We start from the raw sequence: 113518 nt of genomic DNA on the forward strand, positions 1-113518 counted from the left end.
GGCCATGGGGATCCTGACGTCCTGGTAGGACGTGGTGATCACGGGGTGTCCGCCGCCGTCGAGGGTGTAGTCGCCGAACACCTTGGTCGCGCCGCCCAGACCGAGGTTGAAGTGGCTCTGCTCGCCGCCGGAGGCGCCCTTGATCCGGACCACCAGGTGGGTCTTGCCGGTCAGGTCCACCCCGACGTCGCTGCCGAACCAGCCGCAGTTGTTGTAGCGCAGCTGCAACGCCCCGGAGACGACCGTGCCCGAGCCGCCGCCGTCCAGGAAACAGTTCGCGCCGGTCCACCTGCCCAGGTCGTTGAGGTAGGCCGACGGGTAGGCGGGTGATCCGTCGAAGTTGTCCAGCACCAGGCCGGTGACCGGCGGGGCCGGGTCGGTGGTGACCGTCACGGTGTTGCTCGCCGCCGACCGGTTTCCGGCCGCGTCCCTCGCCTTGACCGTGTACGCGTACGCGGTCGACGCGGTGAGGCCGCTGTCGGTGAACGTCGTACCGGACGGCGAGCCGATCAGGACACCGCCGCGGAACACCTCGTACCCGGTGACCCCGACGTTGTCGGCCGCGCCGCTCCAGGACAGGGACACGCTGGTGCTGGTCTTGCCGGTGCTGGCCAGGGTGGGGGCGGTCGGGGCGGCGCAGTCGCCGGCGCAGCCGGTGGTGGTCGCGGACACGCTCGCCGACGGGCCGGAGGCGTTGCCCGCGTTGTCGACGGCGCGTACCGCGTACACGTAGGTGCTGCCGGCGGTCCGGCCGGTGTCGGTGTACGACGTGCCGGTCACCGGCGTCGGGGTGATCTTCGTTCCGTCCCGGTAGACGTCGTAGCCGCGCAGCCCGCTGCCGCCGGTGTCGGTCGCCGCCGACCAGGACAGCGCGACACTGGTGTCGGTGACCCCGGTGACCGCCAGCCCGGTGGGCGTGGAGGGCGCGGCGCAGTCGCCGGCGCAGGTGCCGGAGGTGGAGAGCGGGCCGAGGTTCACCCAGCCGTCGGTGGCCTGGTTGGCGTTGGCGAACGACAGCGGGTACGGCGGGCGGTGCTGGTCGATCACCCAGTCGGTCAGCCGGGACGCCGCGGGGCGGGCGCGCAGCACGGCCGGGGTGACCGCCTCAAGCGGGTTGCGTACCTTCAGGACCAGGCTGTAGTCGCCCGCCGGAACCCCCGCGGTGCTGAGGTTCGCGCTGAAGTTCACCGGCCGCCCGAAGTCGATCCTGGTGGGGTTGCCGGAGACGTTCCAGTCGGGGAAGGCGCGGATCTGCAGCGGCTGCACGCCCCGCAGATCCCAGTCGGTGTCCCAGGTCTTCACCACGGCGCCGGCGCTGTTCTTCAGGCCGAGGACCACGGTCCACGGGTAGTAGAACGGGGCCACGCCGTCGTTCTGCACGGTCACGCCGACCTGGAAGGAACCGGACACGGACGGGTTGAAGTTGGCCTGCGGAATGTGCAGGTTGTAGCCCATCTTCCGGACCCCGGCCGCCACCTTCGGATCGGTGGCGCTGTAGCCGCCCGCGCCCGTCTGGTTGATCATCCAGGTGATGTGGGTGAGCTCGGTGGCGGCCAGCACGTCGTCGACCTGGTTGCCGCCGCCCGGCCAGTTCGTGTACAGGCTGCCCTGGATCTCCGGCCGGGCCTCGCCGCCGATCGACTGCGTGGTCCACCGGTTCTCCAGGTTCCGGTTGAGCAGCAGCTGCGTGAAGGCGTCGTCCCAGCCGCCCATCGACTGCGGCAGCGTCATGCTCTTCAGCTGGCCGCCCCGCCACTCCCGGTACGGCCAGGAGTCGTCGTGGAACCCGATGCCCGGCGAGTCGGCCCCGGCCAGCGGGTAGCGCACCTCCAGCTGGATGTTGTCGAAGGCCGCGTCGTAGGCGTGGATGAGCGTGGTGATGGTGGCGTCGGTGGGCATCAGGTCGGGATAGCCGTCGGCCGGGTCCCGGTCGTACGGCCAGGTGTGCCACTCGCCCCAGAGCCCGACCAGGCCCAGCGACATGAAGCCGAGGCGGGGGTCGGCGGTGCCGCCGGGGCCGGCGTGGTCGTACCGGGCGGCGAAGGCGTTGATGAAGGAGACGAAGGCGGCGATCACGTCGGGATCGTCGTAGTCGGGGCTGACCGTGCCCCACTGGCCGTTGCCGCGCAGCGCCATCTTGCCGGTCAGGCAGGGCGGGATGCCGTTGCCGGGGTGCGTGCCGCTGCCGCCGGGGTACTCGACGTAGAACCGGAAGGCCATCTGGCGGCCCCACACGGCGGCCTCGTCCAGGGCCTTCTCGAAGACGCTCCAGTCGAAGACGGAGCAGCTGGCGGGGTCCTTCATCACCTCGTTGAGCGCGAAGTAGCTCCACATCACGCCGCCGGGGTACTTGCTCGTGTAGTTGTCGCCGGGGAACAGGTAGGGGGCGAAGCCTTTGAGCGGCTGGCCGACCGGGGTGTCCGCGTACGCGTAGGTGTGCGTGGTTCCGGGGGCCGGGCCGGGGCCGGCGGGCGGCCGGGGCGGCGGGCCCGCGGCGGCGGTCGCGGGGGTGACGGGGGTCACGGCGAGGATCGCCGCGGTGAGCATGAGCAGGAGTGTCGAGAGTCTTCGTCTCATGGATCCCCTCCGGGAAAGAGGCGCGGGCGTGGGGGCGCCCGGCGATCCACATGACACCAGAACACTTGCCATACCACAAGACTCAACCTTGCGATAAAGCAATCACGTGACGAGTTTGCTTCCTTTGAACGGACTTATCGGCATAAAACACCCTTCGATATCGCGGCATGACATCTTGCGTTTACTTACGTTCTTCTGCTTTCATGCGCTCGACACCCCCTAACTCCAGGAGACGGTCGAATGACCCGAGCCGTCCGGACCATGCTCGCCATGGCACTCGCCCTCACCGCCGTGACCGCCGCCGCGCCCGCGCCCAGCTGGACGCCGCTCGCCTACCGGCAGGCGCCCGCCGACAACCCGCTCAAGGGCTTCATGCCGTACGCCGGCAGCTACCAGACCTTCCCGCACAGCATGGAGTGGTTCTACCTGCCGCTGCGCGAGGTCATGACCGGCCAGAACACCTTCGACTGGACGCCCTTGGAACGGCGGCTCAACACGATCGCCCGCCGTGGCCACCACGCCGCGTTCCGCGTCTACCTCGACTATCCGGCCAAACCCACCGGCATCCCGCAGTTCCTCCTCGACCAGGGTCTGGCCACCCACGCGTACCCGGACCACGGCAACAACGGCCTCAGCGTCTCCCCCGACTACGGCGACCCCCGCCTGGCCGCCGCCCTCGACCGTTTCATCGCCGCCCTCGGCCGCCGGTACGACGGCGACGACCGGATCGGCTTCATCCAGGTCGGCCTGATCGGCTTCTGGGGCGAATGGCACACCTGGCCGTACGACGGCGGCACCCGCCCCGAGAACTGGATGGCGTCGGACGCGGCCCAGGCGGCGGTCCTGAACCGCTTCGAGTCGTCCTTCAAACGCACCAGGCTGCTGGTCCGCTACCCGTCCGCGCTCAACAAGGACCTGAACATCGGCTACCACGACGACTCGCTGGCCTTCGAGACCCTCCCGCCCACCTCCTGGCACTTCGTCCAGCGCCTGATCGACAACGGCGTCACCGAGAAGTGGCGCGACCAGCCCGTCGGCGGCGAACTCCGTCCCGAAGTCCAGCCCTGCATCTTCGACGCCCCCGTGAGCTGCCCGCAGTACGAGGACTACGCGGAGTCCGTGGCCCAGACCCACGCGTCCTTCCTGCTCAACCAGACTCCGTTCGACGGTTCCGGCTTCACCGGCGACGAATGGTTCCGCGCCGTCGCGGGCTCCCGATCCCTCGGCTACGAACTCACCGTCACCGAGGCGTCCCTGCCGTCCACTCCGGTCCGCGGCCAAGCCAAGATCGCCGTACGGATCGCCAACCGCGGCATCGCGCCCTTCTACTACGACTGGACCCCCGAACTCGCCGCCGTGGACGCCTCCGGCCGTGTCGTCAGCCGCTGGCCGACGCCCTGGTCGATCACCGGCATCCAGCCGGACGCGCCGCCCACCGAACTGACCGCCCACCTCAACCTGAACGGCCTCGGCAGGGGCGACTACGAACTCACCCTGCGCGTCCCGAACCCGCTCCCCCGCGGCAACGACCTGCGTTTCGCCAACACCGCCCAGGACGTGCACTCGGGGCTGCTGACCCTGGGCACGCTCACGGTGCGCTGAGGCGACTGGCGGCGCCGTCCAGGACCAGTGCGAGCTTCTTGCGGAACCAGTCGTACGGTTCGCCGTCGATGGCCTGCCGTACCACGGCGGCGAAGGCGGCGTCCGGCTCGGCGGGTCCGGCCTCCCAGGACGCGCGCATCAGGTCCCGGGCGGTCAGCCCGTCCTCGTCCCTGACCCGGACGAGGCGCTCGCCCGCCGCGTACACGTCGGCGGCCAGGTCCACGAAGGTGTCGACGACGAGCACCGCGTCATCGCCCTCGAACCCGAACCGGGTGAGGGCGTGCGCGGTGCCGTAGAAGACCCGGGTCACGCTCGGCGGCGTACGCGGCAGGTCGCGAATGGCCTCCGCCATGCCGGGGTGGGCGGCGAACAGCCCCCAGACGACGTCGGCCGTCTCCTCCAGGTAGGCCCGCCAGTCCGCGCCTGGCCCCGGCCAGCACGCCCGCTGCACGGCCAGGTCCATGGCCGCGACGACCAGTTCGTCCCTGCCGGACACCCGCCGGTAGAGCGAGGAGTGCCGCACCCCCAGCCGCGCGGCCACCGACACCATGGTCAGGTCACGGAAGCCCACCGCCAGCGCGGCCTCGGCGATGTCGTCAAGGCTGAAACTCGGCCGGCGTCCCGGGCGCGGCCCCGGCCGGAGGGGCGGCGTGCTCATACCCCCTATCTTCCCGCCCCGCCCGCAACCGCCATCCGGCGGCGCGGGCGCGTTTCCGCCAGAACGCGGCATATCTGCCATCCGCCGCCAGCAGCCGGTCATGGTCGCCGATCTCCGCCACGCGCCCGCCGTCCAGCACGACGATCTGGTCGGCGGCCCGCACGGTGGACAGCCGGTGCGCGATCACGACCAGCGTCCTGTCCGCGGTGAGCGCGCGGAGCGCGGCGGTGACGGCGGCCTCGTTGTCCGCGTCCAGGGCCGCGGTGGCCTCGTCGAGCAGCACGATGGGCGCGTCCTTGAGGATCGCCCGCGCGATGGAGACGCGCTGCCGCTCGCCTCCGGACAGGGCGGCGCCGCTCTCGCCGACGCGGGTCGCCCAGCCGTCGGGCAGCCGGGCCACGATCTCATCCACGCGGGCGAGCCCGGCGGCTCGCCTGATCTGCTCGGTGGTCGCGCCGGGGCGGCCGATCGCGATGTTCTCCTCGATGGTCTGGTCGAAGAGGTAGACGTCCTGGAAGACCAGCGAGACCCGGGACATGAGCTCCTCGGTGCCGAGGTCGCGCACGTCGTGGCCGTCCACCAGGACGGCTCCGCCGCCGGCGTCGAAGAAGCGGGCGATCAGCCGGGTGATCGTGGTCTTGCCCGACCCGGAGGGGCCGACCAGCGCGGTCATCGTGCGCGGCGGCACCGTGAAGGAGACCTCCCGCAGCACGGGTGAGCCGCCGTAGCCGAAGTCCACGCGGTCGAACCGGATGGCGGGCGCGTCCGGCACGGTCTCCCGCGCCGGCGTCTCCGGCTCCGGCAGCGGCGGGGTGGCGAGGATCTCCGCGAAGCGGGCCAGGTTGTTGCGGCCCATGCGGAGCGCGCCGCCCAGTTCCGCGGCGAGCATGAGCGGCTCGGTGAACCGGGTGGCCAGGGCGAGCAGCGCGACCAGCACGGCCGGGTCGAGCGATCCGCCGAGCGCCAGGTACGCGCCGAGCCCGATCAACGCGGTGTACACGGTCTGGACGGCCAGCGCGTTCAGGGCCAGCCCGGGGACGACGGAGGTCACCGACCGCCGCCCGGCCCCGTGCTGACGCCGCAAGGCCGTCTCCAGCTCCGCGTGGGCCGCGCCCGTCCGGCCGAAGCCGCGCAGCACCGCCTGCGCCTGGGCGAACTCGACGACCCTGCCGCCGGCCTCGGCCATGGCCGCGTCCACGGCGTGGTCCACCCGCTCGGTCAGGCCCGCCGTGTAGCGGTAGGTCCCGGCCAGCAGCAGCCCGCCGGCCGCCAGCGCCAGGCCGAGCCGCCAGTCGAGGAAGAGCGCGGCCACGACCACGGTGACCGGCGTCAGGAAGGCGGTGACCACCGGCTGGAGCAGGTGCGCGGGCACGCCCATGACCGCGCGCACGCCCTGCACGACCAACCGGCCGATCCGCCCCACCCGGTCGGCCTCGAACCAGCCGAGCGGCAGCGCGGACAGGTGGTCGCCCAGCTGGTGGTAGAGGCTGCGGGACAGGTCGAGCCCCAGTGAGAACCCCTGCACGGCCTGCCGGTACTGCAGGACCGCGCACGCCGCGGCCGCCGCCGCCAGCGCGCCGAGCCACGGCCAGGCCGCCGCGGAATCGCCGGCGAACAGCGCCCGCAGCACCGGCACCAGCAGCACGAACGCGAGCCCCTGCGCCACGGCGAAGGCCGCGAGCGTCACCAGGTAGCCGCGCACCCTGGCCTGCCCGGCCACCGCCGTCAGCTGTCCGATCATCGTGCCTCCTCCAGCGCCGCCGACCGCTCCCAGAGCCGCCGGTACATCCCCGTCTCGGCCATCAGCTCGGCGTGCGTGCCGCGCTGCGCCACCCGTCCCCGGTCCAGGACGACGATCTGGTCGGCGTCCACCACCGTGTCCAGCCGGTGCGCGACGACCAGGACCGTACGCCCCTCGGCCAGGGTGGAGAGCGCGTCCTGGATGGCCGCCTCCGACTCCGGGTCGGCGAACGCGGTGGCCTCGTCGAGCACCAGGACCGGCCGGCCGGCCAGCAGCGCCCTGGCGATGCTGACCCGCTGCGCCTCGCCGCCGGACAGGCCGCCCGCCTCGGCCGCGTACCCGCCGGGCGACGCGAGGATGCGCTCGTGGATCTGGGCGGCCCCGGCGGCGGCGTGGATCTCGGCGTCGGTGGCGCCGGGACGGCCGAGCGCGATGTTGTCCCGGATGCTCATGCGCAGGAGCCGGACGTCCTGGAAGACCGTGGCCACCAGCTCGCCGGGCGGCAGGTCGCGCACGTCGGCGCCGCCGATGCGGACGGCCCCGGCGGTGGGGTCCCAGTAGCGGGGCAGCAGCCGGGCCAAGGTCGACTTGCCCGATCCGGAGGGTCCCACCAGGGCGGTCACCGTCCCCGGCCGCAGCGTCAGGCTGATGTCGCTGAGGACGTCGCGCGCGCCGTCGTAGGAGAAGGAGACCCGGTCGAACTCCACGAGATGCCCGTCCGGCGCGGCCGTCTCCCGCGCGGCGGGCAGTTCCGGCGCGGCGAGCACGCCCGACACCCGGGCCGCCGCCTCGCGGGCCTCCTGCAGCGCGCCCATGCCGAAGCCGAGGGTGAGGAGCGGCTGGCCGAGACCCAGCCCCAGCAGGGTGAAGGGCAGCACGTCGACCGGGTCGAGCGAGCCGGCCGACACCAGCGCCGTCCCGGTGGTCAGCACCACGAGCAGGACGGTCACCGGCATGATCGTGCTCTGCACGGCCGCCTCGATCCGGATCATGGGAGCCACCCAGCTCCGGAACCGGTCGGAGAAGTCGTCCGCGGCCCGCGCGAAGCGCTCGTGGGCCCGCCGGCTCTGGCCGAAGGTCTTCACCACGGCGATCCCGTTCACGAACTCCACCGCCGTGCTGTTGATCCGCTCGGTGGCCTCGTTCATCTCGCCGAGCCTGGCCTGGTAGCCGCGCATCATCAGCGTGTACGCCGTGAGGTACACCGGCAGGGTGGCGACCGTCGCCAGCGCCATCCGCCAGTCCACCCAGAACAGGTAGGCCACCGACGCCAGCGGCGCCACCGCGGCGGAGGTCAGGTCGAGCACGGCGTGGCCGACCAGATGGTGCAGGCTGTGCACATCGTCCTGCACCGCCTTCTTGACCTCGCCGGAGCCGCGGGCCGTGAACCAGCCCAGCGGCACCGCCCCCAGCTTGGCCACGATCCGCCGGCGCAGCCGCAGCTGAAGCCCGACGTCGGCCAGGTGCGTCACCGTGACCGCCGTCCCCGCGGCGAGGGTGCGCACCAGCAGGCCCGCGACGGCGACGCCCACGATCGTCCAGATCCGGCCCGGGTCGGCCTCGCCGAGCAGCTCCCCGGCCAGCTCCGCGACCATCACGTACGGCACCAGCCCCGCCACCGAGGCGACCACCTGCAGCCCGCCCGCCACCCACAGCCGCGCCCGCACCGGAGCGAGCAGCTCCCCCAGCATCACAGGCCCCTCTTCCCGTCGGCCCAGTACGGCTTGGTCACCACGTCCCGGCGCCGCATCCCGACCCGTTCCGCGCAGAGCAGGCCGCGCACCGCCTGGATGGTCCGCGCGTGCCCCGCCAGGTACGCGACGTCCGGCCGTTCGCCCTCCATCTCCGCGACCCAGCCGACCAGCGCCTCCCCCGGCCGGTCCCGCGCGGCGACCACGTGCAGCCGCGGCACCAGTTCCCGCGCCGCCGCCACGTCGGCCGGCGGCACCTCCACCGCTCCGACGGCCCGTGCTCCCGTTCCGAGCCCGGCCGTCAGGGCCTCGAACAGTCCCAGCGCGCTGGCGTCTCCCGCCATGAAGTGCGAGGTCCCCTTGCGTAGCCACGGTTTCGTTCCCGGCCCGAGCACCAGGACCTCGTCCCCGGGCGTGAGCCCGCGTGCCCAGGTGCTGCCCGGACCGCCTCCGTGCAGTTGGAAGAGCACCTCGATCCATCCGGCGTCGTCGTCGAACGCGGCCGTCGTGTAGTGGCGCAGGTCCCGCCGTCCCACCCGGAACTCGATCTCGCAGCCGGGCAGCCAGTTGCGGCCCTTGAGGTCCTCGCCTTCGAACCGGACCCGTACCAGCCCGGGGGAGATCGCCGCCACGGTGGCGGCCACCGCGCGCCGTCCCATCCACCGGGTCATCGGGTCGGCTATCAGGGCGGGCACGGTGGGCATGAAGCACTCCTCGTCACGATTAATTAGGTAAGGCTTACCTATACGCGACAGATTGTCGCAATCGAGTCCGGTGCGTCAAGAGATCGGCGAACAGGCGTCACATATGCCCGGAATGTGTTAGATCGCGACCAAAGTCCTTCCCGGATGGGTCATCCAGCCCTGCCACGCGCGGGCGGGTGGCGGAAACGTCGGCGGCGGAACCCGCTCCCCACATCTGGAGACGCACCATGTCCGAGGAATGCGACGTCCTGCCGGCGAGCATCCAGGCCGGCGACCACGAGGCCGAGCGGTCCCCGCTGGCCGCGATCCTGGCGCCCGCGTCCGTGGCCGTGATCGGCGCGCCTTCGGGGATCGCCGAGGAACCCGCCACGGAGCGGCCGGACTCGCCGTTTCGCCGGAGGAGCGGGCCGCGCGTGACATCGTCGCGGCCGAGCTCGCGATCCGGCCCGAAGGCGGCTGGCTCGATCCGCACACCACCGACCGGCTGCTCCACTGCTTCGGGCTGGCCCTCGCCGAGTCGATCGTGGTCCACGACCCGGACGCCGCAGCCCGAGCCGCGACCGAGGCCGGGCTGCCGGTCGCGCTCAAGGCGACGGGACCACTGCGCAAGACGGACATCCGGGTCGGATTGACCACCCCCGGCCAGGTGCGCGACGCCTACCGCGAGATGGCCGAGCGGAGCGGACCGGCGATGACCGGCGGAATCGTGCGGCGCATGGTCGCCGGCGGCGTCGAAGTCGTCCTCGGCGGCGTGAACTACCCGGCGTTCGGGCCGCTCGTCATGGTCGGCATGGGCGGCGCGACCGCCGACCTGCTCGCCGACCGAAGCTTCCGCGTCCCGCCGCTCACCCCGTCCACCGCCGCCGAGATGATCGCCGACCTCCGCTGCTCCCCTCTGCTGTACGGCTACCGCAACACCCCCCGAGCCGACATCACCGCCCTGACCGGCCAGATCGTGAACGTGGGCCGCCTCCTGGACGCCCTCCCCGAGGTAGCGGAACTCGAGCTCGATCCGGTGCTGGCGATCCCGCACGCGGCCACGACCCTGCACGCCCGCGTCCGCATCGCTCCCGCCGGCCCTCGGCCTTCTCCGTACACCCGCCGCCTGCGGTAGATCCGCCCGGGTCAGACGCTGGGTCAGGCGCTGGGTCAGACGCTGGGCCGTACCACGGCGACCGGGCACGCGGCGTGGTGCAGGATGCCCCGGCTGACCGAGCCGAGCAGGATCGAGCTGATGGCGCCGCGGCCGTGGCAGCCGATCACGAGCAGGTCCGCGCCCTGGGAGGCGTCCACCAGGGCCTCGACCGGGTGCCCGCACCGGACGTCGTCGGTCACCTTGACGTCGGGGTACCGCTCCCGCCACGAGTCGAGCACTCCGGCGATGACCGCGTGCTGGGCGGTGCGGATCTCGTCCATCTCGTAGGTGATCTCAGGCGCGTACGCGTGCACGGGCACCTGCCAGGCGTGCACGGCGCGCAGGCCCGCGCCACGTGCTCTGGCCTGCTCGAACGCGTACGCGATGGCGGGTTCGCAGGCGGACGAGTCGTCGACCCCGACCACGATCTCGCCGGACGGCACCTCCGGCAGGCTCCGGATGACGATCACCGGGCCGGGGGCGTGCCCCGCCACGGTCATGCTGACCGAACCCATCACGGCCCCGGCGAAACCGCCCATGCCGCGCGTGCCGACCACCAGCTCGGCCGCGCCCGCCGCCTGCTCGCGCAGCATCTCGGCGGGCCTGCCCTCGATCATCTGCGTGGTGATCTCGAGGCCGGGCCTGCGGTCCTCCGCCTCGCGCTTGGCGGTCTCCAGGATGCGGGCGGCGCTGCGGGCCAGCTGATCGCCCAGCTCGGGGTCGGGGAACTTCGCGATCTGGTACGGATGCCGGTCCAGGACGTGCACGATCCGCAGCGGCGCCGGGATACGGGCCGCGTCGTCGGCGGCCCACCGCACGGCCGCGAGCGAGGCGGGCGACCCGTCCACCCCTACCACGACATCCCTGGCATCCCTGGCATCTCTGCCGATTGCCTCTTCCATGGCTCCTCCTTCGTCCCCTCAATCGCACTGCGCGGCCCGGCGGCGGCCCAGTGCCGAAGGTCCCGCGAGAGCCGGGTCCAACGGCGGTCGGGAAAAGGAACACCCGCCGGCAGGGCTGCCGGCGGGTGAGAAGAGCTCGGAGGAGAGCGGGAGAACTAATATCTTTCCAAAGAGAAGGGAGAAGGAAGCCCTCCCATGGCCTCGCGGGTCCGACAGTATCAGGCCGGGATCAGTTCGTGCAGGGTGCCGGGCGTGTACGCGCGCGCACCCGCCGGAAGATCCGCCGGGGCCTCCAGCCCGATGAACGTGGCGTGCCCGTTCGCCGTGGCCTTCGCGCGCATCAGCTCGACCAGGTAGCCGACGCGCAGATAGTCACGCTCCACGATCGACCGCACCAGCAGCGACGTCGTCAGCCGGTTGCCTTCGACCTGGTTGTAGAAGGGATCACCCTTCAGATAGAGGTGCAGCCACTTCACCCGCCACGTCCCGTCGTCGCCCCGGAGGAAGACGAGCGGCAGGGCGACCTGGCCGGACCCGCGCAGATCCGACTTCATCCGTACGGTCCGGGCCTCGAACGGGCGGCCCTCCTGCCCGGCGTTCCTGGACATGTAACCGAAGAACGCCTCCGCGGCCTGGTCGAAGGATTCCCCGGTGTAGATGTTGACCTGCGGAATGATGATCGCCTGGTCGGCGTCGGCCAGCCGGATGTCGATGAACTCCGACGCGCCGTCGGCCGCTTCGGTGAGGTCGCCCGAGTACGTCGCGAAGTCGTTGCCGTAGTTCGTCCACGAGATGTGCGTCGGGTCGTCGTAGGAGGGGTCGAGCATGAGCGCTGACAGGTCGTAGTCGGTGCGCCGCGCGGCCTGCCGCCAGTGGACGAAGAACCGGAGCAGTTCCCCGTCCACCTTCGACAGGGAGCCCCGGGGCAGCATGCCGAGTCCGGGCACGACGGCCTTGCCCGACAGCGGCAGGGCCACGTCGAGCACGTCGGGGTCGACGACGAGGTCGCCGGGGTCCGGGAGGCGGCGGGCGATCTCCGCGTCGAGGAGGGCGAGCATCCTGGACGCCACGTCCTCGTCCAGCGGGGTGCGGGATTCGGGGGCGGCCCACGCCCTGCCGTACCGGTTGAGGAAGACGCGATCGGTGGCGGAGGCGGCGAGGCGGTTCTGCAGGTGCTCGCGCAGGGACAGCAGCACGCGGCCCGAGGCCCGTTCGGCGGCCCGCTCCGCCGCGTCCACCACGGCCGACGCGGACGACCCGGTGCGCAGCAGGTGGTCGACGCGGCGCAGCAGCGCGCCGGGCGTCTGCTCCAGCAACTCGACGGCGTCCGCGGTACGCCCGGCCGACAGGGCGGCCTCCACCCGGCTGTCGAAGCTCGCCGCCCGGCGTTCGCCCCTGGCCACCTCGAAGACCTGCGCGGCCCGGGGGAACTGCGGGAACTCGTGAGGATGCAGGCGTTCGCCCAGCCGCTTCCACTGCTCCCGACGGCGGGGCACGTCGCCGAGTTTGGCCGGGGGCAGGCCGTCCAGCGCGGCCAGCAGGGCGCGGCGCTCGGACCGGCGGAAGGAGCGGAATCGGGTGGCCGTGGCGAGCGTGACGTCACCGCCGGCGACCCGGAGCACGTCGGTCACCGTGTCGACGAGCAGCGGAAGACCCTTGGCCAGGCGCACCTGGTTGATGACGGCGCGGTTCTCCCGTACGGGGATGCGCTCCGGCTCGTCGGCGCAGAACGACGCCAGCAGACCCAGCGCTTCCAGGTCCTCGGCCGCGAGCGGCACCTCGGAACCGGCCAGCGACAGGTACAGGTCCCGCGCCTCCGACTCCAGGCTCTCCCCCGCCTCCAGCACGGTCACCCGGTCGGCGGCGAGCGGGATCAGCTCCGCGTGGGCGGCCAGCAGGTCGGCGTAGGTGTGCTGGTAGCGGCCGTACCCGGGCAGGCTCAGCAGGTTCAGCGTCGCCGGCTGGACGCGCGCGGCGGCGACCGGGTCCAGCAGGGCCTCCACCAGCAGGCCGACCCAGAACTCCATGGTGTCCGGCACGTTCGCGGGAAAGTCGATGAAGTACGCGTTGTGCTGCACGTGGTCACCGGCCATCCGGCGAACCGACGCCAGGACCTGGACCCCGAGATCGACCACCGTCTCCCCGGGCAGCGCGGCCAGCCGGTCGAGCAGGGTCGCGGAGCACTTGAACCCCACACTCAACAGCGCGGCGTCCAACTGCCGCGCGGCGACCTCACCCCAGCCCGGTACGGTCTCCGCCGCGTCGGTCTCGGCGTTGAGAGGCACCCGTAAGCGCCTGGCGATGACAAGATCCACCAGAGTGTCCACGGACGCACCTTATAAGCGGACCACTGCCGCGACAGCCGAATAAGCACCCAACAGTCCCTCTTACTCGGCCGGGCCGGGCCTCGGTGCCGCGCGGACATGCGCGCGTTCGCCTTGTTTCCCGATGAGACTCAGGAACTCGACAGGACCGGCACTGGTGGCCCCGAACCAGTGCGGGGTCCGCGTGTCGAACTCCACGGCCTCCCCCGGCTTGAGGATGAGGTCGTGTTCCCCGAGTACGAGGCGGAGGGTTCCGTTGAGAACGTAGGCCCAGTCGTAACCCTCGTGGGTACGCAGGTCGGGTTCGGCGTCGTCGCGTCCGGCCGGGAGGACGAACTTGTAGGCCTGGATTCCTCCCGGTCTGCGGGTAAGCGGCAGGACGACCATGCCGTCACCGCAGGGGATGGGACGCAGGTTGACGCGGGGGTCGCCGGTCGGGGGCGCGTCGACGAGCTCGTCGAGTGTGACCCCGTAGGCGCGGGCGAGTGGCAGCAGCTGTTCGAGCGTGGGACGTCGCAGGCCCGCCTCCAGCCGGGACAGGGTGCTGGTGGAGATGCCGGTCTCCTCCGCGAGGTCGGCGAGCGTGACGTCCCGATGCAACCGAAGGCGCTTCAACCTCGGCCCGACGGCGTCAAGAGTGCGGTCGATGGCTTCATCCACCCTCCTGATTTTGCCATTCGGCAACAAGGTTTGCACATCCGCCTGATCTGTAAGCACCATGTTCAGCGCGTGGTGGTCACCAGCCGCATCGCGCAACGTCTCATAACGAGGAGGACGACCTGTGACGCACGGATTCGACAAGGACTTCTGGGAGCGGCACTGGCAGCAGGCGCAATCGGGGAGCCCTGGATCCATGGGCGGCAACCCGCCCAATCCGTACCTCGCGCGTGAGACCAGCGGTCTGGCACCGGGCACGGCACTGGACGCGGGATGCGGCGGCGGCGCCGAGGCGATCTGGCTCGCCTCCCACGGCTGGCACGTCACCGCAGCCGACATCTCGTCCGAGGCCCTTGCCCGCGCCGCCGAACGCGCGGCGGCGAACGGCAACCCTGAGCACTTGCAGTGGATTGAGGCAGATCTGAGCGTCTGGAACCCGGGCACGCAGTTCGACCTGGTCATGACCCACTACGCCCACCCGGCAATGCCCCAACTGGACTTCTACGACCGCATCGCCGCCTGGGTCGCTCCCGGCGGCACACTCCTCATCGTCGGCCACCTGCACACCCCCGGATCCACCGGACACGACCACCACCCTCCCGCCGAAGCATCGGCCACCCCCGCGACCATCACCGCACGCCTGAACGGCCCGGAGTGGGAAATCATCACCGCCGAGGAGCACCTCCGTACACTCACCGACCGAGCGATCCCCCTCCACGACGTCGTCGTACGCGCCACCCGCCGCCGGTAGTCACGGCGCCTGCGTGCCACGTGATGGCACGCCGTGGAACGCCTGGAGAGTGTCACCACTCTGTCTCCAGACCAAAGGACACGAGCGTGTACGTTCCTCGGATCATCACCGGCGTGCTGGCCGGCGTGGCCCTGGCCGCCTCGGGTGCTGTCTCCACCCCTGCCGTCGCTCTCGCCCCTGCCTCCCCCGTGTACGCCAAGCAGGAGCCCAGCTTCTTGCTCGATGTCGAGATGGGCCCCGCTTGGTCGGCGGGCCGTCGCGCCAAGACCAGCGGCCACCTCGTATTCAGCCGCGAGAAGGAAGGCTCTCCTCTGGTTCTCCGCTTCAGCGGAAAGCTCTGGGACCGTGACCCGGGCAGGCGGTGCGCCTACTTCCAGAGCAAGGTCAAGTTCTCGGGGGTGTGGCAATCCACCAAGTCCTCCAGGAAATGCGGGGGCACCAGCCCGAAAAAGATCGCCTTTCAGCTGGACAGCGGATCCCGGACCTTAGAGGCGTTCACCATTCGAGCCTGCCAGATCGGCAAGAAGGCCACCCGCCCAACCAAGTGCGGCCCCTGGAGCGACGAGTTCTCCGGAACCTGACCGCCGCAGGTTCTATGCCGGGACTGGCGTGCACCCATCTCCGCAGACCAGGTCATACGTCTAATGCCGCTGTCGGGTGAGGAGGAAGTATCGGGCGCACGCGCTCGATCGAAGATGACGCCCGCCGAGCGGCTAGCATGCGTCCGATGATCGAGTTCCGCTTCGCGTTGACACCCCTGGGCCAGGTTTCCCCGTGGGGGGACGAGGTTCGTCGACTGCACTGGTTCGGGCTGACCGATGGCTGGTACTGGATCGAGTTGGACGGGCATGAGTTGCTGCGCTACTCACCGGAAACGCTTCAGCGGTATCGAACCGATCAGCTTCCAGCGCAGCGCCCGTATGTCGACTACTACCTGGCTCGCCTCTGGGAAGACATCACCGACATGACGCCGACTGTGCTCCAGCCGGTGCCGAAGGATCTCCTGGGTTTCGTGGCCGGCGACCCCGACACCTGGCAGCCGGTGGAAAGCGATACGGCCTCCATTGCCGCAGGCTGGCACGATGAACACAGATTGGATCTCGGTTACATCCGGCAACCACCCCGCATCAGGGCTTGGCGTACCTCAAGCGATGATCTCGACACGGTGACGGTGACCTGGCGGCATGACGATGAAGGCAGTATCCGGTTCACGGCCGATCCGACTGGCCGGGTCGTAGTCCCGGCGGAATCGTTCCTCACCGCCGTCCGCCGACTCGACCATGACCTCATGATCGCCATGGAGCGGAGAATCAGAGTCCTGGAGCGGACAGGGCCACCGGACGGTGTTCAACTCGACCTGCGTGCACTGCGAGCCGAGCACCTCGATCGAACGACCTGGCTGGCTCGACGCCTTCAGCGCGAACCGGCGACCGACTGGGCAGCCGTACGCGCCGGCGCGGCAGAGCTACTCGGGGTCTGTAGCGGCTCATAGGGCGTTCGTGTGCGGGACGAGGAGCCGGTCGCGTCTGGCCCATCGATGAGTCGACGGATGGTTTTCGCCGTCCAGCAGCGGTTTCCTTCAAGGGGATGAATCACCTTTGTCTTGTTCGGGGAGGGACACCGCCGACGGATGCCGGGAGACCCTTCTTGCTCTCATCCGGGGCTGTCAGGAGCTTCCCCGGAGCAGTACGGTGCCGCCGAGCGGCTCACCTGTCCGCTCATGTCGACGATGCGTGCCGGACCCGGCCCGGCCTCGGTCGCGCCAATGCGTAGCACGAGATCTTCGTCCAGTTCACCGTTGGGATAACGCACCCAGTGGCGGCCCATGGGATCGGTGATTCTCAGCCGTACGCCGTTGGGGTAGGCCCTCGCCGACCCCAGCACCTGCCCGCTCTGGTCGGTCACCAGGACGCCGCGACCCAGGACGTCCAAACCGCGGGGCATCGTGAAGCGGCTGACGCTACACGGCGGCAGCGCGCCCAGGTCCAGGACCGGCAGCCGCCAACGCTGACGTGGGGAGGGGTTGCGATCTGCGGGCGACGCGGGCGGCCGCAGACGCAGCGCAGAGGACGACTCTGTGACCAGCAGGTCCGGCAGGACGCCCGTCTCCGGCACCTCCAGGGAAGCCAGAATCGGCTCGTAGCCGCTGTTTTGCACCACGATCACCTGACGGTCCGCCCCCGGCTCCTCGCCCCACCAGGTGACCTTGGCCGCGAACGCCGCCCGTCTGCGGTCGAGGTCTTCGTCCCGCTGCTGCCGTTGAAGGAGGAAGGTCAGCACGGATATGGCCAGCGCGGCGAGCGCGGCCAGCCCTGCCGCGACCGTGCCGATCATGGTCCACAGCGGGACCGCCCGCCGCGAACCCGAACGCGGGGCAGTGACGGGCTGGATCGGTGGGACCCGGGCCGGATCGCGCCGGAACAAGCGCGCGGCCACCGCTACGACCACGACAGCGACCGCGATGATTCGGGAGAGCCGCATGGGCAGAGCGTACGTTCCGGGCACCCTTCTCGGCTGCGGAAGATAACCGGGGAGTTCAGGTCACGTTGTGACTTGCCCGAGCTATCACTCGCCGCCCGGGAGCCATCAGACGCCCGTTCAGTATCCGGAACAGTTTTCGATGGCTGATCCTCGGACGATCCCGCTCGTCGGTGGTAGCAGGCGTTCAGACGCTGACGGAAAGAGACTGGCTTGGCGGGAGTCCGGACGCGCGGATGGCGAGTTAGCGTCGAGAGGACGACCCTCCGGGCGATTCTCGTGGAGCAGAGATGAAACTCATCGATATCGCGAGGGCATACGCCGAAGCCGACAACCGGGATGTCCAGGCGACGACGATTCACCTGCACCATTACCTTCTGGCCTGCATGGCCGTGGATACGCGCGCCCGGCGGATGCTGACGGAAAGCGGGTTCACGGTGCGTGAACTCCGCGTGCCGGAACCGCCTGGCAGCGGCAGCTATCGGCTTGCGCCGGACCTCAACCACGCCATCGGCTGGGCCAGGGGCATGCGAGCCGGCCTGGGAGGCGAGGCCGACTGGAGCTTGTGCTTCCTGGTGGGCGGTCTGGCCGGGGACGGCACCGTGGACAGATGGTTGCGCCACCGGGGCGTGGATTTGGACGCCCTGTCCCGACGACTGTCCGAGGAGTTCGGTACGGCGGCCTCGGTATGCGGCACACGACCCCGATACTCCCTGGATCCCCCCATCCGTCTTCCGAAGCCGCAGGCCGAAGCCCTCATGCGCGACCTGCACTCCCGCGGCCTGAAATTCATGATGAACCACCATGACGACGGCACCATAGTGATCATCCCGGAGGAGGAACGGTCTGCCGATGCGCCGCACGACCTCGGAGCCCGCGACCAGCAACCCGGTTGACGACAGCGAATCGAACTCAGGGTGATTCGGGCTGCACAGTGAGCACGATCTTGCCGGTGGTGTGGCCCGTCTCGCCTCGCTCGTGTGCTTTGGCCACCTCTTCCAGCGGCAGCACCGTGTCGATCTTGGCGCGCAGTCTGCCCTCCTCGACCAGCGCGGCGATCGCCTTCATGCCGGCGTGGTCCGGCTCCACCAGCATGGACTCCGCGCGGATGCCCAGTTCCTCGGCCTGGGCGGTGAGCCCTTCGGCCAGATTGGACAGCACGAGCGACACGATGACACCGCCTTTCCGCAGGGTACGCAGCGAGCGCGGCCCGTAGTCGCCACCCATCGTGTCGATCACCACGTCGACGTCTCCGACCACCTCGGCGAAGTCCACGCTCCGGTAGTCGACGAGTTCGTCCGCTCCCAGGTCGCGCAGAAACTCGTGCTTGGCGGCGCTTGCCGTACCGGTGACGTGGGCTCCGAGGGCTTTGGCCAGTTGTACCGCGAGGTGGCCGACTCCGCCGGCGGCGGCGTGGATGAGTACCCGCTGTCCGGCCTCCACTCCCGCGGTGTCCACCAGCGCCTGCCACGCGGACGAACGTACGGGCGGGTGCGGCGACGTATTCGGCGAATGCGCCGTGGCCGTACGGATAACGCAGCATGCCGAATACCTTGTCGCCCGGCTTGTAGAGCGCCGTCCCGATTCCCACGGACTCGACCACACCGGAGACGTCCCATCCGAGGATGAACGGAGGCAGACCCAGTAGGCCGCCCGTGGCGCGATGCTTCCAGTCTGTCGGGTTGACCCCGGCCGAGCACCGTGACGACTTCGTCCGGGCGGCCAGGAAGACCGGGCGTGAGTCCGTCGCGAATGAGCCCGGCTCGTACCGGTTCGAAGTCATCGCGGATGAGACGGACCCGGACCTCTTCTACCTGAACGAGGTGTACGCGGACCTCGACGCGTTCAACACGCACGCCGACGGCCCCTACTTCAGCGCCTTCTTCGCCGAAGCCAGTGCGTACGCCGAGGGTCCGAAGTGGCTGATGAGAGGAACCCTCGTCGGCGACGGCGTCGCCTAGGCAGCGCTTCGATCAGGATGAGTACACGTGGTCGCTGATGAGGCGGGCCGCGCCCACCACGCCCGCGATGTCCTCCAGTTCGGACAGGACGATGGGCAGGTTTCCGGTGGCCAGCGGCAGCGACCGCCGGTAGACGACGCTCCGGATCTCGGCCAGCAGGACGTGGCCCAGCCGGGCGACGCCGCCCGCGATGATCACGAGGCCGGGGTTGAAGAAGCTGACGAGCCCGGCGAGGACCTGGCCGACGCGGCGGCCGCCGTCCCTGATCAGTTTGATGGCCACCGGGTCGCCCTGGGCGGCGGCGATGGCGACGTCCTCGGCGGAGAGTGACCCGGCGGCGGCCAGGCGTTCGGCCAGGTAGGGGGACGTCCCGCTGCGTGCGGCGGATTCCGCCTGGGCGGCCAGGGCGGAACCGCCGAAGTAGGCCTCCAGGCAGCCGTTGTTGCCGCACGGGCACAGCGGGCCGTTCTCGTCGACTCTCATGTGGCCGATGTCTCCGGCGCTGCCGGACACCCCACGGTAGATTTTGCCGTCCACCACGATGCCGCAGCCGACACCTGTGCCGATCTTGACGAGCAGGAAGTCGTTGACCTGGCGGGCCACACCGGCGTGCAGTTCCCCGAGAGCCATGATGTTGACGTCGTTGTCGAGCATCGCCGGGCAGCCGAGCTCCTGGCTGATCGTCTCCCGCAGCGGATAACGGTTCCAACCGGGCATGATCGGCGGCACGACCGGTACGCCCTCGGCGAAGCTCACCGGCCCCGGCACGCCGATGCCGGCACCGTTGAGCTGCGTGTAGAGCCCCTGTTCCCGGAGTTTGCCGACGAGGTCGAGCACCCGGCCGAGCACCGGGGCCGGGCCGGTTCGTATGTCACACGGCTCGCTCACGTGGCCGAGCACGTTGAGTTCGCCGTCGGTGATGGCCACGTCGACCGAGGTCGCGCCGATGTCGATGCCCGCGAACCGGGTGGCGCTCGACAACCGGACGCGGCCGGAACGGCGTCCGCCCCGCGACTCGGCGAGGCCGTCGGATTCGACCAGGCCCAGGTCGACCAGGCGGTCGAGGGCGGCGTTGAGCTTCGAGCGCGACATCCGCCAGTTGAAGGTGCCATAAGCGTGGCCGGACGGCGCGGCGGCGTCGGAGGTGAGGTCGTTGAGTTCGGCCCGCGACCGGGGTCCCTCCCGCAGGAGGCGCAGCAGGGCGGCCTGGTGCGGGTTCTCCGGCCGGTTGGTCTTCACGTGGAGACGTTATCTCGCTGCACAATGACCGAGGAAGGGCCACTTTTGTCCAAAAGTACGAAACTCAAGTTAGATCAGTCGTAACATCTGGACACTTCTCCTGAAACAATTTACTCTTCGATCGCTAACGAAGCCCGGATGGCCCCAAAGCGCGGGGAGGTGGCGGTGCGAGCACAACACCGGCTCCTGCGTCCACTCCGCGACCGCGTCCAGGCAGAACCACACGATCGCGTCTGCTTCGAAGCGCTCGAACGCGACGGCCGCCTCCCGGAGCGGCGACGTGCCCGCCGGCCTGACGGCTTCATCGACCTCTCGGCAATCGTCATCACCGGCGACCACGCCCCCGCCGAGTCGTCATGACGACCGAATCGCCATCACCCCCCAGCCCCGGAGGTCGCCCATACCCGAGGAGATAAGCCGGTCGGCAGGCCGGTGCGCCGACCGGCCTGCCGGCCCCACCCGCTCACCATCCGATGAGGGTCCACGAGGCCGCTCCTGCCAGCAGGGCCGATGAGACACACGCCGACCGTCGCATCGACCCCGCCCCGGTCGAATCACCCAGGTTCCACGCAACACCGGACACCCCCCACTGGCTCCGGAAGGAAAAGATGAATCCTCGCCGCTGGCGGCTGACCGCCGCCGCCTTACTGCTCGTCTCGACGGGCGTCACGGCCACCGCCGCCCCCGCCCAGGCCCACCCCATCACCGCGACCGACTTCCAGCAGGTCACCCTCGCCAAGGGCGTGGCCGAGACGGGCGAGCCGATGTCGCTCGCGGTTCTCCCCGACCGTTCGGTCCTGCACACCGCGCGCAACGGAACCCTCCGGCGGACCGACGCCGCCGGAACCACCTCCGTCATCGCCACGCTCTCCGTCTACACGCACGACGAGGAAGGGCTCCAGGGCGTCGCGGTCGACCCCGACTTCGCGACGAACCGGTTCATCTACCTCTACTACGCGCCGCCGCTGAGCACCCCGGCGGGCGACGCGCCCGCGACCGGCACCGCCGCCACCTGGACCACGTGGACCGGCGTGAATCGCCTGTCCCGGTTCACCCTCAACGCCAACTTCACCGTCAACATGGCCAGCCAGGTGAACGTCCTGGACGTGCCCGCCAACCGGGGCATCTGCTGCCACGTCGGCGGTGACATGGACTTCGACGCGGCCGGCAACCTCTACCTGTCGACCGGCGACGACACCAACCCGTTCGAGTCGGCCGGCTACTCCCCGCTGGACGAGCGGACCGACCGCAACCCGGCGTACGACGCGCAGCGCAGCGCGGGCAACACCAACGACCTGCGCGGCAAGATCCTGCGTATCAAGGTGAACGCCAACGGGACGTACTCGATCCCGGCCGGCAACCTGTTCGCGCCGGGCACCGCCAACACGCGCCCCGAGATCTACGCGATGGGCTTCCGCAACCCGTTCCGGATGAGCGTCGACAAGGCCACGGGCATCGTCTACGTCGGCGACTACGGCCCCGACGCGGGTTCCACCAGTTCGACCAGGGGCCCGTCCGGCCAGGTCGAGTTCAACCGCGTCACGAGTCCCGGCAACTACGGCTGGCCGTACTGCACGGGGACGAACACCACGACCGAGACGTACAACGAGTGGAATTTCGCCACCAACGCGACCGGGCCGAAGTTCAACTGCGCGGGCACGCCGACGAACAACTCCTTCCGCAACACCGGTCAGCCGACGCTGCCGCAGCCGCGCGCGGCGTGGATCCGCTACGCGGGTGACGCCGGTACGCCTCCCGCGTTCGGCGGCGGCAGCGAGTCGCCGATGGCCGGCCCGGTCTACCGCTACAGCGCCGCGAACACCTCGGCCACGAAGTTCCCGCAGTCGTTCGACGGCCAGTTCTTCGCCGCCGAGTTCGGCCGCGGCTGGATCAAGCCCATCCACCTGAACGCCGACGGCTCCCCGGGCACGATCGACACGTTCCCGTGGAACGGCAAGCAGGTCATGGACTCGGCCTTCGGCCCGGACGGCGCGCTGTACGTGCTCGACTACGGCACCGGCTACTTCAACGGCGACGCCAACAGCGCCCTCTACCGGTACGACTACGTCGCCGGCGGCAACCGCGCCCCCACCGCCGTGGCCGCCGCGAACAGGACGTCGGGCGCGGCCCCGCTGGCCGTGACGTTCTCGTCGGCGGGCAGCAGCGACCCCGAAGGGGGCGCCCTCACGTACTCGTGGGCGTTCGGTGACGGCACGACGTCGACGGCGGCGAACCCGGCGAAGACGTACACGGCGAACGGCACCTACACGGCCACGCTGACCGTGCGCGACCCGCAGGGGGCGACCGGAACCGCGAGCGTGACCATCAGCGTCGGCAACACCGCCCCGACGGTGACGGTCAACCTGCCGGCCTCCGGGCAGCTGGTGTCGTTCGGCGACAGCGTGCCGTGGAGCGTCACGGTCACCGATCCCGAGGACGGCACGATCGACTGCTCCCGGGTGACGATGGCGTACGTGCTCGGCCACGACCAGCACGCCCACCAGATCACCTCGCAGACCGGCTGCTCCGGCACGATCACCGTCCCGGTCGACGGTGAGCACGACGACGCGGCCAACATCTTCCCGATCTTCGACGCGTCCTACACCGACAACGGCGGCCTGAACGTGCACGCGCAGAACATCCTGCAGCCGCGCAAGCGCCAGGGCGAGCACTACAAGACGTCGTCGGGCGTGTCGCAGATCACGAAGACCACCGCCGAGGGAGGCCGGACCGTCGGCGACATCCACAACGGCGACTGGATCCAGTTCGACCCCTACCGGCTGAACAACGCGACGTCGTTCACGGCCAGGGTCTCCTCGGCCGGCTCGGGCGGCACCCTCCAGTTCCGTACGGGCTCGGCCACGGGCACGATCATCGGCCAGGCGGCCGTCGCCCCGACCGGAGGCTGGGAGACGTTCGTCAACGTCACCGGCACGATCTCCGGCGCTCCCGCCGGCACCACCTCGCTCTACGTGACATTCGCCGGTACGGGCACGGGCGCCCTGTTCGACCTCGACAGCTTCACCTTCGCGACCGGCACCCCGCCGACCGGCAACGGCCGCATCACCGGCCTGGGCGGCAAGTGCCTGGACGTGCGCGGCGGCCTCAGCACCGACGGCACCCAGATCCAGATCTACACCTGCAACAACTCGGCCGCGCAGACGTGGACCCGGACAGGACAGACCTTCCGGGCCCTCGGCAAGTGCCTCGACGTGTCCGGCGCCAGCGCCGCCGACGGCGCGAAGATCCAGCTCTACACGTGCAACAGCACCAACGCCCAGAACTGGACCGTCAACGCCGACGGCACCATCCGCAACGTCGGTTCGGCGAAATGTCTCGACGTGACGGGCAGCAACACCGCGGACAGCACCACCGTCCAGCAGATGACCTGCACAGCCGCCGCGAACCAGAGGTGGACCCTTTCCTGACCCTCGTTGGAGGATCCATGCGCAGACTGCTCACCGGCGCCGGGGCGATAGCCCTCGCCGCCTGTGCCCTGACCGCGTCCCCGGCCGAAGCCGCCGACGCGCCGTACGACGTGCTCGTCTTCTCCAAGACCGCCGGTTTCCGGCACGACTCCATCCCGACGGGCATCCAGGCCATCCGCGACCTCGGCGCGGCCAACAGCTTCACCGTGACCGCGACCGAGGACGCGGCCGCCTTCACCACCGCGAACCTGGCCCAGTACGAGACGGTCGTGTTCCTGAGCACGACCGGAGACGTGCTGAACGCGACCCAGCAGACCGCCTTCGAGAGCTACATCCGCGGGGGCGGCGGATATGTGGGCGTGCACGCCGCGGCCGACACCGAATACGCCTGGCCGTTCTACGGCCAGCTCGCCGGGGCCTGGTTCGTCAGCCACCCGGCGATCCAGCAGGTGACGTCCAGGACCGAGAACCGGGCCCACCCCGCGACCGCGCACCTGCCGCAGGCGTGGACCCGGACCGACGAGCTGTACAACTACCAGACCAACCCGCGTTCGACGGCGCGGGTCCTGGCGACGCTCGACGAGTCGACGTACTCGGGCGGGTCGATGGGGTCCGACCACCCCATCACCTGGTGCAAGACCATCGACAACGGGCGCTCGTTCTACACCGGGTTCGGGCACACCCAGGCGTCGTACGCGGAGGCGGCCTTCCGTAGCCAGCTGCTCGGTGGCATCCGGTACGCCGCCAAGCGGGCCGACGCCGACTGCCGTCCCGAGACGGGGTACACCCCCCTGTACAACGGGTCCACGACCGGATGGTCGCAGTCCGGGCCCGGCAGCTTCTCCAACACCGACGCGACGCTGTCCTCCGTCGGCGGGATGGGGCTGTTCTGGTACAACACCCGGCAGTACACGTCGTACTCGCTGAAGGCCGACTGGCGGCTGACCGGGGACAGCAACTCGGGCATCTTCGTGGGCTTCCCCAACCCCGGCGGCGACCCCAACGTGGCCGTCAACCAGGGGTACGAGATCCAGATCGACGCCACCGACGCCGCCGATCGCACCACCGGGTCGATCTACTCGTTCAAGTCGGCGGACATCGCCGCCCGTGACGCGGCGCTCAACCCGCCCGGGGAGTGGAACACCTACGAGATCCTCGTCGAGGGGCAGCGGATCCGGGTCTACCTCAACGGGGTGCTGATCAACGACTTCACCAACACCGACCCGAACCGGAACCTCGACGGGTACATCGGGCTCCAGAACCACGGCAGCGCCGACCAGGCGTCGTTCCGGAACGTACGGATCAAGGACTTGGGCGCTCCGCCGACCGGGGACGTGACGCTGCAGGCCGAGTCGTACACCTCGGTCAACGGGGCGTCGCCCTTCACGAAGGCCGGGGCCAACAACGGCCAGACGCTGGGGAACATCGACCCCGGCGACTGGGCGGGCTACAACAACGTCAACGTCGGCGGCGCCACCTCGTTCCGGGCGCGGGTCGTCTCCGGTGGGCCCGGCGGCCAGCTCCAGGTCCGCACCGGCTCCCAGACCGGGACGATCCTGGGTTCGGTCGCGGTGCCCAACACCGGCGGCTGGAACACGTTCGCCAACGTGACCACCACCCTCACCGGCGTCCCCGCCGGCAACGCCAACGTGTTCCTGACCTTCACGGGAACCGGCACCGGCCTGTTCGACGTGGACGACTTCACACTCGTCAAGTCGGGTACGCCTCCGGCGACCAACCTCGCCCTCAACAAGCCGGCGACGGCGTCGAGCGTGGAGGCGGCGCAGTACCCGGCCTCCGCGGCCGTCGACTCCTCGGCCACCACCCGGTGGTCGAGCGCCTTCTCCGACCCGCAGTGGATCCAGGTGGACCTGGGCCAGACGTACACGATCAACCGGGTACGGCTGGTCTGGGAGGCGGCCTACGGGTCGGCGTACCAGATCCAGACCTCTCCCAACGGGACGACCTGGACCACCGTACGGTCCGTGACCGGCGGGAACGGCGGTGAGGACGACAACACCGGGCTGAACAACTCGACCCGGTACGTCCGCGTCAACGGAACCGCCCGCGGGACCGCGTGGGGGTACTCGCTGTTCACCTTCGAGGTTTACGGCAGCTAGCAACATCGGGTAGTGGCCCGCCGAGGCGATCGTGGTGGGCCACTACCACAGCAGTCCCAGAACGATGAGGATCAGGACGGCCAGCTGAAGCCACCACTGCCACAGCGGAAGGAGGCGCCGTCTCCTGAACACGGCGGTCAGCCTTCCGCGGTCAGGCCCAGGTGCCTCTCCAGCTGCGTGATGCGCCGAGTCAGCGGTTCGATCTCCTGACGCACGGCCGCGGCCAGCGCCTGCCGAACTCCCGCGGACGCCGCCGGCTGGCCCTGCCCGCTCTCGGCCCGCAGGTGGACGTAGCCCGCGAGCGCGGCGGTGACGGCGCGGCGGACCAGTTTGGGATCGGCCCCCTGACCCCGCAGCACCTGTCCCGCGACTCCGTCGGGTTCGAAGGCCAGGCCGAGGAGCAGGTGTTCGCAGCCGACGTAGTTGTGGCCGAGGGACGTCGCCTCGGTGACCGCCAGCTCCAGGGCGTTGGCCGCGGGCCCGTCCAACCGGCGCGGATCGCCCTCCGGCGAGGCGGCTTCCCGCTCCCCGGCCTCCCGGCGGGCGAGGTCACGCCCGACCTGCTCCGGCTCGATCTCCATGGCGCGGAGCACGTGAAGGGCCAGGTTGGTGCCCTCGTCCAGCATCGCGCCCAGCAGATGCCCGGTCCCCACCCCCGGCGCACCGGCGTCCCGCGCCCGCTCCACCGCCAGTTTCAGCACGGTACGCGTCCTGGCGGTGAAGTGCGCCAGAGCCCCGGCCGGTTCGCCGTCGAGATCGCCCAGAACCGTCTCCCGGATGGCGGTCACCCGCCGCACGGCCTGCTCCAGAGCCCGCTGACACACCGCCGACACCGGCACCCCAGCCTCTTTGACCGCCTCGGCCAGCTCGTCGGGCAGGTAGACGTTGATCTTCGGCATTGCACACCTCCTCATGATCTTCTTTTGAGTACCCCCATGATAACCCCATGAGGGTTATTCATGCCATGTCCTGCTCGGGTGTGAACCCCGGGTCAGGTCAGATGTGGATCATTTGGTAGGAAACGGGTTCCATGAGTGCAGTCGTGCCGCCGTCGGTGGCCGAGAATTCCGAGGCCGAGGCGCTGTTCCGGTTCGAGACGGACGCGCCCGAGGACGTGCGCCTGGCGCTGGGCATGAATGCCGCCCGTATCGGGGACGCCGTGGTGCTGTCGATGCGGAATGATTCGACGCGGTTCTGGAGCAAGGCCCTCGGTTTCGGCCGTGCCGAGCCGGTCACGGCGGAGCTGATCGCCGAGGTGTGCGCCTTCTACCGGGCGGAAGGCGCCCAGATGGCCGTCTTTCAGCTCGCGCCGTCCGTGATTCCGGAGGACTGGACCGAGATCTGCGCCCGTGAGGGCATCACGGCCGGGGCGACGCTGGTCAAGCTCGTGGCCGAGGTGGACGAGGTGGTGGCCCGGGCCGATGCCCCGGACCGGCGGCGGGTGGACGGGGTGCGGGTCGCGCCGGTCGAGCCTGGGGACGCCGACCGGTGGGCGTCGGTGATGCTGCGGGTCTTCGGCATGCCCGACAAGCATTACACCGGCATGGTCACCGCCTCCGTGGGCCACCCCGACTGGTACCCCCAGGCCCTCTGGCTGGGCGACGAACTCGTGGGAACCGGGACCATGTACCACGTCGGCGGGACGGCCCAGATGTTCGCCGGCGCCGTACTCCCCCACGCCCGTAACCGTGGCGGCCAGAGCGAACTCCTGGCCGCGCGGGCCCGGATGGCGGGCAAGCTCGGCTGCCGCCTGCTGATCGCCGAGACCGGCGCGGAGACGGACGGCAGCCGCAACCCTTCCCTCCACAACATGCTTCACCTGGGCTTCCGCGTGGCGTACGAGCGGAAGAACTGGCTGTGGCAGCGCGGTCAGGGTGACTGACCGCTCCTTGGCATCGACCTGGTCCTGTCTCAAGTGCCGTGACAACTGAGGCACGAGTGCGCTCCAAGTCCAGCACGAGTGATCGACAAGTGGGTCCCTGTCTACTGAGACCTGTCAGCAACGACATCTCGAAAAACAGGAGATCCCCCAATGCGTACGCTCAAGCGCGCCGCCGCTGCCGCCGCCACGGCCGCGGTCACCATTGCCACCTTCGCCGTTCTGTCGGCCCCCGCCAACGCCCTCCCGCCGGAGTGGTACCCCTGCAAGATCGACGGCAAGTGGATGTGGTGCCTGGACGTCTAAACGACTCCAGCCCCGCGACAAACGCCAGCCCCGTCCCAACTCGCACTTGGGGCGGGGCTCGCCTGTCTACTCTGCCGCGAGCGGGGAGTTCGCGCGAGTATTCCGAATGTGGCCGTGAGCGCGATTCCCTGCCTATTCCGCCGAGTACGGCACCAAGGGACGCCTCATGCGCGCCGCGAAACCGGTGCTGGACCGGCTGGAGCAGACGCTGGCGGACGGCACGGTGAGCCTGGTCCTCACCGACGCCGCCGGCCGGTTGCTGGATCGCCGGGTGGGCGACCCGCCCCTCAGGAAGCACCTCGACCGCATCCGGCTCGCCCCCGGCTTCAGCTACGCCGAGGAGTACGTCGGCACCAACGGCATCGGAACCGCGCTCCAGACGCGGCAGACCACCCTGGGCTGGACGAGATCAACGCCTCCTGTCCCAGCCGTCGGGTGCCCGTGCCGGGCGGGGGCGGCGAGATCCGCGACCTGGCCGGCAGCATCAACCACACCCTGGCCCGGCTGGACGGGGCGATACAGCAGCAGCGCCAGTTCGCCTCCGACGCCTCCCACGACCAACCTGCTCGACAACGCCGACCGGCACGCCGAGAGCACGATCACGCTCAACGTGCGGGGCGACCCCGGGGTGGCGGTGCTGGAGGTGATCGACGACGGGTCCGGCATCGACCCGGAGAAGCGTGAGCTGGTGTTCCAGCGGTTCGCCCGGCTGGACGCGGCGCGCGCCAAGGACGCCGGCGGCACCGGTCTGGGCCTGCCGATCGCCCGGCAGATCGCGGAGTCCTCCGGGGGCACTCTCCGCATCGAGGACAGCGAGCGGGGTGCCCGTTTCGTCGTACGCCTCCCGCGCCTGACGGAGGTCAGCCGGTCCCCCGGATGAGGTCGGCCGCCCGTTCCGCGACGGTCAGCACCATGCCGACCGGATTGAGAGCCGTGATCGTCGGGAAGACCGAGGCGTCCACGACTCTCAGTCCGTCGACGCCCCGGACGCGCAGCCGAGGGTCCAGGACGGCCGTCGGGTCGTCGTCCGCGCCCATCTTGCAGGTGCACGAGACGTGGTAGACCGTCTGGTGCGTCGCGCGGAGCACCGCGGACAGCTCCTCGTCGCTCCGCACGTCCGGGCCGGGGAAGACCTCCTTCACCAGGTGGGAGGCGAACGGTTCCTGGAGGGCGACCCGGCGGGCGAGGCGCGCGCCCGCGACGAGCATGCGTTCGTCGTGTCCCTCCGGGTCGGTGAAGTAGCGGTAGTCGATCGACGGCGGCGCTTCGGGGTCCGGTGAGGTGATCCAGACCCGGCCCCGGCTGCGCGGCTTGGCCACGTTCGGGACCAGGGAGACGTTGTTGCGCGGGAGCACGGCGCCGTGCCGTTCCGCGTTGACGCCCCAGGTCTCCAGCGGGATGTGGGTGGAGACGTCCGGGAGGTCGCCGTCGTCGACGACGGCGACGTAGCCGGCGTCCCAGCCGGTGGCGCGGACCGTGGAGCGCTCGCCGGTGGCCTCCCAGATGACCAGCCCTTCGGCGTGGTCCTGAAGGTTCTCGCCGACCCCGGGCAGGTCCACGACGACGTCGATCCCGGCCGCCTCCAGGACCTTCCGGGGCCCGATGCCCGACCGCATCAGGAGCGCGGGCGAGTCGATCGCGCCGCAGGAGACGACGACCTCGCGGCGCGCCCGCAGCTCCCGCACCCGGTGGCCCGAGTCCCGGACGACCGCGCCGACCGCACGCCCGTCCTCGATGACGAGACGCTCGACCAGCGATCCCAGCACCAGGTGCAGGTTGTCGCGGCGTTCCGCTCCGCGCCGGACGTACGCGTACGACGCCGACGACCGGTGATTGTCCGCCGGGTCGTACCCGATCTCGAAATACCCCGCGCCGGTACGGAACTCCGTGTCGTTCCACGACTCGCGGACCGGGACGCCGAGGGCCGCGGCCGCCGCGTCGATCACGTCCTGGAGGTACGGGTTGCGGTCCTGCGGCGGAATGGGCGTGACCTGGGCGAGGATCCGGTCGAAGTACGGGTTCACCGTCTCGTAGTCCCAGCCGTCCGCGCCCAGCTCCACCCATTCGCGCAGGTCGCCGCGGAGCGGACGCCAGGTGATCATCGTGTTGGCCGTGGAGCAGCCGCCGAGGATGCGCAGCCGCGCCTGCCTGATGAGGGAGTTGCCCCGCTCCTGCGGCACGCTGCGGTAGTCCAGGTCGTACTCGCCTTCGAGCATCTCGGGCCAGCGGCGGATCGCGTGGGCGCGCGGTTCGTCGGCGTCGCTGGGACCGGCCTCGACCAGGGCGACGCTCACGCCGGGGTCCTCGCTCAGCCGGGACGCCACGACGCATCCGGCGGTGCCCCCGCCGAGCACCAGGTAGTCCACCACTTCCAGGGCCGTTGTCATGATCATCCTTCCGTACGGCCGGCGAACCACGTCGTCTTCAGCGACGTGTACTTGTCGAGCGCGTGCAACGAGAGGTCGCGCCCGAACCCGGACTGCTTGACGCCGCCGAACGGCGTGGTGACGTCGAGGGCGTCCACCGTGTTGACCGAGACCGTCCCGGCGCGGAGGCCGCCCGCGACCCGGTGCGCGCGGTGGATGTCGGCGGTGAACACGGAGGCGGCGAGCCCGTAGTCGGTCGCGTTGGCCCGTGCGACCGCCTCGGCTTCGTCCCGGAACGTGGAGATCGCCAGGACCGGCCCGAAGACCTCTTCCTTCGCGATCGTCGCGTCCGGGCCGACGTCCACGAAGGCGGTCGGCTCGACGTAGAAGCCGCCCGTGCCGGCGTGCAGCCGTTCGCCGCCGTACGCGAGGGTGGCCTCACCTCGGGAAACGCCGATGTAGCCGAGCACGCGCTCCAGCTGCGCGGCGCTCACGACCGGGCCCATCGTGCTCTCGGGGTCGAGGGGATCGCCGACCCGCAGGGCCTGGGCACGCTCCTTGATCCGGTCGACCAGTTCGGCCGCGACGGGCTCCTCGACGAGGAGCCGGGAGTTGGCGGAGCAGATCTGGCCCGCGCACGCGTAGATGCCGGACACGACCTTGCCGGCCACGTGATCGAGGTCCCCGGCGTCGGCGAACACCACGTTCGCGCTCTTGCCGCCGCACTCCAGCCAGACCTGCTTCAGGTTGGACGCGCCCGCGTACCCCAGGAAGAGCTTGCCGACGGTCGTGGACCCGGTGAACGCGATCGCGTCCACGCCGGGGTGCAGGCCGAGAGCCCGGCCCGCCTCCCCGCCGAGGCCCGGGACGACGTTGAGCACCCCGTCCGGCAGGCCCGCCTCGGCCGCGAGTTCGGCGAGGCGCAGGACCGAGAGGGGCGTGTCCTCGGACGGCTTGACGACGACGCTGTTGCCCGCGGCCAGCGCGGGGGCGATCTTCCAGATCGCCGTTCCCAGCGGGTAGTTCCAGGGCAGCACGGCTCCGACGACGCCGAGCGGCTCGCGGGTCACGATCGCGAGGTCGCCTGGGCCGGTCGGGGCGACCTCGCCGTACTGCTTGTCGGCGGCCTCGGCGTACCACTGGAGGGTCGCGGCGCCCTCGGGGACGTCGTAGGACCAGGTGTCCGTGATGAGCTTGCCGCCGTCGAGGGTGTCCAGCAGGGCGAGTTCGTCGCGGTGGGAGCGGATCAGGTCGGCGAACGCGAGCAGGACGTTCTTGCGGTGCCGGGGCGAGGTCCGCGACCACCGGCCGTCCTCGTGCGAACGGCGGGCGGCCCGGACGGCGCGGTCGACGTCGGCCGCCTTGGACCGGGCGACCGAGGCCAGCACGGCGCCCGTGGCGGGGTTCCGCGTCTCGAACTCCGCGCCGTCCTCCGCGTCCTCGAACGTGTTGTCCACGAAGACGCCGCGACGGAAGGTGAGGGAGCCGGACAACGCCTCCCAATCGGCTTTGGTGCGCAAAGGTTCCCCTTCAGGAATTCCGTACGTATTCGGCGACTTGGGCGTGGGTCGCGTACCACACGTCCGCGTGGCTCCGGATGTGGGTGAGAAGCTCGTCGATGATCGGCATCCTGGAGCGGTGGCCGATGACGTGCGGGTGCAGCGTCAGCTGGAAGAGCCCGCCCTCGGCGCGCGCGCCGTCGAACTCGTCGCGCCAGATCTTGAGGACGTCGCGGGGCATCGCGTACGGCCGCGCCGAACCGAAGCGGTCCATGACGAAGTAGGGCGCGTCATCGCGGATCCACTCCACCGGGATCTCCACGACTCCGGTCGGGGTCCCGTCGGCCAGGATCTCGTACGGGTCGTCGTCGGCCATCAGCGAGGAGTCGTACCGCAGGCCGAGATCGCGGACGATGTCCAGGGTGTCCGGGCTGAAGTCCCAGGACGGCGTGCGGATGCCCACCGGCCGTACGCCGCAGAGCCGTTCGAGTGTGTCGAGGGCTCTGGCGGCGAGGTCTCGTTCCGCGTTGGCGGGGAGCGTCGTGGTGCGTTCGTGGATCCAGCCGTGCGCGGCGACCTCGTGACCGGCGTCGGCGTACGCCCGCACCTCGGCGGGGTGCGCCAGCGCGGACACCGCGGGCATGAAGAACGTCGCGGGAACGCCGTGCCGCTCCAGGAGGCGCAGGATACGGGGGACTCCCGCGCGGGCGCCGTACTCCCCCTGGGCGAGCTGGCCGGGTGAGGTCTGCCCGTCGCGGAGCGGGATGGTCTCGTGGTCGGAGTCGAAGGAGAGCGCCACGGCGACGCGGGCTCCGCCGGGCCAGGCGGCGGGCTTCAGGGATCGGCCCGCGCGCACCCGGTCCAGGTGGGCGCGCCACACCTCGTCGGGCCACCGCCACGGCTCGTCGTCGCGGGTCACGCCCATGGCAACACCATCCGTTCGTAGTCCCGCTCGCAGGGGCACCCCAGGGTGTAGTGCAGCTCCGCCGCGGTGAGGTCGATGATGACGGAGACGTTGGTCTGCCCGAGCACCTCGCGTCCGCCGCCGGCCGGCCGGTCGTGCCGGCAGATCCCCTCCGGCGCGCCGTAGTGGTCGCGGAGGATGCGCTGGAGCCCCGCGACGTCGACGCCCGGCTCCGCTTCCGCCGCGAGGAGTCGCTGGGCGCGGTCCTGCCGGAAGTACGTCCCGGGCGAGAGTCCCGGCAGGAACCGGAGGCGGTCGCGGACCCCGGGATCCTGTCCCAGGAAGTGGTTGGTGTGCGCGAGCGTCCCGTTCCCGGGGAAGTGCAGCTCGTATCCGACGGGATTGAATTCGAGGTCTACCAGCTCGCCGGAGGCGGCCCCGATCAGATAGTTGCCCGACCCGGCGCGGCGGCTGCCCGTCACGGCCCAGGCCGCCTCGACGGCCGACCCGCTCTCCAGGACCTCCCGCGCCAGAGTGTGGAAACTCCCGCCGAGGCCGTGCGTGTCGCTGCCGAGCAGGTTCACGCACAGGCCGACACCCGCCGCGTTGACACCGAACTTGGCGAGCATCCCGGGCTCGGTGACGGTGACGAACCTGCCGCCCTCGAACTCGACGTCGAGCAGCACCGTCACGGGAAGCAGCTCCGTGAGCCAGTCCCAGTTCTGCGCCACGTAGACGTGACCGCCGATGGTCGCCGTGGCGTCGGCCCCGAGGACGGTGCACTCACTCAGCGCCGCACCGCCGACGGCCCGGTAGGCGATCTCGGTACGGAAGTTCAGCGCGACGATCTCGGTGACGTCCCGCTCGGAGCCCGCCGCGATCCCCGCGATCTCCCCGGCGTGGCGCGGCGACGACTCCTCCAGCCACTTCTGGTGCGGGAGGGCGGCGGCGCGGACCTCGTCCCAGGACATCCGGGCGAAGGACGCGAACCACCGGCGGTAGACGCGCACCGCCTCGTCGATCTCGTCCCGGGCCTGGGCCCCGTACGCCTGGCCCCGCTCGGAGGGGGTGCCGCGAAGGCGGATCATCCGCACGGGACCGGCTCCTCCGCGCCGCTGGGCGGGAGCTGGGTGTTCCCTGCGCTCGCTCCTCCGTCCACGACCAGCACCTCCCCCGTGATCCAGCGGGCCGCGTCGCCGCAGAGGAAGGCGACGGCCTCGGCCACGTCCTGGGGCGTGCCGACCCGGCCGAGCGGGATGCCCGCCAGCACGGCCCGCTCGTAGTCGCCGGAGATGGGATTGAGCGTGCTGCCGACCTTCACGTAGCCGGGCGCCACCGCGTTCACCCGGATGCCGTGGCGGGCGAGCTCGATCGCCTGCGACCGGGTGAGCATGTTCAGCGCGGCCTTCGACGCCGAGTAGTGCGCGGCTCCGGCCCTGGCCCGGAACCCCGCCGTCGAGGTGATGTTCACGACCGCCCCCGGCCTGCCCGTTTTGACGAGCGCGCGGGCGAACGCCGCCGTGCAGAGGTGCGGCCCCTTGAGATTGGCCGACAGCACCCGATCCCAGTCGTCGCCGCCGATCTCGGTGAGGTTCGCGCTCGGGTACAGCCCGGCCGCGTTCACCAGGAGAGCCAGGTCTCCGTACGAGGAGGCGACGGTCTCGACGAAGTCGTGCACGGCCGCGGCGTCGGTGATGTCGACCGGCGTGAACTCCGACAGACCTGCGCGAACCACATCGTCGGGGTTCCGCATGTCGGTGCCGACCACGACCGCGCCGCGGTCCGCCAGCACCCGGGCGCACGCCGCGCCGATCCCGCCCGCCGCGCCCGTGACGATCGCGGTCCTGCCCGCGAGTCCTCTGCCCATCAGGGCGTCCCTCCTCCCGCACTTTCGTGCTTGGTACGGTTGCCGGTGGCCGGAGGTCCACCGGCAACCGGCCTCATCGCGAGATCGTGAAGGGGACCGCGCCGAACAGGCGGATGTCCCGCCCGATCCGCTGCAGTTCGCCGACGCCTCGCTCGATCCGCCCGAACACCGACGCCACGACCGGGCCGTCGGACATCCGCATGTCGTTGTCGCCGTAGATGATCGACAGCTCGCGGTGCTCCGGGCTGAACACCACGTCTCCGGGGGCGCAGCACGCGGTCCCGTTCTCCGTCGCGCCGACGTCGCCGAGGTCGATCGGCCCGACCCCGCGGACCACCTCGCCCGACCACGCCGCGTGCACCAGGTAGCCGGTCAGCGGCAGCTCGGCCAGGACGGCGGCGCTGGTCAGCGGCGCCGGCCCCGCGAGGAGCCGCATCTCGAACTCGGTGTCGAGAATGGTCAGCTTGAGGATGGTGGTGTCTTCCGGGGACTCCCGGTCGACGGGTTGCGGCCAGGCGGCGTCCCACAGCGCGCGGACCTCGTGCCGCGCGGCACTCTCGGTCATCGTTCTCCCTCTCTCCCGCTCGTACGGCCGCGCTCAGGCGTTCCGGCTCTTCGTGTACGCCGATTCCTTGAACACGTCCCGGCGAGACGCGATCACCTGGCGGCGGATCTCCTCCCACTCCTCGGAGTTCATGGAGGTCTCCCGGCCCATCAGGGTGTTGTTAGGCCACATCTGGCCGGAGTCCGTGTACACCTTGCTGAAGATCTCGGTCGGCATGAACACCGTGCGCGAGCAGAAACCGCTCTCCTCGCGGTACCGCCGCAGCGACTCCATGTTGATCTCGGCGGCGGTGCCCATCTCGCCGTGCGCGGACGCGCGGGCCAGCAGGCGGCCCGTGTAGTCGGCGATCATCGAGCGGCCCGCGCCGAAGTCGACCGCGCGGCCCGGGTGGTAGAGGTGGCCGCGGTTCGCCTCGACCACGTACGTGAGGTTCGAGAACGCGTGGAACCGGGTGATGACCGACATGAGGTCCTGCGGCTCCGCCATCCACGGCTCGATCCACGCGTTCGGCCGGAGCAGGATCTCGGCGCCGTTCAGCATCAGCCCGCGGGAGATCTCCGCGTACTGGCCCTCGCCGCAGATCTGGAAGCCGATGCCGCCCAGCTCGGTCTGCGCCACCGGGAAGAACGCGTCCAGGCCGTCGCCGAACTTCTTCACGAACCAGTCGTAGACGTCGCCGGGGGCGGCGCTGCCCGCCTCGTACGACTTGCTGGTGACGACCTTGTGGTGGACCAGCGGGATCGAGCCGTCGGGGGCGATCAGGAACGCGACGCTCATCGGGCGGCCGGGGAGGTCGTCGTACTCGGTCCAGGCGTGCGCGCCGATGTAGACGCCGTGCTTCCTGGCCTTCTCGGCGAGGGCGTCGGTCTCCGGGCCGGGGATCTTGATCGACACCCCGTTCCAGCTGCCGTCGGGGTTGCGGGGCAGGCTCATGAAGCCGTACTCGGGGAAGAGCAGCAGGCGGCAGGGGGCGCCGGTGATCATCGACCAGTACGGGACCATGTGGTCGATGAGTTCGAGCCAGCGGTTGAGGTTCTTGTCCCACAGCTCCTCGATGTTCGAGGCGTAGTGCATGTTCGGCTGCATCGCGGCAACCGAGAAGTAGGTGTCATCGGACATGGCGGTACTCCTGTTTGTCGTTTTCGTCTTGTCAGCCACGTGGGCGAGGGCGCGCGGTCACCAGCCGAGGGCGGAGAGCATGCCTTTCTCGGCGGCCGCGGGCAGCAGGTGTTCGGCGAGGGTGGCGACGTACTTCCGGTCGTGGTAGACGAGCGGTTCCGCCCCGGCGGGCCCGCCGACGACGCGGTCGACGAGGCCGATCATGATCGAGTGGGAGCCGAAGTCGACGACGCGTTCGAGCCGGCACATCAGGGCCCCGGCGGCTCCGGCCAGCACCGGGAACTCGGCGAGGTCGGCGGCGAGGCGGGGGTCCCGGCTCAGCAGCCCGGCGGGGATCGCCTTGTCCGAGCCCGGCCGGCTGAAATGGTTGGCGATGTCGTCCTGGGCGCGTTCGAGGACGTTGATGACGAAGGTTCCGGCCCGCACGATCGCGTCCCGGGTGCGGGCCTCCCGGTTGACGCAGATGAGCGCCGACGGGGGGTCGAGGGAGAGGGAGCAGACCGACGTGGCGGTCATTCCGGTGGCGACTCCGCCCTGCGGGCAGGTGATCAGGTTGACCGTCGCCGCGCACTTGCTGAACAGGTCCCGCGTCTCCAGCCGTGCCGCGGGGTCACGCGGGCTGCGCATCGGTCTTCTCGCGAATCCGCCGCGTCAGCCGCTCGGCCAGCGCGTCGACCCGGTGCCAGTCGAAGGCCCGGCCGAGGTGGCCGTTGGTCACGTGCGGCGGGCCGGCGTAGAACATCTCGTACTGGAGGTGGCGGCTGGCGTACTCGCTGCCGATGAGGTCCCAGGCCGTGCGCATCAGCTGGTAGTGCTCCTTGGCCGCGCCGAGGTCGGCCTGGCCGGACGTCCGCAGGTACGCGTCGACGGTCTCGTCGTTGCCGAAGGCGCTGAGGTCGGCGGGCTGGCGGAACGGGTGGCCGCCGATGAGCTCCCGCATGCGCAGGGCGAACCGGGGGAACTCCTGCGAGCTCCACGCCATCGTCGCGTACAGGACCTCGCGGTTGTTGCTCACGAAGCCGCTGGACCACGGTTCCGGGTTGTTCTCCTGGCCCTGGATGAGGCCGTCGAGCATGCCGACGTAGAGCGCCATCCTGCGCAGTTCGTCCTGCACGCCCGGGATTCCGGAGGTGCCGATCACCTCGGTGAGGACGCGCGTGAGCCCGAGCATCGTGCCGGACTTGACCAGGAGCCGTACGTGCGCCTGGAGGTTGGCCAGGGCGTGCGCCGGGGTGCTGTTGAACGCCGCGACCGAGGCCGCGATCCCGTTGAAGGTGAACACCCGCTCCCACGGGACCTTCACGTTGTCGAAGACCAGGACCGAGTCCGTCTCGTCGAAGGTCGCCGCGAGCGGGTACTCGTAGATGTTGCGGGAGCGGCCCTCGAACGAGGTCCTGCTGATCAGCTTCAGGCCCTCGGTCGCCACGGGGACGGCGAAGGAGACCGAGTACGCCTCGTCGCCGGGCCGCAGCGGGAGGATGTTGCCGATCCAGATCTCGTCGGCGAGGACCGCGCTGGTCGCGAGCACCTTGACGCCGTGGACGGTCACGCCCTCGCTGTCGGAGTCGACGACGCGGAGCGCGTTCGGGTTCCGGACCGGCTCCGCCGACTTGCTGCTATCATAAATCGAGCTCAGCGAGCGCGTGCCGGACGGTGGGGCCACCGCATGCGCGACGTAGAGGTCGCGGTCGCGGACGAAACGCCAGTAGTCGAGAACGTGGTCGGGGTATCCGCCTTCGGTGAAGACGTCCACCTGTGATGCCATTCCGGTGACCGACGAGCCCACGTGGTCAGGGGTCCGGCCGAGGAGCCCGTTGCTCGTCTCCGACACGACCTGGTGGAACTTGCGCTTGGCGACGATGTCGTCGCGGTTCCGCGGCCGGAGGAAGGTGAGACTGCACTGGTCTCCGGTCTCCTCCTCGATGTAGGTCGTCAGATGTTCGTTCTTCGGGTCGGAAACCGCGGCGTAGATGTCGCCGACGCTGTCGGCGGCGTTCCGGAACGCCTCGTGCGTCGTCACGTCGGTCACCAACTCGCCGCCGACGTAGACGTTCCGTCCGTCGCGCAGGTCGTTGAGGTAGTCCGCCTTGGTTCGCAGTCTGCTCGCCATATGAGTGATTCCTAAATCAGCGGAAAGCTGGAGATTTCGCGCGCGGCTGATCAGCGGGCGCCCCGTCGGGCGTCCGATTCAGTCCTTGCGCGCGGGTGGGGTGGAGTGGGTCAGAAGGTCGGTGGGGTCACGACCCAGACGGCGACGACACGATCGTCGCCGACGTTGCGGTAGGAGTGCGGCACGGTGCTCTGGAAGGTGATCGAGTCACCGGCTTCGAGGACGTAGACCTGGTTGCCCACGGTCACCTCGTGCGTGCCCTGGAGGATGATGCCGAACTCGACGCCCTCGTGGACGAAGGGCCCGTCGATCGCGTCGCTTCCCGGGGGCACCTCGACCCAGAGGGCTTCGAGCGGGCCGCGCAGCGACGGGGTGAGCAGGTGGTGCACCGCTTGCGACTCGCGCTCGTGCAGGTCGAGCGTGCGCCGCTCGCCGGCGCGCACCACCGGGGATGGGATGTCGGAGTTGTGGAGGAGGCGCCCGATCGGCACCTCGAGCGCGTGCGCCAGGTCCGCCAGCGTGTTGAAGGACGGGTTGCCGTTGCCGCGCTCGATCTGGCTGAGCAGGCCGATGCTGACGCCGGCGCGCTTGCCCAGGGCTTCGAGGGTCAGCTGGCGTTCCTTGCGGAGGGCCCGGAGTTCCGTGCCCAGCCGCTCCACCAGTTCGCGCCTGTTCGCGTTCGGTTCCGTGGCCGGGACCGGCGTCTCCTCGCTCACAGGCACCTCACTCTCTCGTGTACATCTTCAGTACATCGAAAGAATTTCATTGTGTCAATAGGTCGGTTTGTCGTCTTTTAGAAGTTCTGGCGGCCGTGGGCGTCCGCGGAGAGGATCTGGTTCAGGTAGGCCGTGTCCTGGAAGTAGACCCGGATCTCGGCGATCCGCCCGTCTTTGATCGTGTACGTCTCCGCGCCCGGCATCACGTACTCGGTGCCGTCGAGCCCGCCCAGCCTGAGCGTGAACTCGCGGAACACCCGGTCTCCCGCGCTGACGAGGACGCCGATCTCGCTGCGCACGCGGGCCGGGTCGATCGCCGGGGCCTTCTCCACGGCGGCCTGGAGCGCGTCGAAGACACCGAGGTAGCCGTCGATGCCGGTCCAGGTGCCTCCCCAGGGGATCATCTCGGCCTCCACGCAGATCGCGTCCTCGGTGAGATGCCGTCGCAGGGCGTCCTCGAAGCCGGGCTCACGCCGGCCGCGGAGGGACTCCAGGTAGGAGCGGACCAGATCGGTCGAAGTGGTCATGAAGTTCCTTTCTTCAATGGTGGTCGGGCGCTAGCGCCCGGTGACGAACGCGCCGATCCGGCTGAGCCGGCTCGGCCGTTCCGTTCCTGCCTGCTCGCGGCGGTCGGCGGCGCGGTACAGCTTCGTCATGGCGTTGACGCCGACCCAGCGCAGCGGTTCGGGCTCCCAGCGGCGGGTGGGCCGATTGACCCACGGCAGTTCCGTGAGGTCGCTCTTGCGGCCTCTGACCAGGTCGGCGAGGGTGCGGCCGGCCAGGTTGGTAGTGCTGACGCCGCTGCCGACGTACCCGCCCGCGCTGGCCAGGCCGGTCGCGGGGTCGAAGTTGACCGACGGGGTCCAGTCGCGCGGGATCGCGAGCACGCCGCACCACGAGTCCGTGATACCGAGGTCGCGCAGCTGCGGGAACCAGTTCGTGACCGCCTCGAAGAGGTGGCGGCGCGCGGCCTCGGTGGTGCGGCCGTCGTGGTCCAGGGCGGAGCCGTACCCGTATTTGGGGAGAATGCCGCGGGCGCCCATCACGATCCGCCAGTCGGCCGTGAGCTGCGCCGCCGCGTACGCGTTGGCGCCGTCGGCGATCAGCTCCGCGCCGGACCAGCCGATCTCGGCCCGCCGGGACTCCGGGATCGGGTCGGTCAGGATGACCGTCGACTGCATGGGCAGCACGTCCCGCCGATGCCCCGGCAGGTTCACCAGGTACGCCTCCACGCTGCGGATGACGACGGGCGCGCGGACGGCGCCCCGTGAGGTCACCACGCGTCCGGGTTCGATGCGCAGGGCTTCGGTGTCCTCGTGGACGCGTACGCCGCGGCGGCGCACGACCTCCAGGAGGCCGCGGACCAGTTTGGCGGGCTGCACGCGTGCGCCGTACTCGTTGCGGTAGCCGCCGAGGACGCCGTGGACGCGGACGCGTTCGGCGACCTCCTCGCCGGAGAGCCAGGAGTAGCCGGCGTCGACGCCCCAGGAGCGCCGCTTCTCGAAGTAGGCGCGGACGCGTACCAGCTGGGCGGGGTTCTGGGCGAACCTGATGATTCCCCCGTGGTGCAGGCCGGCGTCGACGCCTTCGTCGCGGAGGGTGCGGACGACGAGGTCGAACGTCTCGTTCATCGCGTGGTGCATGGCGACGACCCCGGCCCGGCCGCCGCGCCGCGCCATGTCCTCGAGCTTTCCGTCGAACTCGGAGCTGAGCCATCCGGCGTTGCGTCCGGAGGCGCCGTACCCGGCCATGCGCTTCTCGATCACGGCGATCCGGGCGTCCGGCTCGGCGACGGACAGGTAGTACGCCGTCCAGAGGCCGGTCAGCCCGGCCCCGACGACGCAGAAGTCGGCTTCTCGGTCACCCTCCAGCGGATCGGAGGGCGAGGCTCCCGCCTCGTGGAGCCAGTAGGAGGGCACGTCCTCACGACGTAGTTCCATGGATGCCCTTTCCGTGACGGCGGCAGGGCCAGGCGGCGCCGTCACCTGTGTCGGTTCTTCGATATGACGGCAGGGTGAGCCGTGCTCACCTCGGCGAGCGCATGCTCATGCAGCGGAAGCAGAACGGCGGCCTGCCGTCGTGGCGGCACGCCTTCTCCTCGGCGATGGCCTGCTCCCGCCAGCGCAGGAACATCCGGATCATGCGGCGGATCAGACGGGGGATCATCGGCGCGCTCGCCGGCAGATCTCCTCGACGGCGCGCTTCCCGGACGAGACGGCGCCGTCCATGTAGCAGATCCAGGCGGTCGCCGTCTCCGCGCCGGCCCAGTGCACGCGTCCCTCGGGCTCGCGGATGTGCCGTCCGAGGCTGGACCAGGTGCCGGGCGCCATCAGGATCTGGTGCGCGCCGCGCGACCAGGTCTCGGCGGTCCAGTCGACTTCGATGATCTCCAGAGGCGCGGCGGCCTCCGCGCCGAACGCCAGCACGAGCTGGTCGATGACGGTCCGGCGGCGCTCGAACTCCGTCAGGCGCCGGAAGGCCGTCGCCCGAGCCGCCTCCACGAATCCGACGATGACCCCGAGGTCGCTGTCGCGCGGGGCGTTGTCGAAGGTGAGGGCCAGGGCCGAGCCCGGCGACCGGAGTTCGCCCGACAGTCCCTGCTCGCGCCAGAACGGCCGCTCGTACACGACGTGGATCTTGATCGTGTTGGTCATGGCGGCGCGCTGCATGAACTGGTCGCGGCCCGGCGAGAGCGCGGGAGTGAACCTGATGCGGGAGGTGAGCGCGGGCGGGACCGCCACGACCGCGTACGCGGCCCGCGCCTCGACGCCGTCCGCGGACACCGTGACGCCGTCCGCGTCCTGGGCCACGGCCCGTACGGGCGCGCCGAGCACGACCGCGTCCCCGAGTTCACGGGCCATGGCGAGGGCGATCCGCTGCGATCCGCCGACGATGCGGTCCTGCTGCGCGGCTCCCTCGACCCCGGTCATCCGCTCCACCCGCCCACCGGCGGCGGCGATGCCGGCGACGATGTGCAGGAGGGAGACCTCCCAGACGTCGCACGCCCAGATCCCGGCCAGGAAGCCGGTGAAGAACTCCCGCGCGGCCGCGGTCGCGCAGGTCGTGGTGAGCCAGTTCTCGAAGGTGATCTTGTCGATCTCCTCCCCGGTCCGGCCCTTCCAGGGCGTCTGGGGGTCGATCTTGGCGGCGAGCCGTTCGAGCGCCGCGACGGCCTGGTTGATATCGGAACGTTCCTCGTCGGTCCAGGGGTCCTCGTCCTGCGCGAACCGGCGTACCTCGTCGCCGACGAGCCGCATGCTGTCCCCCGACATGAACGTCGGATAGGTCTCCAGGCCCAGCTCGCGGACCAGGGCGTTCACGTGGAGCTGGTCGGGCCCGATCCACTGCCCGCCGCCCTCGACCGCCCGCCCGTCGGGGAGTTCCCGGTTCCAGGTCTTGCCGCCCACGCGGTCGCGGGCTTCGAGGACGAGGACGCTCATTCCCTTCGCGCGGGCCGCCCGGGCGGCGGACAGACCGGCGAGGCCGGCGCCGACGACGACGACATCCACTGTGTGCTGCTGCATCGCGTACTTCCTCATTTACTGGTGGCGTCGAGGCTGATCCGCGGATCGGCGAAGGTCTGCAGGACGTCCACGGCGGCGTTGAGGGTGATGAAGATCGCTCCGAACACGACGGCGACGGCGGTGATGGCCGGCACGTCCGTCGTCCGGATGGAGATCGACAGGTAGTTGCCGACGCCGGGCCAGGCGAAGATCTTCTCGACGATGGCCACGGTGCCGAGCATCACGCCGAACATGAGGCCCGTCATGGCCAGCGCCGAGTTCAGGCAGTTGCGCAGGGCGTGCTTGAAGACGATGCCCGTCCAGGACAGCCCCTTCAGCCGGGCCGTCTTGACGTAGTCGGCGTTCAGGACGGTGGTCAGCGCGCTGCCGAAAGCCCGGCCGATGCCCACCGACGGGCCCGCGCCGAGCGCGATCGCGGGCATGATCAGGTGCGTGAGCGAGTTCCAGAACTCGTCGAACCGCCCGTGCAGGAGGGTGTCGATCGTGAGGAACCCGGTCGGCCCGTCCGGCCCGGTCCCGAACCCCGAGCCCGGCAGCCAGCCCAGCGCGTCGTAGAAGACGAGCAGGAAGACCAGGCCGAGCAGGAAGATCGGGATGGAGGCGCCGGTCAGCATGAGCGCGCGGACGGCCGACACGAGCAGCCCGCGATGCGCGGTGAGCAACCCCAGGATCAGGCCCGCCAGTACGGCGAACACCGCCGCCGCCACGAGCAGCTGGAGGGTCGCCGGCAGGGTGGACGCGATGTCCGAGGCGACCGGCTGCTTCGTCCGGTACGAGATCTGGAAGTCGCCCCGCGCCACGTCCCCGAGGTAGCCCGCCAGCCGTACGACGAACGGGCGGTCGAGACCGAGCTCCTCGCGGGCGTGGGCGAGTGCCTCCGGCGTGGCCCGGTCGCCCACCATCGCGCGCGCGGGATCCGCCGGGCTCAGCTGCTGGAGGGCGAAGATCGCCGCCACCATGAGCAGCAGGACGACGATCGCGGTGGCGATCCGGCGGACAAGGAACCGAGCCATGCTATTGCGCCTTCATCTGGGAACGGAGGGCGTCGCCGGCGAGATTCGCGATCAACGCCAGACAGGTGACGGCGACCGCCGGGATCACCGGGATCCACCAGTGGGTGAGCAGGTACGGCAGGCCCTGCGCCGCCATCGAGCCGAGCTCCGGGGCGGGCTCCGGACGGCCCAGCCCCAGGAAGGACAGGCCCGCGAGCATGGTGATGACACCGCCGAGATCGAGCGTGACCGTCACCAGGATCACCGGCCAGGCCCCGGGAAGCAGGTGCCGCAGCACCAGCCGCAGGTGCCCGTTTCCGGCAAGTTTGGCCGCCTCGATGTGGGGGCGCGAGGCGATGGCGCGGATCTCGGCGCGTACCAGCCGCGCGTAGTACGGCCAGCTCAGCACGCCGATCGCGATCAGCGCGTTGCGGAGCGACGGGCCCAGGACCGCGGCGATCACGACGGCGAGGATGGCCGCGGGAAGCGCCAGGAAGAAGTCGACGACGGCCATCAGCGCACGGTCGGCCCAGCCGCCGAGGTAGCCGGCCACGACGCCGACCAGGCTGCCGAACGACGCGATCGGCAGCACCAGGCCGGCGGAGGCGAGCCAGCTCGCCGACATGCCCTCCAGGACGCGGCTCAGGATGTCGCGGCCGACCTGGTCGGTGCCGAACAGGCCGGTGTCGCCGAACGGGGCCGCCAGCGGGATCCCGATCGGCAGCGTCGCGTCGTACGGCGCCAGCAGAGGGGCGATCACCGCGAAAACCGTGATCGCCCCCAGCGACCCGACGCTGAGCCACGTGACCCGTCGCGTCATCCGTCGCCGGCCGGCCGAGGGGAGGACCCTCACGGGGCCTCGCCCACCTCGGCGTAGAACGGGCCGAACGGGTTGGCGGCCGTGAACGCCACCGGTCCGACGTTCTTGTTGGCGTAGATGAAGGACTTCACGTCCGCGAGCGTGAAGAAGAAGGCCGAGTCCGCGTACGCGCCGGCGGCGGCGTCGTACAGCTTGGCGGCCTCGTCGGCGTCGGTGGCGGCGATGGCGGCGTCGAGCGCCTCGTCCCCGGCCGGCACGGAGACGCCGTTCATGGTCAGCGAACCCCCGGTCGCGAAGTACGCCTTCAGCCAGGCGGCCGGCGTGTTCGCGTCCGAGTTGATGCCGAGCACCATGAGGTCCGGGGCCTTGGAGGTGTCCGCGGCGAACCCGTAGAACTCCGGGCCGTACCCGCGGACGGTGGCGCTCAGGCCGGCGGCCTGGAGCTGGGCCTGGATCAGCTGCGCGGCGAGCGCGTCACGGGCGAGGCTGTCCCGGTATCCGATCACGATGGGGTCGATCGGGCCGAGGCCGCCGACGAGTGCCTTCAGCTTGGCCGGGTCGTAGCCGGGGTCGTCGCTGGTGCCGTCGCCGCCGACCATGGTGATCGGGATCAGGCTCTTCGACGCGGTGGCCTCCTCGCCGAACGCGCCCTTCGCGATGACCGAACGGTCGACCGCCCGGATCAGCGCCTCGCGGACCGCCTTGTCCTTGAAGATGCCCGCGTCCTTGATCCACACGGTGGGCTTCACCACCGAGGGGTACGCGGTCACGGACAGCGTGCCGTCCTTGCGCAGCTCCCCGGCGAGGTTGGGCGGGACCTGCGAGTCGATCAGGTCCAGGTCGCCCTGGCGCAGCCGCAGCACCTGGTCGGTGATCTCCGGCACGACGGACACCTGGATCTCGGGGATCTTCGGCTTGTCGCCCCAGTAGTCCGGCGCGGCCTTGAGCGTGAGGCCCTTGTCGATCACGACGTCCGACAGCACGTACGGGCCGGATCCGGCGTCGGCCTTGACCAGGAACGTCTGGCTGTTGTCCGAGCCGAGGTTGGCCTTGAGCAGGGCCGGGCTCATGGCCTTGGGCCCGACGTACGAGGCGAGGTAGTCAAGCAGCGCGTTGTTCGGCTTCTTGAGCTTGATCACGAACGTGTGCGGGTCCGGCGTCTCGAACGAGTCGACGTCGGCGAGCATGTACGACGGCGCGCCCTTGATGTCGATGAACCGCTGGAAGCTGTAGCGGAAGGCCTCCGCGTCGACCGGCGTGCCGTCGTGGAACTTGGCGTCGTCGCGCAGGGTGAAGGTGTAGACGAGGCCGTCCGGGGAGATCGTCCACTCGGTCGCCAGCTCCGGCTCGATCGCGCCCGTACGGGACGCGTAGCCGACGAGGCCCTCGTAGAGCGCGCCCATCGTGGCGAAGGCGACGCTTCCGTAGTACGTGGCGGGGTCGAGCGTCATGTCCTGGTACGACCAGGCGACTTTGAGGGTGGTGAGCTTGGTCGCGGGCAGGGAGTCCGACCCGATCGTCGCGCCGGGCGAGGATGACGACCCTCCCCCACCGGAGGAACAGGCTGCGAGCGCGAGGGCGGTGAGCAGAGCGACCGAACCCGCAACCGCTCGGCGGCGGATGCTGGACATGCGTTAACCTTTCTGCAGGGCAAAGCGAAGTGATGCAGCTCTCGAATGACGGCCCGGGTGCCACCGGGCCGTCATCAAGCGGCGAGGTCGTCAGTTCAGGCGACCCCCCTGTGTGAAGGGCTCCCGGGAACGGCTGCGAGCAGCTGCCGGGTCAGGTCGTGCCGGGGCCGGGCCACGACCTCGTCGGTCGGCCCGCTCTCGACGATCCGGCCGTTCTCCATCACGACGATGCGGTCGCCCACGAGCCGGGCCGCCGCGAGGTCGTGGGTCACGAAGAGCATGGCCATCCCCAGCTCCCGCCGGAGTTCGGCCAGCATGTTCAGCGCCGTAGCCGCGAGCGAGACGTCGAGGGCCGAGGTCGGCTCGTCGCACAGCAGCAGGCTCGGCGGGACCACGACCGCCCGCGCGATGGCGGCGCGCTGGCGCTGCCCGCCGGAGAGCTGGCCCGGCTTGGCCGACGCGAGCTTGGGGCTCAGCCCCACGCGCCGCATCGTCTCCGCGACGGCCTCGGCGCGCGCCCGCTTGCTCAGCCCCGAGCCGCGCAGGCGCTCGCCGATCAGCTCGCCGAGCGTGAGCCAGGGCGTGAGCGACGCGCCGGCGTCCTGGAACACGATCTGCGGGCGGCTCTCGCCGTTGTACGCGATCGTGCCCGAGTCGAGGGGAAGCAGCCCGGCGATCGCGCGGAGCAGCGTGGACTTGCCGCAGCCGCTCAGGCCGACGATCGACAGCGACTCGTTGGCGCCCACGGAGAGGTCCACCCCGTCGAGCGCGTGGACGGTGGCGGCCTGCCTGCCCCGGCCGAGCACGTAGGACTTGCGGGCCTGCCGTACCTCCACGACGGGGGCGCGGCCGGGGAGTCCCGGCATCGGCGCCAGCGTGTCGCCCTGGAGTGAGCCGGTCGGGATGGCCGAGAGCTCGTCGGCGCGTACGCAGGCCGTGCGGGCGCCGGTCGTGGCCGAGGGGCGCAGGTCCGGGAGGCCGTCGTCGCAGGCCGGCGCGTGGTGGCCGCAGCGGGGGCCGAACGGGCAGCCGCGGATGACCGTGGACGGGTCCGGGGGCTCACCGGGCAGGGCGACCACCTCGCGGGCGCGGTCCGTCTCCAGGGTCAGGCGCGCGCGCTGGAGGGCGCGGGTGTACGGGTGCGAGGGGTTGACGAGCACGTCGCGGCTGGTGCCGACCTCGGCGACGCGGCCGCCGTACATGACGACGATGCGGTCGGCGAGTTCGCTGGCGACGCCGAGGTCGTGGGTGACGAAGAAGACGGCGAGCCCGAGCCGGTCGCAGAGTTCGCGGAAGAGTTCGAGGATCTGGGCCTGCACGCTCACGTCGAGGGCGGTGGTCGGCTCGTCGGCGATCAGGAGCTTCACGTCGCCCGCGGTGGCGAGCGCGATCATGACGCGCTGGCGCAGGCCGCCGGAGAGCTCGTGCGGGTAGCTGCGCAGCCGCCGCCGGGCGTCCGGGACTCCGACGGCGTCGAGCAGCCGGACGGACTCGTCGTCGGAGCCGGTCACCTCGAACAGCTGGCGGCCGATCCGCTGGGTCGGGTTCAGCGAGCTCATCGGGTCCTGGAAGACCGCGCCCAGGCTCAGGCGGCGGACGCGGCGCCGGACCCGTTCGGGGCCGCGCAGCATGTCGGCCCCGTCGACGATCACCTCGCCTCCGAGTTCGCGCAGGTTGGACGGGAGGAGGCCGATGAGCGCGGAGCCGAGGACGCTCTTGCCCGAGCCGGACTCGCCCACCACGGCGAGCACCTCGCCGGCCCGTACGTCGAGGCTCACGCCGCGCAGCGCGTACAGGTCGGCGCCGTCGCGGTGGAAGGTGACCACGAGATCGCGGACGGAGGCGATCGGGCCGGGGTCGCTCGTCAATTCGTCCGTGCTCACGTGCCGGCACCTTTCTGCCGACGCTCGCGGCGGCTGACCCTCGGCGGGGATGAACGATTCGTCTCTCGTCCGGTAAAGGCCATGTTGCTAGTCCATTTACGTAGGAAGCTCCTGCGGGGGAGTGTGCAGGATGCTATCTCAAAGGTATGCAAACCATCCATTAAGATTGGATAACCGGCGGATGCTCGCCAGGTAACATGGCGATCTTGGGATCGCGGGGGACGACCGGTTACAGGTCGTCGTCGGGCAGCAGCGGGGCGCGCCGCGACGGCGACGCCCCCAGGAACCCGTGGATGAGCGCGACCGTGCCGGCGAGGTGCTCCTCCATCGCCTGGACGGCCCGCTCCTTGTCGCCGGTCAGGATGGCCAGGACGATCGCGTGATGCTGCTCGTTCGAGTTGACGATGTTCCGTTCGAGCAGCGGCATGCGGTCCAGGATCTGGTTGACCAGCATGCGGTTGTCGGCCACCATCGCCGTCACCGACGGTGACCCGACCAGCTCGGCGATCGTCAGATGGAGGCGCGAGTCCAGGCGGCGGTAGTTCTCACAGTCCGCCGCCTGGACGTCGGTCAGGCGCGTCCAGAGCGTGTCCCGCTCGGTGGCCGTGAGGGCGCGCCGGGCCGCCACGCGTACGGTGGCGACCTCCAGCAGCTCGCGGACGGTCAGGAGGTCGTCGATGTCCAGGTCGGGGAGCTGGCCGCCCTCGGGCTGGGGGGCCTTGGGCAGGGTCTTGGCCAGGAAGGTGCCGCCGTACCGGCCACGGAGGGTGACCAGGTAGCCGGCTTCGCCGAGTGACCTTATGGCGTCGCGGACCGTGTCGCGGCTCACGCCGAACCGGCGCGCCAGCTCACGCTCCGGCGGTAATGACTCGCCCGGGGCGTACACGCCGAGGTGGATCATCTGGAGCAGGCGTTCGACGGTCTCCTCGAAGGAGTTGCCCATGCGGATCGGCCGGAGCAGGGCGCTGGTGGACTCCGCCGAACCCTCGCTCATGCCGCCGCCTTCCGAATAGCCGCCAATGGTCGCCGCGCCGACCGTTGCGAAATGGAGGATACTCGCCCATTCGCCTCCCGCGACCATCGCCGTCACGTCACAGTGGCGTGACGTACGCCCCGGAGATGCCGCCGTCGACGAGGAAGGTCGAGGCGGTGATGAAGGAGGACTCGTCGGAGGCCAGGAAGAGCACCGCGTTGGCCATCTCCTCCGGCTCGCCGAACCGGCCCATCGGCACGTGCACCAGGCGGCGGGCGGCCCGCTCCTCGTCCTTGGCGAACAGCTCCCGCAGCAGCGGGGTGTTCACCGGCCCCGGGCAGAGCGCGTTGACCCGCACGCCCTCGCGGGCGAACTGCACGCCCAGCTCGCGGCTCATCGAGAGCACGCCGCCCTTGGACGCCGAGTACGAGATCTGCGACGTGGCCGCCCCCATCACCGCCACGAACGACGCGGTGTTGATGATCGACCCCCTCCGCTGCTCCAGCATGTACGGCAACGCCGCCTTGCAGCACAGGTAGACGCTGGTCAGGTTGACCTCCTGCACCTTGCGCCAGGCGTCCAGATCCGTGTCCAGGATCGAGTCGTCCTCCGGCGGGGAGATGCCGGCGTTGTTGAACGCGATGTCGACCGAGCCGTAGGTGTCCTTCGCCGTCGCGAAGAGCGCGTCGACCTCCTCCTTGCTGGTCACGTCCACGTGCACGTAGGTGATCCCCAGCTCGTCGGCGATCTCCTTGCCGCGGGCGTCGTCCAGATCGCCGACGACGACCTTCGCGCCCTCCTGGACGAAACGTTTGACCGTGGCCAGGCCGATGCCCGAACACCCTCCGGTGACGACCGCGACCCTGCCTTCCAGACGTCCTGACATGCCTGTTCTCCTCATTGTGGTCAAGCCCCTAGCCGTGGGCGATGAAGACGTTCTTCTCCTCGGTGAACGCGTCCGGCGCGTCCGGCCCGAGTTCCCGGCCGAGGCCGGACTGCTTGAATCCGCCGAACGGCGTCCAGTACCGGACCGAGGCGTGCGAGTTCACGCTGAGGTTGCCGGCCTCCACGCCGCGGGCGACCCGCAGGGCGCGGCTCAGGTCGCGGGTGAAGATCGACCCGGACAGGCCGTACTCGGTGTCGTTGGCCAGCTGGATCGCCTCGTCCTCGTCGTCGAACGGCATCACGGCGACGACCGGGCCGAACACCTCCTCGCGCCAGATCGGCCGGGTGACGTCGTCCGCGAGCACCACCGTCGGCGGCATCCAGTAGCCGGGTCCCTCGGGGGCGGGGCCGGTGAAGGCGGCTTCGACGCCGGCGAGGTAGCCGGTGACCTTCTCCCTGTGCGCGGCGGAGATCAGCGGGCCCATCTCGCTGGCCTCGTCGGCGGGGTCGATCACCCGCATCCCGGCGACGGCCTTCCCCAGTCCGGCGAGGAACTCGTCGTACACCGAGGACTGGACGAGAATCCGCGACCGGGCGCAGCAGTCCTGGCCGGCGTTGTCGAAGACCGCGTACGGCGCGGTGGCGGCCGCCTTGGCGAGGTCGGCGTCGGCGAAGACGATGTTCGCGCTCTTGCCGCCGAGTTCCAGCGTCACCGGCTTCACCTGCGCGGCGCAGCCGGCCATGATCCGCTTGCCGACCGCGGTGGAACCGGTGAAGCAGACCTTGCGGACCAGGGGATGGGTGACGAACCGCTCCCCCACCACCGGTCCCCGGCCCGGGATCACCGTGAGGACGCCCTCGGGCAGCCCCGCCTCGCGCGCCAGCTCGCCGAGCCGGATCGCGGTCAGCGGCGTCAGCTCCGCGGGCTTCAGCACGACGGTGTTGCCGGCCGCGAGCGCCGGGGCGAAGCCCCAGCCGGCGATCGGCATCGGGAAGTTCCACGGCACGATCACCCCGACCACGCCGAGCGGCTCCCGGAAGGTGACGTCGATCCCTCCCGGCACCGGGATCTGGCGTCCGAACAGGCGTTCGGGCGTCGCGGCGTAGTAGTTGAGCACGTCGCGGACGTTCCCGGCCTCCCAGCGGGCGTTGCCGATGGTGTGGCCGGCGTTGCGGACCTCCAGCCAGGCCAGCTCGTCGAGGTGCGCGTCCACGACCGCGGCGAAGGCGCGCAGCAGCCGGGCCCGCTCGCCGGGGGCGACGGCGCGCCAGGAGCGGAAGGCCTCGTGGGCGCGCTCGATCGCGGCGTCGGTCTCGGCCGCCGAGGCGAGCGCCACCTCGGCCAGCGGGCGCTCCGTGGCCGGGTCGATCACGGTGAAGGTGTCGGTCATCGGGTCCTCACATCCGCTCGAAGCCGCGGCGCAGTTCCCAGTCGGTGACCGCGGCGCCGTACGCGGCCAGTTCGACGTCGGCCATGTTGCTGTAGTGGTCGACGACCGCGTCGCCGAGGGCGGCCCGGGCGACGACCGAGTCGTGGAAGGCGTCCCGGGCGTCGCGCAGCGTCGCCGGAACCCTGGGCCGTCCGGAGACGTAGGCGTTGCCCGTCACCGGGGGCTCCAGCTCCAGGCCCTTCTCGATGCCGTGCAGGCCGCCGGCCAGCATCGCGGCCAGCGCCAGGTACGGGTTGACGTCGCCGCCGGGCACCCGGTTCTCCATCCGGGCCGACGGGCCGCGGCCGACGAGCCGTACGGCGCAGGTGCGGTTGTCCTCGCCCCAGGCGATCGCGGTCGGCGCGAAGGAGCCTTCGGCGAAGCGTTTGTAGGAGTTCACGTTCGGCGCGTACAGCAGGGTGAAGTCCCGCATGGTGGCGAGCACGCCGGCGACGAAGTGGTCGTAGAGGGCCGAGCGGGTCCCGGCGCCGTCGTCCCAGAAGGCCACGCTGCCGTCGGTGCCGCGCAGGGACAGGTGCACGTGGCAGGAGTTGCCCTCGCGCTCGTTGTACTTGGCCATGAAGGTGAGCGCCTTGCCGTGCTGGGCGGCGACCTCCTTGGCGGTGTTCTTGAAGACGGCGTGGTTGTCGGCGGTGACGAGCACGTCGTCGTACCGGAAGCCGATCTCGTGCTGGCCGAGGTTGCACTCGCCCTTGGCGCCTTCGACGTTGAGGCCGGCGGCGTACATGGTGTTGCGGATGTCACGGAGCAGCGGCTCGACCCGGGTGGTGCCGAGGATGGAGTAGTCGGAGTTGTACTGGTTGGCGGGGGTCAGCCCTCGGTAACCGGCGTTCCAGGCCTGCTCGTACGTGTCCTCGAAGACGAGGAACTCCAGCTCGGTCGCGGCCAGCACCCGGTATCCGGCCGCCGCGGCCCGCTCGGCCTGGGCCTGGAGGATGGACCGGGGCGATTCCACCACCGGGCGGCCGTCGGGCCAGCGCAGGTCGCACTGGATCATCACGGTCTTGGGCAGGTGGGTGAGCCGCCGGATCGTGGCGAGGTCGAGGACGAACTCCATGTCGCCGTAGCCGCGCTCCCACGAGGTGATCGCGTAGCCGCCGACGGTGTTCATGTCGACGTCGACGCCGAGCAGGTAGGTGCAGCCCTCCGTGCCGTGCTCGGCCACCGAGTCGAGGAAGTGGTGCCCGTGCAGCCGCTTGCCCTGGAGCCGGCCCTGCATGTCGGTGAACGCCACCACCACGGTGTCGACGTCGCCGGCCAGGATCAGGTCCCTCAGGCTGCCGAGGGTGAGAAGGCGGGGATTCCTGCTGCTCATCTGGGATAACTTTCAGGTCGTGGCCGGTCCGCCGGACCGGTGGTGCTCCAATGGACGCCGAACCTACCATTGAATTGGCGGGCTCCGATAGGGCTCAGCATTCGATGACGTTGACCGCGAGGCCGCCGCGGGCCGTCTCCTTGTACTTCACGTGCATGTCGCGGCCGGTCTCCCGCATGGTCTTGATCGCGTCGTCGAGGCTGACCTTGTGCGTGCCGGTGCCGTTGACGGCGAGCCGGGCGGCGTTGATGGCCTTCACCGAGGCGATCGCGTTGCGCTCGATGCACGGGATCTGCACCAGCCCGCCGACGGGGTCGCAGGTCAGGCCCAGGTTGTGCTCGATGCCGATCTCGGCCGCGTTCTCCACCTGGGCCGGCGTGCCGCCCAGCACCTCGCAGAGGGCGCCGGCCGCCATCGAGCAGGCCGACCCGACCTCGCCCTGGCAGCCGACCTCCGCCCCGGAGATGGACGCGTTCTGTTTGAAGAGCATGCCGATCGCGGCGGCGGTGAGCAGGAACCGGACGACGCCGTCCTCGTCCGCGCCGGGGACGAAGCGGGTGTAGTAGTGCAGGACCGCCGGGATGATCCCGGCGGCGCCGTTGGTGGGCGCCGTCACCACCCGGCCGCCGGAGGCGTTCTCCTCGTTGACGGCGAGGGCGAAGAGGTTGACCCAGTCCAGGATGTCCAGCGGATCGGCGGTTCCCGACCGTGTGGAGAGGTCGCGGAACAGCGCCGGGGCGCGCCGTTCCACCTTTAACCCGCCGGGCAGCACGCCCTCGTTGGCGCAGCCCGCGGCGACACAGGCCCGCATCACGGACCAGATCTCCAGAAGGCCGTCGCGCACGTCGGCCTCGGGCCGCCAGGAGAGCTCGTTGGCCAGCACGACATCGCTGACCCGCAGGTTCTCCCGCCGGCAGATGCCGAGCAGGTCCGCCCCGGTGGCGAACGGGTACGGGACGGCGGTGGCGTCGAGGACGACCCGATCCGCGCCCACGGCCCGCTCGTCGGCGACGAAACCGCCGCCGACCGAATAGTACGTACGCTCCCGCAACAGCCCTGATTCTCCGAGCGCGGTGAACGTCATCCCGTTGGGATGCGCGGGCAGCGACCGGCGGCGGTGGAGGACCAGGTCCTCGTCCGGGACGAAAACGATCCTGTGCCGCCCGGCGAGGTTCAGCCGTCCCTCCTCCTTCGCGCGGTCGAGGCGGGCCTGGGCGCTCCCGGTGTCGACCAGAGCGGGCGTCTCGCCCTCCAGCCCGAGGACCACGGCCTTCTCCGAGCCGTGGCCGTGGCCGGTCGCCCCGAGAGAGCCGAACAGCTCGCAGCGCACCCGCGTCACCGATCCGAGGAGGCCGTCGGCGGCCAGGCCGTCCGCGAACATCTTGGCGGCCCGCATCGGCCCGACCGTGTGCGACGACGACGGCCCGATCCCGATCGAGTAGAGATCGAAGGCGCTCAGCGCCATCTCAGAGTCCCGGGTAGAGCGGGAAACGCCCGGCCAGCGCCGCGACCCGGCCGCGCAGGTCCGCCGCCGCCGACGCGGTCGGCTCGGCGATCAGGGCCCGCGCGATCACGTCCGCGACCTCGGCGAACTCGGCATCCCCGAATCCCCGGGTCGCGAGCGCGGACGTGCCGATGCGCAGGCCGGAGGAGACCATCGGCGGGCGCGGGTCGAACGGCACCGCGTTGCGGTTGACGGTGATGCCGATCGAGTGCAGCCGGTCCTCCGCCTGGCGGCCGTCCAGCTCTGACCCGCGCAGGTCGGCGACGACGAGGTGCACCTGCGTGCCGCCGGTGAGCACGCTGATTCCCGCGTCGCGCACGTCCTCCCTGGCCAGCCTCGCCGCCAGCGCCTGCGCCCCCCGTACGGTACGGCGCTGCCGGTCGCGGAACTCCTCACTGGCGGCGACCCCGAACGCGACCGCCTTCCCGGCGATGACGTGCTCCAGCGGCCCGCCCTGCAACCCGGGGAAGACGGCGGAGTTGAACCGTTTGGCGAGATCCGCGCGGTTGGTCAGGATCACTCCCCCGCGCGGCCCTCCGAGCGTCTTGTGCGTCGTCGTCGTGACCACATCGGCGAACGGCACCGGATTGGGATGCTCCCCGGCCGCGACCAGCCCCGCGAAATGCGCCATGTCCACCATCAGGTACGCGCCGACGAGATCCGCGATCCGCCGGAACTCCGCGAAGTCCAGCTGGAGCGGATAAGCCGACCACCCCGCGACGATGAGCTTCGGCCGGTGCTCCAGCGCGAGCCGCTCGACCTCCTCCATGTCGATCCGGAAGTCGTCCTTCCTGACGTGGTAGCCGACCGCCCGGTAGAGCCTGCCGCTGTAGTTGAGCCGCATGCCGTGGGTCAGGTGGCCGCCGTGCGCCAGGTCGAGGCCGAGGATCGTGTCGTCCGGCTCCAGCAGGGCGAACATCACGGCGGCGTTCGCCTGCGCGCCCGAGTGCGGCTGCACGTTGGCGTGCTCCGCGCCGAACAGCGCGCGGACGCGGTCGATGGCGAGTCGCTCGACCACGTCGACGTGCTCGCATCCGCCGTAGTAGCGGCGGCCCGGGTAGCCCTCGGCGTACTTGTTGGTGAGCACGGAGCCCTGGGCCTCCATGACCGCGCGCGGGGCGAAGTTCTCGCTCGCGATCATCTCCAGGGTCTCCTGCTGGCGGGTCAGCTCGGCCCGGATGGCGTCGTAGACGGCGGGGTCCAGGTCCGCGAGCGGACGGTCGAGCGTGTTCATGTCATGCACCTCGGATGAGAGCGGTGTACGCGTCGGCGCCGAGCAGCTCGGGCGACCCGGTGACGCGCACGCGGAACAGCCAGCCGCCGGCGTACGGGTCGCCGTTGAGCACCCCGGGGTCGGCGACGACGGCCTCGTTGACTTCGGTGATCTCGCCGTCGACCGGCGCGAAGAGGTCGCTCACCGACTTGGTCGACTCGATCTCCCCGCAGACGGCGCCGGCCCGGATCGCCGAGCCGGCCTCGGGCAGCTCGACGTACACGACGTCGCCGAGCGCCTCGGCGGCGTACGCGGTGATGCCGACGGTGGCGACGCCGCCGGCCAGGTCGACCCACTCGTGCTCGGCGGTGTAGCGCAGATGGGATGGAACGGTCATGCCGCTTCTCCTTCGGAGGGGTCGTGGAACGCGGCCGGCGGGGGGCAGGAGCAGACCAGGTTGCGATCGCCGTAGGCCTGGTCGACGCGCCCCACGGGGGGCCAGTACTTGTCGGGCGTGACACCCGCGGGGAACCCGCCGCGCGAACGCGGGTAGGGGCGGTCCCAGTGGTCGTCCGCGAGGGTCGCGGCCGTGTGCGGGGCCCGGCGGAGCGGGCTCTCGGCGGCGGTGTACGCGCCGGCGGCGACCTCGTCGATCTCGGCGCGGATGGCCTTCATCGCGCGGATGAACCGGTCGAGTTCCCGGAGGTTCTCGCTCTCGGTCGGCTCCACCATGAGGGTGCCCGGCACCGGGAAGCTCATCGTCGGCGCGTGGAACCCGTGGTCGACGAGGCGTTTGGCCACGTCCTCGACGGTGACGCCGGTCCGCGCGGTCAGGCCGCGCAGGTCCAGCACGCACTCGTGGGCGACCAGTCCCCCGTTCCCGGCGTACAGCACCGGGAAGTCGGCGGAGAGCTCCCGGGCGACGTAGTTGGCGCTGAGCACGGCCGCCTTGGTCGCGGCCGTCAGTCCCTCGCCGCCCATCATCCGGATGTACGCCCACGGGATCGGCAGGATCCCGGCGGACCCGTACGGCGCCGCGCTGACCGGGCCGATCCCCGCCCGGCGCGCGGGATCCGGGTGCTGTCCGTGCGAGGGCAGGTACGGCGCCAGGTGCGCGGCCACCGCGACCGGCCCCACGCCGGGACCGCCGCCGCCGTGCGGGATGCAGAAGGTCTTGTGCAGGTTCAGGTGGGAGACGTCACCGCCGAAGGAGCCGGGCCTGGCCACGCCCAGGAGCGCGTTGAGGTTGGCGCCGTCGATGTAGACCTGCCCGCCGTACGCGTGGACCAGGTCGCACAGCCGGGTGATGCCCTGCTCGTAGACGCCGTGCGTGGACGGGTAGGTGACCATCGCCGCCGCCAGGACGTCGCCGTACTGACGGCACTTCGCTTCCAGGTCGGCGAGGTCCACGGTGCCGTCCTCGGCGGTGGCCACCACGACGACGCGCAGACCGGCCAGCACCGCCGAGGCCGCGTTGGTGCCGTGCGCGCTGGCCGGGATCAGGCACACGTCACGGCCCGGCTGACCCTGCGCCCGGTGGTGGGCGCGGATCGCGAGGAGTCCGGCGAGTTCGCCCTGGGATCCGGCGTTCGGCTGGAACGAGACCCTGGCGTACCCGGTGACCTCGGCGAGCCACGACTCCAGCCGGTCGATGAGTTCGGCGTAGCCGGTGGCGTCGGCGGCCGGCGCGAACGGGTGGAGTTCGGCGAAGCCGGGCAGCGAGATGGGCTCCATCTCGGCCGTCGCGTTCAGCTTCATGGTGCACGAGCCCAGCGGGATCATGCCCCGGTCCAGGGCGAAGTCCCGGTCGGAGAGCCGCCTGAGGTAACGGAGCATCGCGGTCTCGCTGTGGTGGTCGCGGAAGACCGGGTGCCGGAGGAAGGCCGAGGTCCGGCGCAGACCGGCGGGAATGCCGTCACCGGCCACGGCGGGCCCGCTCCCCGCGCCGAAAGCCTCGGCGACCAGGTCCAGGTGGGCCGGTGTCGTGATCTCCGAGACGGACACGCCGACCTCGTCGGGGCCGATCTCGCGAAGGCGCAGCCCGCGCGCCGCCGCGGCCGCGTGGACTTCGTCGGCCCGCCCGGGAACCCGTACGACGAGCGTGTCGAAATGGTGCCGGTTCCGCACCTCCAGGCCCGCGCGCCGGAGACGACCGGCGAGCCGGGCGGTGTGCCCGTGTACGCGCTCCGCGATCGCGGTCAGCCCTTCCGGCCCGTGGTAGACGGCGTACATGGAGGCGACCACGGCCAGCAGGACCTGCGCGGTGCAGATGTTCGACGTGGCCCGGTCCCGCCGGATGTGCTGCTCCCGCGTCTGCAGGGCCAGCCGGTACGCGGGATTCCCCGCCGAGTCCACGGAGACGCCGACGAGACGTCCGGGCAGGTGGCGTTCGAGCCCGTCCGCCACCGCGATGTACGCGGCGTGCGGCCCGCCGTAGAACAGCGGCACCCCGAACCGCTGCGTGCTCCCGACCGCCACGTCGGCGCCCATCTCCCCCGGAGGCACGAGCAGCGTCAGCGCCAGCGGATCGGCGGAGACGGTCGCCAGCGCGCCCCGCCGGTGCGCGGCGTCGATGGACGGCCGCAGGTCGCGGACCTCGCCCGAGCAGCCGGGATACGCGGCGACCAGCCCGAAGAAGTCGCCCTCCGGCAGCCCCGCGTCGAGATCCACCAGCTCGACCTCGATCCCGGCGGAGGCGGCCCGGGTGCGCACGACCTCGATCGTCTGCGGCAGGGAGTCCGAGTCCAGGAGGAGGCGCGCGGATCTCGACCGTCCGGCCCGCCGCATCACCATGACCGCCTCGGCGACCGCCGTCGCCTCGTCGAGCAGCGAGGCGTTCGCGGTCGGAAGACCGGTGAGATCGCCCACCATGGTCTGGAAGTTGAGCAGCGCCTCCAGCCGGCCCTGGCTGATCTCCGGCTGGTACGGCGTGTACGCGGTGTACCAGGCCGGGCTCTCCAGCACGTTCCTGCGGATCACCGCGGGCGTGATCGCGGGATGGTAGCCAAGGCCGATCATGGGGACGGCGACGACGTTGCGCGCCGCGAGCGCGGCGAGTTCGGCCGCCGCCTCGGTCTCACTGACGGGCTCGGGCAGCCGGAGCTCTTCCGGCGCCCGGATACCCGAGGGCACGGCCGCGTCGATCAGCGCGTCGAGCTCGGGATACCCGAGACGGGCGAGCATGACCGCCTGGTCGCCGGGCGTGGGCCCGATGTGACGGCCGGCGAAATCGAACGATGACATGAAAGGAGGCCTCCGGCTTCTGCGCCGCCTGGACGGCGCGTGGCTGAGCCTCCCCGCTCTGTCATCGGTACCTGAGAGCTTCACCGCCGGTTCGGCGGTTTTCACCTTGGGTGCGGGATCACGGGATCCCGGCTTTCCAGAGTCGCCTCACCGAAGCGGTACGGGGCCTGAGAGTTTCTGGGGAGTGTTGCTCCTTCGGCGCCGGTCCTTCCTGGGACCGGACTCTCCCGCGTGCGGGTCAACGGCGTCTTGAGTTATTGGTCGGATCGTAGACCTTTGAAATCGCCCAGGTCAACCCTGCCGCCCCGCCCGCAGCCGCCGGGCGGCCCGGACCCGGGACCGGCAAAGGGTTGCGCAGCCCGCCGTAAACAATCACCGGCGTTCATCAGAATTACGGCAACGGCACGAATTATCCCGGAAATCATCCAATGACAGGCAGTTCCGGGTGAAGTAACGTCGCGATGGTTAGGGGGAAGTGGTCATGGGTGATTTCACCGTGGGCGCCTATCTCGCGCGGCGTTTGGAACAGGCCGGGCTCAAGCACTATTTCATGGTTCCCGGGGATTACAATCTCGTCCTGCTCGACGAACTCCTGCTGAACAAGAACCTTGAGCAGATCGGCTGCTGCAACGAGCTCAACGCGGCCTACGCGGCCGAGGGATACGCGCGGGCCAACGGGTGCGGGGCCGTCGTCACCACGTTCAACGTGGGCGCGTTCTCCGCGCTCAACGGCGTGGCGGGGGCGTACGCGGAAAGTCTTCCGGTCATCTTCGTCTGCTCGGGGCCCAACACCAATGACCCGGACGCCAATCATCTGCTCCACCACACGATCGGCACGCACGATTTCGCGTACCAATACGAGATGTTCAGGAACGTCACGTGCGCGGCCGTGCGCGTGCTCCACCCGGACAACGCGCCCTATCTGATCGACCACGCGATCGGGACGGCGCTGCGGGAGAGCAAGCCCGCGTACATCGAGATCGCGTGCAACCTGTCCGACGCGCCCTGCCTGCTGCCGGCGCCGTTCGAGACGCTGGCGTTCCAGCGGCTGAGCAACGTGCCCGCGCTCACCGCCGCCGTGGAGCAGGCGGGGGGCCTGCTGGCGAAGGCGGACCGGCCGCTGCTGCTGGCGGGCGTGCACCTGCGCTCGTTCGGGGCGATCGACGCCTTCCGCGAGCTGGCCGAGGCCCTGGGCTGCGCGGTGGCGGTCATGCCCAACGCCAAGGGCTTCTTCCCCGAGGACCACCCGCAGTACATCGGCGTCTACTGGGGCGGCATCAGCTCCCCCGGCTGCGAGCCCATCGTCGACTGGGCGGATCTGGTCCTGGCGGCCGGGCCGATGTTCACCGACTACACGACCGTCGGCTGGACCGCCATGCTGGCGCGGGAGCGCCTGATCGACGCCCAGCCCGGCCACGTACGGCTGCCCGACGCGCAGTTCGCCAACGTCACCCTCCCCGACCTCCTGACCGGCCTCGCGGCACGCGTCCCCGGCAACCCCGCGACCCTGGACCAGTACCGGCGCCAGTCCGAGAAGATCACCGTCCGGCCCGAGCCCGCCGCCGTGGACGGGACCGCGCTGACGCGTCTCGAACTGTGGCGGCAGATCGAGGCGGAACTCGACGGGCGTACGACGCTGCTGGTGGAGACCGGCGACTCCTGGCTCAACGGGATCTACACCCAGCTGCCCGGCGGCGCCCGGTTCGAGATCGAGATGCAGTGGGGTTCGATCGGCTGGGCGGTCCCGGCGGCCTTCGGGTACCGCATGGGACTGGAGCCGGACCGGCGGCTGATCGCCGTCATCGGCGACGGCTCGTTCCAGCTGACCGCCCAGGAGGTGGCCAACATGATCCGCCACGACCAGGAGCTCCTCATCTTCCTGGTCAACAACCGCGGATACGTGGTCGAGTCGGAGATCCACGACGGTCCGTACAACTACATCAAGAACTGGGACTACGCGGGCCTGATCGCTCCCTGGAACGCGGAGGACGGCAACGGGCTCGGGCTCACGGCGACGACGGCGCGGGAGCTGGCCGACGCCGTCGCGCAGGCCCGCGGCCACACGGGCGGCCCGGTGCTGATCGAGTGCCGGATCCAGCACGACGACTGCAGCCGCGAACTCCTCAAGTTCGGCACGAGGGTGGCGCACGCCAACGCACGCCCGCCCCAGCAGGGATAGCGCGTCCGTTCAGGCGGGCACCTCCCGCCAGTCGCCCGAGCTGGCGGCCACCGCGTCGAGCACCCGCTGCACGCGCAGCCCGTCCTCGAACGACGGCACGGGCGGCACGCCGGAGGCGATCGCCTCGACGAGGTCCCGCGCCTGATGGACGAAGGTGTGCTCGTAGCCGATGGCGTGGGAGTACCACCACGCGGGATGCGCGACCCTGATGCGCCGGAAGCCCCGCTCGGCGGGCGGGTCGGCGGCGTCCAGGAACGCCACCTCGTTGGGCGAGCCGAGGTCGAAGATCACGCTGCCGCGCGAGCCGTCGAGTTCGACCCGCAGGCCCTCCGCCCGCCCGTCCGCGTACCGGGTGGCCTCGAAGACGCCGACGGCTCCCCGGGCGAAGCGGGCGACGAACGCGGACGCGTCGTCCACCGTCACCTTCGCCCGGCCGCCCCCGCCGACCAGGGGCCGCTCGGGGACGAAGGTGACGGTGATCCCCGACACCCCGGCGATCAGGTCACCCGACAGGTACTGCGCCAGGTCGATCGCGTGCGCGCCGAGATCGCCCAGGGCCCCGCTGCCCGCGTCCTCAGCGCGCAGCCGCCACGCCATCGGCGCCTCGGGATCGACGAGCGAGCCGTTCAGGTACGCCGCCCGGACGTGCCTGATCTCGCCCGCCCGCTCCGCCACCAGCTCACGCGCGTACGCGACCGAGGGCAGGCGGCGGAAGTTGAACCCGGCCATCGCCAGCCCCGGCGCGTCCTTCGCCGCCCGCACCATGGCCTCGGCCTCGGCGACCGAGTTGGCGAGCGGCTTCTCGCAGAGCACGTGCTTGCCGGCGCGCAGGGCCGCGATCGCGATCGGCGCGTGCGTGTCCCCGGGACTGCACACGTCCACCAGGTCCACGTCGTCGCGCTCGACCAGGCGCCGCCAGTCGCTCTCCCACGCGGGGAAGCCGAGCCGCTCGGCCGCCTCCCCGGCCGCGGGCGAGCGCCCGCACAGCACCGACAGCCGGGGACGCAGCGGCAGGTCGAAGAAATGCCCCACGTTCCGCCAGGCGTGCGCGTGCGCTCTACCCATGAAGCCATGCCCGACCACGCCTACCCGCAGGTCGGTCATGGCGCGTCTCCTCTCGTACGGGATCTGCGGTACTCCTCCACGACCAGGTCGGTGAGTTCCTGGAGCGAGGTCTCCGCCGTCGGCTTGTCGAAGGTGATCGTGCCGTGCTGGAGAAGGTTGACCCGGTCGCAGACGTCGAGGATCTGGGCGTAGTTGTGCGCGATGATCACAATGGACACCTCGCCGCGCGCCTTGAGGTCCCTGACCAGGTCGAGGATGAGGGCGCCCTCCTTCGCGCCCATGGCGGCCAGCGGCTCGTCGAGCAGGAGGATCCGCGACCGGGAGTAGACCGAGCGGGCGACGGCGATGGCCTGCCGCTGCCCGCCGGACAGCTTGGCCACCTCGACGTCCACCGAGGGGATGCGCACGCCCATGGTCTCCAGGTGCTCGCGGGCGAGCCGGCGCATCCGGCGGTTGCTCAGCAGGCGGGCGAAGCCGACGTGTTCCCGGCCGAGGAACATGTTGTGGTAGACGCTCAGCTCGTTGATCAGCGCCAGGTCCTGGTAGACGATGTCGATGCCGAGCTGCCTGGCCTGCCGTACCGACTTGAGGGTGACCTCCTCGTCGTCCAGCAGGATGCGGCCGGAGTCCGGCTGGTGGAAGCCGCACAGGAGCTTGACCAGCGTGGACTTGCCGGCGCCGTTGTCCCCGATGAGGCCGAGCACCTCGCCCGCCGCCAGGGTCAGGTTGACCTCGCGCAGCGCGGTCACCGCGCCGAACCGTTTGGCGACGCGCTCCATCCGGAGGACCGGGGTCATGTCCGGCCCGCCCTTCGCAGCCGGGTGAGGTACACGTTGGCGATCATCGAGACGAGGATGGCGACGCCCAAAATGAGAAAGTAGGGGTTGGCGGAGATGCCGATGAGGTTCATCCCGTTCTGGAGCACGGCCAGCACCAGCGCGCCGAGGGCCCCGCCGATGATCGTCCCCGAGCCGCCGGCGAGCGCCGTGCCGCCGATGACCGCGGCCGAGACCGCGGTGAACATCAGGCCGGTGCCGCCGCCGATGTTCGGGTCGATGGTGTGGATCCGGAACGCCTCGATCACCCCGGCGAACGCCCCCAGCGTCCCCGCGATCATGAAATTTCCTATCTTGATGCGGGCGGTGCGCACACCGGCCTCCGCCGCGCCCAGCGGGTTGCCGCCGACCGCGATCGTGTGCAGCCCCCACCGGGTCCTGGTCAGCACGGCGTGCAGGAACACCACGATCACCAGGGCCCAGCCGAGATGCGCCCATTCGGCCGCCCCGAGCCACTCCCCGATCGTGCCGTCCACCGGCTCCGGGATCTCGGCCGGGTACGCGTGCGAGGTGGTCAGCACCACGCCGGTCACGAAGTAGAAGGTGCCCAGCGTGGTCACGAACGAGGGCACCCGCAGCACCACGGTGACGAACCCGTTGCCGAACCCGATCAGCGTCCCGGTCAGCACCGCCAGCAGCACCGCCGGGATCGCGGGCACCCCCCAGAAGTCGATCGCGTAGTGCATCATGAACGGCGCCAGCGCGGCCACCACGCCCACCGACAGGTCGATCTCGCCGCTCACCAGCAGCAGGACCATCCCGCACGCGACGATGGCCGCCGGCGCCGTGGCCTGGGAGATGTTGACCAGGTTGGCGTAGGACAGGAAGACGTCCGTCACCGACACGAAGTACAGTCCCAGGCCCAGCGCCACCACCAGGATGCTGGCCTCCCGGTGCCGCAGGAACTCCTCGCGGACCCTACGCATGGGGAATGGCGCCGGCGCGCTCGACGACCTTCTGCGCGGTGTCCGACCCCTCGAACCGGGTCTTCGTCGTCTGGTACGGCCCGACGTTGTCCTTGGTCACGAAGAGCAGTCCCGTGTTCGTCTCCGAGGGGAAGAGCAGCCCGCCGGAGAGCTTGTACAGGTACAGGTAGAGCACCGGCAGGAACCCCTGCAGGTACGGCTGCTGGTCGATGGTGTAGTCCAGGTGGCCGTCCTTGATGGCCGCGAGGGTCTCCGGCACCAGGTCGAAGCCGCCCGCGACCTTGAGGCCCTTGCCGCGCATGGCGTACTTGGCGACGGTCTGGCCCACCGACTGGGTGGAGCCCGCGTCCACGGCGAGCATGCCGGCCAGGTCCGGATGGCCCTGGGCGTACGCGTCGATGATGGACAGGCCCTTGGTGATGTCGGCGTTGGTGCCGACCGCGGTGAACGTGATCGGCTTGCCCGAGTCCTTGATCGCCTGCTGGGCGCCGTCGATCCTCGGCTGGATGTTGAGCGCGCCGGGGGTGGCGATGAAGCCGACGACCTCCCCCGAGTCCACCTGCTGCAGGGCCCGCTGGCCCAGGGCGTACCCGGACTCGTAGAGTCCCTGCCCGACGTAGGCCAGCCGTGCGGTGCCCTTGTCGTCCCGGGAACCGTCGGCGTTGTACGAGACGACCGGGATGCCCGCGTCGAGCGCCTTGTTGACCGGTTCCCGGAAGGCGTCCTTGTCCACGACGGCCACGGCGAGGCCGTCGACCTTGGCCGAGACCGCGGTGTTGCAGGCGTTGACCATCTCGGCCACGATCGAGTCCCGCGAACCCGTCCACTGGAACTCGGTGCCGAGCAGGGCGCACGCGTCCTGCGCGCCGTACTGGGTGGGCGTGAAGAACGGGTTCGTGGTGACGTGGCAGACCAGCGTGAACTTCCACTGGGGCGTGGCCGGGAAGTCGCCGGCCGCGCCCGCCGCCGCGGTGCCCCCCTGGGCGGCGGGCGCGTTCCCCCCGGAGTCGCCGGTACAGGCGCTGAGCAGCGCGGTCGCGGCGGCCGAGGCGCTGACGAGGCCCGCTCCGGTCAGGAGACGACGGCGGGCGGCGCGGTTCAGGTTGAGCGTGTCGAGAGCTTCTTCGACCTTCGGATGGATGTCTTTCATGACCCTGCCCATGGGGGATCCGGCGGTGCTCATGGTTGCGTTAACAGTTCGCCGTGCGGGTGACCGCCAGGCGAGGCGTGTTCCTGAATCACGAAATGAATACGGTTGTATGCAATCGTATTCATATCGGTTACGTTGCCAGCAGCAGGGGGTCATGTCAACACCGGTCCACTCCGAAGAGAGGAGCCTGGCAGATGAGGACCCGTTCCAGATGGGCTGTCCGAGCGGCCGCGACGGCGCTGTTGGTGGCGGCCGCGGCCTGCGGCCAGGAGGAGCCGCCCCCCTCGGCGGCTGCCCCGGCGCAGGCCGCCACGACGACCTGTGCCAGCAAGGGCGCCCTGACGATGTGGGAGCGCTCCGGCGGCAACAAGCAGATGGTGGACATGCTGGTCGAGGCGTGGAACACCAAGAATCCCGACTGCAAGATCAATCTGACCTACATCCCGCACACCGAGATGGTGGGCAAGATCGCCCAGGGGGTCGCCTCGGGTGACGTGCCCGATCTGCTGGGCATGGACCTGATCTACGCCCCGCAGTTCGAGAAGGAACAGCAACTGGTCGACATCACCGACCAGATCAAGGACTGGCCGGAGCTGAAGACCGCCAGTAAGGGTCACATGACGGTGGCGACCTACCAGGACCGGCTCTTCGGCGTGCCCCTCTACGCGGACGTGTCCGCCCTCTTCTACAACAAGGATCTCTTCACCAAGGCCGGGCTCGACCCGGACAAACCACCCACGAGCCTGGCCGAGCTGCGCAGCTACGCCGACAAGATCACCGCGCTGGGCGGCGGCGTCAAGGGCTACTACCTGCCCGGCAACTGCGCCGGCTGCAACATCTTCACCGTCGGCCCGCTGATGTGGGCCTCCGGGGCCACCATCGAGGCGGCCAACCCCGGCGACGAGCCGCTGGTCGGCGACGGCGTCAAACAGGTGCTGCAGTTCACCCGTGACATGGTCAAAGCGGGCAACGTGCCCGAGGGAAGCCGTACCGAGAACGGGGAGACGTTCCACCTGCAGTTCGGCTCCGGCAAGGTCGGCATGATGGGCACCGGCAACTTCAACATCACGCTGGCGCGCCAGCAGAACCCGGGGATGAACTTCGGCATCGCCCTGCTGCCCGGGACGGCGCCGAACTCGTCGGCCTCCTTCATCGGCGGCGACCTGGTGGTCGTGCCCAAGGGCAGCAAGCGGGTCAACGACGCCGTCAACGTGATGAAGTTCCTGCTCTCCGACGAGGTGCAGGTCGAGGTGTACGCCAAGGCGCTCAACCTCACCACCCGTACCGACATGGTGGACAACCAGTACTTCAAGGCCGAGCCCCTGGTGGGCGACGTGGCCAAGGCGCTCGCGGTGGGGCGCACGCCGTACACCGTGACGTTCTTCGAGCAGATCAACTCGCCGCAGGGGCCGTGGCTGAAGATGCTGCAGCGCGCCTACTACAGCGACGACGACCTCGACACCGTCATCGCCGACACCAAGAAGGAGATGAAGGCCATCGCGGGCCGGTCGTAACCCCCGTGTCCACCGGGCGGACCCCTCGCCCGGTGGACACCTTCCGCACCGAGATCCGCACCGAGATCCGCACCGAGAGGAGCTGTCATGCGCCACGGCCCGCGCGGCCGTCTGGTCGGATTCGCCTACCTGGCACCGGCTCTGCTCTTCGTACTCGCCTTCACCGCCTATCCCCTGCTGCAGATGGCCTGGATGTCGTTTCACAACTGGTCGCTGCTGTCCCCGCCGAGATTCGTCGGGATGGCCAACTACGAGCGGGCCTTCGGCGACACGCAGTTCTGGGTGTCCTTCCGCTTCACCCTGCTCTACACCGCGCTCATCACGCCGGTCCTCATCATCGGCGGCTACCTGCTGGCGCTGCTGACCGCCCGGAACACCGTGCTGCGGCGGCTCACCCGGACGGTGGTCTTCATCCCGGTCGTGATCGGGCTCGGGGTGTCGAGCCTGCTCTGGTACTGGCTGTTCAGCAGCGACTTCGGCCTGGTGAACCGGGCCCTGCTGGATCTGGGGCTGATCGGGAAGCCGGTGCTCTGGCTCGGCGTGGACGCCACACTCTCCAGCGTCGCGATCAGCGCCTCCGTGGTCTGGAAGGTGATCGGCTTCGGGATGATCCTGTTCGTCGCCGCGATCCAGGCCGTGCCGACGGAGGTGGTCGAGGCCGCGCTCGTCGACGGGGTGAGCCACCGGCAGCGGGTCACCCGGGTGATCCTGCCGCTGACCGCGCGTACCGTCCTGCTGGTCACGCTGGTGAGCGTGATCGGCTCGCTGCTGGCGTTCGATCAGTTCTACATCATGACCGCGGGGCAGCCGAGCAACGAGACGGCGACGTCGGTCTTCTACATCTATCTGAACTCCTTCCCGTACCTGAAGCTCGGATACGGCGCCGCCCTGTCGATGATCCTGGCCGCCACGATCCTCGTCTTCACCGTGATCCAGTTGCTGCTGACGCGCCGGAGCCACCAGTGAGGCGGCGCGGGAGCTACCTGGTGGCGGCGGTCTGCGTCGTCGTCTGCACGGTCATGCTGATGCCGCTGGTGATGTCGGTGCTCGCCTCGGTGAAGCCGACCGAGGAGGCGGCCGCCTCGCCGCCGACGTACTTCCCGCACGGGTTCAGCTTCGACAGCTACGCGCGGCTGTGGGACTACCAGGAGGGCCTGCCGGTCTACCTGGCCAACAGCCTGGGCACGGCCGTGCTGGCCATCGTGCTCACGCTGCTGCTGACCGTTCCCGCGGCGTACGCGCTGGCCCGCTTCCCGATCCCGGGCAAGGAGGTCATCTTCGTGGTGCTGCTGCTGGCGCTGATCGTGCCGTACCAGGCGCTGCTCACGCCGATGTTCCTCATGTTCGCGAAGATCGGCCTGACCAACACGCTGCTGGGCCTGGCGGTCCTGCACACGGCCATCCAGCTGCCCTTCAGCCTGTACGTGCTGCGCAACAGCTTCAGCGCCATCCCGAGGGAGCTGGAGGAGGCCGCCATCGTGGACGGATCCTCCTCGTGGCAGGCGCTGCGGTGGGTCTTCATCCCCTCCGCCGTGCCCGCGATCGTCACCACCGCGCTGTTCGCCTTCATCACCTCGTGGAACGAGTTCCTGGGCGCGCTGGTGATGATGAGCCGCAGTTCCACGTTCACCCTGCCGCTGATCCTGGCCACGTCGAGGACGGAGACCAGCCTCGGCGGCACGGACTGGGGCATGCTCCAGGCCGGCGTCACCATCTCCATCATTCCGTGCGTCCTCGTCTATTTCCTGCTTCAGCGGTACTACGTGTCGGGTCTGATGAGCGGAGCCATCAAATGAACGCAGGCAGCGTGTGGCCGACTCCGGCGGCCAAGCAGCGGCTGACGCCGATCGACGCGTCGGGCGTGGAGATCGTCGGCGGGTTCTGGGCGCGGCGGCAGCGGCTCAACCGTGAGAAGACCATCCCGCACGGCTTCGGCCAGCTCCAGCGGCGCGGGCCGATGGACAACCTGCGGCTGGCCGCGGGCGAGCGGGGTCGCTACCAGGCGGAGGCCGACAGCGGCGGCTCGACCTTCCCTTTCCTCGACTCCGACGTCTACAAGTGGCTCGAAGCCGCCGGGTGGGAGCTCGCCCGGGGCGCGGACGCGATCCTGGCCGCGGCGGCGGACGAGGCGATCGGCGTGGTGGCCGCGGCGCAGCGCCCCGACGGTTACCTCAACAGCTTCGTCCAGGTGGTCGGGGGCGGCGTCCCGTACCAGGATCTGGCCTGGGGGCACGAGTTCTACTGTGTGGCGCATCTGATCCAGGCCGCGGTCGCCTGGCGCCGGGGCCTGGGCGACGACCGGCTGCTCACCATCGCCGGGCGCGCGGTGGCGCACATCGACGCCGAGTTCGGGGCGCGGGGCAGACCGGGCATCGACGGGCATCCGGGGATCGAGATGGCGCTCGTGGAGCTGGCCCGGGTGACCGGTGAGGAGCGTCATCTCGCGCTCGCCGAGCGCATGCTGGGGCTGCGCGGGCGCGGGCTGATCGGGCCGGGGCGTTTCGGGCCGGAGTACTGGCAGGACCACGAGCCCGTACGCGAGGCGGCGACCGTGGCCGGGCATGCCGTCCGCCAGCTCTACCTGGACTGCGGCGCGGTGGACGCCGCCGTGGAACTCGGCGACGAGGAGCTGCTCACCGCCGTACGGCGCCGCTGGAACGACCTGGCCCGTACCCGGACCTACCTCACCGGCGGCACGGGGAGCCGGCATCGCGACGAGGCGTTCGGCGACCCCTACGAGCTGCCGCCCGACCGCGCGTACACCGAGACGTGCGCGGCCATCGCGAGCGTGATGCTGGCCTGGCGGCTTCTGCTCGCCACCGGGGAGCCCGAGTACGCCGACGCCATCGAACGGGCCATGTACAACGGCGTGCTCTCCGGGCTCTCGCTCACCGGCGAGGAGTTCTTCTACATCAATCCGCTCCAGCGGCGTACCCACCGCGCCGCGGAGCAGGCCGGGCACGGCAGGCGCGCGCCCTGGTACCCGTGCGCCTGCTGCCCGCCCAACCTCATGCGCCTGCTCAGCTCGTGGCACCACTACCTGGCCACCGGCGACGAGAGCGGCGTGCAGATCCACCAGTACGCGGACGCCGACGTGACGGCCGGCGGCATCCGCCTCGCGATCCGGACGGAGTACCCGTGGCAGGGCCGCGTCACCGTCCGCGTCGTCCAGACGCCGGACCGGCCGTGGACGCTCGCACTGCGAGTCCCGGCGTGGAGCCGCGCGTCCACCGGCCCGGTGGTGCGGCATTCCCGGCAGTGGCGGGCGGGGGACAGTGTCGTCCTCGACCTGGAGCCCGGGATCCGGGTCACCGCGCCCGACCCGCGTGCCGACGCCATTCGCGGCTGCGTCGCCATCGAGCGCGGGCCGCTCGTCTACTGCCTGGAGACCGTGGACGCCCCGGCCGGGACGGAACTGGAGGATCTGGCGTGGGACGGCGGCCGCCCGCCCGGGGAGGTGCCGCGCCCCGACATCGAGCCGGGCGTGGTCGGCATCGACGTCCCGGTCACGCACTCGGCGACGCCCCTGACCGCGGGCGCGATCCCCTACTTCGCCTGGGCGAACCGCCAGGTGGAGGCGATGCGGGTCTGGATCCCCACGTGATCGGGCCTACTCCTGGGCGGGAGGGGCGGTCGAGTCCCGCACGATCAGGTCCGGAGCGAAGATCTCGAGATCCGGCGGGCGCTCGCCGCCGGCCGGTTCGCGCGCCAGCCTGACCGCCTGCGTGACCGCGTAGCCGACGATCTCCGAGATCGGCATGCGCACCGTGGTCAGCGCCGGCACGGTGTGCGCCGCGATGAGGATGTCGTCGAAGCCGACGACCGACAGCCGATCCGGCACCCGCACACCCAGGCTGTACGCGGCGTGCAGCACGCCCACGGCCACCACGTCGGTCGAGGCGGCGACGGCCGTGGGCGGGTCGGCCCGGTCCATCAGCCGCCGCAGCGCGGCATCGCCCCCGGCGAGGGCGCTCGGGCTGCGCTCGGCGTAACCCGGCGGCACCGCTCCGAACCTCTCCCGCATGAATTCCAGGTACGCGTCCTCCCGCGCCCGGTATTCATTGGGAAGCTCCGCGTTGACGAAGGCGATCCTCGTGTGACCCAGGGAGACCAGATGCTCCAGCCCGGCCCGGATGCCGGCCCGGTCGTCGGCGTCCACGCTCGGGAACTCGCGCGGGCTCGTGCCCGGCCAGAGCGCCACCACCGGCACGATCGAGTCGCGCAGGTCGGCCAGGAGCTGCGGATGCTCCTGCATGTCGCCGAGCAGCACCACCGCGTCGGTGTGCCGGGTCTCCAGAACGGTGGTCAGCGAGGACGCCACCTCCCCCGACCGGCCAGGCGCGTGCCCCAGCACGACGTTGTACCCGTGCGCCATCGACTCCACCACGAGCGCCTCGATCGCCCCGGCGTAGAAGGGGTCGCTGAAGTCGCGCACCACGGCGCCGATCAGGTTCGTCGAGGCACCGCGCAGTCCCCGGGCCAGCGGGTTGGGACGATAGCCCAGCTCCCGGGCCGTCCGCAGCACCCGCTGGCGGGTCTCCGGCGCGATGGGCACGGCGGTCGGCACACCGCTGAGCACACGGGACACCGTGCTCTGCGAGACGTCCGCCGCGGCGGCGATGTCCCGCATGGTGGGCACCGGCCGCTTGGCCGACTGGTCATCAGACATCCACCCGAGCCTAGCATCACGATGCAGGCATACGATTTCGCCCACGTGAACAGCGGCCACCACCACTGGCATTCGTGCCGGTAGTGCCCCTTACCGGTTCCGGGCTCGTCAGCCGCCGGGAGCCGGGTTGGCGGGCTTGGGCCAGCGCAGGGTCACCGCCGGGCTCCAGCCGCTGCACTTCGACGGCGCCAGGGTCCGGCGCAGGCAGCCCTGTGCCTGGAAGGTGTAGCGGACATACAGGCGGCCGCGCTGGGCCTTTGGGCTGCCGATCGAGCTGATGATCGACGAGAGCGGGCGCAAGAGCGAGTCGTCGCTTTCGTAGGTGCAGCGCTCGGTCGTGTCGTGGTTGGCGGTGCACGAGACCTGCCAGACGTCGTACGAGCGCAGGGTCGACTCCCACTTCACGAAGAGCCCGGGATTCTTGGCGTTCGTCCGGGTCTCCCACCAGGATTTGACCACCATGGCTCCGGCGCCGTCGGCGTCGGGCCGGTAAGTCAGGGCGCCGTACTCGAAATGCTGCCGGGAGGTGCCCGCCGGGAAACCCGCGACGTTGACCCCGGTCGGGCCGACCGGGCAGCCCCACACGGCCGTGCTGCGTTTGAGTTCGTTCCGCCAGTACGTCCCGACCGTACCGATGGGAACGGCTTTGCAGTCGCGGGATTGCTGGGCCATGATCGAGATCGGTGGCGCGAGGTAGCAGTAGCCGGGCGTCCCGGCCTGCACGCAGGTGCCGGGGGTCTGAAGCTGGACGCTGTACTTCGTCCCCCGCTGCAGGTTGTTGTGCAGGTTGATCCAGCTCCAGGCGTTCGCGTTCTTGGCGAACCTGGAACCGGCGAGTTGACGGTACGGCTCCCGCTTGAGGTTGTCCGTCCACCAGCCGACCGTGATGGCACTGTCGGGGACTCGGCCAGCCGCGCCTTCCCACGCCACATGCATGCTGTTGTCCAAGTGAACCGAATCCCCCTGGTACAGGGCGATCCAGCCAGCCGGACCCAGGCGCGGGGCCTCGATGATGACGCCGAACTGAAAGGTGACCTGCTCGACGACACCATCGACGCCGCCGCTCAGCTCTCGCTTCCGCTGGACGAGCTCACGTGTGCCCGGACACCCGAGAGGGCTGCGCTCGGCCCCCCACTTGCGCCAGATGTTGTCAATGACCGGCGGCAGGGCTTTCACGCTGGTCACACACTCGTCACGGACCGGCGGCAACACCGCCGTGGTCGCTTCTGCCGCCGCGGGAACCGTCAGCACCGCGCCAGCGGTGACGAGCCCGGCGAGGGCGCCGATGAATCTTCTCATGCCACCTGACGCTAGAAACGCCAGAGATGAGGCGATTGAGTACTCCCCTGCTCAACTCCCCACGGCCGGAGTTTCCCGACATGAGGTCAGGAACAGGGGTCGAGGGTGAAGGCGGGGCCGGGTACGTCGGGGCGTTGTGGTGTGGGGCTGACGAGGAGAAGCGCCTGGCCGGCGGCTGACATGACGCCGTCGTGGACGTACCAGGAGCCTGGGGTGGGCTTCTGGGTGCGGTCGGGACGGGCGAAGGTCACGGTGTTCACGCCGCGGGCGGCCAGCAGCGCGCGCACCTCGTCGACGGTCTTCCCCACGAAAGGTACGCAGTGGAGGGGCTGGCCCGCGGCGTTGATCGGCGCGAGCACCTTGTACTTCTCGCCCGGCAGGGCCTTGCGTGCCAGGACGATCGTCACCGATTCCCGGTATCCGATGGGCACCTTCAGCCCGATGGCGCAGCTCCCCCGGCCCAGGCAGTCACCCGGCCCTTCGATGGTCCGGATCTCGTCCGCGGAGTCGCCGAAATGGATCGGCAGCATGGTCCCCTCCTGCGCCGGGGTCGCGGGCTTGACCTCCAGCCGGATGTTCAGCCCGAGCGCGCGCAGCTGCTCCTGGTAGCGCTCGGGGTCGGCGAAGAGGTCTTTGACCGTGATGACGTAGTAGCCCCCGTCGCGTACCACGTCCAGGGCGGCGGCCGTGCCGGGCAGCAAGCTGACGCCCAGCGTCACCGCCACCCCCACGGCGAGCGGCAGCAGGACCTTCGACCGGACGCGCCGGCGTTCCGGCACCGGAACCGCCGTGATCTCCTCAAGGAGATCCAGCGCGCCCGGGGTCATCCCCAGTTCCTCGTCGGCCGGCCCGGCGATCTCGGTGACCAGCCGATCGACGTCCCTTGTCATGATTCTCCTTTCGCGAGGGACACGGCGCGTGAGCCGTACGCGGACAGATCGAGTTCGGCGGAGTCGAGTTCCTTCGCGAGGCGTTTCCGCGCCCGGTGCAGCCGCAGCCGCACCACGCCCGGCGGCCGTCCCAGCACCTTGGCGATCTCGCCGGCGCCGAGTCCTTCCCAGCCCACCAGGCTCAGCAGTTCCCGGTCCGCCGCGCTGAGCCGTGCGAACGCCGTCCGGACCGCGCTCGGATCCTGTTCGGCGGCCGGCGTCGCGCAGGAGGCCAGTTCGGCCCGGAGCTTCACCGCCAGCGCGCTCCTGCGGCCGGTGTCCCGGTGGTGGTTGGCCAGCACCCGCCGCGCGACGCCGTACAGCCAGAGCCGTGCCTGGTTGTCCGGCGGCACGTCCTCCAGCCGTCGCCACGCCGTCGTGAACGCCTCGGCCAGCACGTCCGCCGCGTCGTCCGACGAGTCCGTACGCCGCCGGACGTATCCCAGCAGGGCCGGATAGTGCGCCCGGTAGATCTCCTCAAACCGCTGCTTACGCTCGGCCTGCCCCACTTCACGTCCTCCCGAAGGGGTCTCTTGCCTCACCACATGTCAGCACCCACCAAGACGTTTCACCGCATTCGCGAGAAATTTCCGCGGGCACACGCGCCAGGGCCCTGGCGCCGATCGGGTTTCGACGGCGGCCAAGGCCCTTCTTTGCGGTGCGGGTGCCGCAGTGGAGGCGTCGATAGGCCTCAGACTGCGGCTATCTCAAATGAGGCGGCCGGCCTCAGTGCAGGAATGGCCCTGGCCGGAATCGCTCAGGGTGCGACGATGGGGGGATAGGGGGTGGTGGCCGGCATGATGCAGTAGCCCCCGATGCTGGGGTGGTGCATCCGCGATCGGGTCTGCGGGCCGGCGTAGCCGTCCTCCTGGAGGCTCGCGCCCTCGTGAGCATTCAGGTGCTTCTGCACGGCGTTCACGGCGCCACGGGTGTTCGGGCCGTACTTGCCGTCGACGCTCAGGTGGTTCGTCACGTGCGCCCTGCTCTGGTCCCAGCGGTTCGGGCCGTAGCAGACGTTGAGGTTGAACTGCAGCTGCCTGATCGCCTCGCGCTGGCCCGCGCTGCCGTTCTCGTTGATCCGCATGTCGCAGTTGGTCGAGTTGTCGTTGTAGGTCGGGTAGTAGATTTCGGTCTCGCCGTCGTACCCGCCCAGCACCCGGCTGACCGAATTGCAGTAAACCCAGGCCGAGGCGGGTGTGCTGAGCGCCAGCGTGCCAGTCAGCGCCATCAGCAGCGTGACCAGCACGCTGAGCCCCAGTTTTCTCGAATTTCGCATTGTCGTCCTCCCGTTGGCCGCGAATATCTGACCCCGTGCGGCAGTCACCCCGAGCCCCCCGATGAATCACCCCCGCGATCGAAGCCAGTCAAAAAGACCCATTGCGCGGCTGGCCAGGGTTCCCGAAAATGTCCGCACAAGGTCGCACGGGCTCGTTCACATCGCCGTTCACGGCAGCGAACAACGGGGGCGCGGTGGCAGACGCATCAGAGCAGGACAGGCAACATCCGGATCCCGATCGGGTCGTCACCCGGGAGGATCTGGCTCGCGAACTGACGTTGCTGCGCAACTCGGCCAGGAAGACCATCCGGGAGCTCGGCAAGGCCGTCGGCGTGCCGTACGGGACCCTCGGGGGGTGGTTCCGGGGCGCGAACCTGCCGCTCGCCTCGCAGGCGGACCAGTACGAGAGGGTCCTCGTCACCTGCGGGGTGACGGAGAAGGACGACCTCGACCGCTGGGTGCAGGCCCTGCTGCGGGTACGGCGGCTGCCCGGTCGCCGGCCGGGCGACCAGATGGCGCCCTACCGTGGCCTCGAATCCTTCCAGCCGGAGCACGCCGAGTGGTTCTTCGGCCGGGATGACCTCACCAGGCGGCTGCTGGACCGGGCGGACACCGGACTGACCATGCTGGTGGGCCCTTCGGGATCCGGGAAGTCGTCGGTGCTGCGGGCGGGGCTGATCGCGTCGCTGGCGAATTGGGCGCTCGTGACGCCCGGGGCGTACCCGCTCAAAGCGCTGTCCGGCTTGAGGGAGCGCGGTGCGGAACCGGGGCTGACGGTGATTGTCGACCAGTTCGAGGAGGTCTTCACGGCCGCGGCGGAGGACGTCCAGGCGTTCGTCGACGCGCTGTTCGAGCTCGCGCGGACGATGCCGGTCGTGGTGGGGATGCGGGCGGACTTCTACGCGCATGCCCTGCGGTACCCGAAGATCGCGGAAGCGTTGCAGCACAACCAGATCGTCGTCGGGCCCATGGGCGAGGCGGAGCTGCGCGAGGCCATCGAGGGCCCGGCCCGTCGCGCCCGGCTCGACGTGGCCAGTGGCCTGGTCGAGCTGATCATCCGGGAGATCTCCCCGCACGAAGCCGGCGCGCTGCCGCTGCTCTCCCACACGCTTCTGTCCACGTGGGAGAACTCCCTCGGCCGGACGATGACCATCGATCACTACCGGGCCAGCGGCGGCCTGCAGGGCGCGGTGGCACACACCGCCGAGTCGGTCTACTCCGAGCTCACCGAAGCCCAGCAGGACCTGGCCAGGCGGCTCTTCCTGCGGCTGACCCACATCGGGACGGACATCGCCGACACCCGCCGCAGGGTCGAGCGGAGCGAACTGTCCGACGAGGCCGGCCCCGTGCTCGACCGGTTCGTCGAGCGGCGGCTGCTCACCGCGGACGTCACGACGGTCCAGATCAGTCACGAGGCCCTCCTGTCGGCCTGGCCCCGGCTGCGTTCCTGGATCGAGGCGGACCGGGCCGGGCTGCGCGTGCACCGGCAGCTCACCCAGGCCGCGCAGTCGTGGCAGGCGAGCGGGCGCGACCCGGGCGGCCTCTATCGCGGCGGACGGCTGGAGGCGGCGCGGGAATGGGCCAGGGAACCGGTCCACCACACCGAGCTCAACCCGCTGGAGCTGGAGTTCCTCGCCGCGGGCGTGCAGCAGCAGCGGCAGCGTACCCGCCGCCTCTACCGGCTGCTGGCGGCGTTCGGGGCGCTGACGGTCCTGGCCGGCGGGCTGGCCGCCTACTCGCAGGTGCAGCGGGCGGAGGCCGACCGGGCGCGCGATTTCGCGATCTCCCGGAACGTGGCGATGACGGCCAGCCGGCTGCGCGACACCGATCCCGCGCTGGCGGCCCAGCTCGCCCTGGCCGCCTACCGGATCTCGCCGACCATCGAGGGCCGTTCCGGGCTCATGGAGATCACCAACTCGATCGAGGTCACCCGGGTCGTCCGCCCCACGCGTGTGCTGCAGGCCGTGACCGTGTCCCCGTCCGGGCACCTGCTGGCCGCCGCCGGCGCCACCTCGACCGACACCACGATCCTGCTGTGGGATCTGAAGAATCCGCGGCGGCCGGTGAGGATCGGCGCGCCGCTGACCGGGCATACCGGCGCCGTCTACGCCGTGGCCTTCAGCCCTGACGGGCGCACCCTGGCCACCGGCGGCGAGGACAGGTCCGTACGCCTCTGGGATCTTTCCGATCCCACGCGTCCGGTGCCCTTGGGAGCGCCGCTGACCGGGCCTTCCAGCACCATCTTCGCGCTGGACTTCAGTCCCGGCGGGAACACGCTCGCGATCGGCAGCGGGGAGGCGCAGCTGCACCTGTGGGACCTGCGCGCCGCCGCGATGCGGGGCCCGTTCACCGGCCCGGACGGAGCGGTGAACGCGCTCGCGTTCCGCCCGGACGGGCAGGTGCTCGCGGCGGGCAGCGGCACGGAGACCGCCGGGTCGCTGCAACTGTGGGACGTGCGCGATCCCGCTCGGGCCCATGTCGCGGGGGCCGCCGTGCCGCTGCCGAGCCGGGTCAACGCCGTCGCTTACCACGCCGACCTGGTCGCCGTGGGAGGCAACGACGGCGCCGTACGGATGTGGGACACCAAGGATCCCGCGAAGCCCCAGCCCTTCGGCCGGCCTCTGGTCGCCACGGTCAGCGTGTGGATCAACGTGCTCGGCTTCAGCGCCGACGGCCGTCATCTCGGGGTGGGCAGCGCGGACAACACGGCCAGGATCTGGGACGTGGCCGCGGGCAAGGTGGTGACCGCGCTGCCGCATCCCGAGCCCGTCACCGCCGTGGCCTTCCGCGACGGCTTCGTGGCGACCAACGGCGCGGACGGCGTCGCCCGGCTCTGGCACGTCCCCGCCCCGGTCATCCCCCGTACGGATCATCCGATCGACACCGTCGTCTTCCGCCGGGGAGAGCACGTCCTGGCCGCCGCGGGCGGGGACATCGGGCTGTGGAACGCCCGCGACCGCCGGCCTGTCTCGCTCGGCCCGGCCCTCACGGCTCCCGCGCCGTTCGACCGGATCGGCGGCACCGTGGCCGTGAGCCCCGACGGGCGTACGCTGGCGGGCGGGACGCGCCTGGGCAACGCCGTCCTGCTGTGGGACGTCAGCGATCCGCGGCATCCCGTCCTCCGCCACACCCTGACCGGACCCACGGCTCTCGTCGAGGGCGTCGCGTTCAGCCCGGACGGGAAGCTCCTCGCGGCTGCGAGCCGGGACGGTTCCGTCCATATCTGGGACGCGCGGACCGCGCAGCCGATCGGCAGGGTCAGCCCCGAAACGGGCATCGTCTTCGTCGTGGCGTTCAGTCCCGACGGCCGTACCCTCGCCGCCGCCACGCAAGGCGGCACCGTGGCGCTCTGGGACGTCACCGACCCGCTCCGGCCGGCGCCGCTCAGCAAGATCAGTACGGCGCCGGGGGACGATGTGCGGTCGATGAGCTTCAACCGGCGGGGAACCGTCCTCGCCACGGGCAACGCGTCCGGGACGGTCCGGCTGTGGGACGCGACCCGCCCCCGCGAACCGGTCCTGCTGGGCGAACCCCTGGCCGGATCCAGCGGGCGAATCTTCGCGGTCGCCTTCGACCCCAGGGACACCACCCTCGCGGTGGGCACCGGGGCCGGGGAACTCTGGCTGTGGGACATCGCCGATCCCGAGAACCCCGAGACCCGCGTCATCATCAACAGCTCCGGCGAGAGCTACAGCGACCTGGCTTTCAGCTTCGACGGGACCATGCTCGCCAGCGCGGGCAGAGACGTACGGCTGTGGGACCCGGATCCGGAACGCGTCGCGGCGCGAATCTGCGCCGAGACGGGCGATCTGATCACGGATGCCGAATGGCGGCAGCATGTCCGGGGGGTCGCGTTCCGGCCCCCTTGCGACACGGGACATGCGTGACCAGCGATCGCCGCTTCCGATGGGTCGGGCTGTTCGGGCCTTCGGTGGTCAGCGGATCGCTGAGCCCTCCTCGGGGTGCATCTTCCGGAGGGTGAGGGCGCGGCGGCGGCGCCGTACGGCCGAGCGGACGAAGGAGTCGGCGACGTTGAGGTGGGGGAACGGTTCGTCGGGGATCTCGACGCCGAGGAAGTCGCACAGCGGCTGCCAGCCTTGCCGCACGTCATAGACCAGTAGCCGGTCCGGGTCGATCGTCTCCCGGACCGCGCTGTTGTGCCGCTCGAAGATCTTCATGGCCTCTTCGGGCTCGTCGAAGCGGCCTTCGAAGGTGTTCTCCCAGATCAGCCGCTCGCACAACGCGCGCCGCCGCCGCAGGGACGGGTAGAGCCGTTCCTCCAGGCGCATGATCGCACCCTCGATGCCCGGCTTTCTGGCCATATATCGGTAGATGGTCTTGCGGGCGCTGGCGTACCAGCTTCTGGGTTCGCGGACGGTGAGGACTACTTTGGCGTCGGGGTACGCGTCTGCCAGTTCGCGCCAGAACGAGCACACCGGCCAATCGACGGCCGACTGGTATCCCGCCAGCAGGTCCTTCCAGTCGACCTGCTCACCGCGCACCGCCGCCTCCCAGTGGGCGATCGACTCGGGATATTCGCCCAGCGAGGACATATGGTGACATGGACCATAACCGAGCCTCACCAAGGCCGCTTGCATGGAATACGTACCCGTACGCCCCATACCAGCGCCGATGACCTGCACCATAAGCCCTCCCGCGGATCCACGATGCGCTCACGGTTCTACGAATGAACCGGCGCATCGGGATTCACCGGCCCGAAGCGCGTTCATCCGCACCGGCAAGGCTCGGTAAGATCGCCCCCAATAACAGGCCCGGGGAACCAGAGGGAGCAACCGGTGGGCAACGAGTGGATTCCTCCCGGTATCGATAACACGAAGCCGCATTCCGCCCGAATGTACGATTATGTGCTGGGTGGCAAGGATAATTACGCGGTGGATCGTGAGCATGCCGACCGGATGATCCAGATCGTTCCAGACTTCCCGCGATTGGCAAGGGCGAACCGGGCTTTCATGCACCGTGTCGTCACATTGATGGCCGAATCCGGCATCAAGCAATTCATCGATTTCGGTACGGGCATCCCCACGTCACCCAACGCCCACGAGGTGGCCCGCGAAGTCGTCCCCGACGCCCGCGTCGTCTACGTCGACAACGACCCGATCGTGTCCGTGTACAGCGGAGCCCTGCTGGCCGCCAGCGACAAGGTCACCAACATCCTGGCCGACATCAGAAGCATCGACCAGCTGCTCACCGACCCGAACCTCACCCGCCTGATCGACTTCGACGAACCCGTGGGCGCCCTGTTCATCGCGGTCCTCCACCTCGTCCCGTACGACGACGCGAAGCACATCGTCGCCGCCTGCCGCGACCGCATGGCCCCCGGTAGCATGCTCGCGATCTCCCAGCCGAGTTCCGAGGGCGACCCGGACGTCGTGGCCAAGGTCCGGGCGGCCAACGCGCGCAGCCCGATCTTCGCCGAGATCCGCTCCGGGGAGGAGATCCGGGCGACCTTCGGCGACCTGGAACTCCTGGACCCCGGCGTGGTCGAACTCTCCCAATGGCGCCCCCACATGGAGTCCCCCCGTACGGACCTGGTCGTCCTCGGCGGAGTGGCCGGAAAATCCTCCTGACGGGCCGCCGGGCCACTTAACCAGGGTGCAAGCGTCGCGCAACCGCCGTCACGTATTCACGTACGACAGGAACGACATCCACCCAAAAGAGAATCAGATATGACCAAGAAATCAGCGTTCGCCGGGCTCGCCATCGCGTCGGCCCTGGTGACCGTTCAGGCCGCTCCGGCGCAGGCGACCGCCGCCGGAAGCTGCTATCTCAGCGTCACCGGCACCGGATACCCGGGCTTCCACAAAGTCAACCTCAACTGCGTTCCCGCCGCCACCGGCGACGTCATGGCCGTCTACAAGGTCTACGGCGAGGACACGTTCAGCGACGATCTCCTGTTCGTCGTGGACACCAGGAAATCGAGCTACACCTTCACCACCCACGAGAACTACATCAACGAGGATTTCCCCGACTGGGACGAAATCTACGTGACCGCGTGGTATCGCAAGCCGAACGGCAGCCTGTACAGGATCCGATCGAACAAGGTCAACGGTGCCTGGGGAAACGGAAACTGGAACCCGCCGCCGCAGTACATCTACGACAAGAGCTGAAACCAACCCGGCCCGAGCGGAAATTCTCGCCGGCGTTTTCCTGGATCTACTTCGGAGGCGCCAGCCGCGCCAGTTCGGTGCGGACGGCGTCGTCGACGTCGGCCTGAAGTCGAGGGCTGGAGACCGAGGGGTCGCAGCCTTCGGTGATGTGCACGCTCGCCGCAGGGCCTTCCGAATAGGCGAACATGAGGCGGAACGAGTCCCCGGAGCCTCCATGACAGCCGTACTCGGTGGGCCAGGTGTCGAGGGAGTTCAGCAGCGCCGCGAAGGTGCGGGCCTCGCCGGATCCGTACCGCGCGTGAACGCTGTCGACCGCGCCCTGCCGGCACACCAGCAGGGAGACGGGCTCGCCCGGCACCAGCTCCTCGTTCTGCCCGCGACGCTCCCCGGCCCCGCGACAGGGATCTTCCGGCGGCTCGATGGCCCACGTTCCGGTCCGGTAGGCCGCGGTGATGCTTCTCCCGACATAGGAGCGGGTACTGACCGTGCCATTGGTCGTGGACACGCAGGAGTTGACCTCCTCGGCGCTGCCCAGCCACAGCGAATCACCGTCGGCATAGTCGAAACGGATCAGGTAGTTGGTCATCGGCCCGCCCATGAGCGAGCATCCACCCCCCTCGTCATCGAAAGCCGGGAGATAGGCCAGATCCCGCGCCATCCTCCGGACACCATCCGCCAGCACCCGAGACCCGGCGAGCGATTCCCCTCCCATCCTCCGCATGTTGGTCCCGGGGTAAGCGCAGATCATGGCCGCGACCGGTTCGCCCGGAACCAGCACCTCGTCCACCCCGTCGACATCCGCCGCGACGGGCACCCACCCACCGGCTCCGAAGCCACCGGCCCGGCCATATTCCTCCGGGCATGCCGAGCGCACGGTGGGCCTCTCCACCACAGACGCCGACGTCAGAACCGCCATCGAACACACCAAGATCGCGGCCAGGCCGAGCACGGTCACCAGATACCGGTTCACGCCTTTCAGACGTCAGCCACCCATGATCGGTTCGCCCCCGGTGGAACCCCGCTCGCACGGATATTTCCGTCTACCTGGGCTGACTCAGTCAATGGGGTAACTCGTCGACTTGTCCAAGGTCGACGCGCAGGAACAAACGGATGGAGGAGGTCGCCGACCACGTGCTCGACTGGGCCCGGCGGGGCACCGCCCAGCCGAAGGCTGAGCCCACCCAGATAGGGTGAGCGAAATGCCGACCACCACCTCATCCCGCCCCTCCGCGGCCCGGCAACGGCTGCTGACGGCCGCGGCGGAGATCTTCTACGCCGAGGCGTGCACTCCGTGGGCGTCGACCGGGTGATCGAGCGGGCGCAGACGCTGGTCGACGTGCTGACGGCGGCGGCCCATCCGGACCCGGACTACGGCGCGGACCTGCTGGTCATGCTGCGCGACGGCGCCATGGTCGCGGGCTACCTCGGCTCCCCCAAGGCCGCCGCCGACAACCTCCGCCGCGCCGTCCAGTCCTTCGCGCGTGACCTCCTGCCGGATATATGAGGAAAGAAACAACTCCATGAGCTTCAGTGAGAGTGTGCGGACGGCCTTTCGGCGGGGTGAGACCCACGCCGTGGTGCGGATGAGCGAGGCCGAGATCGGCAGAGCGCGGGCGGCCGGTGATCCGGCGGGCGAGGTGGAAGCCCTGTACAGCCTCGCCCGGGTCGCCATCCGCGCCGGTGACCTGCCAGGCGGCGAGGCCCGCGCCCGGGAGGCGCTCGCGGTCGCGCTGCGCTCCGGTGACCTGAGCCTGGAGGAACGACCCCGGCACGTGCTCGCCGCCGTGGCGAGAATGTCCGGCGACCTGGCCCGCGCCCGGGATCTGTACCTGGAGAGCATCGCGCTCAACGAGGCGTTGGGCCAGCCCAAGGTCGTCAACTCGGAGCGGCACAACCTCGCGTTCTGCGAACTTGGACTGGGCAATCTGGACGTCGCGAGGAAACTGTTCGCCGCCGGTCGCGAGGAGGTGTTCCAGCAGGGCTGGGCCGACTTCGTCCCGTACGTCTGTGTCGCGGGCGCCGCACTCGCCTCAGCCGAGGGTGATCACTCACGGGCGGCGCGGATGATCGGCGTCACGGACGCCGCGTTCGCGGCGCTCGGCCAGGTACCGGACCCCGATGACGCCGCCGACCTGGCCGCCGCGCGCGTGGCCGCCATCGAGGCGCTCGGCGAGGCCGGTTTCGCCGAGGAGCACGCCCAGGGCCGGCTCCTCGATCCGCGAACGGCATTCGACGACGACCGCTTCTGACACAACGTCCCCCGGTCAAAAGAAACGTCGTGGGGCCAAACTAGCCGGGTTTCCTCCAAGGCCGGTGTCCTACGAGCAGCTCAAGTGAAGTAGCGCAGCCAGACGTAGGCCCAGGCCATCACCGTACAGCTGGGCGGGGATCCGCAGCCGGTTGCAGACCACCACGGTCACCGGCGCGACCAGCATGATCGTGGTCACGTTGTCGAGAATGGCGAGGCGAGCGCCGTGAGCCCCATCAGCATGACCATCAGCCATCACCTGGACGGCCTTCACGACCGGATCGGCGGCGGTCACCGTGGAAGGCTCACCGCGACGTCGCGTGCTCGCATCACATGTTCCCGTCGGGTGAGATTGGGGACCGTCCGCGGCGTCACCACGGCTCCTCCCCCGTCATATCCGCGAATCGGGGCGTCCCGGGGGACGGCGGTCATCCCGCGGCCTGCTTCGCCCGGGCCGCGAAACCGTCGGCCCAGCGGATCAGGTCGGCCTTGAGCCGGACCTCCACCCGGGAGAACTCGATGACGGTGACCTCGACGCCCCACGCCCGGGTGCGCCCGGTGATCCGGCACGACAGGTCCCCCAGGTCGTACGGGTGGGACAGGTCCGCCAGGTCGCGCTCGGCGACGTACCTGCGGATCTCGTCCTCGGCCACGGCGAGGGTGGCCGTTCCGGACGGCTGCTCGGACGGGCCGGGCTCCACCGCCGACGCCAGGCCGGCGCCGTTGACCGTCACCGCGACCCCGTCGCGGGTGACGGCGTCGAGCCAGAGCAGGTCCAGATAGGTAGCGGGCACGCCGGACGCGGCCGACACCGCGATCATGACTCTCACCTCTCCCTCGGACACGATCTGTCCTCAGTCTCGGCTGAGCCGCCGCCGTACACCATCGGGTCTGACACCCATCTCCGGGTGGGTACGACCTGCAGAAAGGAGCAGCCTCCGGCACGGCGGCCCGGACGGCCGGGGTGCCGGGACGATACCGGCACATCCGGCGTACGGGCCGGGGACACCGTGATGCTGGTCGACATCACCGGCCGGCGACGGGTGTATCCGGCCGGCGGGACCGGCCCTTAGCTGGGGCCGCGCAGGGCCCAGATGCTGAGGGTCCAGTCATCGAGGCGGAACGTGCTGCCGCCGAGCGCGGCCACCTGCACCTTGACGTTGCACGACACGCTGGAGCAGTTGGTCGGGTACGCCCGCTCGACGCTGTGGGACTCCCAGTTGTCGGACGGGCTGTCGAACGCGAAGTCCGTACCGGCCCGGGGGAACGCCTCGTCGTCGTTCACCAGGATCCGTACGGAGCACCAGGACCCGCCGGTGCACAGGGTCTCGGCGCTGAACCGTACCAGGACGGTCGAGGTGATGTTGGCGAAGATGTTCTCGTTCGCGATGGTCGTCCAGGACGTGGACGTGTGCGAGGACGCGACGTCCTCCGTGACGATCACGTGGCCCATCACGCTGGACCCGACGAATCGCTGGATCGCGGCGTTCACGGCCGCGCCCCCGACGAGCACGCCGACGCAGGTCGCGGCGACGACTGTCGTCAGGAACTTGGCCCGCCGGCCGACACGCAGCCGGAACCTGCCCTTCTCTGCGGGGATCGCGGCCTCGTCCGGCGTCCTGGCGGACCGGAACATCCGCGGGATGGTCAGCATTTTCATGAGCCTCTCCTGTCCAAGACTTCGTTGGACTTACCTGGAGATCAGCGGTCGGCCCTCGCTGACGTACCGGGCCCTGTCTGGCCCGGTTTGAATGTTGCCACCCGCAACATAAACGCGAGCGCACAAGCCGTCAATCCTCGAGCGGGCCCAGCCGTTTAGAGCTCACAGCGGGGGCAGAGCTGGCGTGAAGGGTCTTTACAGCGGCGGAGCCGAGGTGGAAGACTCGGGGAAATCCCACGATGTAAGCGCTTCCACATCGTGGCGGAGAAAAATGTAAGCGCTTACATGAGCGAGGTCCCGCGTGGCGAACAGTGACGAGAGCGCGACGATCTACGAGGTCGCGCAGCGGGCGGGGGTGTCCATCGCCACCGTGTCGCGGGCGTTGCGCGGCACCGGGCCGGTCGCCGCCAAGACCCGGGAGCGGGTGCTGCGCGCCGTGGAGGAGCTGCGCTTCACCCCGAGCCGCCTGGGGGTTTCGCTGGCCTCCGGCCGTCACGCCGCCAACGGCATCGTCTTCCCCGACCTGTCGGGGCCGTACTTCGCGGAGGTGCTGCTCGGTTACGAGGAGGTCGCCTCGGAGCTGGGCCGGTCGGTGATCATCCTCTCCACCCGGGGCAGGGCCGCCGTGCCCGACCTGGTCCGCGACCTGTCCCGCCGGGTGGACGGCATGGTCATCTTCGGCCAGACCGTACGGGACGACGTGGTCGCCGAGATCGTCGCCTCCGGCCTGCCCCTGGTGATGATCGCCCGCGACACGGTCGCCGGAGCCGACGTCGTGTCCAGCGAGAACACCGAGTCGGCGGCCCGGCTGGCGCGCCACCTGCTCGGCCACGGCTACCGGCGTTTCGCGCTGGCCGGAGGGCACGACAACGGCGACATCACCCAGCGGTGGACGTCCATCGGCCAGGTGCTCGGCGACCACGGTCTCACCCCGCCCGAGCCGTCCCCCTGCGAGTTCACCGTCGAAGGCGGGTACGCCCTCGGCCGCTCCCTGCTGTCCGGCCCCCGGCCCGAGGCGATCGTGTGCGCCGACGACCAGGTCGCCCTCGGCGTGATCCTGGCCGCCGAGGAGCTGGGCCTGTCCGTGCCCGGGGACGTCGCGATCACCGGCTGGGACGACATCATGGCCGCCCGGCACGCCCGCCCCGCGCTCACCACCGTCCGGCAGCCGATGCGCGACCTCGGCGCCCGCGCCGCCCGCGCCCTGGACGAGCTGATCACCGGCTCCCGGGACGCCCCAAGCTCGCAAGTCATCCCCACCGAGCTCGTCGTCAGAGCGAGCTGCGGTCCGCACCCCCTGGAGGAAGCGTGAAGAGGTTCGTCATCGGAGTGGCCGCGGTGGGCCTGCTCGCCACCGCGTGCGGCAGGAGCGCCGGCGGCCCGGCGGAAGAGGCCAAGGACGTCGACGTCAACAAGGCCGCCGGCGAGGTGACCGTCTGGGCGATGGGCGCAGAAGGAGAGGCGCTCGGCGCGTTCGCCAAGGAGTTCGAGGCGGCCAATCCCGGCGTCACCGTCAAGGTGACCCCGCTCGGCTGGGACGTCGCCCACGACAAGATCACCGCCGCCATCGCCGGGAACGCCACCCCCGACGTCTCCATGCTGGGCAGCACCTGGATGGGCGAGATGGCCAAGACCGGCGCCCTGGAGCCGACCCCCGGCAACCTCATCGACGAGTCCGTGTTCTTCCCCGGCGCGTGGGGCACCGGCGAGGTCGCCGGCACCGCGTACGGCGTGCCCTGGTACGTGGAGACCCGCGCCTTCTACTACCGCACCGACCTGGCCGAGAAGGCCGGGGTCAAGCCGCCCGCGACGTGGGAGGAGACCACGGCCTTCGTCAAGGCGCTGAAGGACAAGGCGGGCGCCGACCTCGGCGTGGAGCAGAACTTCAAGCAGGGCTCCTGGCAGGAGGTCGTCCCGCTGGTCTGGCAGGCGGGGGGCGACATCTCCGCCGCCGGCAAGTGGACATTCGACACGCCCGAGATGGTCACCGCGCTCACCCACTACGCCTCCTTCTTCGAGGACGGCCTGGCCGCCACCGACCAGCCGACCGGCGCGTTCCCGCAGACGTTCGTGAAGGGCAAGGTCGGGGCGTTCTACTCCGGGCCGTGGATGATCGCCGGGATGGAGAAGGAGGGCGGCGCGGACTTCGCCGGCAAGTTCTCCGTCGCGCCGTACCCGAAGGGCAGCGCCGGGGGGACCAGCGTCATCGGCGGAAGCAACATGGTGGTCTTCAAGAGCGCCAAGAACCGGGAGGCGGCCTGGAAGTTCCTCCAGTGGCTGACCGATCCGAAGGTGCAGGCCAGCTGGTTCGGCAAGGTGGCCGCGCTGCCCAGCGTGCAGGCCGCCTGGCAGGAGCCGGCGCTCACCGCGGACCAGCGGGTGGGGGTCTTCGGTGACCAGCTCAAGGACGCCAGGTCGGCTCCGGCCGTACCGACGTGGGAGCAGGTCGCGAAGGTGATGGAGACCGAGATCGAGAAGCTGGCGCTGGGCAAGCAGTCGGCCGCGGACACGGCCAAGGCGATGCAGGCGCAGGCGGAGACGATCGGGACCGGAGCCTGATCATGGTCGCGACCGTGGAGGCCAGGGCGGCGCGGGCGGCGGTGGCCACGCCGCGCCCGCTTCGCCGTACCGGGATCGCGTGGGTGTTCGTGGCGCCGTTCGTGGTGGTCTTCGCGGTGTTCTGGGCGGGGCCGCTGCTGGTGGGGCTCGGGATGAGCTTCACCGACATGCGCAGCACCGACGTGCGGAACCCGCTGGGCGTGGACCTGGTCGGCCTGCGCAACTACCTGCGGCTGTTCGACGACGAGCTGATGCGCAAGGCGGCGTTCAACACGCTGGTGTTCGTGGTCACCACGCTGCCGCTGACGCTGGGCCTCGGCCTGGCGGCGGCGGTGGCGCTCAACTCCGGCATCGCGCGGCTGCCCGCGGCGTTCTTCCGGCTCGGGTACTACCTGCCCTACATCACCAGCATCATCGGCATCGCGGTGGCCTGGCGGTTCCTGCTCGATCCGGAGGCGGGGCCGGTCAACCAGCTGCTGGCGGCGGTCGGCGTGGACGGGCCCTCGTGGCTGGCCGACGAGACGCTGGCGCTGCCGGTGATCATCGTGATGACGGCCTGGCGGAGTTTCGGGTTCGACATGGTCATCTTTCTGGCCGCTTTGCAGGGCATTCCGAAGGAGCTGTACGAGGCCGCCGAGGTGGACGGCGCGGGACGCTGGGAGCGGTTCCGGTGGGTGACCCTGCCGATGCTGCGGCCGGCGCTGCTGTTCTGCACCGTGTACAGCTCGATCGGGTTCACCCAGTTCATGGAGGAGCCGCTGGTGATGACCAAGGGCGGACCGGCGGGGGCGACCACGTCGGCGTCGCTGGCCATCTACAACCAGTTCGGGTCCGGAAACTTCGGTTACGCGGGGGCGGCGGCCACCGTGCTGTTCACCGTGATCGCGGCGCTGGCGTTCCTCCAGTTCCGGCTGGCGAGGCCGCGATGACGCGCCGGATGTGGACCTACGCGGGCCTGGCCGCCGGCCTGGTGCTGGTCGCCTTCCCGTTCGGGTGGACGCTGCTCGCCTCGTTCAAGCCGGAGAGTGAGATCCGCCGCGACCCGCCGACGTTCCTGCCCGACCAGTGGACGTTCGCCAACTACGCGGGGCTCTTCGAGCGTACCCAGATGGATCAGGCGTTCTTCAACAGCACCGTGGTCGCGCTGGCGGCCGTGGCGGGCAACCTGCTCTTCTGCTCCATGGTCGGGTACGCCTTCGCCAAGTTGCCGTTCCGCGGCAGGAACGTGCTGTTCGGCCTGGTCCTGGTGCAGCTGATGGTCCCGGCGATCGTGGTGATGATCCCGCAGTTCGTGCTGATCGCGAGTTTCGGGCTGGTCAACACGTTCCTGGGCATCATCCTGCCGACCATCGTGACGCCGCTCGGCATCTTCCTCATGCGGCAGTTCATCGCCGACATCCCCGACGAACTCGTGCACGCCGCCCGGGTGGACGGCGCACGGGAGTTCCGGATCTTCTTCCAGATCGTCCTGCCGCTCTGCAAGCCCGCGCTCGCCACCCTCGGCCTGATCACCTTCTTCACCTCGTGGAACGGGTTCATCTGGCCGGCCGTCGTGGCGCAGAGCGAGGACATGTACACGCTGCCGGTCGCCCTGGCCATCTTCAGCAACGCCCAGGCCACCCAGTACGGCCTGCTCATCGCGGGCGCCGTCGTGGTGGTCCTCCCCATCCTCGTGATCTTCCTCTTCCTGCAGCGCTACTTCGTGCAGGGCACCACATTCACCGGTCTGAAGTGACGGGAAGTCCTCATGCGAACTCGTTTGTCGGCCGCGCTGGCGGCCTGCCTCGTCCTGCTCCCCGCCGTGCCCGCCGCGCCCGCCGCGGCCTCCCCCGCTGAGAAGAAGACCCTCGAAGGGTACGCACGGGACACCTGGCGCTCGATGACCGCGATGGTGGATCCCGCCACCGGCGTCCCCGCCGACAAGATCGAGGGCACCCTGGCCGCCGCCACCAGGGCCAAGGTGACCTCGCCCACCAACATCGCCACCTACCTGTGGAGCACGGTCGCCGCCCGCGACATCGGGCTGATCCGCAAGTCCGAGGCGCTCACCCGGGTGACCAGGGTGATCGGCGCGGTCGAACGGCTGGAGCGGCACACGCCGACCGGCCAGTTCTACAACTGGTACGACCCGCACACCCTCGCCCTGGTCCGCACCTGGCCGGAGAGCGGCTCGGTGGTCGAGCCGTTCGCCTCCAGCGTCGACAACGGCTGGCTGGCGGCGGCGCTGATGATGATCCGCACGGCCGTGCCCCAGGTCGCCGGGCGAGCGAACGCGCTGCTCACGAGCATGGACTTCCGCTCCTACTACGATCCGGCCGGGAAGCCGGACACCGGCCTGCTGCGCGGCGGCTTCTGGCCGGAGCAGCCGTCGGGCTGCTCGGTGGCGAGCGACTACAACGGCTCCGGCACCACGGTCTACTCCACCTGCCACCACTACGGCGCGCTCACCGAGACCCGGATCACCTCCTACGTCGGCATCGCCCTCGGCCAGATCCCCAAGAACCACTATTTCGGCATGTGGCGGACATTGCCGGATACGTGTGACTGGTCGTGGGCGGAGCAGAAGCCGGTCGGGGTCTGGGAGACCCACCAGGGCGTGAACGTCTTCGAGGGCACGTACGGCTACCGCGGCCTGCGCCTGGTCCCGACCTGGGGCGGCAGCATGTTCGAGGCCCTCATGGTCCCGCAACTCGTGCCCGAGGACACCTGGGGCGCCCGCAGCTGGGGCCGCAACCACCCGATCTACGTGGCCGCCCAGCGCGCCCACGGCCTCGACGACGCCAGGTACGGCTACTGGGGCTTCTCCCCCAGCAACAACCCGTCCGGCGGCTACCGCGAGTACGGCGTGGACGCCATCGGCATGGACACCGACGGCTACACCTCCGACCAGGAACGCACCTCCGTCGACTACGGCTTCGGCGACTGCCGCCCCGGCAAGCCCGAACCCGCCTCGTACGGCGACGGCGTGGTCACCCCCCACGCCTCCTTCCTGGCCCTGCGTTACGCGCCCGCGCAGGCGCTGGACAACCTCGCCAAGATCAAGGCCGACTTCGACGCGTACGGGCCCGGCGGCTTCTACGACGCGGTGGCGGTGCGCAGCGGGCAGGTGGCCAAGCAGTACCTGGCGCTCGACCAGGGGATGATCATGATCGCGCTCGGCAACGCGCTGAGCCGGGACGCGCTGCGCGGGTACTTCGCCACGCCGCAGGTCAGGGCCGTCCTGGCGCCGCTGCTGGCCGAGGAGACCTGGAACGTGTCCCGCTAGCACCTATTCACCTACCTCGGGGAGAGAAACATGAGCACGGCCGAGTCCGCACGACGTGACTGGCTGAACCGCATCTACCGGCCGTCCGGGGAGGTGGCGGGGCCCTCTTCGCCGGATCTCGCCGCGCCCTCGGGGGTGCGGGCATGGTCGGGGCGCGGGCACGTCACGGTGAGCTGGGATGCGGTGCCGGGGGCGATCGGTTATCTGGTCGAGCGGGCGTCCGAGGCGGCGGGGCCGTACCGGTCGGTGGAGCAGCCGGACGTGGATGTGCCGGCCGTGCCGGGGACGCGGTTCGTGGACACGTTCGCGGACACCGCCGCCTGGTATCGGGTGGCGGCGGTCTCGACGGTGGATTCGGCCGGGCCGTTCAGCTCCCCGGTGCCCGTCTCATCGGGGGCGGGCACCGGGGAGGTGTCGGTCGAGGTGGACGCGTCGCGGGTGGCCGGGCCGGTCGGGCGGCCGTGGGCGTACATGATCGGGTCGGAGCATCTGTCGTACCTGCTGTCGGAGGAGACGGCCGGCGGGCGGCCGATCGGCGAGGAGCTGCTGACGGCGCTGCGGATCATGCGGGAGGAGCTGGGTGTGCGCACGGTTCGGGCGCACGCCATCCTCGGTGACGATCTCGGCGTCTACCGGGAGGCCGGCGGCGAACCCGTCCACGACTTCCGGAAGGTGGACGAGGTCTACGACCGCGTCATGGCCATCGGGCTGCGGCCGATCGTCGAGCTCTCCTTCATGCCCCGCGACCTGGCCCGCGATCCGGACAGGACCGTCTTCGGCTACCAGGCGATCATCTCCCCGCCGAAGGACTACGACCGCTGGGGCGACCTGGTCCGCGCCCTCGTCCACCACCTCGCCGACCGGTACGGCCTCCAGGAGCTCGTCGACAACTGGGCGTTCGAGGTGTGGAACGAACCCAACCTGGAGGTCTTCTGGAGCGGCACCCCGGAGGAGTTCTTCCGCCTGTACGACGTCACCGCCGCCGCCGTGAAGGACGTCCACCCGGAACTCCGCGTCGGCGGCCCGTCCTCGGCGGCCGACGGCTGGGTCCAGGAACTCCTCGACCACGTGCACGGCTCCGGCGCGGCCCTCGACTTCCTCTCCACCCACACGTACGGCAACGCCCCGCTGGACTGGCGTCCCACCCTGGCCCGGTACGGCAGGGCCGGCACCCCCATCTGGTGGACCGAGTGGGGCCCCACCCCCACCCACTTCCACGGCATCGGCGACGGCCCCTTCGGCGCGACCTTCCTGCTGCACGGCATGCGGTCGGCGGCGGGCCGGCTGGACGCGCTGGCCCACTGGGTGGCCTCCGACCACTTCGAGGAACTCGGCCGCCCGCCCGCCCTCTTCCACGGCGGCTTCGGCCTGCTCACGGTCGGCAACCTGCGCAAACCCCGCTATTTCGCGCTATCCCTCGCGAACCGGCTGGGCGAGCACGAACTCGCGCACACGCTCACCGGCGACCTGGGCGGCGTCGAGGTCTGGCCCTCGCTGGCCGCCGACGGCACCATCGGGTTGCTGATCTGGAACGGCACCCTCAACCAGTCCCAGGCCGGCGGTGAGCCCGCGCTGACCCGGGACGTCTCCCTGACCCTGACCAACCTGCCCGAGGACTCCTACACCCTCACCCACCACCGGATCGACCTGACGCACTCCAACATCCAGTCCGCCTGGCCGGACGGCACGCCCTGGCCCGACGCCGACCAGTGGGCGGCCCTCCACAAGGCCAACACGCTCGACGAGTTCGCCCCGCCGCGGACCGTCGAAGGGGGAACGGTGACCCTCACCTTCCCGCTTCCGATGCCGGGCGTCTCCTACCTGGAGCTACGCGGTGACCAAGTGACACGACAGGCGTAGGAAGGCACACTACGAGGATGCGGGCCTCTGCGGTGGTGGTGTTGACGGCTCTGGCCCTGGCGACCTGGCGGCGTGCGCGGTTGAAAGCCCCCCGGCCTCGCAGGACGTTCTCCGGCAGACAACCGACCAGATCGCCCGTACGGCGGCGAGCCTGCGCCAGGTGGACGACATGCCGCTGTACGAGATGACGTTCCACGGGGGCTACAACGCCGAGGCCGCGCTCACCGACGAGGAACTGGCCAGAAAGGGTGACGGCTGGGCGTGCTCGCTGTTCCACCGCTCCGGCGAGTTCGGCAGAAACTTCGACTGGGACCCCAACCCGGCCATGATCGTCCATGCCAGCCCGCCGGACGGCTACGCCTCGCTCTCCCTGCCGACGTCTCCTACCTGTTCCCCCAGGGTGCGAAGCCGGACCTGAGCGTCGCCCAGGACCGGCGGCGGCTGGCCCACGCGGTGCTGACCCCGTTCGACGGCATGAACGAGAAAGGACTCGCCGTCGGCCTCGCCCAGGCGCCCGACGCACGGCTGCCCGCACCGGCCCCGGGACGCACCACCGTCAGCGGTGTCCGGATCATCCGGCTGATGCTCGACCGGGCCGCCACCGTCCCCGAAGCGATCGCCCTGATGGGCCGCTACACCCTGGACTTCAGTGGCGGCCCCCAGCTCCACTACCTGATCGCCGACCGTACGGGCAGGTCAGCAGTCGTCGAGTACGGCGACGGCCGCATGAACGTCATCGACGACCGCTACCTCACCAACATCACCATGACCGGCGCCGACCAAGCCGCCAAACTGACCGACCGCCGCTACCGCCTGCTCCACGAAGGCGGCGGCACGGACGCGTTGGACCTGCTCAGAAAGGTCGCCCAGCCCCACACCCGCTGGTCGGTCGTCTACGACCTGAACACCTCGACGGCCGAACTCGTCACGGCCCAGCGCTGGAACCGCGTCCACACCCTGCGCCTCTCCACGAGCGAATGACCGCCCTTACTTGACGGTGGAGAGGTCGGCGACTCCCACGATGTTCGACACCGGGATGGTGGGATCGGCCCCCTGATGATGGCGGGAGTCGAGAGCCATGTGGCGGTTGTCCCCCTGAACCCAGACCCGCCCCGCCGGAACGGTCAACGGACCGAACGTCTCACGCGAGGCGGGCGGCTCCTTGATGTACGACTCCTCCAGAGGCCGCCCGTTCAGAACTATCCGCCCTTGATCGTCACAACACTGGATCGCGGCCCCTGGAACACCGATGACGCGCGAAACATAGACGCCGTTCATTTCCCACGACTCCGGAGCCCTGAAGAAAACGACATCGCCGAGCTCGGGAGCATAATCATCGTCAGGCAGGACGGCCATGATATGACGGCCCGCCATAATCGTGGGCTCCATGGCCTTGCTTGGAACGGTATAACCCTTGCGCCCGGCCATTATGTCAATAACGCCGCATCCTGCGACCAGCGGAAGACAAACCACTACCGACAAAACATATCGCCCAAAACGTTTCACCACGGCATTATCGACGGCAAGAATCACGATCTTGTCTCGGAGCCGTGGAGATCGTCGTCGTTTGGGACACTCGCTCCGAGGAGGAGCACGATGACAGGCTTCGAGGTCAGACCGATCGGGTACGTCGAGTCGACGCTCACCGACCGGGAGCACGCCCCGAAACAGGGCGTCGAGGGAGCCCCGGACGCCTGGCTGGTGTTCGACGACCAAGTCCTGGAAGGCACGCGCGACTTCGCCGTCGGCGCGACCATCATCCTTCTGACCTGGCTCCACCGGGCCGAGAGAGACGTGCTCTCCGTACACCCGCGCGACGACCCCGGGAACCCCCTGACCGGCGTCTTCAGCACGCGCTCACAGGACCGCCCGAACCCCATCGGCCTCCACCTGGTCCGAATCGCCGCAATAGACGGCCACCGAATCCTGGTCCACGACCTGGAGGCCTTCGACGGAACCCCCATCCTCGACGTCAAACCGGTCATCTAGCACGAGCCGCCGCCGTGCCGCCGTGCGTGCCCGGGGCGTGTCGGCGGCTGTTTCCGCCCCGCGTCCGTGACAGCCCGGCAGACGCAAGCGGACAAGCGTGACTATTTAATGCTCTTTTCACCCTGGGCTTGTACGGTGAAGCGGTGGAACGCGGGCCCGAGAGGGGGGTCATGGCCGGAGTCCCGGGTCGCCTGCTGGTCGGCGGTGGGGTTGGGGTGGTCGCCCTGCTGCTGGTGGTGGCGTTCCTGCTCGGCAGGACGGCCGGACCGCAGAGCGCGGCGGCGCCCAGCCGGAGTCCGACGCCGACGCCGACCATGAGCCCCACGGTGGCGGAGATCTTCCAGCGGGTCGGGCCGTCCGTGGTCGTCATCCGTACGGACGGCGGGATCGGGACGGGTGTGATCGCGGCGGACAACGGGACCATCGTGACCGCGCACCACGTCATCGAGGACGCCAAGACGATCAACGTCACCTTCTCGGACGGGACGGAGACGCGGGCACGTGTCACGTCGGCCGATCCGGGTAAGGACATCGCGCTGCTCGCCCCGGCGTCGCTGCCCGAGATCCTCGTACCCGCGATTCTCGGCGGCGGTGGCGAGGTGGGCGCGCCGGTCGTCGCCATCGGCAACCCGCTGGGGCTGACCTTCAGCGTCTCCTCCGGCGTCGTCTCGGGCTTGAACCGGGCGTCCGAATCCGACGGCGGCGATCTGGAGGGACTCATCCAGTTCGACGCGTCGGTCAACCCGGGCAGCTCCGGCGGCCCGCTGCTCGACGCGCGAGGGCTCGTCATCGGCATCGTCGTCTCGATCGCCGACCCGGGCAAGGACGAGGCCTTCGCCGGTATCGCCTTCGCGGTGCCCATCGGTACGGCTCTGTCCGGAGGAGACGGAGACGGTGACGGAAACGGACCCCAGATCTGAGCGACGAAGGAATCCCCCGATGACCTCTCCCGCGAAGTCCACCAACCCGCTCGAACGCGCGCTGTTCGAGGTGAAGCGTACGATCGTCGGCCAGGACGTGCTGCTGGAACGCATGGCCGTCGCCCTGCTGTCCGGCGGTCACCTGCTCGTCGAGGGTGTGCCCGGCCTGGCCAAGACGCTGGCCGTGAAGTCGCTCGCCGCGGCGATAGCCGGGCAGTTCCAGCGGATCCAGTTCACGCCCGACCTCGTCCCCGCCGACCTCATCGGCACGCGGATCTACCATCAGCACTCCGGCGAGTTCCGTACCGAGCTGGGGCCGGTGTTCGCGAACCTGCTGCTGGCCGACGAGATCAACCGCGCGCCGGCCAAGGTGCAGAGCGCGCTGCTTGAGGTGATGCAGGAGCACCAGGTCACCATCGGCCGCGAGACGTTCCGGGTGCCCGAGCCGTTCCTGGTCATGGCGACCGAGAACCCGATCGAGTCGGAGGGCACCTACCCGCTGCCCGAGGCGCAGGTGGACCGGTTCATGATGAAGGTCCTCGTCGACTACCCCGCCGGCGCCGAGGAGCACGCGATCGTCGACCGCGCGCTCCGGCCGCCGGAGCCGACCCGGGCCATCCTGACCACCGACGACCTGATCGGGATGCAGGCACGCGTCCGGGAGGTGTACGTCGACCCCAGCATCGTCGACTACGCCGTGCGCCTGGTCACCGTGACCCGCGCCCTGGGCAACGCCGGGCTCGGCCAGCTGGAGCGGTACGTCAACTACGGGGCGAGTCCCCGCGCCTCGATCGCGCTCGTGATCGGCGCACGCGCCCTCGCGTTCCTGCGCGGCCGCGGCTACGTGCTCCCCTACGACGTCATCGAACTCGCCCTCGACGTGCTCCGCCATCGGATCGTGCTCTCGTACGAGGCCCTCGCCGACGACGTGGACGCCGACACGATCGTGACGAGCGTGCTCGGGGCCGTACGGGTGCCCGACGCCGTCCTCCAGGACCGCTGATCCGATGCGGGCCCCCGAGAAACTCCTGCTCCGCCTGGAATGGCGGGTCGTCCGCCGTCTCGACGGGCGGCTCCAGGGCGGCCACCGTACGGTGCACCGGGGGGCGGGGACCGACTTCGCCGGGCTGCGCGCGTACGTGGAGGGCGACGACGCGCGCCACATCGACTGGAACGTCACCGCCCGGCTGAACGAGGCGCACCTCAGGCAGTTCAACGAGGACCGCGAGATGACGGTCTGGCTGGCGCTCGACCGGTCGGCGTCGATGGCGGCGGGCCGGCCGGGACGCGGCAAGCACGAGGTCCTGGCGGAGCTGACGCTGGTCCTCGCCCGGCTGTTCTCCCGGGGCGGCAACCGGGTCGGCGCCCTGCTCTTCGACACGGGCGTGCTGCGGGTCGTACCGCCCGGCACGGAACGCAGGCACGTGCTGCGCATCGGCGCCGAGCTGGAGCGCACCGCCGGCACGAACAGCGGCCGGACGACCGATCTGGCCGAGATGCTGGACGCGGTGGCGCGCCTGGCCCGGCGCCGCAGCCTGGTCGTCGTCGTCTCCGACTTCATCGGCGAGGGCGACTGGGAACGCTCGCTGCTGCGCCTGGCGCGACGGCACGAGGTCGTCGCCCTCCGCATCGTGGACACCGCGGACGACGAACTGCCGGAGGCCGGGCTCATCGTGGTGGAGGACGCGGAGACCGGCGAGCAGCTCATCGTCGACTCCGGCGACCCGCTGTTCCAGGTCCGCTTCCGCGAGGCCGTCAGCGCCCGCGACGCCCGGCTGGCGGACGGCATGCGCGAGGCGGGTGTGCCGGTCCACCGCGTCGACACCGCTCGCGACCTGGCCGAGACGCTCGTCGAGGTCGTCGCCCGGACCCGGGACCGGCGCGCGTGAACCTCTATCTTCTGGCCCTCGGCTTACTCGTCACCGCGGCGCTCGCCGCCGTGGCCGTCGTCTTCGCGCGCCGCCGGTCGGCCGCCTGGGCCGCCGCCGGGATCATCGCGCCGAACCGGCGTACGCAGCTGGGCACCTGGTTCACCCTCGGCGGCCTCGCGGTGCTCGCGATCGCCGTCGCCGGTCCGACCGCGTACGTGCCCGTGCCCCGGGCCTCCGGCACGGTGATCCTGGCCATGGACGTCTCCGCGAGCATGGGCGCCGACGACATCGCGCCCAGCAGGCTCGCGGCGGCGCAGCGGGCGGCGCGGTCGTTCATCCAGGCGCAGCCGGCCAGCGTCGACATCGGTGTCGTCGCGTTCGAGCGGGGCGCGCTCACCACCGCGCGCCCGGACGCCGACCACACCGCCGCGCTGGCGGCGATCGACCGCCTGAAGGTCACCGGCGGCACCTCGCTGGGGGGCGCCATCCTCGCCTCCCTCACCGCGATCACCGGCAAGAGGATCGCCATCGCGCGCGACGACGACACCGTCCCCGACATCGGGTACTGGCCGTCGGCGACCATCGTGATGTTCTCCGACGGCCAGGACCTGGGCGGGAACGTCGACAGCGCCGTGGCGGTGGCCGAGCAGGCGGGTGTGCGCATCCACACCGTCGGCATCGGCACCGCCGCCGGGACCGCGGTGAAGGTCGACGGGTTCAGCCTGCAGACCGCGCTCGACGAGGACGCGCTGACGTCGATCGCGCAGGCCACGCGCGGCACGTACTATCCCGGCTCCGACACGGGCCGGCTCGACGGGATCGCCTCGACGATCGATCTGCGGCTCACCGTCAGCGACGAGCCGCTTCCCCTCGCGGGCGCGTTCATCGCGGTCGCCCTCGCCCTGCTCACCGCGGGGTCGGCGCTCACCGTCTTCCGTACCGGGCGGGTGGTCTGAATGTCCTTCACGTGGCCCTGGGCGTTGTCCGCCCTCCTGGCCGTCCCGCTGGTGTTCGCGATCTGGTGGCTGACGCGGCGGCGGCGCCGGCGCGCGGCGATCCGGGTCACCTCGGTCGCGCTGGTCCGGGTGGCGCTGCCCGGACGGACCCGCTGGCGGCGGTGGATCCCGGCGGCGCTGCTCGCGGCGGGGCTCCTCGTGCTCGGCCTCGGCGCGGCCCGTCCGCAGGCGACCGTGCCGGTGCCGATGGACTCGGCGACGATCCTGCTCTCCCTCGACACCTCGGGCTCCATGTGCTCCACCGACGTGGACCCGAACCGCATCACCGCCGCCAAGGAAGCCGCCGCGGACTTCATCCGCTCCCAGGAGGGAGGGCCGCGCATCGGCCTGGTCACCTTCGCGGGCAACGCGGGCCTCGTCGTCCCCCCGACGGAGGACACGCAGGCGCTGCTCGACGCGCTCGAGGGCCTGATCACCTCGCGGGGCACCGCGATCGGCCAGGCCATCCTCACCTCGCTCGACGCCATCGCGGAGATCGACCCCTCGGTAGCCCCGATCGGCGCCGATCCCGTGGACCGGGGGGAGGGTTTCGCGAGCAGCGCGATCGTGGTGCTCACCGACGGGGCGAACACCCAGGGCGTGCAGCCGGAGACGGCCGCCCAGGAGGCCGCTCTCCGCCGCGTACGGGTCTTCACGATCGGGTTCGGCACCACCACGCCCGCGCCCATGGTGTGCGACGGCAGGCAGTTCGACGGCGGCTTCGGTTTCGGCCGTCCCGGCGGGGGCGGGTTCGACCGGGGGCGCGGGCGGCTGGCCATCGACGAGGGCTCTCTCAAGGAGGTCGCCGACACCACCGGAGGGGCATACTACCGCGCGCAGAACGCCGACCAGCTCCAGGCGGCCCTGGGCAAACTGCCGGGCACGTTCACCGTCGTCCAGGAGAACGTCGACGTCGCCGCCTGGTTCGCCGCCATCGGCGGCCTGTTCATCGCGTCCGCCGTGGCGCTCTCGCTCTGGTGGAACAACCGGCCTTCCGGGGGAATCGCGACAGTCCGGGCGACGGGCGGCGCACCCGGCCGCGGCGGATGATCCCGTTCGGTCCTACGAGAGCGTCACGATCTGGATCAGGTTCCCGCAGGTGTCGTCGAAGACCGCCATGGTCACCGGCCCGGCCTCCATCGGCTCCTGCGTGAACGTCACCCCCAGCCCGCTCAGCCGCTCGAACTCCTTGTGCACGTCCGCGACCATGAACGAGGTCGCCGGGATGCCGTCGGCCACCAGCCCCTCCTTGTACGGCTTGACCACGGGATGCCCGCTCGGCTCCAGCACCAACTCCGTGCCGTCCGGGTCCTCCGGTGAGACGACCGTCAGCCACCGGGTGTCCTCGCCCACCGGGATGTCGTTCTTCTTGATGAAGCCGAGCACCTCGGTGTAGAAGTCGAGGGCCTTCTGCTGGTCGTCCACGAACACGCTGGTGACGTAGATCTTCACGGTTCCTGTCCTTTCCTGGTGACGGGCCACCGCTCGAAGATGGCGGCCAGCGGAGTGGTGTCGAGATGGTGGAACTTGTACCGCCCCTGCTTGCGCGTGATGACCAGCCCGGCCTCCTCCAGCACCGCCAGATGCTGGGACACGGCCTGCCGGGTCAGGCCCAGCTGGTGCCGGCTCGTCAGGCGGACGCAGATCTCGAACAGGGTCTGGCCGTCGCGTTCGGCCAGCTCGTCGAGAATGGTCCGCCGGGTGGGGTCGGCGAGGGCCTTGAAGACGTCGCCCATGCGGAGACAATAGGCAAGCCGTCACTTGCCTGTCAATGCGCGCACCTCACGCTCCGGAATGCAGGTAGCCGGCCCATAGGGACGGGGTACCGGGGAATCTGTCCCGGATGCTCCGCACCGCGTGGTGCAGAGCGCAGGCGGCGCTCCCGGCGTCCACACTGCCGTCCTCGGCGACGATCCCGGCGTAGAAGGCCTCGGCGACGCGGACGGCCACGTCGTCGTCGATCTCCCAGAGAGAGCCGACGACATGCGGGAACCCGGCGAGCTGGCAGGCGGAAGACAGGTGGATGGCCTCGTCCAGCAGCCTGGCGGCCCCGGTGAACGCGGTACGGCAGGCCGACAGGTAGGCCAGTTGCGCGTGGTCGAGCCGCAGCGACGCCAGACTCGCCACCGTGAGCGGTTCCTCGGCGTGGTCGCGCAGCAGGAGCCGGCTGCGGGAGGGGTCGGTCGGGTGGCTCTCCCCGTGGCAGGCGAAGTGCGCGACCGTACAGCCGGGCAGCTGGGCGAGGACGGTGGCCTTCGTCGGGACGGCGCGGCCCGCCTCCGCGGCGGGCTCGGCGAGCAGCACGGACGCGGGCAGGCGGGTACGCACCAGCGCGGCTTCGGCCCGGACGTAGTCGAGCCGTCCTTCATCGGGCAGCCCGGGGGTCGTGGACATGGCGACGATCAGTGCCTTCGGCGCCGCGGAGCGCCGGGCCGGGTTCCGGCGGGCCTGACCCAAGGCCCGGACGGTCGGCGTGTAGGACGAGACGACGCGGTCCAGGACGGTACGGCGGGCCGCCCCGCCGGGCGGGTCGGTGTGATGACCGGCCGCGTGGACGGGCAGCTGACCGAGCAGTCCTCCGGGCGCCCACCACACCCGGGGCCACGTCCCGTCCGCCGGGGGCGTGTCGTGGTGGCCGAGGGCGCCGAGCACGGGTCCGGCCGCCTCGTCCCACAGCCAGCCGAGCACGTCGCGCAGCTTCGCCTGCGCCGCCAGGCGATCGGCGTCCGGGTCCGTCGTCGCGGCCAGGGCCCGATGGAACTCGCCGACCCGCCGGACCACCGTCGCGTGGTCGAGGCCGGGAAGTTCCACGTGGCTGATGCCATCGGCCGTCACCAGCAGCGCGTCGCTGCGGTGCGGGCTGACGTTGAAGACCGCCACCGGACCGGCCGCGGCCTGGGCGACCAGGTCCTCGGCGGCCGGGGCGAGGGCGAAATCCGCGAAGCCGTCCAGGGCCCGGATGCGGGCCAGCACCGTGGCGAACTCGGCGGCCAGCGCATGCCGGTCCACGGGTTGTCGCCAGGTCGCCTCGTGGCTTGCCGGGAACACGTCGAGCAGGTCGCGCAACTCGGCGAAGCGGGCCGCGAGCGCCGGATGACGCCGCCGCAGTTCACCTGAGTCGCCGCGCGTGTCCAAGGCCTGGCCGAGCAGTACCGCGCGGCCCATCTCCAGCAGGGACAGCGCCCGTCCGGCGGCCGTGTCCCGAGCGGCGAGGGCCAGGGCGGCCGCGTCGGCCGCCAGCCCGGCGAATCCGCCGATCGTGTACTGCTGATCGGCCCGCTCCAGTTCGCGCGGGACCACCTGGGGCAGCAGCCGCACCGCGGTCTCCAGCAGGTCGGCGGCCCGGCCGGGCTCGCCGGAGCCGAGCAACGAGGCGGCCATGCCCGCCGCCCGGATCCGAGCGGACGCGGGAGCGGAAGTCACCCGGGTCGCCAGCGCGCAGGCCGAAACCGCCTCGTCCCGGTCGGCCCGGACGCCGGTGCGCAGGTGGCGGTGGCGCAGGGCGGCGCCGAGCGCACTCAGATAGAACGCCCGATCGGGACGGTCGGCGGGAGTGACCTCCACCGCCGTCCGGCCGGCCGTTATCGCGGCGTCGAGGTCGGCGCGGGCATCCGTGCGCTCGTAGCGAGTCAGCAGGGCGACGCCGAGGTTCGACAGCATCCCCGCCCGCTGGGGGTGATCGGCCGGGGTCGCGGCCACGGCGGCCCGACCGGCGTCGACGGCGCCGTCCAGGTCCGCGGGGTCCCCGCTGTGGTGGTGGCGCGAGCGCAGGGCGATACCGAGGTTCGACAGCATCGGCGCCCGCTGGGGGTGGTCGGCCGGGGTCGCGGCCACGGCCGCCCGGCTGGCCTCGATCGCTGCGTCCAGGTCCTCTGAGCGCCCGGTGCGATGAAACCGCAGCCGGAGCACGACGCCTAGATTGTCGAGGATGTCCGGCTGCCCGGCCGAGGTGGCCGCCACCGCGGCTTCGAGGGCGTGCACAGCGCCGTCGAGGTCCGCGGTTGCGCCGGTGTGCTCGAACCGGGCCTGCAGCGCGCCGGCCAAGTTGTTCAGGGTGACCGCTCGGTCGGGGTGGCCGGGCGGGGTCGCGGCCGCGGCGGCCCGACCGGCGTCGACCGCCGCGTTCAGATCCGCCAGCGTGCCCAGGCGCTGGTACCGGGTGTTCAGCGCGCCCGCCAGGTTGCTCAGATACAGCGCCCGATCCGGGTGCCCGGCAGGGGTGGCGGCCACCGCGGCTTGGACGCTCACGATGGCGGCGTCCAGATCGGGCATGGTCCCGGTGCGTGAGAACCGTTCCGTGAGCGCGCCCGCGAGGACGTTGACGGCGGTCAGCCGGTCGGGATGCCAGGCGGGGATGGCGTCGAGCGCCTCCCGGCCGGCCCGGATCGCCTCGTCGAGGTCGGCCGCGACGCCGTGGCGCTCGAAGCGGAGCCGCAGGGCGTTCGCCAGGGCGGCCAGCATGCTCGCCCGCTCGGGGCCGGCCGCGGCGTCCGCGACGGCGGCTCGGGCGCTTCGGATCGCCTCCGCCAGGTCCGCGTCGGCCCCGCTCAGCTCGAATCGCGATTGCAGCGACACGCTGAGATTGTGCAGGTGGCCGGCTCGTTCCTGACGGTCGCCGGTGGCGTCGGCCGCGGCGCGTCCGGCGTTGACGGCTTCGTCGAGGTCGGCGAGGGAGCCGGTGAGCTCGAAGCGGTCCTGGAGCGCGCCCGCCAGGATGCCGAGCGGTCCGCCCCGGGGGAAGTCGGCGGGCATGGTGCCGACGATGCGCCGCCAGAGATCGATCGCGGAGGTGAGTTCCTCAGGACCGGCCGCGTCGTCGGGCAGGTGGCGGCTGGCGACGGCGGCGGCCTGGGCGGCGATGAAGGGCACCAGGTCGTCGGGCAGGTCGTCCGGGGCGACGCCGGCGATGAAACACGTCGCGAACATGCCGACGGCGGCGGTCAGATCCGGGCGGCCCGCATCCCCCGGCTGCGCCGTCGCCCGATACCAGTGCAGCCAGCCCAGCAGGTAGTGGGCGGGCAGGTCGTCGTCGTCCATCATCCCGGCGAGCCGGTGCGCCGCCGTGAGCGCGCTCGGCTCCAGCACCACGGGCAGGTCCTGCGCGTCGTTCACGCTCTCGACCCGGGCCCGCACCGCCGCCAGCAGTTCTTCCCGCTCGCCCATCGGCCTCCTTATGCACTGTAGGTGAGGCTAATCCCACTCTGGGTGGAGCGGCGGCGGGTTGCTGGGTAGGATCTGGTCGCCGTACCGGAAACGGGTGCCAGTGGCCGGCTCAGGCGGCCGGGCGGGAGGAGGCATCGGTGGCTGAGCGCGGCGAGGAGGCGGCCGACCGGACCGCGGACGGCCTGGCGTACGTGTGCGGGAGGCTGACGGTCATCCGCGCCGAACTCGAAGGGCACGACGGCACCGGTGACGCGTCCGCGCTGGACCGGCTTCTGGACGCGGTCCGCCGGGGCGGAGACGTGGCCGGACCGCTGGAGGAGCTGCACGACGCGTTGCGGGTGGCCGGGGACGCCCTCGGCGTCCACTCCCACACCCGCGGGCTGACGCCCGCCGGCATCGGCGGCCGAGCGGAGATCGTCTACCTGTGTCCCGAGGGCCGGTGCTCGTCGTACCGCTGGCCGGACGCCGCCGGGCCGCCGACCTGCGAGATCGTCGGCCGCCCGCTGCGCCGGGAACGGCTCTGATGCGATGAGCGCGCTGCTCGGCGAGATCGGCAGGAAACTGGCCGACGTCTGGTTCACCCTGCTGGTGCTTCCGGGCGCGCTCTACCTGGCGGTCGCCACCGCCGCGTACCGGCTCGGGCACGCGCGGCCCTTCGACATCGGCGCGCTGGCGGGTGACGTCACCACGTTCGCGGCCGGTCCCGCGGCCCGGTCGGCCGGCGGGCAGGCGCTGCTGCTCGTCGCCGCCCTGGCGGTCGCGGCGATCGCCGGTCTCGCGGCGCAGGGGCTGGGCTCGCTCCTCGAAAGGATCGTGCTGGCCGCCGACTGGCGTGCCTGGTACGGGCCGCTGTTCTGGCTGGCCGACCGGCGGGTCGCCCGGCGCCGGAAGCGCTGGCAGGCAAGGGCGGCCATCTACCATCGGCTGCGCGAGGACGCCGCCCTGGCCCGTGCGCGGGGCGGCCGCCCGGACTCTTCGCCGCGTCGCGCCGCCGGGCACGCCATGAACCGTGTCGCGGTGGAGGAACCGGACCGGCCCACCTGGACCGGCGACCGCGTGCACGCGGTGGCCGTACGGCTGGAGCGGGACCACCAACTGGATCTGGCCGTCGTCTGGCCGCATCTGTGGTTGACCCTGCCGGACCCGGTCCGCGCCGAGATCACCGCCGCCCGGCAGTCGCTCGCCCGCGCCACCACCCTCGGTGGATGGGCGATCCTGTACGCGCTGCTCACCGTCTGGTGGTGGCCGGCCGGCCTCCTGGCCGTCGTTCTCGCCGGTACGGCACGGCATCGCACCCGTGGCACCGTGGACGTCTACGCCCGGCTGCTGGAGGCCGCCACCCGCCTGCACGCCGGTGAACTGGCCCGGCGGCTGGGACTGGAGCACGATGGGCCGCTGACGCCCGAGGTCGGCGACGCCCTCACCCGCCTGCTGCACAGCGAGCCTCCCATGCCGGCGGCCATTGACCGCTGACCGAAACAAACTTACGGACCGCGCGAAAAGAACGCGCTTCCGGCTACGGGCAATCTGCGGTCTATATCTATACATGTGTAGCTAACACCGTGTTCGACCGGATATCGGGTTCGCAATGTTGAGGGTTATCCCTCAGGGCGCACCCCAGGAAAAGCCGTAAGCTGTGCCCTACTTCGCGTGATATGCGATCCATTCAAGTGTTCGGAGGAACGGTTGGAGGAGATTCCGGCTATTGCGCGCCCCGATATGCCCCAACCGACTGGCGTCGAAAGCACCCGCCGGGACGATGTGGCCGCCGCCACCCGGCGCGATCCACCCGTCTCCTCGCCAGGCCCCGGACCCACACGGCGCGACCAGCCGGCCGGCGCGACCCGGCGGGACTCCCCCGTTCCCGACGCGGGTACGCCCCTGGTGCGGTTGCCCTCGGCGCTGACCGGACGTTTCACGGCCGTGGCCGAAATACGTTCGCAAGGCGTCGAAGCGGATCTGGTCCAAGTGCGCGACCCGGACGGCGAGAACCAGGTCGTGAAAATCTTCCGGCGCGGGTTCGCCGCCGACCGCCAGGTGTGGGAGAAGCTGCGCTCCACGCCGTCGCCCCACATCGTCAGAATCACCGAGACCGGGCACTCCGACGGGCGCGACTACGAGGTGATGGAGTACGTCGCCAACGGCAATCTGCGCACACTGGCGGAGTCGGGCCGGATCACGCCCGTCGAAGCCGTCGTCACCGAATTGGTGCGCCAACTTGTCGGCGCACTGTCCTGGCTCCATTCGCACGGCATCGTGCATCGCGACCTGAAGCCCGACAATATTCTTGTCAGGAACATTCATCCATTAAGCCTTGCCGTAACTGATTTCGGACTGAGTAAGGCCATCGACGAGAGCGTGGTGTTCGCCTCGCATTCCAGGACCCTGGCCTACGCGGCGCCCGAATCGCTCTCGGGCCAGGTGTCACCGGCGCGTGACTGGTGGTCGCTCGGCATGATCACGCTGGAGCTGGCGACCGGCCGCGGGCCGTTCGCCGGCATGACGGAGACGGCGGTCCTGGACCATCTGGCGACGCGCACGGTCGACACCCGGCAGCTCTCCGATCCCCGGTTCCGGCTGCTCTGCCGGGGGCTGCTCATCCGTGACCCGCGCCGCCGATGGGGGGCCGAGGAGGTCCGGCTCTGGCTGGACGGCGGCTCGCCGCCCGTACCGGAGGACCGCGTCGAGCCACCGCGGCCCCGCCCGACGGGACTGCCGTTCCGCGGCGGCGTCTACACGACCCGGGAGGATCTGGCGGCGGCCCTGGCCGAGCACTGGGCGGCAGCCGCCCAGACCTTCTTCGCCGGCATGAAGGCGCTCACCGGGCCGACCGAGGCCTGGTACGCCCTGCGCCTCTGGCTCCAGCAGTTCGACGACGCGTCGCACGACGGCGCGGAGCGCCGGATGGAGCTGGTGGACACCCGCCTGCTGGGGGACGAGCCGCCGGACGTCAAGCTGCTCCACCTCATCCGATGGCTCGACCCGGCCCTGCCGCCCTGCTACCTCGGGCTCAGGATGACCCGACGGGATCTTCCGGGACTCGCGGCGTGGGCGGAGGATCCCGCGCACCCCGAGCACGCGCGGGCCGTCGCCGTCGGGCAGGCGCTGTGGCGGCACCGGCTGCTCGGCGAGCTCGCCGGATTCGCCGGGGGCGAGGACCTGCCGGAGCTGCACGACCGCTGGGCCGACCTGGTACGGCAGTGGAACGCGCACACAGACCGGTGGCGTGGCACCGTGGCCGGAGCCGGGGAACGGCTGCCCTTGGCCGGCGGCCCGGGGGACGACTCCGCGGCGATCCTGCTGACGCTGCTCTCCCTGGCGGCGGACCCGGACGGTACCGGCGCCTCGCTGGCGCGGGCCGCGGCGGAGGCGCCCGCGCGGCTCGTCCGCCCGGTGCCCTGGTTCGACGACATGGTCGCGCTGGCCTGGGGGGACCCCTTCCACCAGCTGGCCCTCGTACGGGTTCTGCCGCTCGCGGTGGCCGAGGCCGAGAACGCCGAGCGACGGGACCGCGAAACCCGGGAGCGCGAGAACCGCAGACGGCAGGCGTGGTCCGACCGCGAGCGGCGGCGACGACGAGCGGCCCCACTCGCCGGCCTGCGCGCCCTCCTGGTCACCCTGCCGTTTCTCCCGCTCTGGGTTGGGGGCACGCTGGTCGCCGGATATCTCCACCGATGGGCTGTCGGCGACGCGCACGACTGGGTACGCGACACGACCGCCGGCTTCGGCGTGATGGACTACCTGGAGCCGCTCTACCGGTTCTCCGGTGACCTGGTCGGCTCGAACCTGCTCGCGGCGGCTCCGCTGCTGGCCGCCGTGGCCTGGATGCCCCAGTTCATGATCGAGGCGACCGCCGCCCTGCTGAAGGGCCGGGACTACACCCTCGCCGAGGGCCTGCGGTGGCCGGGCCGGACGCTCGACTTTCTCGGCCGGGGACTCCGTACGGCGTTCGGGGGTTTCTGGTCCGCGGCGTTCTCCGTGGCCGCGCTCGCGTTCCTGATCCTGCCCGCCCTCCCCCTCCTGTGGCTCCTGCTCGTCGGCCAGACCGTGGCGGGTCAGCTGGTGACCACGCTCGCGGGACTCATCCGCTGGAAGAAACGGCACGATGACGATCGGCGCATCGCCCTGGAGGACGATTGCGCAGCGCAGTGGAAACGAGGGTGGTCACCGCGGCCGGCGTGGCCGTGGTGGCCGCGGTGGCCGGCCCGGTCGTGGTCGGCGCGGTTCTCGCCCGGGGTCTCGGCGCGGGGCTCGCCGCGGCCGGCGCCTCGGTGGAGAAGGCCGCGCGACGACAGGAGGCCGCGGCCGAGGCGGCCCGGACGTACGAGCAGGCCGTGCACACGGTGCTGGACCGCAACGCCAGGATCAGCGTGATGCAGGCCGCGTACGCGAGGAACGCGATGACGGCGGACGATCTGCCCGCGCCGCTGGCGGTCGACGGTCAGCAGGCCGAGGACCTGCGGGCCTGGTGCGCGCGGGCCGACGAACTCCTGGCTCAGGCGGAGCGAAACCTCACCCGGTGGATCGCCGAGACGGTGATCCACCGGGTCTTCGCGGACGCGCCGCCGGAGGCGGTCCGGCTGGACCTGACGGGGACGACCCGGACCAGGCGGGACGCCGCCGAACCGGACAGCGCCGGGGAGCCGGCCGAGGAGGACAGGCGGGCGCGGCTCCGCACGACGCTGACCCGGGTGCTGGACCGGCTGGCGCCCGACACCGTCGAGGACGACCGGGCACTGGTCCGCCTGGCCGCCGCCGAGGTCGTGGCCGCCGCCGACGCGGCGACGGCCGACAGCCGCCTGACCGATGTGCGGATCAGGGTCCGGCAGGCGAACGAACGAGCGCGTGAGCGCCGCGACGCGGCCGTCCACGCGGCACGCTGCCTGCAGCTGATCGCCCATCACGACGATCCGGGCGCCGACCGGCTCCGGGCCGCGCTGAACGACGTCGTCGCCGGCCGCCTTCCGCTCGACGACACGCTGCGCGCGACCGCGGACCGGATGGCCGCCGACGCCCAGGCCGCCGCCGCGCGCCGGTACGTGGCCCACTCGATCGACCAGGTGCTGTCCGGCCTCGGCTACCAGGTCGACGGCGGCTTCGAGACGCTCACCGCCGAAAGCGGCGAGGTCTACCTCACCCGGGGCGACTGGAGCGAGCACGCGGTCAAGGTACGGGTGGACCCGGAGGCCGGGGAGTTGCGCGCCGCCGTCGTACGGACCTCGCCGTCCGACGAGGCGGAGGAGCGACGCCGGCTGGACACCGAGCGCGCCGAACAATGGTGCGCCGCATTCGCGGCGGCCCGCGACGGACTGGCGGAGGCCGGCGTACGGACCGACCTACAATGGGTCATCCCGCCCGGCGACCAGGTCCCGGTGGAAAGCCGCAGGTCCACGGCGCCCCGCCAGCGCACACGCCGGCGGGAGCGGGAACGATGACCGCGTTGCTCCTCGCCCGGGCGCACTACCCGGTTCTGGCGCTCGGCCCCGGCGTGCGGGCCGGCATCTGGACGCAGGGCTGCACGATCGCCTGCGCGGGCTGCATGTCCCGCGACACGTGGAACGCGGATCCGGCCACCGCCACCCCGGTGCCGGCGGTGCTCGCCTGGCTGTCGTCCCTCCCCGACCCGCTGGACGGCGTGACGATCAGCGGCGGCGAGCCCTTCGAGCAGCCCGCCGCGCTCGGCGAACTGCTCGACGGCATCCTGGCCTGGCGCGGCGAGCGGCCCATCGACGTGCTCGTCTACTCCGGACGCCCGCTGTCCCGGCTGACACGTGAGCAGCGGTCACGGGACATCCTGGCCCGGTGCGACGCCGTGATCGCCGGCCCTTACGTCGAGCGCCGCAACACGGGTCTGCGCTGGCGGGGATCGTCCAACCAGAGCATCGTGACGCTCTCCCCGCTGGGCCACCGACGCTACGCCGACGCGGACAGCCCACCGGAGGCCCCGCGGTTACAGGTGTGCGTGGACGGCGACCGCGTCCACTACATCGGGATCCCCCGCCGAGGCGACCTGGAGTTGCTCGCGGACCGGCTCAGCGACGCCGGGGTGCAGAGCGACGCGACATCATGGCGGCCCTGACGTGCCCCGGGGACACGTCAGTTCGATGCGGGACAGTCCGGCGTGCCGGACGGGAGACGGATGACGCCGTTGCCGTCCACGGCACCACAGAGCATCAGGTCCGGCTCCCGGCCAGGCCACGCGCTGAGGGTGTACGGACCCTGCGCAGGAGTCCGATACGTGCCGATCTCGAAGGCCAGGCTGTAGGTGCAGCTCTGGCAGCCACCCCCGGCCACCCGCAGATTCCGATGCCAGCCGGACTGCGCATCACCCTGGAAGGAATCCCCCGGAAGCGTCACCCGAGCGCCGTCGGCAATATTCAGATCCGGAGCCGCGTACGGGATCACATCACCCGTTCGCGCCCCCCGGCAGGAAACGACGTACGGCCTGCGGCCCAGGTCCCGCTCCGAACGCAGGATCACCGTGGCGACCACCGCCTCCGGAGGCGTGTCGAGATTGCTCACCTGCAGGACGAAGGAGCCGGAACCCAGCTCCGCGCCGTCGTTGGCCACCGCCCAGGAAGCGAAGTCGTCGCAGTTCAGCAGCTGGTCGACGGGAATGCCGTCGGTGGGATCGGCGGGGAAGACGTAGGCGTTCTCCTCGCCCCTGCCCTGGTTCGTCGAGGGAATGTGGAGAGCCCGGACGAAAGGATCGGCTGCCACCTCGACGATCGGGGTGGCCAGGGGTAACGGGCTCCGTTTCTCGGCCGGAGCCCCGGTCACCCGGATGGTGTGCGGCGGGAGGGGTGGCGACTGGCGTACCAGGAAGCCGGCCGCGGCGGCGACGGCGATGACGGCGGCCGCGGTCAGGGCGCGTGATCGGTTCATCCGGTTAGTCCCGGTCCTCGCGCGGGCCGCACATCGCGTGCCTGGCGCAGAACAGCCCGGGGTCCACCCGCTTGATGTCGCCCGCGTGGTTGTCGAACGCGCTGGTGAAGGTCTTCGCCAGGCCGGTGGTCGCGAACGGTCTCTCGTGCTCCGGCGGAGCCATGACCTTCTTGACGGTGCCGCCCACGTAGAGGCTGATCTCGGCCCGCCAGAGATAGAGCTGCCTGGTCGCGTCCCCCCGCATGGAGAACTCGATCTGCTCTCCCGGCTTCAGCAGCACCCGGTTCTGCGCGAAGTAGTCCGCGCCCAGTTCCTGGTCGGGGGCTATCGCCCGGGCCCGCGAATTGAACGAGTCGAGGTCGAACCCCAGCTGCACGACCGTCTCCCCGCCCTGGGGATTCAGCCACACGGCGGTGCCGGCCGGGGGGTTCCGCTTCTCCAGGAGCTTGAAGGCGATGCCGACCACCGCGACGTCGGCGGGCATACGGTTCTCCACGATGACGCGGTTGGTCGAGCGCAGCGCCTGATAGCCGCCCTTCCCCAGTCCGTAGTCCCGGTCGACCAGCTTCTGGTGCAACGCCTCCACGTCCTTGAACTGATCACCACGCTCATAGGCCAGGATCACGTCGCGATCGGTGCTCGGGTCCTCGTAGGCGTACACGACGACCTCAGCGGCGCCGGTCAGCCGATCGACGGAGGCCAGCAGCCGGGGGGCGTAGCTGGTGACCAGGAAGGTGATCAGGGTCGTTCCGGCCAGGACCCCCACCGCCTTCGGGCCGCCCAGCCACTTCCGCCACCCCGACGGCGCCTCGTCCGCCGCAGGCCGCCGATCCGGCCGTTTTCGCTGGGCGCTCTGTCCCCGTCGCGCATTCCTCTTCGCCATCACGCCCCAGATCCGGATCAGCCCCCTGCACCAGGGCACCCATCATCGACGTTTCGGCTTACGGGCGGCAATCGTTTCCGCGACCGGCGGGGCGGTGGCCGTGCTGTCCCTGATCAGGAGTTGCGTGGGGACCAGGTCGGTGCCCGGCTGCGCCGCCTGGCCCTCGCGGATCTGGGTGAGCACCCGCTGGACGCACCGGCGGCCCACCTCGGCGAAGTCCTGGCGGACCGTCGTCAGGGGCGTCGGGAAGTACGCCGAGTCCGGGATGTCGTCGAAGCCGACGACGCTTACCTCGTCGGGGATCGCCCGGCCGCGCTCGTGGAAGGCGCGCAGCAGGCCCAGGGCCATCTGGTCGTTGGCGACGAAGACGGCCGTGCAGCCGGGTTCGTCGGCGAGGGACAGCCCGGCGGCGTACCCGGATCGGGCCGACCAGTCGCCGGTCAGCGGCTCGGGGACCGGGCGGCCGGCGGCTTCCAGCGTCGAACGCCAGGCCTGGGCGCGGCGCTGGCTGGCGAACGACGTCTCGGGGCCCGACACGTGCCAGACCGTCTCGTGGCCGAGGCCGAGCAGGTGGTGGACGGCCTGGCGGGCGCCGTCGGCCTGGTCGGTGTCGACGACGCTGTAGCGGTCGCCGGCGTCGGAGTCGACCACGACGACGTACACACCGGGCGGCAGGGTCACGGTGGCCGCGTCGAGCAGGTGGATCTCCATGATGACGATCACCGCGTCGACGGCCAGTTCGCCCATCCGGGTGAACGCGCCCAGCACGTTGTCCTGGGTGGGCACGTCGACGGGGATGAGCGTGATGGCGTAGCCCTCGGCCGCGGCGTGGGTGGCGATCGCCTCGACCGTACGGCTGTTGCCGGTGGAGGCGAGGCTGAACAGGATGACGCCGATGGTGTTGAACCGGCCGTACCGGAGGGCGCGGGCGGCGCTGTTGGGGCGGTAGCCGAGCTGGCGCATCGCGGCGAGGACCTGGTCGCGGGTCGCGGGGATGACGCTCTCGTGGCCGTTCGACACGCGGGAGACGGTCTGCGACGAGACCCCGGCGAGCTTGGCCACGTCGGCCATGGAGACGCGCTGCTTACGGCGTCGGCCTGGGATGGCCCCGCCCCGGTTCGTCGCTTCCATACCCGCCCGTTCGCCGCCCTGAACCTTGACGCCAAGTGTGACCGATGCCACGATACCGCACGGAAGTTTACGTTAACATCACCGCCCAATTCCCCAAGGTGACGCTTCGTCGCCGTCAATGTTCACGTAAACACGGAAGGAGCGAGCCGGTGGCCGTGACGAGAAGGTCATGGACGGGGTGGCGTTTCGCCGGGCCCTTCCTCGCGGTGTTCGCCCTCGTGTACGTGGCGCCGATCGCGTACTCGTTCTACCTCAGCCTGTTCCGCACCCGGCTGATCGGCGGGACCACGTTCGTCGGCTTCGACAACTACGTCCAGGCGGTGGGCGACCCGCAGTTCTGGTCCGCGTTCGGCCGGGTCGCGCTCTTCCTCGCCGTCCAGGTCCCGATCATGCTGTTCCTCGCCCTGCTCGCCGCGCTCGCCATCGACAGCGGCCGCCTTTACGGGACGGGCTTCTTCCGCATCTCCGTCTTCCTGCCGTACGCGGTGCCCGCCGCGGTCGCGGCCCTGATGTGGGGCTTCATGTACGGCGCCCAGTTCGGCCTCGTCGGCGACCTCAACGACGCCTTCGGCCTCTCCCTGCCCGACCCGCTGTCGGCCGAGCTCGTCCTGCTCTCCATCGGCAACATCGTGACCTGGGAGTTCGTCGGCTACAACATGCTGATCCTCTACTCCGCGCTGCGCGTGGTGAACCCGTCCCTGTACGAGGCGGCGCAGATCGACGGCGCGGGCCAGCTCCGCATCGTCTGGGCGATCAAACTCCCGGCCCTGCGCGGCGCGCTGCTGGTGGCCACGATCTTCTCCATCATCGGCAGCTTCCACCTGTTCAACGAGCCCGCCATCCTGCGCAACCTGGCCCCGAACGCCATCACCACGTACTTCACGCCGAACCTGTACGCCTACTGGCTGTCCTTCGCCGGCCAGCGTTTCGACTACTCGGCCGCCATCGCGATCGTCATGGGCGTGATCACGATGGTCGTCGCGTACGCGGTGCAGTTGCGCGGCATGCGGAGAGGGGCCCTGTCATGACGTCCAAGCCGCTGGTCATCCGGCATGCCCGGCACGTCCGGCACGCGCGCCGCCATCCGGTCCGCCGCCGCAGCGCCACGCTCACCGCGCTGACCGGGATCATGCTGGTCTACTCGCTGCTCCCGCTGGCCTGGCTGCTGGTCAACGCCACGAAGACGCAGGAAGGGCTGCTCGGGTCGAACGGCCTCTGGTTCGCCGGCGAGTTCGCCCTGTTCGACAACGTCGCCGCCACCCTCACGTACGACGGCGGGATCTTCACCCGCTGGCTGCTCAACACCGTCCTGTACGTCGTGCTCGGCGCCGGCGGGGCGACCCTGCTGGCCACCGTCGCCGGGTACGGCCTCGCCAAGTTCGACT

101 protein-coding genes, 1 pseudogene and 1 riboswitch (1 of these 103 cut by a window edge) are annotated in these 113518 nt (G+C 70.6%); of the genes and pseudogenes, 43 read left to right on the forward strand and 59 right to left on the reverse strand.

The genetic code is table 11. The features are described 5' to 3' along the window. Positions 1 to 2577, reverse strand: a 2577-nt coding sequence (locus Aph01nite_RS08285) for a fibronectin type III domain-containing protein (protein WP_204040187.1), incomplete at its 3' end; no start/stop codon positions are given. A gap of 240 nt (positions 2578 to 2817) precedes the next feature. On the opposite strand from Aph01nite_RS08285, the gene Aph01nite_RS08290 reads away from it, so the two are divergent. After that, a complete protein-coding gene (locus tag Aph01nite_RS08290; protein ID WP_204040188.1) occupies positions 2818 to 4179 on the forward strand; it encodes a DUF4832 domain-containing protein in 1362 nt (453 codons plus the stop codon). On the opposite strand, the gene Aph01nite_RS08295 is transcribed toward Aph01nite_RS08290, so the two are convergent. The 4 genes from Aph01nite_RS08295 to Aph01nite_RS08310 are packed head-to-tail and all read right to left on the reverse strand — an operon-like array spanning position 4166 to position 8973. Next, positions 4166 to 4837 (reverse strand): TetR/AcrR family transcriptional regulator, encoded by a 672-nt coding sequence (locus tag Aph01nite_RS08295; protein ID WP_204040189.1) that lies wholly within the window; start codon positions 4835 to 4837, stop codon positions 4166 to 4168. The genes Aph01nite_RS08290 and Aph01nite_RS08295 overlap by 14 nt on opposite strands. Beyond that, positions 4776 to 6578, reverse strand: a complete 1803-nt coding sequence (locus Aph01nite_RS08300) for an ABC transporter ATP-binding protein (protein WP_204040190.1) — start codon at positions 6576 to 6578, stop codon at positions 4776 to 4778. The genes Aph01nite_RS08295 and Aph01nite_RS08300 overlap by 62 nt, the downstream gene beginning before the upstream one ends. Beyond that, on the reverse strand, positions 6575 to 8269 hold the full coding sequence (locus Aph01nite_RS08305; RefSeq protein WP_204040191.1) for an ABC transporter ATP-binding protein: 1695 nt from the start codon (positions 8267 to 8269) through the stop codon (positions 6575 to 6577). The genes Aph01nite_RS08300 and Aph01nite_RS08305 overlap by 4 nt, the downstream gene beginning before the upstream one ends. After that, a complete protein-coding gene (locus tag Aph01nite_RS08310) occupies positions 8269 to 8973 on the reverse strand; it encodes a siderophore-interacting protein (RefSeq protein WP_204040192.1) in 705 nt (234 codons plus the stop codon). The genes Aph01nite_RS08305 and Aph01nite_RS08310 overlap by 1 nt, the downstream gene beginning before the upstream one ends. Positions 8974 to 9211: 238 nt before the next feature. Between Aph01nite_RS08310 and Aph01nite_RS08315 the strand changes: the two genes are divergently transcribed. Further along, positions 9212 to 10087, forward strand: coding sequence for an acetate--CoA ligase family protein (locus Aph01nite_RS08315; RefSeq protein WP_204040193.1), 876 nt, complete (start codon positions 9212 to 9214; stop codon positions 10085 to 10087). A 35-nt stretch (positions 10088 to 10122) separates the two neighbouring features. Here the strand turns inward: Aph01nite_RS08315 and Aph01nite_RS08320 are convergent, their stop codons facing one another. The 3 genes from Aph01nite_RS08320 to Aph01nite_RS08330 form a co-directional block, all read right to left on the reverse strand. Further along, positions 10123 to 11010 carry a universal stress protein gene (locus tag Aph01nite_RS08320; protein WP_204040194.1) on the reverse strand — a complete coding sequence of 296 codons (888 nt, stop codon included), beginning with the start codon at positions 11008 to 11010 and terminating at the stop codon, positions 10123 to 10125. A 218-nt stretch (positions 11011 to 11228) separates the two neighbouring features. Further along, positions 11229 to 13337, reverse strand: coding sequence for a TerD family protein (locus tag Aph01nite_RS08325; RefSeq protein WP_204040195.1), 2109 nt, complete (start codon positions 13335 to 13337; stop codon positions 11229 to 11231). A 60-nt stretch (positions 13338 to 13397) separates the two neighbouring features. Then, on the reverse strand, positions 13398 to 13994 hold the full coding sequence (locus tag Aph01nite_RS08330) for a helix-turn-helix domain-containing protein (RefSeq protein WP_204040196.1): 597 nt from the start codon (positions 13992 to 13994) through the stop codon (positions 13398 to 13400). A gap of 121 nt (positions 13995 to 14115) precedes the next feature. On the opposite strand from Aph01nite_RS08330, the gene Aph01nite_RS08335 reads away from it, so the two are divergent. The 3 genes from Aph01nite_RS08335 to Aph01nite_RS08345 all read left to right on the forward strand — a co-directional run bounded on the left by Aph01nite_RS08335 (position 14116) and on the right by Aph01nite_RS08345 (position 16234). Beyond that, on the forward strand, positions 14116 to 14742 hold the full coding sequence (locus tag Aph01nite_RS08335; protein ID WP_204040197.1) for a class I SAM-dependent methyltransferase: 627 nt from the start codon (positions 14116 to 14118) through the stop codon (positions 14740 to 14742). A gap of 86 nt (positions 14743 to 14828) precedes the next feature. After that, entirely contained in the window at positions 14829 to 15323 is a 495-nt protein-coding gene (locus tag Aph01nite_RS08340) for a hypothetical protein (protein WP_204040198.1), read from the forward strand. Positions 15324 to 15469: 146 nt separating this feature from the next. Next, complete coding sequence (locus Aph01nite_RS08345; RefSeq protein WP_204040199.1) at positions 15470 to 16234, forward strand: DUF5984 family protein; 765 nt, start codon at positions 15470 to 15472, stop codon at positions 16232 to 16234. 161 nt (positions 16235 to 16395) lie between these two features. On the opposite strand, the gene Aph01nite_RS08350 is transcribed toward Aph01nite_RS08345, so the two are convergent. Next, a complete protein-coding gene (locus Aph01nite_RS08350) occupies positions 16396 to 17223 on the reverse strand; it encodes a hypothetical protein (protein ID WP_204040200.1) in 828 nt (275 codons plus the stop codon). A gap of 287 nt (positions 17224 to 17510) precedes the next feature. On the opposite strand from Aph01nite_RS08350, the gene Aph01nite_RS08355 reads away from it, so the two are divergent. Beyond that, positions 17511 to 18116, forward strand: a complete 606-nt coding sequence (locus tag Aph01nite_RS08355) for a hypothetical protein (RefSeq protein WP_204040201.1) — start codon at positions 17511 to 17513, stop codon at positions 18114 to 18116. Positions 18117 to 18132: 16 nt separating this feature from the next. Here the strand turns inward: Aph01nite_RS08355 and Aph01nite_RS08360 are convergent. Continuing rightward, positions 18133 to 18916 (reverse strand): annotated as a pseudogene (locus tag Aph01nite_RS08360) (NADP-dependent oxidoreductase); the annotation flags it as partial. Between Aph01nite_RS08360 and Aph01nite_RS08365 the strand changes: the two are divergent. Further along, positions 18846 to 19181 (forward strand): putative quinol monooxygenase, encoded by a 336-nt coding sequence (locus tag Aph01nite_RS08365; RefSeq protein ID WP_373872274.1) that lies wholly within the window; start codon positions 18846 to 18848, stop codon positions 19179 to 19181. The pseudogene Aph01nite_RS08360 and the gene Aph01nite_RS08365 sit on opposite strands and share 71 nt — an antisense overlap. Positions 19182 to 19193: 12 nt before the next feature. Here Aph01nite_RS08365 and Aph01nite_RS08370 read toward each other — a convergent pair whose 3' ends face one another. Continuing rightward, entirely contained in the window at positions 19194 to 20420 is a 1227-nt protein-coding gene (locus tag Aph01nite_RS08370) for an ROK family protein (protein ID WP_204040203.1), read from the reverse strand. A gap of 165 nt (positions 20421 to 20585) precedes the next feature. Between Aph01nite_RS08370 and Aph01nite_RS08375 the strand changes: the two genes are divergently transcribed. The 3 genes from Aph01nite_RS08375 to Aph01nite_RS08385 all read left to right on the forward strand — a co-directional run bounded on the left by Aph01nite_RS08375 (position 20586) and on the right by Aph01nite_RS08385 (position 25968). Then, positions 20586 to 20780, forward strand: a complete 195-nt coding sequence (locus Aph01nite_RS08375) for a hypothetical protein (protein ID WP_204040204.1) — start codon at positions 20586 to 20588, stop codon at positions 20778 to 20780. 248 nt (positions 20781 to 21028) lie between these two features. Then, a complete protein-coding gene (locus Aph01nite_RS08380; protein WP_204040205.1) occupies positions 21029 to 23848 on the forward strand; it encodes a PQQ-dependent sugar dehydrogenase in 2820 nt (939 codons plus the stop codon). Between the two features lie 17 nt (positions 23849 to 23865). Next, complete coding sequence (locus Aph01nite_RS08385) at positions 23866 to 25968, forward strand: ThuA domain-containing protein (protein WP_204040206.1); 2103 nt, start codon at positions 23866 to 23868, stop codon at positions 25966 to 25968. A 137-nt stretch (positions 25969 to 26105) separates the two neighbouring features. Here the strand turns inward: Aph01nite_RS08385 and Aph01nite_RS08390 are convergent, their stop codons facing one another. Then, positions 26106 to 26867 (reverse strand): Clp protease N-terminal domain-containing protein, encoded by a 762-nt coding sequence (locus tag Aph01nite_RS08390; RefSeq protein ID WP_204040207.1) that lies wholly within the window; start codon positions 26865 to 26867, stop codon positions 26106 to 26108. A 131-nt stretch (positions 26868 to 26998) separates the two neighbouring features. Here Aph01nite_RS08390 and Aph01nite_RS08395 point away from each other — a divergent pair, with 131 nt between their 5' ends. The 3 genes from Aph01nite_RS08395 to Aph01nite_RS08405 all read left to right on the forward strand — a co-directional run bounded on the left by Aph01nite_RS08395 (position 26999) and on the right by Aph01nite_RS08405 (position 29033). Next, entirely contained in the window at positions 26999 to 27850 is an 852-nt protein-coding gene (locus Aph01nite_RS08395; RefSeq protein WP_204040208.1) for a hypothetical protein, read from the forward strand. A 150-nt stretch (positions 27851 to 28000) separates the two neighbouring features. Further along, entirely contained in the window at positions 28001 to 28153 is a 153-nt protein-coding gene (locus Aph01nite_RS08400) for a hypothetical protein (protein ID WP_204040209.1), read from the forward strand. Positions 28154 to 28319: 166 nt separating this feature from the next. Continuing rightward, the gene (locus Aph01nite_RS08405; protein WP_239161490.1) at positions 28320 to 29033 is read left to right on the forward strand and encodes a sensor histidine kinase; all 714 of its coding nucleotides are present in this window, start codon (positions 28320 to 28322) and stop codon (positions 29031 to 29033) included. Here Aph01nite_RS08405 and Aph01nite_RS08410 read toward each other — a convergent pair. The 26 genes from Aph01nite_RS08410 to gcvP all read right to left on the reverse strand — a co-directional run bounded on the left by Aph01nite_RS08410 (position 29014) and on the right by gcvP (position 58733). Next, on the reverse strand, positions 29014 to 30540 hold the full coding sequence (locus tag Aph01nite_RS08410) for a GMC family oxidoreductase (RefSeq protein WP_204040210.1): 1527 nt from the start codon (positions 30538 to 30540) through the stop codon (positions 29014 to 29016). The two genes, Aph01nite_RS08405 and Aph01nite_RS08410, sit on opposite strands and share 20 nt — an antisense overlap. A 2-nt stretch (positions 30541 to 30542) precedes the next feature. Further along, on the reverse strand, positions 30543 to 32039 hold the full coding sequence (locus tag Aph01nite_RS08415; RefSeq protein ID WP_239161491.1) for an aldehyde dehydrogenase: 1497 nt from the start codon (positions 32037 to 32039) through the stop codon (positions 30543 to 30545). Between the two features lie 10 nt (positions 32040 to 32049). Beyond that, on the reverse strand, positions 32050 to 32943 hold the full coding sequence (locus Aph01nite_RS08420) for a polysaccharide deacetylase family protein (RefSeq protein WP_204040211.1): 894 nt from the start codon (positions 32941 to 32943) through the stop codon (positions 32050 to 32052). After that, complete coding sequence (locus Aph01nite_RS08425; RefSeq protein WP_239161509.1) at positions 32934 to 34010, reverse strand: C45 family autoproteolytic acyltransferase/hydrolase; 1077 nt, start codon at positions 34008 to 34010, stop codon at positions 32934 to 32936. Before Aph01nite_RS08425 ends, Aph01nite_RS08420 begins: the two co-directional genes overlap by 10 nt. Continuing rightward, complete coding sequence (locus Aph01nite_RS08430; RefSeq protein ID WP_204040213.1) at positions 34007 to 34789, reverse strand: SDR family NAD(P)-dependent oxidoreductase; 783 nt, start codon at positions 34787 to 34789, stop codon at positions 34007 to 34009. Before Aph01nite_RS08430 ends, Aph01nite_RS08425 begins: the two co-directional genes overlap by 4 nt. A gap of 73 nt (positions 34790 to 34862) precedes the next feature. Then, a complete protein-coding gene (locus Aph01nite_RS08435) occupies positions 34863 to 35354 on the reverse strand; it encodes a DUF3830 family protein (protein WP_204040214.1) in 492 nt (163 codons plus the stop codon). A gap of 33 nt (positions 35355 to 35387) precedes the next feature. After that, complete coding sequence (locus tag Aph01nite_RS08440; protein WP_204040215.1) at positions 35388 to 36473, reverse strand: nitrilase-related carbon-nitrogen hydrolase; 1086 nt, start codon at positions 36471 to 36473, stop codon at positions 35388 to 35390. Positions 36474 to 36530: 57 nt separating this feature from the next. After that, on the reverse strand, positions 36531 to 37100 hold the full coding sequence (locus Aph01nite_RS08445; protein WP_204040216.1) for a flavin reductase family protein: 570 nt from the start codon (positions 37098 to 37100) through the stop codon (positions 36531 to 36533). Beyond that, the gene (locus tag Aph01nite_RS08450; RefSeq protein WP_204040217.1) at positions 37084 to 38583 is read right to left on the reverse strand and encodes a 4-hydroxyphenylacetate 3-hydroxylase family protein; all 1500 of its coding nucleotides are present in this window, start codon (positions 38581 to 38583) and stop codon (positions 37084 to 37086) included. Before Aph01nite_RS08450 ends, Aph01nite_RS08445 begins: the two co-directional genes overlap by 17 nt. A gap of 110 nt (positions 38584 to 38693) precedes the next feature. Beyond that, entirely contained in the window at positions 38694 to 39299 is a 606-nt protein-coding gene (locus tag Aph01nite_RS08455; protein ID WP_204040218.1) for a helix-turn-helix domain-containing protein, read from the reverse strand. A 77-nt stretch (positions 39300 to 39376) separates the two neighbouring features. Next, complete coding sequence (locus Aph01nite_RS08460; protein WP_204040219.1) at positions 39377 to 39826, reverse strand: nuclear transport factor 2 family protein; 450 nt, start codon at positions 39824 to 39826, stop codon at positions 39377 to 39379. A 30-nt stretch (positions 39827 to 39856) separates the two neighbouring features. Then, complete coding sequence (locus tag Aph01nite_RS08465) at positions 39857 to 41239, reverse strand: NAD(P)/FAD-dependent oxidoreductase (protein WP_204040220.1); 1383 nt, start codon at positions 41237 to 41239, stop codon at positions 39857 to 39859. 85 nt (positions 41240 to 41324) lie between these two features. After that, a complete protein-coding gene (locus Aph01nite_RS08470; RefSeq protein WP_204040221.1) occupies positions 41325 to 41465 on the reverse strand; it encodes a hypothetical protein in 141 nt (46 codons plus the stop codon). After that, entirely contained in the window at positions 41462 to 42823 is a 1362-nt protein-coding gene (locus Aph01nite_RS08475; protein ID WP_204040222.1) for a flavin monoamine oxidase family protein, read from the reverse strand. The genes Aph01nite_RS08470 and Aph01nite_RS08475 overlap by 4 nt, the downstream gene beginning before the upstream one ends. An 11-nt stretch (positions 42824 to 42834) precedes the next feature. Then, complete coding sequence (locus tag Aph01nite_RS08480) at positions 42835 to 43836, reverse strand: ABC transporter permease (protein WP_204040223.1); 1002 nt, start codon at positions 43834 to 43836, stop codon at positions 42835 to 42837. A 1-nt stretch (position 43837) separates the two neighbouring features. Further along, positions 43838 to 44635, reverse strand: a complete 798-nt coding sequence (locus Aph01nite_RS08485) for an ABC transporter permease (RefSeq protein WP_204040224.1) — start codon at positions 44633 to 44635, stop codon at positions 43838 to 43840. A 29-nt stretch (positions 44636 to 44664) separates the two neighbouring features. Next, positions 44665 to 46266, reverse strand: coding sequence for an ABC transporter substrate-binding protein (locus Aph01nite_RS08490; protein WP_204040225.1), 1602 nt, complete (start codon positions 46264 to 46266; stop codon positions 44665 to 44667). A 95-nt stretch (positions 46267 to 46361) separates the two neighbouring features. Then, positions 46362 to 48149, reverse strand: coding sequence for a dipeptide ABC transporter ATP-binding protein (locus Aph01nite_RS08495; RefSeq protein WP_204040226.1), 1788 nt, complete (start codon positions 48147 to 48149; stop codon positions 46362 to 46364). A gap of 229 nt (positions 48150 to 48378) precedes the next feature. Next, positions 48379 to 49143 carry a FadR/GntR family transcriptional regulator gene (locus tag Aph01nite_RS08500; protein ID WP_204040227.1) on the reverse strand — a complete coding sequence of 255 codons (765 nt, stop codon included), beginning with the start codon at positions 49141 to 49143 and terminating at the stop codon, positions 48379 to 48381. Positions 49144 to 49240: 97 nt separating this feature from the next. Beyond that, on the reverse strand, positions 49241 to 50008 hold the full coding sequence (locus Aph01nite_RS08505; RefSeq protein ID WP_204040228.1) for a 3-oxoacyl-ACP reductase: 768 nt from the start codon (positions 50006 to 50008) through the stop codon (positions 49241 to 49243). A gap of 28 nt (positions 50009 to 50036) precedes the next feature. Beyond that, on the reverse strand, positions 50037 to 51398 hold the full coding sequence (locus Aph01nite_RS08510; RefSeq protein WP_204040229.1) for an aldehyde dehydrogenase family protein: 1362 nt from the start codon (positions 51396 to 51398) through the stop codon (positions 50037 to 50039). 7 nt (positions 51399 to 51405) lie between these two features. Continuing rightward, positions 51406 to 52773, reverse strand: coding sequence for a glutamine synthetase family protein (locus Aph01nite_RS08515; RefSeq protein WP_204040230.1), 1368 nt, complete (start codon positions 52771 to 52773; stop codon positions 51406 to 51408). Between the two features lie 94 nt (positions 52774 to 52867). Continuing rightward, positions 52868 to 54238 (reverse strand): L-serine ammonia-lyase, encoded by a 1371-nt coding sequence (locus Aph01nite_RS08520; protein ID WP_204040231.1) that lies wholly within the window; start codon positions 54236 to 54238, stop codon positions 52868 to 52870. Between the two features lies 1 nt (position 54239). Next, the gene (glyA, locus tag Aph01nite_RS08525; protein WP_204040232.1) at positions 54240 to 55511 is read right to left on the reverse strand and encodes a serine hydroxymethyltransferase; all 1272 of its coding nucleotides are present in this window, start codon (positions 55509 to 55511) and stop codon (positions 54240 to 54242) included. A 1-nt stretch (position 55512) separates the two neighbouring features. Next, complete coding sequence (gene gcvH / locus Aph01nite_RS08530) at positions 55513 to 55887, reverse strand: glycine cleavage system protein GcvH (RefSeq protein WP_204040233.1); 375 nt, start codon at positions 55885 to 55887, stop codon at positions 55513 to 55515. Next, on the reverse strand, positions 55884 to 58733 hold the full coding sequence (gene gcvP / locus Aph01nite_RS08535) for an aminomethyl-transferring glycine dehydrogenase (RefSeq protein WP_204040234.1): 2850 nt from the start codon (positions 58731 to 58733) through the stop codon (positions 55884 to 55886). Before gcvP ends, gcvH begins: the two co-directional genes overlap by 4 nt. A 146-nt stretch (positions 58734 to 58879) precedes the next feature. After that, a riboswitch (glycine riboswitch) is annotated at positions 58880 to 58974 on the reverse strand. A gap of 240 nt (positions 58975 to 59214) precedes the next feature. Here gcvP and Aph01nite_RS08540 point away from each other — a divergent pair. Further along, the gene (locus Aph01nite_RS08540) at positions 59215 to 60912 is read left to right on the forward strand and encodes an alpha-keto acid decarboxylase family protein (protein ID WP_204040235.1); all 1698 of its coding nucleotides are present in this window, start codon (positions 59215 to 59217) and stop codon (positions 60910 to 60912) included. 9 nt (positions 60913 to 60921) lie between these two features. On the opposite strand, the gene Aph01nite_RS08545 is transcribed toward Aph01nite_RS08540, so the two are convergent. From Aph01nite_RS08545 to Aph01nite_RS08560, 4 genes are read right to left on the reverse strand one after another with little or no spacing between them, the layout of a single operon-like run. After that, the gene (locus Aph01nite_RS08545) at positions 60922 to 62016 is read right to left on the reverse strand and encodes a Gfo/Idh/MocA family protein (protein ID WP_204040236.1); all 1095 of its coding nucleotides are present in this window, start codon (positions 62014 to 62016) and stop codon (positions 60922 to 60924) included. Beyond that, a complete protein-coding gene (locus Aph01nite_RS08550; RefSeq protein WP_204040237.1) occupies positions 62013 to 62774 on the reverse strand; it encodes an ATP-binding cassette domain-containing protein in 762 nt (253 codons plus the stop codon). Before Aph01nite_RS08550 ends, Aph01nite_RS08545 begins: the two co-directional genes overlap by 4 nt. Next, positions 62771 to 63739, reverse strand: coding sequence for an ABC transporter permease (locus tag Aph01nite_RS08555; protein WP_204040238.1), 969 nt, complete (start codon positions 63737 to 63739; stop codon positions 62771 to 62773). Before Aph01nite_RS08555 ends, Aph01nite_RS08550 begins: the two co-directional genes overlap by 4 nt. After that, entirely contained in the window at positions 63732 to 64889 is a 1158-nt protein-coding gene (locus Aph01nite_RS08560; protein ID WP_204040239.1) for a sugar ABC transporter substrate-binding protein, read from the reverse strand. The genes Aph01nite_RS08555 and Aph01nite_RS08560 overlap by 8 nt, the downstream gene beginning before the upstream one ends. Before the next feature lie 194 nt (positions 64890 to 65083). On the opposite strand from Aph01nite_RS08560, the gene Aph01nite_RS08565 reads away from it, so the two are divergent. The 4 genes from Aph01nite_RS08565 (at position 65084) to Aph01nite_RS08580 (ending at position 70007) form a co-directional block, all read left to right on the forward strand. Continuing rightward, positions 65084 to 66403: an ABC transporter substrate-binding protein gene (locus Aph01nite_RS08565; RefSeq protein ID WP_204040240.1), complete on the forward strand. Its 1320-nt coding sequence runs from the start codon at positions 65084 to 65086 to the stop codon at positions 66401 to 66403. Positions 66404 to 66490: 87 nt separating this feature from the next. Then, on the forward strand, positions 66491 to 67369 hold the full coding sequence (locus tag Aph01nite_RS08570; RefSeq protein WP_204040241.1) for a carbohydrate ABC transporter permease: 879 nt from the start codon (positions 66491 to 66493) through the stop codon (positions 67367 to 67369). Next, positions 67366 to 68199 carry a carbohydrate ABC transporter permease gene (locus Aph01nite_RS08575; RefSeq protein WP_204040242.1) on the forward strand — a complete coding sequence of 278 codons (834 nt, stop codon included), beginning with the start codon at positions 67366 to 67368 and terminating at the stop codon, positions 68197 to 68199. Before Aph01nite_RS08570 ends, Aph01nite_RS08575 begins: the two co-directional genes overlap by 4 nt. Beyond that, entirely contained in the window at positions 68196 to 70007 is a 1812-nt protein-coding gene (locus Aph01nite_RS08580; RefSeq protein ID WP_204040243.1) for a glycoside hydrolase family 127 protein, read from the forward strand. The genes Aph01nite_RS08575 and Aph01nite_RS08580 overlap by 4 nt, the downstream gene beginning before the upstream one ends. A gap of 6 nt (positions 70008 to 70013) precedes the next feature. On the opposite strand, the gene Aph01nite_RS08585 is transcribed toward Aph01nite_RS08580, so the two are convergent. From Aph01nite_RS08585 to Aph01nite_RS08605, 5 genes are all read right to left on the reverse strand, one after another. Beyond that, positions 70014 to 71072: a LacI family DNA-binding transcriptional regulator gene (locus tag Aph01nite_RS08585; protein WP_204040244.1), complete on the reverse strand. Its 1059-nt coding sequence runs from the start codon at positions 71070 to 71072 to the stop codon at positions 70014 to 70016. Positions 71073 to 71180: 108 nt separating this feature from the next. Beyond that, positions 71181 to 72371 (reverse strand): hypothetical protein, encoded by a 1191-nt coding sequence (locus Aph01nite_RS08590; RefSeq protein WP_204040245.1) that lies wholly within the window; start codon positions 72369 to 72371, stop codon positions 71181 to 71183. 86 nt (positions 72372 to 72457) lie between these two features. Next, positions 72458 to 73261, reverse strand: a complete 804-nt coding sequence (locus tag Aph01nite_RS08595) for a hypothetical protein (protein WP_204040246.1) — start codon at positions 73259 to 73261, stop codon at positions 72458 to 72460. Beyond that, positions 73258 to 73809: an RNA polymerase sigma factor gene (locus tag Aph01nite_RS08600; RefSeq protein WP_204040247.1), complete on the reverse strand. Its 552-nt coding sequence runs from the start codon at positions 73807 to 73809 to the stop codon at positions 73258 to 73260. Before Aph01nite_RS08600 ends, Aph01nite_RS08595 begins: the two co-directional genes overlap by 4 nt. Before the next feature lie 248 nt (positions 73810 to 74057). Next, the gene (locus Aph01nite_RS08605; RefSeq protein WP_204040248.1) at positions 74058 to 74576 is read right to left on the reverse strand and encodes a peptidoglycan-binding domain-containing protein; all 519 of its coding nucleotides are present in this window, start codon (positions 74574 to 74576) and stop codon (positions 74058 to 74060) included. 194 nt (positions 74577 to 74770) lie between these two features. Between Aph01nite_RS08605 and Aph01nite_RS08610 the strand changes: the two genes are divergently transcribed. Continuing rightward, positions 74771 to 78463: an nSTAND1 domain-containing NTPase gene (locus tag Aph01nite_RS08610; RefSeq protein ID WP_204040249.1), complete on the forward strand. Its 3693-nt coding sequence runs from the start codon at positions 74771 to 74773 to the stop codon at positions 78461 to 78463. A gap of 48 nt (positions 78464 to 78511) precedes the next feature. Here the strand turns inward: Aph01nite_RS08610 and Aph01nite_RS08615 are convergent, their stop codons facing one another. After that, positions 78512 to 79222, reverse strand: coding sequence for a sulfotransferase family protein (locus Aph01nite_RS08615; protein ID WP_204040250.1), 711 nt, complete (start codon positions 79220 to 79222; stop codon positions 78512 to 78514). Positions 79223 to 79372: 150 nt separating this feature from the next. Between Aph01nite_RS08615 and Aph01nite_RS08620 the strand changes: the two genes are divergently transcribed. Then, positions 79373 to 80164, forward strand: a complete 792-nt coding sequence (locus Aph01nite_RS08620) for an SAM-dependent methyltransferase (RefSeq protein WP_204040251.1) — start codon at positions 79373 to 79375, stop codon at positions 80162 to 80164. Between the two features lie 99 nt (positions 80165 to 80263). Further along, positions 80264 to 80704 carry a hypothetical protein gene (locus tag Aph01nite_RS08625; protein WP_204040252.1) on the forward strand — a complete coding sequence of 147 codons (441 nt, stop codon included), beginning with the start codon at positions 80264 to 80266 and terminating at the stop codon, positions 80702 to 80704. Positions 80705 to 80750: 46 nt separating this feature from the next. Here Aph01nite_RS08625 and Aph01nite_RS08630 read toward each other — a convergent pair whose 3' ends face one another. Further along, positions 80751 to 81674 carry a hypothetical protein gene (locus tag Aph01nite_RS08630; protein WP_204040253.1) on the reverse strand — a complete coding sequence of 308 codons (924 nt, stop codon included), beginning with the start codon at positions 81672 to 81674 and terminating at the stop codon, positions 80751 to 80753. Between the two features lie 321 nt (positions 81675 to 81995). On the opposite strand from Aph01nite_RS08630, the gene Aph01nite_RS08635 reads away from it, so the two are divergent. Together Aph01nite_RS08635 and Aph01nite_RS08640 are read left to right on the forward strand one after the other, a co-directional pair. Then, on the forward strand, positions 81996 to 82208 hold the full coding sequence (locus Aph01nite_RS08635; RefSeq protein ID WP_204040254.1) for a hypothetical protein: 213 nt from the start codon (positions 81996 to 81998) through the stop codon (positions 82206 to 82208). Between the two features lie 16 nt (positions 82209 to 82224). Beyond that, positions 82225 to 82953 carry a hypothetical protein gene (locus Aph01nite_RS08640; RefSeq protein WP_204040255.1) on the forward strand — a complete coding sequence of 243 codons (729 nt, stop codon included), beginning with the start codon at positions 82225 to 82227 and terminating at the stop codon, positions 82951 to 82953. Positions 82954 to 83022: 69 nt separating this feature from the next. Here the strand turns inward: Aph01nite_RS08640 and Aph01nite_RS08645 are convergent, their stop codons facing one another. The 3 genes from Aph01nite_RS08645 to Aph01nite_RS08655 form a co-directional block, all read right to left on the reverse strand. Next, on the reverse strand, positions 83023 to 83247 hold the full coding sequence (locus Aph01nite_RS08645; RefSeq protein ID WP_204040323.1) for a hypothetical protein: 225 nt from the start codon (positions 83245 to 83247) through the stop codon (positions 83023 to 83025). Between the two features lie 133 nt (positions 83248 to 83380). After that, on the reverse strand, positions 83381 to 83773 hold the full coding sequence (locus Aph01nite_RS08650; protein ID WP_204040256.1) for a hypothetical protein: 393 nt from the start codon (positions 83771 to 83773) through the stop codon (positions 83381 to 83383). Between the two features lie 248 nt (positions 83774 to 84021). Continuing rightward, positions 84022 to 84612, reverse strand: a complete 591-nt coding sequence (locus Aph01nite_RS08655; protein ID WP_204040257.1) for a hypothetical protein — start codon at positions 84610 to 84612, stop codon at positions 84022 to 84024. Positions 84613 to 84913: 301 nt separating this feature from the next. Between Aph01nite_RS08655 and Aph01nite_RS08660 the strand changes: the two genes are divergently transcribed. From Aph01nite_RS08660 to Aph01nite_RS41195, 8 genes are all read left to right on the forward strand, one after another. Continuing rightward, the gene (locus tag Aph01nite_RS08660; RefSeq protein ID WP_204040258.1) at positions 84914 to 85924 is read left to right on the forward strand and encodes a LacI family DNA-binding transcriptional regulator; all 1011 of its coding nucleotides are present in this window, start codon (positions 84914 to 84916) and stop codon (positions 85922 to 85924) included. Continuing rightward, positions 85921 to 87171, forward strand: a complete 1251-nt coding sequence (locus Aph01nite_RS08665; protein ID WP_204040259.1) for a sugar ABC transporter substrate-binding protein — start codon at positions 85921 to 85923, stop codon at positions 87169 to 87171. Before Aph01nite_RS08660 ends, Aph01nite_RS08665 begins: the two co-directional genes overlap by 4 nt. Before the next feature lie 2 nt (positions 87172 to 87173). Then, positions 87174 to 88100: a carbohydrate ABC transporter permease gene (locus Aph01nite_RS08670; protein ID WP_204040260.1), complete on the forward strand. Its 927-nt coding sequence runs from the start codon at positions 87174 to 87176 to the stop codon at positions 88098 to 88100. Next, positions 88097 to 88906: a carbohydrate ABC transporter permease gene (locus Aph01nite_RS08675; protein WP_204040261.1), complete on the forward strand. Its 810-nt coding sequence runs from the start codon at positions 88097 to 88099 to the stop codon at positions 88904 to 88906. The genes Aph01nite_RS08670 and Aph01nite_RS08675 overlap by 4 nt, the downstream gene beginning before the upstream one ends. Before the next feature lie 12 nt (positions 88907 to 88918). Then, on the forward strand, positions 88919 to 90436 hold the full coding sequence (locus tag Aph01nite_RS08680; RefSeq protein WP_204040262.1) for a glucoamylase family protein: 1518 nt from the start codon (positions 88919 to 88921) through the stop codon (positions 90434 to 90436). 30 nt (positions 90437 to 90466) lie between these two features. Further along, positions 90467 to 92296, forward strand: a complete 1830-nt coding sequence (locus tag Aph01nite_RS08685) for a GH39 family glycosyl hydrolase (RefSeq protein ID WP_204040263.1) — start codon at positions 90467 to 90469, stop codon at positions 92294 to 92296. A gap of 160 nt (positions 92297 to 92456) precedes the next feature. Beyond that, positions 92457 to 92714, forward strand: a complete 258-nt coding sequence (locus tag Aph01nite_RS41190; RefSeq protein WP_239161493.1) for a C45 family peptidase — start codon at positions 92457 to 92459, stop codon at positions 92712 to 92714. A gap of 56 nt (positions 92715 to 92770) precedes the next feature. After that, on the forward strand, positions 92771 to 93277 hold the full coding sequence (locus Aph01nite_RS41195; RefSeq protein WP_239161494.1) for a linear amide C-N hydrolase: 507 nt from the start codon (positions 92771 to 92773) through the stop codon (positions 93275 to 93277). A 6-nt stretch (positions 93278 to 93283) separates the two neighbouring features. Here Aph01nite_RS41195 and lepB read toward each other — a convergent pair whose 3' ends face one another. Further along, positions 93284 to 93829 (reverse strand): signal peptidase I, encoded by a 546-nt coding sequence (lepB, locus tag Aph01nite_RS08695; RefSeq protein WP_204040264.1) that lies wholly within the window; start codon positions 93827 to 93829, stop codon positions 93284 to 93286. 63 nt (positions 93830 to 93892) lie between these two features. Here lepB and tsaA point away from each other — a divergent pair, with 63 nt between their 5' ends. The 6 genes from tsaA to Aph01nite_RS08725 all read left to right on the forward strand — a co-directional run bounded on the left by tsaA (position 93893) and on the right by Aph01nite_RS08725 (position 99121). Next, entirely contained in the window at positions 93893 to 94285 is a 393-nt protein-coding gene (tsaA, locus tag Aph01nite_RS08700) for a tRNA (N6-threonylcarbamoyladenosine(37)-N6)-methyltransferase TrmO (RefSeq protein ID WP_204040265.1), read from the forward strand. A 170-nt stretch (positions 94286 to 94455) separates the two neighbouring features. After that, positions 94456 to 95205, forward strand: coding sequence for a S1C family serine protease (locus Aph01nite_RS08705; protein ID WP_204040266.1), 750 nt, complete (start codon positions 94456 to 94458; stop codon positions 95203 to 95205). 19 nt (positions 95206 to 95224) lie between these two features. Beyond that, entirely contained in the window at positions 95225 to 96208 is a 984-nt protein-coding gene (locus Aph01nite_RS08710; protein ID WP_204040267.1) for an AAA family ATPase, read from the forward strand. A 4-nt stretch (positions 96209 to 96212) separates the two neighbouring features. Next, on the forward strand, positions 96213 to 97094 hold the full coding sequence (locus Aph01nite_RS08715) for a DUF58 domain-containing protein (RefSeq protein ID WP_204040268.1): 882 nt from the start codon (positions 96213 to 96215) through the stop codon (positions 97092 to 97094). Beyond that, positions 97091 to 98032, forward strand: a complete 942-nt coding sequence (locus Aph01nite_RS08720) for a VWA domain-containing protein (protein WP_204040269.1) — start codon at positions 97091 to 97093, stop codon at positions 98030 to 98032. Before Aph01nite_RS08715 ends, Aph01nite_RS08720 begins: the two co-directional genes overlap by 4 nt. Next, positions 98033 to 99121, forward strand: a complete 1089-nt coding sequence (locus Aph01nite_RS08725) for a vWA domain-containing protein (RefSeq protein ID WP_204040270.1) — start codon at positions 98033 to 98035, stop codon at positions 99119 to 99121. It abuts the gene before it with no gap. 12 nt (positions 99122 to 99133) lie between these two features. Here the strand turns inward: Aph01nite_RS08725 and Aph01nite_RS08730 are convergent, their stop codons facing one another. The 3 genes from Aph01nite_RS08730 to Aph01nite_RS08740 are packed head-to-tail and all read right to left on the reverse strand — an operon-like array spanning position 99134 to position 103234. Then, a complete protein-coding gene (locus Aph01nite_RS08730; RefSeq protein WP_204040271.1) occupies positions 99134 to 99523 on the reverse strand; it encodes a VOC family protein in 390 nt (129 codons plus the stop codon). After that, a complete protein-coding gene (locus tag Aph01nite_RS08735; RefSeq protein WP_204040272.1) occupies positions 99520 to 99807 on the reverse strand; it encodes an ArsR/SmtB family transcription factor in 288 nt (95 codons plus the stop codon). Before Aph01nite_RS08735 ends, Aph01nite_RS08730 begins: the two co-directional genes overlap by 4 nt. Positions 99808 to 99853: 46 nt before the next feature. Further along, entirely contained in the window at positions 99854 to 103234 is a 3381-nt protein-coding gene (locus Aph01nite_RS08740; protein ID WP_204040273.1) for a CHAT domain-containing protein, read from the reverse strand. A 137-nt stretch (positions 103235 to 103371) separates the two neighbouring features. Between Aph01nite_RS08740 and Aph01nite_RS08745 the strand changes: the two genes are divergently transcribed. The 4 genes from Aph01nite_RS08745 (at position 103372) to Aph01nite_RS08760 (ending at position 109313) form a co-directional block, all read left to right on the forward strand. Beyond that, complete coding sequence (locus Aph01nite_RS08745) at positions 103372 to 103758, forward strand: hypothetical protein (RefSeq protein ID WP_204040274.1); 387 nt, start codon at positions 103372 to 103374, stop codon at positions 103756 to 103758. A gap of 4 nt (positions 103759 to 103762) precedes the next feature. After that, positions 103763 to 104707, forward strand: a complete 945-nt coding sequence (locus tag Aph01nite_RS08750) for a hypothetical protein (protein ID WP_204040275.1) — start codon at positions 103763 to 103765, stop codon at positions 104705 to 104707. 246 nt (positions 104708 to 104953) lie between these two features. Beyond that, positions 104954 to 107608, forward strand: coding sequence for a protein kinase domain-containing protein (locus tag Aph01nite_RS08755; RefSeq protein WP_204040276.1), 2655 nt, complete (start codon positions 104954 to 104956; stop codon positions 107606 to 107608). Between the two features lie 1057 nt (positions 107609 to 108665). Further along, positions 108666 to 109313, forward strand: coding sequence for a 4Fe-4S single cluster domain-containing protein (locus Aph01nite_RS08760; protein ID WP_204040277.1), 648 nt, complete (start codon positions 108666 to 108668; stop codon positions 109311 to 109313). Between the two features lie 17 nt (positions 109314 to 109330). Here the strand turns inward: Aph01nite_RS08760 and Aph01nite_RS08765 are convergent, their stop codons facing one another. The 3 genes from Aph01nite_RS08765 to Aph01nite_RS08775 are packed head-to-tail and all read right to left on the reverse strand — an operon-like array spanning position 109331 to position 112133. Then, a complete protein-coding gene (locus Aph01nite_RS08765; protein WP_204040278.1) occupies positions 109331 to 110119 on the reverse strand; it encodes a hypothetical protein in 789 nt (262 codons plus the stop codon). A 4-nt stretch (positions 110120 to 110123) separates the two neighbouring features. After that, the gene (locus Aph01nite_RS08770) at positions 110124 to 111002 is read right to left on the reverse strand and encodes a hypothetical protein (RefSeq protein ID WP_204040279.1); all 879 of its coding nucleotides are present in this window, start codon (positions 111000 to 111002) and stop codon (positions 110124 to 110126) included. 42 nt (positions 111003 to 111044) lie between these two features. Continuing rightward, entirely contained in the window at positions 111045 to 112133 is a 1089-nt protein-coding gene (locus Aph01nite_RS08775; protein WP_204040280.1) for a LacI family DNA-binding transcriptional regulator, read from the reverse strand. Between the two features lie 149 nt (positions 112134 to 112282). Between Aph01nite_RS08775 and Aph01nite_RS08780 the strand changes: the two genes are divergently transcribed. Both Aph01nite_RS08780 and Aph01nite_RS08785 read left to right on the forward strand, forming a co-directional pair. Beyond that, positions 112283 to 113161: a carbohydrate ABC transporter permease gene (locus Aph01nite_RS08780; protein WP_239161495.1), complete on the forward strand. Its 879-nt coding sequence runs from the start codon at positions 112283 to 112285 to the stop codon at positions 113159 to 113161. Then, positions 113158 to 113518, forward strand: the beginning of a protein-coding gene (locus tag Aph01nite_RS08785; RefSeq protein ID WP_204040282.1) for a carbohydrate ABC transporter permease. 545 nt of this gene lie beyond the right edge of the window; 361 of the gene's 906 nt are visible here — the first part of the coding sequence; its start codon is at positions 113158 to 113160; the stop codon falls past the right edge of the window. Before Aph01nite_RS08780 ends, Aph01nite_RS08785 begins: the two co-directional genes overlap by 4 nt.

Origin of the sequence: Acrocarpospora phusangensis, from assembly GCF_016862995.1 — a bacterium.
Classification (GTDB): Bacteria; Actinomycetota; Actinomycetes; order Streptosporangiales; family Streptosporangiaceae; genus Acrocarpospora; species Acrocarpospora phusangensis.

Excerpts from the sequence above, each read along its gene's own strand:
- Aph01nite_RS08615 (WP_204040250.1), bottom strand. The coding sequence starts at position 79,222 with ATGGTGCAGGTCATCGGCGCTGGTATGGGGCGTACGGGTACGTATTCC.
- gcvH (WP_204040233.1), bottom strand. The coding sequence starts at position 55,887 with ATGACCGTTCCATCCCATCTGCGCTACACCGCCGAGCACGAGTGGGTC.
- Aph01nite_RS08580 (WP_204040243.1), top strand. The coding sequence starts at position 68,196 with ATGAACGCAGGCAGCGTGTGGCCGACTCCGGCGGCCAAGCAGCGGCTG.
- Aph01nite_RS08305 (WP_204040191.1), bottom strand. The coding sequence starts at position 8,269 with ATGCTGGGGGAGCTGCTCGCTCCGGTGCGGGCGCGGCTGTGGGTGGCG.
- Aph01nite_RS08420 (WP_204040211.1), bottom strand. The coding sequence starts at position 32,943 with ATGGGCGTGACCCGCGACGACGAGCCGTGGCGGTGGCCCGACGAGGTG.
- Aph01nite_RS08740 (WP_204040273.1), bottom strand. The coding sequence starts at position 103,234 with ATGGGCGAGCGGGAAGAACTGCTGGCGGCGGTGCGGGCCCGGGTCGAG.
- Aph01nite_RS08380 (WP_204040205.1), top strand. The coding sequence starts at position 21,029 with ATGAATCCTCGCCGCTGGCGGCTGACCGCCGCCGCCTTACTGCTCGTC.
- Aph01nite_RS08515 (WP_204040230.1), bottom strand. The coding sequence starts at position 52,773 with ATGAGCAGCAGGAATCCCCGCCTTCTCACCCTCGGCAGCCTGAGGGAC.
- Aph01nite_RS08480 (WP_204040223.1), bottom strand. The coding sequence starts at position 43,836 with ATGGCTCGGTTCCTTGTCCGCCGGATCGCCACCGCGATCGTCGTCCTG.
- Aph01nite_RS08760 (WP_204040277.1), top strand. The coding sequence starts at position 108,666 with ATGACCGCGTTGCTCCTCGCCCGGGCGCACTACCCGGTTCTGGCGCTC.
- Aph01nite_RS08775 (WP_204040280.1), bottom strand. The coding sequence starts at position 112,133 with ATGGAAGCGACGAACCGGGGCGGGGCCATCCCAGGCCGACGCCGTAAG.
- Aph01nite_RS08365 (WP_373872274.1), top strand. The coding sequence starts at position 18,846 with ATGAACGGAGGCAGACCCAGTAGGCCGCCCGTGGCGCGATGCTTCCAG.
- Aph01nite_RS08675 (WP_204040261.1), top strand. The coding sequence starts at position 88,097 with ATGACGCGCCGGATGTGGACCTACGCGGGCCTGGCCGCCGGCCTGGTG.
- Aph01nite_RS08505 (WP_204040228.1), bottom strand. The coding sequence starts at position 50,008 with ATGTCAGGACGTCTGGAAGGCAGGGTCGCGGTCGTCACCGGAGGGTGT.
- Aph01nite_RS08490 (WP_204040225.1), bottom strand. The coding sequence starts at position 46,266 with ATGTCCAGCATCCGCCGCCGAGCGGTTGCGGGTTCGGTCGCTCTGCTC.
- Aph01nite_RS08650 (WP_204040256.1), bottom strand. The coding sequence starts at position 83,773 with ATGATCGCGGTGTCGGCCGCGTCCGGCGTGCCCGCTACCTATCTGGAC.
- gcvP (WP_204040234.1), bottom strand. The coding sequence starts at position 58,733 with ATGTCATCGTTCGATTTCGCCGGCCGTCACATCGGGCCCACGCCCGGC.
- Aph01nite_RS08570 (WP_204040241.1), top strand. The coding sequence starts at position 66,491 with ATGCGCCACGGCCCGCGCGGCCGTCTGGTCGGATTCGCCTACCTGGCA.
- Aph01nite_RS08400 (WP_204040209.1), top strand. The coding sequence starts at position 28,001 with ATGCGTACGCTCAAGCGCGCCGCCGCTGCCGCCGCCACGGCCGCGGTC.
- Aph01nite_RS08560 (WP_204040239.1), bottom strand. The coding sequence starts at position 64,889 with ATGAAAGACATCCATCCGAAGGTCGAAGAAGCTCTCGACACGCTCAAC.
- Aph01nite_RS08735 (WP_204040272.1), bottom strand. The coding sequence starts at position 99,807 with ATGGGCGACGTCTTCAAGGCCCTCGCCGACCCCACCCGGCGGACCATT.
- Aph01nite_RS08320 (WP_204040194.1), bottom strand. The coding sequence starts at position 11,010 with ATGGAAGAGGCAATCGGCAGAGATGCCAGGGATGCCAGGGATGTCGTG.
- Aph01nite_RS08410 (WP_204040210.1), bottom strand. The coding sequence starts at position 30,540 with ATGACAACGGCCCTGGAAGTGGTGGACTACCTGGTGCTCGGCGGGGGC.
- Aph01nite_RS08680 (WP_204040262.1), top strand. The coding sequence starts at position 88,919 with ATGCGAACTCGTTTGTCGGCCGCGCTGGCGGCCTGCCTCGTCCTGCTC.
- Aph01nite_RS08295 (WP_204040189.1), bottom strand. The coding sequence starts at position 4,837 with ATGAGCACGCCGCCCCTCCGGCCGGGGCCGCGCCCGGGACGCCGGCCG.
- Aph01nite_RS08565 (WP_204040240.1), top strand. The coding sequence starts at position 65,084 with ATGAGGACCCGTTCCAGATGGGCTGTCCGAGCGGCCGCGACGGCGCTG.
- Aph01nite_RS08670 (WP_204040260.1), top strand. The coding sequence starts at position 87,174 with ATGGTCGCGACCGTGGAGGCCAGGGCGGCGCGGGCGGCGGTGGCCACG.
- Aph01nite_RS08390 (WP_204040207.1), bottom strand. The coding sequence starts at position 26,867 with ATGCCGAAGATCAACGTCTACCTGCCCGACGAGCTGGCCGAGGCGGTC.
- Aph01nite_RS08520 (WP_204040231.1), bottom strand. The coding sequence starts at position 54,238 with ATGGCGCTGAGCGCCTTCGATCTCTACTCGATCGGGATCGGGCCGTCG.
- Aph01nite_RS08290 (WP_204040188.1), top strand. The coding sequence starts at position 2,818 with ATGACCCGAGCCGTCCGGACCATGCTCGCCATGGCACTCGCCCTCACC.
- Aph01nite_RS08710 (WP_204040267.1), top strand. The coding sequence starts at position 95,225 with ATGACCTCTCCCGCGAAGTCCACCAACCCGCTCGAACGCGCGCTGTTC.
- Aph01nite_RS08590 (WP_204040245.1), bottom strand. The coding sequence starts at position 72,371 with ATGAGAAGATTCATCGGCGCCCTCGCCGGGCTCGTCACCGCTGGCGCG.
- Aph01nite_RS08350 (WP_204040200.1), bottom strand. The coding sequence starts at position 17,223 with ATGCGGCTCTCCCGAATCATCGCGGTCGCTGTCGTGGTCGTAGCGGTG.
- Aph01nite_RS08705 (WP_204040266.1), top strand. The coding sequence starts at position 94,456 with ATGGCCGGAGTCCCGGGTCGCCTGCTGGTCGGCGGTGGGGTTGGGGTG.
- Aph01nite_RS08765 (WP_204040278.1), bottom strand. The coding sequence starts at position 110,119 with ATGAACCGATCACGCGCCCTGACCGCGGCCGCCGTCATCGCCGTCGCC.
- Aph01nite_RS08440 (WP_204040215.1), bottom strand. The coding sequence starts at position 36,473 with ATGTCCGATGACACCTACTTCTCGGTTGCCGCGATGCAGCCGAACATG.
- Aph01nite_RS08395 (WP_204040208.1), top strand. The coding sequence starts at position 26,999 with ATGAGTGCAGTCGTGCCGCCGTCGGTGGCCGAGAATTCCGAGGCCGAG.
- Aph01nite_RS08595 (WP_204040246.1), bottom strand. The coding sequence starts at position 73,261 with ATGACAAGGGACGTCGATCGGCTGGTCACCGAGATCGCCGGGCCGGCC.
- Aph01nite_RS08300 (WP_204040190.1), bottom strand. The coding sequence starts at position 6,578 with ATGATCGGACAGCTGACGGCGGTGGCCGGGCAGGCCAGGGTGCGCGGC.
- tsaA (WP_204040265.1), top strand. The coding sequence starts at position 93,893 with ATGACAGGCTTCGAGGTCAGACCGATCGGGTACGTCGAGTCGACGCTC.
- Aph01nite_RS08510 (WP_204040229.1), bottom strand. The coding sequence starts at position 51,398 with ATGACCGACACCTTCACCGTGATCGACCCGGCCACGGAGCGCCCGCTG.
- Aph01nite_RS08640 (WP_204040255.1), top strand. The coding sequence starts at position 82,225 with ATGAGCTTCAGTGAGAGTGTGCGGACGGCCTTTCGGCGGGGTGAGACC.
- Aph01nite_RS08405 (WP_239161490.1), top strand. The coding sequence starts at position 28,320 with ATGCGCGCCGCGAAACCGGTGCTGGACCGGCTGGAGCAGACGCTGGCG.
- Aph01nite_RS08685 (WP_204040263.1), top strand. The coding sequence starts at position 90,467 with ATGAGCACGGCCGAGTCCGCACGACGTGACTGGCTGAACCGCATCTAC.
- Aph01nite_RS08425 (WP_239161509.1), bottom strand. The coding sequence starts at position 34,010 with ATGATCCGCCTTCGCGGCACCCCCTCCGAGCGGGGCCAGGCGTACGGG.
- Aph01nite_RS08555 (WP_204040238.1), bottom strand. The coding sequence starts at position 63,739 with ATGCGTAGGGTCCGCGAGGAGTTCCTGCGGCACCGGGAGGCCAGCATC.
- Aph01nite_RS08585 (WP_204040244.1), bottom strand. The coding sequence starts at position 71,072 with ATGTCTGATGACCAGTCGGCCAAGCGGCCGGTGCCCACCATGCGGGAC.
- Aph01nite_RS08475 (WP_204040222.1), bottom strand. The coding sequence starts at position 42,823 with ATGCAGCAGCACACAGTGGATGTCGTCGTCGTCGGCGCCGGCCTCGCC.
- Aph01nite_RS08435 (WP_204040214.1), bottom strand. The coding sequence starts at position 35,354 with ATGACCGAGAGTGCCGCGCGGCACGAGGTCCGCGCGCTGTGGGACGCC.
- Aph01nite_RS08755 (WP_204040276.1), top strand. The coding sequence starts at position 104,954 with ATGCCCCAACCGACTGGCGTCGAAAGCACCCGCCGGGACGATGTGGCC.
- Aph01nite_RS08545 (WP_204040236.1), bottom strand. The coding sequence starts at position 62,016 with ATGACCGACCTGCGGGTAGGCGTGGTCGGGCATGGCTTCATGGGTAGA.
- Aph01nite_RS08430 (WP_204040213.1), bottom strand. The coding sequence starts at position 34,789 with ATGGGCAGAGGACTCGCGGGCAGGACCGCGATCGTCACGGGCGCGGCG.
- Aph01nite_RS08770 (WP_204040279.1), bottom strand. The coding sequence starts at position 111,002 with ATGGCGAAGAGGAATGCGCGACGGGGACAGAGCGCCCAGCGAAAACGG.
- Aph01nite_RS08655 (WP_204040257.1), bottom strand. The coding sequence starts at position 84,612 with ATGAAAATGCTGACCATCCCGCGGATGTTCCGGTCCGCCAGGACGCCG.
- Aph01nite_RS41195 (WP_239161494.1), top strand. The coding sequence starts at position 92,771 with ATGAACGAGAAAGGACTCGCCGTCGGCCTCGCCCAGGCGCCCGACGCA.
- Aph01nite_RS08540 (WP_204040235.1), top strand. The coding sequence starts at position 59,215 with ATGGGTGATTTCACCGTGGGCGCCTATCTCGCGCGGCGTTTGGAACAG.
- Aph01nite_RS08345 (WP_204040199.1), top strand. The coding sequence starts at position 15,470 with ATGATCGAGTTCCGCTTCGCGTTGACACCCCTGGGCCAGGTTTCCCCG.
- Aph01nite_RS08550 (WP_204040237.1), bottom strand. The coding sequence starts at position 62,774 with ATGACCCCGGTCCTCCGGATGGAGCGCGTCGCCAAACGGTTCGGCGCG.
- Aph01nite_RS08500 (WP_204040227.1), bottom strand. The coding sequence starts at position 49,143 with ATGAGCGAGGGTTCGGCGGAGTCCACCAGCGCCCTGCTCCGGCCGATC.
- Aph01nite_RS08470 (WP_204040221.1), bottom strand. The coding sequence starts at position 41,465 with ATGATCCCCCGTCTGATCCGCCGCATGATCCGGATGTTCCTGCGCTGG.
- Aph01nite_RS08465 (WP_204040220.1), bottom strand. The coding sequence starts at position 41,239 with ATGGAACTACGTCGTGAGGACGTGCCCTCCTACTGGCTCCACGAGGCG.
- Aph01nite_RS08625 (WP_204040252.1), top strand. The coding sequence starts at position 80,264 with ATGACCAAGAAATCAGCGTTCGCCGGGCTCGCCATCGCGTCGGCCCTG.
- Aph01nite_RS08315 (WP_204040193.1), top strand. The coding sequence starts at position 9,212 with ATGCGACGTCCTGCCGGCGAGCATCCAGGCCGGCGACCACGAGGCCGA.
- Aph01nite_RS08310 (WP_204040192.1), bottom strand. The coding sequence starts at position 8,973 with ATGCCCACCGTGCCCGCCCTGATAGCCGACCCGATGACCCGGTGGATG.
- Aph01nite_RS08725 (WP_204040270.1), top strand. The coding sequence starts at position 98,033 with ATGTCCTTCACGTGGCCCTGGGCGTTGTCCGCCCTCCTGGCCGTCCCG.
- Aph01nite_RS08450 (WP_204040217.1), bottom strand. The coding sequence starts at position 38,583 with ATGGCGAGCAGACTGCGAACCAAGGCGGACTACCTCAACGACCTGCGC.
- Aph01nite_RS08715 (WP_204040268.1), top strand. The coding sequence starts at position 96,213 with ATGCGGGCCCCCGAGAAACTCCTGCTCCGCCTGGAATGGCGGGTCGTC.
- Aph01nite_RS08445 (WP_204040216.1), bottom strand. The coding sequence starts at position 37,100 with ATGCGCAGCCCGCGTGACCCCGCGGCACGGCTGGAGACGCGGGACCTG.
- Aph01nite_RS08460 (WP_204040219.1), bottom strand. The coding sequence starts at position 39,826 with ATGACCACTTCGACCGATCTGGTCCGCTCCTACCTGGAGTCCCTCCGC.
- Aph01nite_RS08485 (WP_204040224.1), bottom strand. The coding sequence starts at position 44,635 with ATGACGCGACGGGTCACGTGGCTCAGCGTCGGGTCGCTGGGGGCGATC.
- Aph01nite_RS08605 (WP_204040248.1), bottom strand. The coding sequence starts at position 74,576 with ATGCGAAATTCGAGAAAACTGGGGCTCAGCGTGCTGGTCACGCTGCTG.
- glyA (WP_204040232.1), bottom strand. The coding sequence starts at position 55,511 with ATGAACACGCTCGACCGTCCGCTCGCGGACCTGGACCCCGCCGTCTAC.
- Aph01nite_RS08385 (WP_204040206.1), top strand. The coding sequence starts at position 23,866 with ATGCGCAGACTGCTCACCGGCGCCGGGGCGATAGCCCTCGCCGCCTGT.
- Aph01nite_RS08750 (WP_204040275.1), top strand. The coding sequence starts at position 103,763 with ATGAGCGCGCTGCTCGGCGAGATCGGCAGGAAACTGGCCGACGTCTGG.
- Aph01nite_RS08355 (WP_204040201.1), top strand. The coding sequence starts at position 17,511 with ATGAAACTCATCGATATCGCGAGGGCATACGCCGAAGCCGACAACCGG.